The sequence below is a fragment of the Enterococcus sp. VV15 genome (assembly GCF_005236045.1).
In the GTDB taxonomy this organism is placed as follows: domain Bacteria; phylum Bacillota; class Bacilli; order Lactobacillales; family Enterococcaceae; genus Enterococcus_B; species Enterococcus_B durans.
Map to the genome: position 1 here is coordinate 115,344 of NZ_QPTY01000001.1, position 95,202 is coordinate 210,545.

Sequence of the window (95,202 nt, forward strand, 5' to 3'; positions counted from 1 at the left end):
GAAAGTCGCGACGACGGCTTTCTTCAAAGCCAAATGCCTTTTGATAAAATTCTAGGGAAGCGTCAAGATCTTTTACTCGTACACAAGTATGAGCCATTTTCATAAATAAAATCCATCCTTTCTTTTTTTCAATCATATCAAAAAAAGAATAAAAAAATAATAGATTTGCGCTTGTTTATGAGAAAATTATCATGTAAAATGAAAGAAAATAAGTTTAAGGTGGACAAACATGGATAAACCAGTATTTGGTGAGAAAGAACAATCAGCAGAGTATTTGAATCGATATGCTGCCTATATAATCGTCGAAAAAAATAACGAAATTGCACTGATTGAAGCACCAAATGGAGCCTTTTTTTTACCTGGTGGAGAGATTGAAGGGCAAGAAACAAAGAAAGAAGCACTTCGTCGTGAGTTGATCGAAGAGATGGGGATCGCGGCGGAGATCGAAATCTATCTAGGTGAAGCAGATGAATATTTTTATTCTAATTATCGTAAAACACACTACTATAATCCCGGTTATTTTTATGTTGCAAGCAAGTGGCAACAAGTGGGGGAACCGACTGAAAAAACGAATCAGATCTGGTGGGTAAGTCCCGTTGATGCTATCCAAAAATTGAAACGTGGGAGTCATAAATGGGCTGTTGAGCAATGGCTAACAAAAAAGAAATAAACAAGAAACACAAACCTGAGTAAAGAAGAGGCTGGGACAGAAGTGTTTAACTCCGAGAAATAAGAAGAAATTAACGAAAATTGCTTTTCAAATTTTTGTGAATTTCGGCTGATTTAAGAAGGAGTTGCTTCTGCTCCCACCCTTTATTCGTTTTTAAAGAATGAGATAAAAGTGTTTCTTACTTTTGTCTCAGCCTCACTTAAAAAGGTTTGTGTTTCTTTTTACCTGACCTGCAATAGTAAGGATAGTTTTTAGTTAAAACTATAATACATATTTTTTGATTGCTTCTGCTACACCATGTTCATCGTTTGTTGTCGTGATGACATTTGCTGCTTCTTTCACTAGTGAGATAGCATTTCCCATAGCGACACCTAATCCAGCATATTCGATCATTGAGAGGTCGTTTTCGTTATCACCGATCGCCATAATCTCGTCTTGTGCGATACCCAAATGTTGGGCAAGATTTGCTACAGCTGCTCCTTTGCTTGCTTCTTTATTCAACACTTCAAAGTAATAAGGAGCACTTTTCACTGTCGTATATTTTTCACGGAAAGCTTGCGGCAAACGAGCGATAGCAGCATCTAAGACTGCTGGTTCATCGATCATCATCATCTTCACTAGATTCATATCCGGTGTCATTTCTTCGGGTGTGCGGTATTTCAATGGCATCTTGACTAAGCTTGCTTCATGGATCGTGTAAGCACTGATGTCACGGTTGGGTGTGTAGATTGCTTTGTCATCGATCGAGTGTAGATGGCTACCGACGCGACGTGCCATTACTTCGATCTCTAGGAAATCTTCATGGGTCAATCCATGACGGGCAATGATCTTGCCAGATTTTGTTTGTTGAACTAATGCACCATTATAAGTGATGACATAATCATTTTCTTGGAATAAATCCAATTCATCCAATTGCTCTTTGACACCGGGTAATGGACGACCTGTACATAATACGATGGCCACTCCTTGGGCTACAGCTTTTGCAATTGCTTCTTTGACTTCTGACGTGATTTCTCTTTTTTCATTTAATAGGGTACCATCGATGTCGATGGCGACTAACTTGATAGACATAATTTCCTCCAGTATTTAATTTATTTCCTCGATCAATGAACCATTACGTATATGATGGGCGAATTCTTGATACGTTTCATCAAATAGATCATAGTGGTTTCGTAAAGATGGATCGACCATTTCTTTAGGGAAAAAGAAACGCTCATCTCCTTGCTCTTGTCCAGCAAGAGCAGCCACCAGCTGGCTCACCTCTGATAATTCTACCAAAGTTCTGTCATTTCTCAAAATCTCGATTTGCGTGCGGTGGCGATTTTCCTCAGGACGATAAAAGTCGTAAGGCAGATCGTAACTTGAATTCACTGCAGTATAGTAAATAGGATTATAACCGACTCTTTCAACAAGTGTAGTCAATTCTTTGATCAAGTGTGACGAGCGATCACCAGAAAAGGCAGCTGATTTTAATGGTTTTCGATTTAAAAAGCGTTTGGCTAGATCATTCAAAATGGGATCATCTGATTCTGTCCATTGAGTGAAGTAAGTTCCTAAGACACCGTCATCTAATTTTAAATAGTCATTCAATGTAAATTTTTCATCAAGAAAAGGCAATAAAAGCTGTGAGTGCAACTCAAAACTGCTAGGATCTTCACGATAAAGTTCATGGGCACGGTGCAAGAGATGTTCCAAAATGACTTCCATTCCACGGGAAACTGGATGGAAGTAAACTTGGACATACATCTGGTAACGACTAACGATATAATCTTCCACTGCATGCATCCCACTCATTGAAAAGGCGATGCCACCCTCATACGGACGGATCACACGCAAAATTCGAGTGAGATCGAATGTTCCGTATTCTGTACCAGTGAAGTAGGCATCTCTTAACAAGTAGTCCATGCGATCTGCATCGATTTGGCTAGAAATCATTTGGACGACTTGAGGATTAGGATACGTTTTTTGGATTACGCTCGCGACTTTTTCTGGGAAACCAGCCTCTACTCGGTTAAGAATTTGGTAAACTTCTGTTTCAGGTGAAGTAATGATTTCGACAGTGATTGCTTCGTGATCCGTATGAAAGATATGTTCGAATGTATGTGAATAAGGTCCATGACCGATATCGTGAAGTAGCGCTGCGCATAACGTGACTAAACGTTCTTGATCATCCCAGCCATCACGGCCTATTTTTTCTTGAGGAAAGTTACGGGAAAAAATATCGCAGATCCGTCGCGATATTTCGTATACGCCTAAAGAATGTGTAAAGCGGCTATGTTCAGCTCCATGAAAGGTAAAGGAAGCTGTTCCTAGCTGCTTGATCCGACGAAGGCGTTGGACTTCTTTAGAATTTATCAAATCTAAAATTACTTGATGCTGTACATGGATGTAGTTATGAACAGGATCACGAAAAACTTTTTCCATCGGTAGCATCTGATATTTATAGGGTATAGTCATGGGCAAGCTCCTTTATCTTATTTCGTTCCTGCATACGATCGATCTGTGCTGTCCATTCATCTGTAAGGACATGGTCCTTTTTCCATTGATTGGAGTCAAGTTGCTGATCAAGTAAGTATAATTGATCGAAAGCATGAATGAAGCGTTGCTTTACTTCCTCAACAGTAAAGGAATCAGCAAGCAGTGTTTCTAAAGTCTCCATGCTTTCAGGAATGACTGCAGGATAGCCATTGGTTCCAAAGGCATCTTGTAAAGATGCTTGATAGAATTTTTTCATGGCTGATCCTCTTGCTTGCTGATCGCCATTGACACTTAAATACATCATAACAGAGATGCCATTTTTTATTCTCCGTTGAGAGATCCCGGCAAATTTTTTGCCACGGATACTCAGATCATAAGTACCAGGACAATAGGAATGGTTGACTTCAAAGGCCTGGATGTCAGCCTCAGGAAACGCTACTTTAGTCAGTGTCAGCATTTTTTTGTACGCATCATCGATCGAGATCTTGGCGTCTTCGTCTTGAGGGAAGATCAATGAGATGTTCAAGATCCCACTATCTGAAATAATCCCCAATCCACCAGAATTTCTTACCACTGGGACGAATCCTAAGCCTCTTAATTCCTTTATTCCCTCTTTCAAATAAGGTGTCCGTGTGTCTTTCATTCCTAGAATCACCGTGTGATCGTATTGCCAAAAATGCAAAAAGACCGTATTGTTTTTTTTGGAATACTCGGTTAATATATCCGTCAGGGCAAAAGGGGTAAAATCATTTGTATGATAAGTTTTTTGATCCAAAATGGTTGTTGGATACATGCCATTCACTCCTTTTGTAATTGGTTGATTGAAAAAACAGAGTGTTGAAAGCCTGTTTCTTCATTATTATACTCTAAATGATAAAAGATGTTGTGAAAAAAATCTTCTTAGATTTTCATACAAGTTGGTTGACAAATATGGGAAAACTGGGAACAATGTAGCTATGAGAAGCAAAGGAGAATGAAAAAATGGAACGATCAAATGGTACACCTATTTCAATTAAATTACGCACGAAAGTTCAACAACAAGGTGAACAACAAGATTTTTTCTTTGATTTAAAAGGACAAATGGTCAAAATCGGTGACACTCTATACATACGTTATCAAGAAGTCCAAGAGGGAACAGATAAGGAAGTGCCAGTGACGATCAAGCTGATGCCAGATGGTCATGTCCAATTGATTCGCGCAGGTGAGATGCGGATGCGCTTGAAATTCGGCTACCGTGAGCGCCTAGAAACGAATTATAAAACACCTTACGGAATGATCCAAGTTGAAACATTTACAAAAGAATTACATGTAAGTTTGAAGGATCGACCAACAGCGGGAAAAGTCCTCATTGATTATGATTTATTTATGGGGCCTGAAAAATTAGGCGAATATTATTTAACTTTGGACTTTACTGCTTAAATCGTAAAGAAACGTTTGATTTTTTGCGTTTGATTTTGTATGATAAGGAGTAGACTGTGAAAGGACGTGTCCTGATTGGAAATTAGTGTATTTGAAGGTGCAAACAAAAACGAATTATCGATGATCGAAGTAGCACACGCGATCTTAGAACAACGTGGCGATGTGATGGATTTTTCCGATTTAGCAAACCAAATCCAAAACTATCTTGGAAAATCAGATAGTGAAATTCGTGATTCACTCGCACAATTTTATACTGACTTAAATATTGATGGTAGCTTTATTTCATTAGGCGACAATCGCTGGGGCTTGCGTTCATGGTATGCAATCGATTCAATCGATGAAGAAGTCAACCATGGAATCGACGAAGAAGATGAAGATACACCTCGTCGACGCAAACGTAAAAAAGTAAATGCCTTTATCAATGACGATGAAGATGCAATCGATTATAATGATGACGACCCAGAAGATACTGATTTGTCTGACGAAGACGATGATGATCTTTTTGAAGATGATGATGACGATGATGAAGAAATCGCTGCTTATAACTCTGACCTACAAGAAATAGGTGCAGACGATACAAGTGATGATGAAGAAGAATTGCCAGGAAACATCGAAGAGGATCTAAGCATTATAGAAGATGACGATGAAGACTACGAAGACGAAGAATTTACTGAAGAGTAAATGTCTTTCAAAGAGGGCGGGACAGCAGAAATTACTTCTGCTCCCGCCTTTTGTTCGTATTTAGAAGAGGTCGAGACAAAAGTCGTTTAGGTTTGAGAAATTGGAGAAAAAAGAGGCTGGGACAGAAGTGTTTAACTCCGAGAAATAAGAAGAAATTAACGAAAATTGCTTTTCAAATTTTTGTGGATTTCGGCTTATTTAAGAAGGAGTTGCTTTTGCTCCCATCGTCTATCCGTTTTTAAAGAATGAGACAAAAGTGTTTCTTACTTTTGTACCACGTTCTTTTTTTTTTCGAAATTTCCGAAAAAACTGACTTTTGGACGCCGTTTATTCGAGAGTCTGTAGCAAACCTGATTTTTAGATTTGTCCCACATCCTTTTTTCTATCTTTAAATTAGTATGTACATAAAAAATAAATCATTTTGAAACTTTTTGGTGATTCAAAACGTCATAGTCATAGTAGGTGAGACGGAAAGGGGCTGAGTTCGATTTTTACTAGTTATAGGAAAAAGAAACAGATTGAAAAATCTAAACGTTTATTAAATGGATTGATCCAAACGGAATATGAAAAGATGTATCGGATCACAATGACTTATGTTCATAATAAAGAAGAAGCATTAGATGTCATGCAAGATAGCTTTCACAAAGCATTAACTTATTTTGAGAAAGGAGAAGACATCGAACATTTTGCCGCATGGTTCTATCGAATACTTATCCGAACAGCAATTGATGCTTGGCGAAAACAAAAACGCTACCGCTTTGAACCTTTTGAAGAAGCGCGCTCAGTCGGGGTAGATTCTTCTGAAATTTCTACAAAAGAGCTCTACGAAGTATTAGAAGGTATCGACAGTCCGGAAAAAGAAATTTTGATTCTTCACTTTTTTGAAGGGTTTCGCTTGAAAGAAATCGCTGAGATATTAGAGCTGAACGAAAATACAGTCAAAACCAAGATGTATCGTTCGTTGAATCTGCTAAGAAAAATTTTACAGTAAAGGAGAGTTAAGAATGTATTCTGCCCAAAAAGAACTGGATGTACTAAAGAAAGTATATGGAGAACAAGAAATACCTGAGAACATAAAGAATGAGGTATTCACCCGTTATTCCTTGGAAGAGCATTTGCTCGTTAGGAAGTTAAGAAGAAAAAAACAAATAAAAGGATTTTTAGTCACTATTGCATTATTGGCAGTAACAACTAGCAGTCTGCTTTTTAGCGATCAGGCACGTAGTTTTGCTGAAGACCTCCCGATCATTGGTCCAGCTGTCAGATTGCTCTTAGGGGAGCAGCTGTCTGAGAAGGGTATCACTATCGATGTTCCGCAAGTAATGACAAGTGAAAGTGAAGAAAATGAAACCATCAGCGGATTGAACAAAAAATACTTTCGCGAAGGAAAAGTCGAATTTGAAAAAGCAAAAATGGAGTATCAGGATATTGAAAAGGGTCATTTTCAAGTTACGGGAGATTATCGGAAGGTCCTAGATGATACGCGCTTTTTAGTTGTTGAAAGAAATCTAACAAAAACGGCTGCAGATAGTTATACAGAAAAAAGATATGACACGATCGATAAACAAAACAGTGTAGTTTTATCTTTGTCATTGTTGTTCAAGGATGACCAGTATATTTCTACACTGACTAAAGAGGTCAAACGACAAATGAGCGAACAAGTAAACGAAAATCCAGAGAAATACTACTGGACAAACAAAGATTTTCAAGAAGGAGTAGAAGAAATCCCATTAGTAACGAAGGATACGCCTTTTTACATCAATAAAAATCACGAGCTTGTTTTGGTTTACGACCAGTTCGCTATTGCTCCAGGCTACATGGGGAATCCAGAATTTGTGATTTCAAAAGCGATAACCAGCAAATTATTGGCAACAAGTGATTACTTAGACCGTTAGCTTTGTATCGTCAAAACAGTTTTCATTTGTCTAAAATTCTCCTTTTGCGCTACTATAGTGGTAGACAAAGAAATAATGAAGGAGACGATCAAAATGCTTGATGACAAATTGAAATGTCCACAATGCCAAACGAAATTTTATTATAATGAAGTGACAAATGTTGTCCATCATCGTAAAAAAGAAATGCCGATCCGTTGTCCACAATGTGACTACACGGTCAAAAAGAAATTGTCCCATGGCTATTTCGTCACTTACAAAGAAGAAGAGTTTGAGAATAAAAATTTTGATTTAGGACAAGAACCGTTACCTGAACAATACAAAAATATCAAAACAGGCGCTATCATCAGTTCAGAAGATTACCAACGATTGATCGAAGAGAATGATCGCCTACTCAATGGTCCAATGAGTTCTGAATTGATGGGCGGAGCAAACATGCTTTTAGAAAATGAAGAATTGAATAGTAGCGAAAGTTATGAAGATTATGTTCCTTATCATGAAGACTAAGTTACAGTAATTGAAGAAAACGAAAAGTGTCGGTTCGTTGGAGTGTTCTTGACCGAAATAATTATTTCCGAGTAGGGATAGTTATTTCTGCAGCTGCCAATGAACGACTCTTTTCGTTCATTCAATTGGATAAATTATTCTTAAAATTGAAATTTTAAGTGAAAGTATATACTTATTGGTATATACTTATTTTTGTTAGTATCCTTTTAAAAGTAATTCTAAAGTTGAATTTTTTTTAAATGAAAGGGATACCATATTGTATTAGAAACAGAAAATTAGGAGGGAACGCTGTGAAAAACCAGCCGATATTTCAGGAGATTGTACGCAAAATTGAAGAACGCGTGGAAGATGGTGTTTATGTATCTAGTCAAAAACTACCCTCTGAATATGATCTAGCGGATGAATTTCAATGTAGTCGGCTCACTATACGAAAAGCGATTGACTTATTGATCAGTCAGAATATCTTAGTAAAAGAAAAAGGAAAAGGCACATATGTCATGAAGCAACCAAAGATCCAAAGCGGCTCTGGTGGTCTGCAAAGTTTTACTGAAACGGCTCGTATCCAAGGAAAACAAACAAAAACAGAAGTGCTGGAATATGAGATTTCCAAGGAACTGCCTTTTAAAATAAAACAGGCATTTGGCGAATATGCTTCTGAGCCAATCGTTCACTTGATTCGACTACGGTCTTTTGAAGATGAACCAATGACAGTCGAAAATCTCTACGTACTGAAACGCTATATAGGGGAGGCAACAAAAAAAGAGTTAAGTGCTTCATTGTATCAAGTAATCGAAAAACATATCGATATCGGTTATGCACATCAAGAGGTCGAAGCAGTAAAAATCACTAAAGATGTATCAAAACTACTTAAAGTCCAGGTTGGAGAACCCATGCTGCTAGTTCACTCTATGACGTATTCACCAGCTGCCCGCCCTATTTTATATGACCGCTCGTTTTATCGTGCGGATAAATATACATTCAAAAATACATTGATACGACAGAATAAGGGGTGACACAATGGAAGAGATAGCTGCAAGTATTGATTCACATTGGCAAGAGTTTTTAGTTTTGCTTCAAAAGGTAATGCAAGTCCCAAGTGTGAAAGGCAAACCAGCACATCACGCACCATATGGGACAGAACCAAGAAGAGTATTGGATCTTGTTTTGTCCGAGGCTGCAGCGAAGGGTTTCAAGACGAACGTAATCGATGATGCCATCGGTTATGTTCAATGGGGTGAAAACAGTGAAGAATATATCGGAGTCATTGGCCACCTTGATGTTGTGCCTGCAGGAACAGGTTGGAATTTTCCACCATTTGATTTGACTGAAAAAGCGGGACGTTTTTATGGTCGAGGTATTTTAGACAATAAAGGCCCAATCATTAGTTGTCTTTATGCGCTGTTTTTATTGAAAAAAAGTGGTTTCGTTCCCAAAAAGACGATCAGAATTATATTTGGTACAGATGAAGAAAGCGGGATGTCTGATATCCCACACTATTTAAAGTCAGAAAAACCGCCGATTTTTGGATTTACCCCTGACTGCAAATATCCTGTAGTCTATGGTGAACGTGGAGTCGTCAATGTAACGATCCAGCTTCCCCTTGATCCAGAAGTGCTTGGTCAGATCAGTCAATTTTCAGGAGATCAATACAGAGATCATGTCCCAGATCAATTAGGTGTAACAATCAATGGCACCCCTCATCAGGTGACAGGCAAACGTTCACCAAGCAATGCGCCAGAAATGGGTGAGAATGCGATTACTTTACTCGCCCGTACAGTAAAAGAGACTGAAATACCTCAACAACTACAAAGTTATTTTAGATGGATCGCTGAAAGCTTTCACGACAAACACTATGGCGAAGGAATCGATCTTGCCTTGGCAGATAAGGATTCTGGTAAACTCATCCTTACACCAGTGGTTTTACAAAAGAGCGAGACGGGTTTGGATCTGGAAGTCGCATTCCGTTACCCAGTTTCTGCTAGTGAAGACGAGGTACTTCGTCGATTGGCACAACAGTTGCCTAAAGGTGCTTCTTATGAGGTGAAACGAAGTATTCCGGGATTCTGTCGTGAAAAAGACTCACTAGAGATCCAAAAACTATCGATGATCTATGGTGAAGTCACCGGTAATGACCCAACACCAGTAACAACCACAGGGGCTACGTATGCTAGAAAGATACCGAATACGTTAGCATTTGGTCCTTCATTTCCAGGGCAAAAAGGGATTGCGCATAATAAAAACGAATATATGGATGTAGCAGATCTACGTATGAATTTAGAGATCTATCTAAAAAGTATCCAGGCACTGTTAGAATAGTTTCTATAGTGGAAGATTTTTATAATGAAATAAAGAAGGCTTATCTTATAAATCGATTAGATTTTTGGATAAGCCTCTTTTTAGTATAGACATATTAGTATATACTAAATAAAAATAATTGTAAGCGTTACTATAGTTAGGAGGAGTAGGTATGTGGGGAATTATAGCAACTTGGCGCATGGCGCATGACGGCATTCTCGCAGCAAAAAAATTACTCGAAGAGCAAAGCACTTGTGGGGATGCTGTTGAAACGGCCATCAAGTGTGTGGAAGATTATCCATTTTATAAATCAGTCGGGTATGGCGGACTGCCAAATGAACGTGGGATCGTAGAGATGGATGCAGCATTCATGGATGGTGATACATTCAAGATAGGGGCTGTCGCAGGGATTGTTGATATAGCCAATCCAATTGCAGTCGCGCGTCGGTTAAGTGAGGAAAAATTCAATAGTTTCCGAGTCGGGCAAGGAGCAACCGAATATGCGATGTTGGCAGGTTTCGAACGTAAAAATATGTTGACAGAGCGAGCAAAAAAAATCTGGCAAAAACGATTAGACGAAATGGCAAAAACAAATTTAAGTCCATATGATGGTCATGACACAGTTGGCGTTGTTGCCTTAGATAAATCCCGAAGCATGGCTGCAGGAACCTCTAGTTCAGGACTATTCATGAAAAAACAAGGACGTGTAGGCGATTCTCCGTTGTCAGGTTCAGGTTTTTATGTCGATAGTAAAATCGGTGGTGCAGCTGCTACAGGTCTTGGGGAAGATTTGATGAAAGGCTGTTTGTCATATGAAATCGTTCGATTGATGGACGAAGGACTTTCCCCACAAGCAGCGTGTGACCAAGCAGTATATCGGTTCAGCGACACGCTGAAAGAACGTTATGGAAAAGCGGGTGCTTTTTCACTGATCGCAATGAATAATGAAGGTGAGTGGGGTGTTGCGACAAATGTCGAATTTACATTCAGTCTTGCAACTGAGAAAGAGCAACCAGCTATTTACTTAGCAAATCCAGGACCAGAACAAAACACGATCATTGAGCCGATCACTAAAGAATGGTTGGAAGCATATGAGAAGAGAATCAAAGCACCAGTTTAACAAATCTGTTTATACAGCTGGCTCTCAGCTATTATTTATAAATTAAGGAGGAAGAAGAATGGCGACAAAAAAAATCTATTTGTTTTGCGAAGCAGGAATGTCTACAAGTATCATGGTCAACAAAATGATGGAGGTCGTGAAAAAACACAAAATGCCTTTGGAAATCAGTGCTTTTCCAGCAATTCATGCGGAAGAGAAAGTCGAACAAGCAAAACCAGTAGCAATCTTACTTGGACCGCAAGTTCGTCATTTGAGTGACAAGATGAAGCAAACATTTGAACCACAAGGAATACCAGTCGGCACGATTGCAGCGGAAGCATATGGCATGATGGACGGCGAACGTGCAATGAAAGATGTTTTAAAATTGATCAAAGATAGTAAAAAGTAAACAGTAAATAGCAATGTAACCGGTAACAGTCAAAATCAAACATAAGATCGGAGGAAAAAAGATGCAGAAATTTTTAAATTGGCTGGAAAGAGTCCTTACACCAATGGCGAAAACCATTGGCGAAAACAAATATCTAATTGCTATTCGGGATGGGTTTCTACTTTCTACCCCATTATTGATCGTAGGATCATTATTCTTAGTATTGACCAATTTCCCGATTCCTAACTGGAATGAAATCATGAGCGGATTTTTAGGTGACGACTGGGCAACGATGCTGAATAAACCGGCAACAGCCAGTTTTGATATCATGACGATCCTCGCTGTTGGTGGGATCGGCTATAGTTTAGCGAAACAGTTCAAAGTCGATGCGATGCAGGCAGCAATCATTTCATTAGTTTCGTTCTTTATCGTGACACCTTTTTCAACGACTTTCACTCCAGAAGGCTCTACCGAAGTATATGAAGTAGGAAGCCTTCCATTACGCTGGATGGGTTCAAGCGGTCTATTCTTGGGAATGGTCGTTGCATTGCTCTCAGCGAGGATGTTCGTTGCGCTGATTCGCAAAGGCTGGACGATCAAAATGCCAGAAGGCGTCCCTCCAACTGTTGTGAAATCATTTGAGGCACTTATCCCTAGTTTTGTTATCCTCACATTTTTCATGGTAGCAAATTGGTTAGCAGATTTAACTTCATATGGAAACCTGCAAGAAATTTTATTCAAGTTTTTGCAAATGCCATTGTTAAGTTTGGGAAATACGCTAGGAGCCATGATCATTGCGTACTTATTCTTACACTTTTTCTGGTTCTTTGGAATCAACGGATCAAGTGTAGTCGGAGCAGTATTCAATCCGGTTCTACGTGCGTTATCCATTGAAAATTTAGACGCTTATAAAAATGGTCTGGAAGTTCCTAACATCATTACCGGTCAATTCCAAGACATGTTCGCAACTTTTGGTGGTGGCGGATCAACATTATCATTGATCTTAGTGATGGTCATCATTTGTAAGAGTCAACGTATCAAAAAATTATCTCAATTATCCCTTGTACCAGGAATTTTTGGCATCAATGAACCGATCATTTTCGGTTTGCCGATCGTATTGAATCCAATCATTTTAATCCCATTTGTTCTTGTTCCAACGATCAATATCATCATTGCCTATTTCTGTATGGATTTTGGATTGGTTGCCTACACCAACGGTATCCAGCTTCCTTGGACGACACCACCGATCATTTCTGGATTTTTAGTAAGTGGCTGGCAGGCTTCGATCCTACAAGGTGTTTTGATTTTACTTGGAATGGGAATCTACTATCCATTTATCAAGGTATTAGATAATCAGTACCTAAAAGAAGAACATGAAACGGAAGTAAAAGAAACAGAAGAAATCAATTTTGATGATTTCGATTTTGATACATTGTAAAAAGGAGGTATTTCATGAAAAAGATACTCGTGATTTTGAACCATGTCACGGCTGGTATGGGAAGTGATGAGCAAGCGCAACTGCCTCCAGGAGGAAAAAAAGCAGCGATGGGTCCAGCAGAAACGCTTGTTCCACTATTCAAAGAAAAAGATGCTGAGATTATTGCAACTTTATACTGTGGTGATCAGTACTACGCAAGTCATCCTGAAGAGGTAAACCAAAAATTCATCGGTTTTGCCAAGAAATTCGGCGCTGATGCAGTATTATGCGGCCCAGCAATGCATTATCCCAATTTTGGTATGATGGCAGGTAGCTTAGCAAAAGCATTAGCTAACAATGGAATCCCCGCAGCGGCAGCAATGTCAGCAGAAAACCCAGCTGTTGAAGAATTTCGTGAAACAGTCCCAATTATCAAAATGCCGAAAAAGGGCGGAATCGGCTTAAATCAATCCTACAAAAATATGGCAGAATGCGTCACAGTCCTAGCACAAAGAGGAGAATTGACAGCCGAAGAACAAGAACTCTTATTTTAAAAAATGATTTCTTGTAACGTTTAGTAAAAAGGATCAAGTAAGAATAGTCACCTTAAAAATCAGTTTTTCATGGAGGTTGAGACAGAAGTATTTAACTCCGAGAAATAAGAAGAAATTAACGAAAATTGCTTTTCAAATTTTTGTGAATTTCGGCTTATTTCCGAAAAAGTTGCTTCCGCTCCCACCGTTTATTCGTTTTTAAAGAATGGGACAAAAGTGTTTCTTACTTTTGTCCCACGTTCTATTTTTTGTGAGTTATCTCCATTTTCAAAAGAACAAGAATGAGCAAAAAGAACGTTTGAATTTAAAAAAAACTTAGAACATAACAGTTTTATGACGTTCGTTATTAGATTAGTCTGTAGTTGGAAGTTCTGTAAAGAAGCTATGGAAAAATAAGTGGATGTTTAGTTCATAAAAGGTGATGGGAGAATAAAAATGATCAAACCAATAGTGAAATTAGGTGTGAATGTACTAGCAGGCATCAGTTTATTTGTTGCTCCAGTCATGATCTCTCAAGCGATCTCTGCCAAGGGAGTCTTTGGCAAACAATAATTGAATATGCTGGAACACTCTTGGTGCATAGTTTGGCAATTTTATTTTTAACGTTTTCGCTTAACCGCTTTATTGACGCAATCCACGTGATATCTTCTGCGAGCAAAAATTAAGTGAAAGCTTGATGATAGAGGGGGAAATGTTCGACTTTAAGGGAAATAAAAGAGAGAGAATAAATAAAAAGCTGGTCCTCAATCGAGGACCAGCTTTTTGATTGAAAATTTTAGAAAGCAAAACGCTCTCAAATATGCTAAGATAACAATAGACGCGTCCTGAGGGAATCGAACCCCCGTCTCAAGAACCGGAATCTTACGTGATATCCACTACACTAAGGACGCAAGTACTGGGATAATTGTAACGAAACCAAAAAAAAAAAACAAGGGGAATGGACAAAAAAATGAAATTTCAACAAAACTTTTCACAAAAACAACAACAAACACAAAAATTAGCCATGACACAGCAACTGCAACAGTCCATTCAAGTATTGCAGTATAACAGTGAGGAACTGCTCGCGTTTGTTGAAAATCAAGCACTGGAAAATCCTTTATTAGAAGTCGTTGAGCCAGATTGGCAACCCGACTTTCAAAAAATAAAATCGTCGAACTATGAAGGCGAGGAAACAAACTACTTGAATCAAATTCCAGATACCAGCACTTCCTTATTTGAATCATTGATCGATCAGGTCCATTTGAATTATCGTGATACGTTTTTGCGTAAACTCGTACTTTATCTAGTTGAGTATATCGACTTGAACGGCTTTTTGACGATTGATTTGAAAGAAGCAGAAACCAACACGAATGCGTCATCGATTGAGATACTTGATGCCCTTACACTGATCCAGCAACTCGAACCGGCGGGAGTCGGTGCAAGAAGTTTACAAGAGTGTCTGATGCTTCAGACAGAAAGAGATGATTTCGCACCAGAATTAGCTTACATCATCTTAGAAGAGTGTTTTGAACCGTTAGTGGAACGGAAGTGGAAAGAAATTGCGCAACGCTTCTCGATTGAATTAAGCGAAGTACAGCAAATCTTTGATTATATTCAAACTCTTAGTCCGAGTCCCGGTAGGATTTTTGATCGAAGCAGCGAACTTTACATCATTCCAGATGTAAGAGTAATGATGGATGAGAACAACCAGGTCCATGTTCGATCAAATCGGGGAAACCAACCAGATGTCCGTTTTCAAGAACATTACTTTAATCAGATGCAAAAAAAAGCGGACAAAGAAACACAAGTATACTTGAAAGAACGAAAACAGGAATTTGATTGGTTGAAAAAAACGATCTTACAGCGAGGGGATACGATCTTGCGTGTGGCGCAAAGTATCGTGGCGCATCAGCAAGAATTCTTTACGAATAAGAACCGACCAATCAAGCCGTTGACGTTAAGAGAAGTTGCTCAAGAAATCGATGTGCATGAATCAACAGTCAGTCGAGCTGTCAATGGAAAATATTTAGAGACAGAATTCGGTGTATTCGAACTAAAAAAATTCTTTACGAATCGCATCCAAAAAAGTGGAAACATGTCAGAAGAAGACCTTTCTGCAGATACGGCCCAAAAAAGAATCCAAAAGTTAGTCGAGGAAGAAGATAAAGGGAAGCCGCTATCCGATCAAAAAATAGTAGAACTATTAAAAAAAGATGAAATATTGATTTCAAGAAGAACCGTTGCGAAGTATCGAGACCTGTTAGGAATCCCAAGTTCATCGAAAAGAAAACGTTATGATAATTAATGTGAATTTTGACTAGAAAAAATGAAAAATTTTTTCTAGTTGTTTTTTATTGAAAAAGTAGAATAAAACTGTTAGACTAACACTCGTGAGGTTGAGATTTTCCTTTTTAATATTTTTTAAAATTGGAAAGTCACTTTTCTTTTTTTATCGTACATGGGTCGTTTTGAGTCTACATTGGACATTTATCGTCCAACTAAGGAGATCGCTATGCTAGATGAATTGAAAATGATTGAATCTGTTGCACCAGATATTATTGCGGTTCTGCAAGAACGCTATAAAATTTTGCGAAATATTTATTGGATGCAGCCGATTGGTCGCCGCAGTTTATCAGAAAGTATGGGAATCACAGAACGAGTATTACGAACAGAAACAGATTTATTGAAACAGTTGAATTTAATCAACACCTCTAAAAGCGGAATGACGTTGACAAAAAAAGGTGAGGAAGTTTATCAGAGTCTTGAAAGCTTCATGGATCAACTTTTAGGTATGCATCAGACAGAAAAAAAATTGGCTGAGTATTTCGGAAATCAACGTTGTATTGTCATGTCAGGAAACAGTGAGAAACAGCCTAAAGTTGCTGACGGCTTCGGTGAAGCACTAGACGAAGCGTTGGATCTTTTACTTCCAGAAGGTGATAATATTATCGCCGTAATGGGAGGAACAACGATGGCAATCGTCGCTGAACAATTGACAAATCTGGAAAACAGTAAACGACATAATTTATTTGTGCCAGCTCGTGGCGGCATCGGAGAAGCTGTAACTGTACAAGCAAATTCGGTCAGTGCTAGAATGGCTACAAAGGCAAGTGGCAATCATCGTGCGTTGTATGTACCAGAACAATTAAGTCTAACTACGTACAATTCTTTACTCAATGAACCGTCTATCCAAGAAGTCTTAAACTTGATTAGTCAGGCGAATTGTGTTATTCATAGTATTGGACGTGCATTACACATGGCTGCGCGAAGAAAAATGACTGAGCAAGAATTAGTCATGCTAAAACAGGCCAATGCTGTTGCGGAATCCTTCGGCTATTTCTTTAATGAGAATGGAGAAGTTGTTTATAAGGTTCCAAGAATCGGCATAGAATTGAAAGACTTAGCAAATGTACCGATCATCCTAGCTATTGCAGGTGGAAAGTCAAAAGCTAAAGCAATTCGAGCCTATATGAAAAATGCACCAAAACAAACGTGGCTCATCACAGATGAAGCTGCTGCAAATGAGATTTTAAAAGGGATATCCCTTTAAAATAAATATTTTTTTGATTTTCATAAGGAGGAAATCTTAAATGACAGTTAAAGTAGGTATTAATGGTTTTGGACGTATCGGACGTCTAGCATTCCGTCGTATCCAAGATGTAGATGGAATCGAAGTAGTAGCAATCAATGACTTAACAGATGCTAAAATGTTAGCACACTTGTTAAAATATGACACAACTCAAGGACGTTTCAACGGTACAGTTGAAGTTCACGAAGGTTCATTCAATGTTAACGGAAAAGAAGTTAAAGTTTTAGCTAACCGTAACCCTGAAGAATTACCTTGGGGCGAACTAGGTGTTGACATCGTTCTAGAATGTACTGGTTTCTTCACTTCAAAAGTAGCTGCTGAAAAACATTTAACAGCTGGTGCTAAACGTGTTGTTATCTCTGCTCCTGGTGGAAATGACGTTCCAACAATCGTTTATAACACAAACCACGAAACATTAACTGGTAAAGAAACAGTTATTTCAGGTGCTTCATGTACTACTAACTGTTTAGCTCCTATGGCTAAAACATTAAACGACAAATTTGGTATCGTTGAAGGATTAATGACAACTATCCACGCTTACACAGGTGACCAAATGACTCTTGACGGACCTCATCCTAAAGGTGACTTCCGCCGTGCACGCGCTGCTGCTGCAAACATCGTTCCTAACTCAACAGGTGCTGCTAAAGCTATCGGCTTAGTAATCCCTGAATTGAACGGTAAATTAGACGGAGCTGCTCAACGTGTTCCTGTACCAACAGGTTCATTAACTGAATTAGTTACAGTTCTTAACAAAGAAGTAACTGTTGACGAAATCAATGCAGCAATGAAAGAAGCTTCAAACGAATCTTACGGATACAACACAGACGAAATCGTTTCTTCTGATATCGTTGGTATGACTTACGGTTCATTATTTGATGCTACACAAACTAAAGTAATGACTGTTGGCGACAAACAATTAGTTAAAACTGTTGCTTGGTACGACAATGAAATGTCATACACTGCACAATTAGTACGTACTTTAGAATACTTCGCTAACTTATAAGATAGACAAACGTACAAGTGTAAACAATAAACATGTACACTTAAAAGCGGGGAAGCAATCGCGCTTCTCCGCTTTTTTTGATAATAAGTTTATTTAGGAGGATATAAAATGGCTAAGAAAACAGTTAAAGATATCGATTTAAAAGACAAAAAAGTTCTTGTCCGTGTTGACTTTAACGTTCCTTTGAAAGATGGCGTGATCACTGATGATACACGTATCAAAGCTGCTTTACCAACAATCAACTACGTATTAGAACAAGGCGGAAAAGCAATCCTTTTCTCTCATCTAGGACGTGTAAAAACTGAAGAAGATAAAGCAGGCAAATCTTTAGCACCTGTTGCAAAACGTTTAGGCGAATTATTAGGAAAAGAAGTAACTTTCGTTCCTGAAACTCGTGGTGCTGAATTGGAAGCTGCAATCAACAACATGAAAGACGGAGACGTAGTTGTTTTCGAAAACACTCGTTTTGAAGATGTTGATGGTAAAAAAGAAAGCAAAAATGATGCTGACCTAGGTAAATACTGGGCTTCATTAGGTGATGTATTTGTAAACGATGCATTCGGTACAGCTCACCGTGCGCATGCTTCTAACGTAGGAATTGCTTCAACTGGTATTCCAACAGTTGCTGGATTCTTAATGGAAAAAGAAATCAAATTTATCGGTGAAGCAGTTGAAGATCCAAAACGCCCTATGATCGCAATCTTAGGTGGCGCAAAAGTTTCTGATAAAATCGGCGTAATCGAAAACTTGATTCCTAAAGCTGACAAAATCTTGATCGGTGGCGGAATGACTTACACATTCTACGAAGCAAAAGGCATCAAGATCGGTAACTCTTTAGTTGAAGCTGATAAAGTAGCATTAGCGAAAGAATTGATCGAAAAAGCTGGCGACAAACTTGTATTACCAATCGACAATGTATGTGCTCCAGAATTTTCAAATGACGTTGAAACACAAGTCATCGAAGGAGATATCCCTGATGGTTTGATGGCTCTAGATATCGGCCCTGCTTCAGTTAAATTATTTGCTGATACATTACAAGGTGCTAAAACAGTTGTTTGGAACGGACCTATGGGTGTATTCGAAATGAGTAACTTTGCAAAAGGTACGATCGGCGTATGTGAAGCAATTGCTAACCTTGAAGGTGCTACAACTATCATCGGTGGCGGTGACTCAGCTGCAGCTGCAGAACAATTAGGTTTCGCTGATAAATTCACACACATCTCAACAGGTGGCGGCGCAAGCTTAGAATTGTTAGAAGGTAAAGAATTACCAGGTCTAGCAGCAATCAACGACAAATAATCAATCGTAAAAGTTAAGTAGGAAAAGAAAAGCTACTTTTTGTAGCGAGAGCATTCGTTCGGATCGTAGTTTTTCTTTTTCAATACGTAGAAGAACATCTGCGACTCATAATTTAAAGGAGTGTATACTGTCATGCGTAAACCAATTATCGCTGGTAACTGGAAAATGAACAAAACAGCTTCTGAAGCAAAAGAATTTGCAGAAGCAGTAAAAAACAATATCCCTTCAAATGATAAAGTGGATTCAGTTATCGGATCTCCAGCATTATTCTTACAAGAATTAATGGCTTCAGCTGAAGGAACAGAATTAAAAATCTCTGCACAAAACTGCTACTGGGAAAACTCAGGTGCGTTCACAGGTGAAACTTCACCAGCTGCTTTAGCAGACCTAGGAGTGGACTATGTGATCATCGGCCATTCAGAACGTCGTGAATATTTCCACGAAACAGACGCAGACATCAACAAAAAAGCAAAAGCTATTTTTGCAAACGGCATGATTCCAATCCTTTGCTGTGGTGAATCTTTAGAAACTTATGAAGCTGGAAAAACAGCTGAATGGATCGAAGGACAAATCACTGCTGGACTTGAAGGGTTAACAGACGGCCAAGTAAGCAACATGGTTATCGCTTATGAACCAATCTGGGCTATCGGTACAGGTAAATCAGCTGATGCACAAATCGCTGATGAAATCTGTGGTGTTGTTCGCCAAACAGTTGAAAAATTATACGGCAAAGAAGTTTCTGATGCAGTACGTATCCAATACGGTGGTTCTGTTAAACCAGAAAACATTGCTGAATATATGGCAAAAGAAAATGTTGATGGTGCATTAGTTGGTGGCGCAAGCTTACAAGCTGATTCATTCTTAGCATTATTAGACGCTGTAAAATAATTTGTGAAAATTTGCAAAAAATGCAAGAAATGTTTGCACTAATGCAAGAAATTAACTAAAATCGTATATGAGGGTAATCCCTTAGGAAAAAACAAACTCAAAGGAGAGACAAAACATGTCAATTATTACTGATGTTTACGCTCGCGAGATCTTAGACTCACGCGGAAACCCAACAATCGAAGTAGAAGTATACACAGAAAGCGGAGCTTTTGGCCGCGGAATGGTTCCTTCAGGTGCTTCAACTGGTGAATACGAAGCAGTTGAATTACGTGATGGAGACAAAGCTCGTTATGGCGGTAAAGGTGTAACTAAAGCTGTTGACAACGTAAACAACATCATTGCTGAAGCAATCATTGGCTACGATGTACGTGACCAAATGGCAATCGATAAAGCTATGATCGCTTTAGACGGCACTCCTAACAAAGGGAAATTAGGTGCGAACGCTATTTTAGGCGTATCTATCGCTGTTGCTCGTGCAGCTGCTGACTACCTAGAAGTACCTTTATACCACTACCTAGGCGGATTCAACACAAAAGTATTACCAACTCCAATGATGAACATCATCAACGGTGGATCACACGCAGACAACTCAATCGACTTCCAAGAATTCATGATCATGCCTGTTGGCGCTCCAACATTCAAAGAAGCTTTACGTATGGGTGCTGAAGTATTCCACGCGTTAGCATCAATCCTAAAAGCACGCGGTTTAGCTACTTCTGTTGGTGACGAAGGTGGATTTGCTCCTAACCTTGGTTCAAACGAAGAAGGTTTCGAAGTAATCATCGAAGCAATCGAAAAAGCTGGCTATGTACCTGGTAAAGACGTTGTTCTTGCTATGGATGCTGCTTCTTCAGAATTCTACGACAAAGAAAAAGGTGTTTACGTATTAGCTGATTCAGGCGAAGGCGAAAAAACAACTGACGAAATGATCAAATTCTACGAAGAATTAGTTGCTAAATATCCAATCATCTCAATCGAAGACGGCTTAGACGAAAACGACTGGGACGGATTCAAGAAATTAACTGACGTATTAGGCGACAAAGTTCAATTAGTTGGTGACGACTTGTTCGTAACAAACACTCAAAAATTAGCTGAAGGTATCGAAAAAGGAATTGCTAACTCAATCCTTATCAAAGTTAACCAAATCGGTACTTTGACAGAAACTTTCGAAGCTATCGAAATGGCTAAAGAAGCTGGCTACACTGCAGTTGTATCTCACCGTTCTGGTGAAACAGAAGATTCAACAATCTCTGATATCGCTGTTGCAACAAACGCTGGCCAAATCAAAACTGGTTCTCTATCACGTACTGACCGTATTGCTAAATACAATCAATTACTACGTATCGAAGACCAACTTGGTGAAGTTGCAGAATACAAAGGTTTGAAATCTTTCTACAACTTAAAAAATAAATAATTTTAAATAGGAAAATAAGTACAACTGATTTTCAATCGATGCCATCGACTGGTTCAGTGACTTGCTTTTCCCTTATGAGATTATTCTAAAATACCTTTCTCTTATCGTTAAAGATAGGAGAAAGGTATTTTTTTATCCCACTGATCAATAAAAGAATACTGGAAATCAACTTGGCGAACGATTAAAAAAAGGAAAGTCTATCCACAATATAGGAATGATTTGTTTCTTAAACTTTACCAATGTATGATTAAAGAAACGAGCCTAAGATCAAGAAATTGTTAATCAAATTTTTTGGGGAAATCAATCAAAACAAAAAGACTTTCAATAAGAAAATTTACTTAGGAGGATTGGCGGGATCTATTTGACTATTTATCCAAAGAAGAGGTTGTTGAATTTGAACCTTATGATGTTCCTAGTGTTGAGGAGTGTAAAAAAGAAGCTATTCGACGTTCTCAGGATGATTCCTTTTGGGAGTATGTGTAGCAGAAACAAATTGATTGGGAACATCTATTTAGCAAGTCAGGAGTTTGACACTTGGAAATTAGGGTATGTCTTCAATCCAGAATTTCAAGGGAAAGGTTACGCAACAGAAGCAGCACGGGTTTTGATAGAGTATGCATTCAAAGAAAAACACGCCATCGGATCTTTGCAAGGTGTAATCCTTTAAATGAACATGATTTTTGGCGATGATCCTTTTGCATGGAAAGAGGTACACCATAGGTAGAATACTGATTTCCTAACAATTATCGAAAGAAAAACACCCTCTATTTTTGTCTATATATTTTTACGTATAGTAAGCGGTTGAATCTCAAATAAGCCTTTCAGTCGGTCAGAAACTAAGTTATACTGATTGCACGTATTGGGGCATTCTTACTTGGGTAAACGATGACAAGGATGTTTAAAAATTTGGGGAGATAACTATGCAAAAGAAATGCAATAATATTAGAAAAAAACTTAACAGCCGGAGAAGTTGGCAATGTAGCTGGTATTTTGACGGGGAAAATGGCACGAATCAATCCAGAGGTCTATTTAGATTTAGAAGTAACGGATGCAGATGGTGTTCTTCATGCCGCGATCCGTTATAGCACAGTCGTATTAAAAGCTGGATCAGGGAAAATCGCTAATTTAGCAAAATCATAGAAATAAAGTGAAACGATATCTAGTTGTGTGTTTACCGCAATAGGTCAGTCCTTAAATAATCAATTTGAGGTCTACCAAGAACAGATCCAAAAAAGTGATTTAGGAAATTTGAAGCCAGTTGGAATTGTCGTTTCTGGTCCAGATGAAGAGGTTAGAGCTGTAACAAGAAAATTCAGTTTACTGAAATAAGCGTTTCTTGTGTTATGTATGATTGAACAGCTTGGATTATTGAACAAAAAATGAGTGTGGGACAAAAGTAAAAATCAGTTTTGCCACAGATTCTCGAATAAACGGCGGGAGCAGAAGCAACTCCTTCTTAAATAAGCCGAAATTCACAAAAATGTGAAAAGCAATTTTCGTGAATTTCGGCTTATTTCTCGGAGTTAAACACTTCTGTCCCAGCCTCTTTTTTTCAATTTCTCAAAACTAAACGACTTTTATCTTGACCTCATTTTTCTATTGAGAGGTCACAGCTTCTTTTGTAATGGTCAAACATGAAATGCCTAAATTTATTACACTTTGGTTTTAAGTCAGATGTTCAAGAGTTGGCATACCCAACGAATCGTTCAGTAGCATAGTGAAATGAATAGGATCACTGCTGATTTTCTTTTAGCTGACTGCCGATTCTTCCTCGTTTTCCTAAAGCAACGACTACGAATGCCACGAGGACTAAAGAGAGTAGTCGATCAAGATAATCTGTTCCAGCTTGAACAACGATCGTGCTCATCGTTAGATCCATTCCTAGACCATGCAGCAATTGGACGATCATACTGGAACCAGAGGATGTGATGCCACCGAATAGCTTTACTGTGATGAGGGACGAAAGGATCGTTCCTGGTAAAGACAACACAAATGCCCAAAAAATCAGAGTGAAACGATTTTTCTTTTGGTATAATCGCTGATAAAAAATGATTCCTGCTAGCAGCCCAGTGATCATTTGGACAGGCGAATAATACAATGAAAAGATATCAGTAGTAAAACCGCTCAATACACCGCTAGTTATACCTGTCAGTACACCAAACACAGGTCCAAGCAAAGCACCAGCGAAGATCGTACCGATAGAATCTAGATAAATCGGCAATCGCAGCCATAAAGCAATTGTTCCACCAATATAATTTAGTCCAATACATAAAGCGATAATCGTGATTGTTCTTGTTGTTATTCTTTTATTCAACATTTTTTCATCCCATCTTTAATCTTTCCAGATCTTTTTTAATCGTTTCTTCTTGTGCATTTAAAAGAACGGTCAAAAACTTCCGAAAAAATAGATGAGAATCTACTTTAGTCATGATGATACTATTAGCAGGTTTTTGCCAAAAATCAAATCGATCAACTAAAGTTTGTCCTCGACTGATACCTTGTGTTTCAATGGCTGTGTAACTGGTAAAACTTTGACACAGCTGTTCATCGATAAAATAAGCAATAGCTAAAGGATCGTTGATAACACAACCAAGAATTCGTTCTTGCTGCCAATGAAAATCAAAGTAAAAGCGAGTGATGTCTTTTAAAAACTTGCCTTCAGTTGGATTCATTTGACAGCAGTATTCAAGTATCGTAGGGGTAAAGACGATTTCCCTAGTGACATCTAACCCCACCATTTCAATTGTTTTCCCAAGCTTCTCAAAAACAAGTGCAGCCGCTTCAGGATCGCACCAGTAATTATACTCTGCAACAGGAGAACAGTTTCCATGACTTTTGTATGTGCCACCCATTGAAACGAAACGTTCTAAGTGATTGCCGATGCGAGGATTTTTGATAAGGGCACTGGCAATGTTCGTCAATGGTCCAAGTGCGATGATCGATGTGTCCCTTTCTTCAGAAAAGTAGCGAACAAGAAAGTCAACGGCATTTATCTGTTCTGCTTGTTTTTCATGGACCGGTGGGAAATTTGTTTCACCTAAGCCGTCCATCCCGTGAGTATCTTGGGCGCTGATAAATGGTTGTTTCATCGGTTTAGCCATTCCTTGATAAACAGGGATATCTAATCGTCCACATCGTTTTAAGCACGTAAAAACATTTTGCGTACCTAACTCGACAGGAACATTTCCACAGACAGTGGTAATGGCGACTACCTCGATCTCAGATGATTTGACCGCATATAGCAGAGCCAAAAGATCATCTATTCCAGGGTCGCAATCAATGATTACTTTACGCATTATTTCCAATCTCCTTTCTTTAGAGATCCTTAGTTTTTTATTCTGGGAAGTTTCCGAACCAGTCCAAGGAAAATCCTTGATTCCAATGCACGAACCTAGTATACTGGCTTTTAAATAAATTGTAAACGTTATTTAATATTAAGAAACACGTATGAGCACTGAGATAAAATTATTTTTCTGCAGATTGAAGGGGAAATCTTGAGCAGTTTTTTTAGAAAATGTTACAATAAAGAAGAATAGAATCATCGATATTTAAGGTAGAAAGTACGATTAAAAACGATAGAAAGTGGGGAAGATAAGTGATTGTATTTTATTTGATAGTGAGCATCCTAGTTTTAGGCACAGTCATTTATCAAGTTCTTTCTTATTATTATGCAAACAAACTCATCAAGTCTGGTTTACAACGAGGCTATGAATGGTATGAGAGTACCGGACATCAATTAATGGATCCTTCCGCATTGACGACGGTTGAAAGGCAGCGACAACTAGCTGAATCGCAAGCAGAGGACTTTTGGAAAAGCGGGAAAGAAATAGAAGTCAAAAGTCAAGATGGTCTCAAATTGATTGGCCGAAGCTTTCACTGCCAACCGAATAGTCACAAGTGGGTGATTTGTGTACATGATTACCGTAGTGATGGAAAGAAAGATATGTCTTATATCGGGAAAAAATATGCCGAAAATGGGTTCAATGTGCTGATACCAGATCTAAGAGCGCATGGAAAAAGCGAGGGAGAAATCATCGGAATGGGTTGGCTCGACCGGCTCGACTTAATCGTGTGGATCAATTATGTGTTGAATCAAGTTCCGTCTGCAAAAATTATTTTACATGGTGGATCAATGGGCGCTTCTGCTATCATGATGGCAAGTGGAGAAAAACTCCCTTCTGCAGTCCGAGGATTTATCTTGGATAGCGGTTTTGTTTCTGTTTACGCAGAATTTCGCTATATGTTGAGCAAATTGACTGCTTTTCCAAAAAAATCCATCATGCGTCATGCAGATCGCTGTGCAAAAAAGTATGCGGGCTATTCATTAAAACAAGCTTCAGCTACCCGTCAGTTAGGCAGTAACCATCTTCCAGTACTGATCGTCCATGGAGAAAATGACCATTTCGTTCCAACAGAAGCGGCTTATACTATCCAGAATGCTACAGCTGGTGATAAAGCACTGCTTTTAGTGCCAGAAGCGCAACATCTAGAAGCAGCGGTAAAAGACCCTGAGACATATTGGACGGTGGTCTTCTCGTTTATCGAACAATGGATTCGTCTATAATAGAAAAGCAGTTCAAGTATAAATAATTGTCTGTAGGAAAGTAGACTGTTAAAATCAAGATGAACAAAATAAGTGGTCGATACAAGGAGTGTTGTGAAATGGAAATCAAAGAAGAAAAAAGCTGTTTGGTATTGCTGAATGCTGAAGAAGAAATAGGCGAAATGACATGGTCAGATGCTGGACCAGACATTATGATCATTGATCATACATTTGTTGATCCAGCTTATCGCGGACAAAAACTAGCGGAAAAGTTAGTATCTACAGGTGTAGAAATCGCCAGAAGAGATGGAAAAAAAGTGATTCCGTTATGTCCTTACGCTAAAAAAGAATTTGAAAGAAAACCAGAATATCAGGACGTTTTACGGAAATAACCTTTGCTTTCTTAACGAAGAGTTGCCAGGATCACTAGATGGTTTCGGCAACTCTCTTTTTTGTTGATGAGTGTGGGACAAAAGTAAGAAACACTTTTTTCTCATTCTTTAAAAACGAATAAACGGTGGAAGCAGAAGCAATTCCTTCTTAAATAAGCCAAAATTCACAAAAATTTGAAAAGCAACTTTCGTTAATTTCTTCTTATTTCTCGGAGTTAAACACTTCTGTCCCAGCCTCGTCTCTCTTGAATGGTTTTTAGATAAAGTAGGGAGTTGTAGGTATTTTTCTAATATGATAGAATGAGAGAGATGATATCTTTTAGAAAGGAGGCTGCCATATGTATAATCTAATTTTAGGAATCGTGATCGTTTTATCTATTGTAATGGTGATCGCTATTATGATGCAGCCGAGCAAACAAAATAGTGCAGCGAGCGCATTTACAGGTGGCGCTGATCAATTGTTCGGAAAACAAAAAGCACGTGGCTTTGAAGCTGTGATGCAACGTTCGACAGCGGTAATGGGTGCGATTTGGATGATCTTATTATTTGTACTTGTCTTTTTATCTTCGAAATAAGCGAAGAGGACAGCTACTTGTTTCAACCTGAATCATAGTTTTTATATGCACACAGGATGGATCAGCAGTCTGTTTATTGCTTAAGTATAGGTAGAAGTTTAACAAGCCGTTTCATTTTTTGAAAAGGCAATGATGAATGAACCAGAAAAGAGCAGCGGCGGATGTCACGGCTCTTTTTTTCTTTTTTAGAAAAGCTATTTTACGAGAAGGGTTCATGGAAACTATGGTAAAATGAAGAGAACGAGGTGAACCAAATGAAAAGTCTACCAAAACCCTTATATGGGAAGCATGGAAAACGTGCCGTGCTTTTATTACATGCGTATTCTGGGAGTCCAAATGATGTACGAATGCTTTGCCGTTTTTTGGAAAAATCTGAGTATACAGTCTATGCTCCTTTATTTGAAGGACATGGAACATTGGACCCTGAAGATATTTTATCTCAAAAAGCGGAGAACTGGTGGAAGGACACACAAAAAGCGATTCAGTTTTTAAAATCAGAAGGCTTTTCTCAAATCGCCGCATTTGGCTTATCAATGGGAGGGATTTTTGCTGTTCGTGCATTGGCAGATGAGTCTTTGATCGGAGGAGGATTTTTCTGTTCGCCGATTTCTCCTGTGGAAAATCACGTACCAGAAAATTTTGAGAAATACGTTCGACAAGTATTGAAATTTGCTGGACAGTCAGATGAAGCAATCGAAGCTGCAACAGCAGGTTTTAGACCAATGATACGCAGACAATTAGAAGAAATCCAAAATCAGGCAACAATTACAGAAGGAAAACTTTCTGAGATCCAATCACCTATTTTTATGGCACAAGCGGGGCAAGATGAAATGATCGACCCCTACGGTGTGTTTGAGACCGCTAAAAAGATGGCTGAAAAAAGAGTGACACTTCAATGGTATCCCAACAGTAAACATGTGATTACTATAGGTGATTCAAGAAGGATACTCGAAAAAGATGTGTTGGATTTCTTAGAAAATCTACCTTGGAATGAGGAATCAATATGACCAAAGAAACGTTGGAAGAAAAAATTATTTTCTTTATTGAAAGCAGTCGCAAAAAAAGCTTTTCAATGGAAGAAATTGCCCAAGGACTAGGGCTGGAAAAAAGTGAAGATTTCAAATTACTTGTACAAACGATCGCGCAGATGGAAAGAGAACAAACGGTTGTCTTTACCAAAAAAGGAAAAGTGAAATTACCATTGCAGCCTATTTTAGTAGAAGGTACCTTTCGGGCAAATGAACGGGGTTTCGGTTTTGTGACGATCGATCCCGAAGAAGACGACATTTATATCCCTAAAGAGGCAACGGGTTATGCGATGGATGGGGATACAGTAGCAATCGATATCATCAAAACCGCAGATACAGCGATGGACCGTGGAGCTGAAGGAAAAGTAGTCGAGATCCGCAAAAGAGCAACTACACAACTTGCTGGAGAATTCGTTGCTTATCCCGAAGAAGAAATCAAAGAAACAGATCTATATGGTGTAGTTATCCCTAAAGATAAAAAAATGAATCAATTCAAAATCTACGCTGCCGCAGAAGGAATCCGTCCTGTTGATGGTAGTATCGTAATGGTCGAATTGACCCATTATCCAGAAAAAAACTATGCCACAAGTTTAGAAGGAATCATCAAACAAGTCATCGGGCATAAAAATGATCCAGGTATGGATATCTTATCCATTGTGGTCTCTAATGGTATTCCTACGCAATTTCCTGATGATGTCTTAACAGAAGCTGACCATGTACCAGATGAGATCAGCGAGAAGGATCTCATCGGTCGAAAAGACTTGAGAAATCAGTTGATCGTGACGATCGATGGAGAAGATGCCAAAGACCTGGATGATGCAGTTACTGTAAAAAAACGGGCAAATGGCAATTATTTTCTTGGTGTCCATATTGCAGATGTGTCGTATTATGTGACACAAGGCAGCCAATTGGACCGTGAGGCCTACGAACGAGGAACAAGTGTCTACTTGACCGATCGAGTGATCCCAATGATCCCTCAGAGACTCTCAAATGGTATCTGTTCCTTGAATCCTCATGTTCCAAGATTGACGATGAGTTGTGAGATGGAGATCGATCCGACTGGAAAGGTGATTTCTCATGAGATTTTTCCTAGTGTGATCCAGACTACCGAACGTATGACCTATACAGCTGTCAACCAAATCTTAGAGGAACAAGATGAAGCGGTCATGGAACGCTATGAACAACTCGTACCAATGTTCCAAGAAATGAAAGAGCTGCACGATATTCTTGAAGAGCTGCGGATTCGTCGTGGTGCGATCTCCTTTGAAGACCGTGAAGCAAAAATACTGGTAGACCCAGATGGGCATCCAATGGATATCCAATTGCGCAGCCGAGGAGTAGGGGAACGATTGATCGAGTCCTTTATGTTGGCAGCAAATGAAACTGTCGCAGAACACTTCTATAAGCGGCATTTTCCATTCATTTATCGGATCCATGAACAACCGAAAGAAGAAAAAATGCAACGGTTCTTTGATTTTGCTTCGGCTTTAGGGATCGTCGTTCAAGGAACAAAAGGTTCGATTACACCGAAAGATTTACAAAAAGTCATCGAGCATGTAGAAGATAGACCAGAATCTGCAGTGATCAATACAATGCTATTGAGAAGCATGCAACAAGCACGTTACTCAGAAGACAATTTTGGACACTATGGGTTAGCAGCAGAATACTATACACACTTTACTTCGCCAATCAGACGATATCCAGATCTGATCGTCCATCGGTTGATCCGTTCGTACGGACAAGATGCTAGTGATACAAACAAAACATATTGGGAAGGCGAGTTACCTGAGATCGCAGACCACAGTTCGAAAATGGAACGTCGCGCAGTAGAAGCGGAACGTGAAGTCGATTCAATGAAGAAAGCTGAATTTATGATGGATAAAGTCGGAGAAGAATTTGACGGCATCATCAGTTCGGTTGTCAAGTTTGGCTTATTTATCGAATTGCCGAATACGGTAGAAGGATTGATCCATATAAATGAATTGAAACAGGATTATTTCCATTTCATCGAAAATCACTTAGCTTTAGTTGGGGAACGAACCGGGTTGACTTTCAAAATTGGTCAGAAAGTTCGTGTCAAAGTCACGAAAGCTGATCCAGATGAACGAGCAGTTGATTTTGAACTCGTTTCTGCGGAAGAAGTAGCATCCCTTGAACGACCTAAAACTCAGCGAAAAGGTAGACCCGTGAGCCGAAAAAATAGAAACAGCGAACGTTCGGATAAAAAAGGGAAAAAGAATCCGCGCACGAGCGATCGTAAAAATGCGAAATCAACCACAGGCAAAAAAGGGAAAAAACCTTTTTATAAAGGAATCAAAAAGAAAAAGAAGAAAAAATAACAAGTTATTCGTTTGGAGGAATGAACTATGCCAAAAGGCGAGGGGAAACTGATCGCGCAAAATAAAAAAGCTCGCCACGATTATTCGATCATCGACACAATGGAAGCTGGAATGGTATTGCAAGGAACAGAGATAAAATCTATTCGGAACAGTCGGATCAATCTTAAAGATGGGTTTGTCCGAGTACGCAATGGGGAAGCGTATATGCACAATGTGCATATCAGCCCCTATGAACAAGGAAATATTTTCAATCATGATCCATTACGGACAAGAAAACTGTTACTCCACAAGAAACAGATTGCCCGTCTTGAAAATGAAACGAAAAATACTGGGGTCACGATTGTACCGTTGAAAGTATACTTACGCAATGGATACGCAAAAGTCCTCATTGGGCTTGCGAAAGGGAAAAAAACGTATGACAAGCGAGAAGACTTGAAGAGAAAAGATGTGGATCGTCAAATTGATCGAACATTAAAAAATTTCTCTAGATAATTTCATTATCCTTTTTCGCATATTCGGTGCTTTTAGTTTTACTTAATGATAAAATTTGTTAGCATTTAATCTGATAAAGCATGATTATCACAGGTTTTTTCTGTATAATGCCACGATGGATTTCTTTGATATTTAGACATTTTTTGACTGAAATAAAAAAGTGTCTAATTTTCATGAAAATGTTTTGAATTTTCTGTTTCATGGTGGTATGATACCGTTTGGTTAGAAAACGATTTAGAAAAACCAGATGTACACATGAATTTGATTTTATGTGAATTTCAGGGAAAAGAGGTGAAATGGATTGGATGAACGCTCGCTAACCTTCCATATTGGACCTGTTTGGTTTGATGGTACAGTTTGTATGATGGTGTTATTGACCTGTTTGATCGTCTTCTTTTTGGTTTACTTCTTTACTAGGAACCTTAAGATGAAACCAACTGGAAAACAAAATGCGATAGAATGGGTCATTGACTTTTCTCGAGGAATCGTAACAGATAACTTGCCTAGAAAAGAATTGAACAATTTCCATTTGTTGGCATTCACGTTGTTTTTATTTATCTTTGTTGCGAACAATATTGGTTTAGTAACGAAAATCGTCTTACCGAATGATACGACACTTTGGAAAAGTCCGACGGCAGACCCATTTATTACTTTAACATTGGCATTTATAATGATCACTCTTACTCATCTATTTGGGGTGAAGAAACTCGGCTTCAAAGGGTATTTTGTAAATTCGTTCCTAAAACCATATAGTTTCATGTTTCCAATGAAACTGATCGAAGAGTTTACGAACCTATTAACACTTGCTTTACGTCTTTATGGGAATATTTACGCGGGGGAAGTTTTGCTAACCTTAATCGCCAACATGATGAATAACATAGGTTGGTACTCCTTACCATTAGCAATTCCTTTAGAGATGATTTGGATTGCATTTTCATTGTTTATCGGAAGCATCCAAGCATTTGTCTTTGTTACTTTATCGATGGTGTATATGAGCCATAAGATTGAAGTAGAAGAATAACATCGTTTTTGAATAAACTACTTATCTATTTTAGGAGGAAATATATTATGAATTATATCGCAGCAGCAATCGCAATCATGGGGGCAGCAATCGGAGCTGGTTATGGTAATGGACAAGTTATCTCTAAAACCATCGAATCAATGGCACGCCAACCTGAAATGTCTGGTCAATTCCGTACAACAATGTTCATCGGGGTAGCCCTTGTTGAAGCTGTTCCAATTCTAGGTGTGGTTATCGCTTTAATTCTAGTATTTATGTAGTAAATTTACTCAATGAGGATGGGACGTATGTCACTAATCCTCTTTTCATTGCAGTGAATTGAAAAAGATGTAGAAAAACTAAAAAAGTTTCTTCATAAAATTAGAAAAAGGCGTTTAGGAAGACGAATTTCTTAAATGAGAGACGCATCCTTTACACCAGTTAGAAACACCTGAAAGAAAGGAAGGCTAGCCTATGCTGAATCAATTGGCAATTGCAGAAGTTGGTAATCCGATGTTAGGTAATATCATCGTTGTCAGCGGCTCATTTTTGATACTACTGGCTCTACTAAAGCATTTTGCTTGGGGCCCAATCAGCGATATTTTGAAAAAACGTGAAGATAAGATCGCCAATGATTTAGATTCTGCCGAACAATCTCGCATCAAATCAGCAAAAATGGAACAAGAATGTGAACAACAATTGTTAGCGTCTCGTTCAGATGCAGCTGATATCATTAAAAATGCGAAAGAAAGTGGAGAATTAAGCCGTCAAAATATTTTGAAGGATACGCAAGAAGAAGTAGCTCGTCTAAAAAGCAAAGCGCAAGCTGATATCGCATTAGAACGTGACTCAGCTTTAAACTCTGTGAAAGACGATGTAGCTGATTTATCTCTTCAAATTGCGGCAAAAATCTTGAACAAAGAACTTTCTCCAGAAATGCACGAATCTTTAATCAATCAATATATCGAAGGTCTAGGTTCTTCAAATGAAACTAGATAAATATACTGTAGGCAGACGCTATGGTAAAGCATTGTTTGAACTGGCGATCGATTCAAATCGTGCGGAAGAAATTTACCAAGAGTTATTAAGTTTGCGACAAATCTATGCAGAGGTTCCGGAATTAGGAAACCTGCTTAGTGATGTCCGCTTAGAACCTCATGAAAAACGTCTAATTATGGATAAACTTGTTGCAGGCTTCGAGGTCACTGTGAAAAACTTTTTAGAAGTTGTTTACAATTACAATCGAATGTCTGATCTAACCTTTATGATCGATGAATACGAACATCGTTATAACGAACATAAAGGCCTACTTTTAGGTAGTGTAAAAACAGCAGTACCGCTTTCTGAGGAACAGTTACGAAATTTAGAAAAGAATGTTGCAAAAACAATGGACTATCAAACAGTTGAATTAAAAGAAATCGTTGATTCATCTATTATTGGTGGGGCAATTGTTGAAGCCAACCATCGAGTGATCGACGGAAGCATTCGCACGCAATTAGAAAAAATGCGTAGTCAATTAAATAGATAGTACAAAGAGGTAGGTGAATCGAATGGCTATCAAAGCAGAAGAAATTAGTGCCTTGATTAAAGAACAAATTGAAAATTATCAAAACGTGCTTTCAGTCGAAGAAATCGGTACCGTTACTTATGTTGGTGACGGAATCGCTCGTGCACATGGTTTAGAAAATGCGATGAGTGGTGAGTTGCTTGAATTTTCAAACGGCTCATACGGAATGGCACAAAACTTAGAATCTAATGATGTAGGTATCATCATCCTTGGTGATTTCGAATCCATTCGTGAAGGAGACAAAGTAAAACGTACAGGAAAGATCATGGAAGTTCCAGTTGGGGACGCATTGATCGGACGTGTCGTTAATCCGCTAGGTCAACCAATCGATGGATTAGGTGAAATTGCAACAGACAAGGCTCGTCCAGTTGAAGCAATGGCACCAGGCGTTATGCAACGTAAATCTGTTAATGAACCAATGCAAACGGGATTAAAAGCAATCGATGCTTTAGTTCCAATTGGTCGTGGTCAACGCGAGTTAGTCATTGGTGACCGTAAGACAGGGAAAACATCTATTGCGATCGATACGATCCTTAACCAAAAAGGTCAAGATATGATCTGTATCTATGTTGCAATCGGTCAAAAAGATTCTACAGTTCGTACACAAGTAGAAACATTGAAAAAATATGGTGCGATGGATTATACGATCGTTGTGAATGCTGGAGCATCACAACCAGCTCCATTACTTTATATTGCTCCTTACGCAGGGACTGCTATGGGTGAAGAATTCATGTACAATGGAAAACATGTTTTGATCATCTTTGATGATTTATCAAAACAAGCCGTTGCTTATCGTGAACTTTCATTACTATTACGTCGTCCACCAGGTCGTGAAGCATATCCAGGGGATGTTTTTTACCTACATTCACGTCTGTTAGAACGTGCAGCTAAATTGAGTGATGAATTGGGTGGCGGTTCAATGACTGCTTTACCATTTGTTGAAACACAAGCTGGAGATATCTCTGCATACATTCCAACAAACGTTATCTCGATCACTGACGGACAAATCTTCTTGGAAAGCGATTTGTTCTATGCCGGAACTCGACCAGCTGTTGACGCTGGATTATCCGTTTCTCGGGTAGGTGGTTCTGCACAGATCAAAGCAATGAAAAAAGTTGCCGGAACTTTACGTCTTGATTTAGCAAGTTATCGGGAATTAGAAGCATTTACACAGTTCGGTTCTGACTTAGACGCTGCGACACAAGCAAAATTAAATCGTGGTCGTCGCACAGTTGAAATCTTGAAACAAAAACTTCATGCACCACTTGCTGTTGAAAAACAAGTAGTCATCTTATATGCTTTGACACACGGATTCTTAGATAGTATCCCTGTTGATAGTATTTTAGATTTTGAACATGAATTATTTGAATATCTAGATAATAACCATTCAGATATTTTTGAAACGATTCGTACAACGAAGGATCTTCCAGAAGAAGAAGCTTTGAATACTGCGATTCAAGAATATAAAGATATCTTTTTGGCGTCAAAAGGTAATTTTTCTTCAACAGAAGACAAATTGAAATCCATTCAAAATGCATAGTGAGGTGAGATGAATGGGCGCTTCATTAAATGAAATTAAGACTCGGATCGCTTCAACTAAGAAAACCAGTCAAATCACGCGCGCAATGCAAATGGTGTCCGCCTCTAAACTAACAAAATCTGAAGCTTCTTCTCAGAAGTTTCAGATCTATGCAAACAAGGTTAGAGAGATCGTGACTCATTTGACCGCAACGCAATTAAACGATATCGCCTCAGACAATCCTCGTGGAGACATCAACTACAACAGTATGTTGATCAGTCGACCAGTGAAGAAGACGGGCTACATCGTGATCACTGCGGATGGTGGTTTAGTTGGTGGCTATAATAGCTCGATTTTGAAGCAAACGATGTCCATTTTAGAAGAAGATCACCAATCACCTGACGATTACGTAATGATCGCAATCGGCGGAACAGGTGCAGACTTCTTCAAAGCAAGAGGAATCAATTTAGCTTACGAATTGCGTAATTTATCTGACCAACCAAGTTTTGATGAAGTTCGCAAGATCGTTGGAATGGCAACAACTATGTATCAAAATGAAGTATTTGATGAATTGTATGTATGTTACAACCATCATATCAATTCACTAACTAGTCAATTTCGGGTAGAAAAAATGCTACCGATTTCTGATTTAGACCCTGAGGAAGCAACAACCTTTGAACAAGAATATATTTTTGAACCATCAAAAGAAGAAATCTTGGCTCAATTGTTACCTCAATATGCAGATAGCTTGATTTATGGTGCAATCGTTGATGCCAAGACAGCAGAACATGCTGCCGGTATGACAGCTATGAAGACAGCAACGGATAATGCTGCAACGATCATCGATGATCTAACGGTTTCTTATAACCGTGCAAGACAAGGGGCTATTACCCAAGAAATTACCGAAATTGTTGCCGGAGCTTCGGCACTAGAATAGTATTGAGATTGGAGGAAAAAAGATGAGTTCAGGCAAGATTGTTCAAGTAATCGGTCCCGTTGTCGACGTGGAATTTTCTTTAGACCAATCCTTACCAGATATCAACAACGCTTTAGTTGTTTATAAAAATGATGAGAAGAAATCGAAAGTTGTTCTTGAAACAGCGCTAGAATTAGGTGACGGTGTCATCCGTACAATCGCGATGGAATCAACAGATGGTTTACAACGCGGAATGGAAGTCATTGATACAGAAAAAGCAATTTCTGTACCAGTGGGTAAAGAAACGTTAGGTCGTGTATTCAATGTATTAGGTGATACGATCGATTTATCTGCACCTTTCCCAGAGGATGCAAAACGTAGCGAAATCCATAAAAAAGCACCAAACTTTGATGAGTTAAGTACAAGTACTGAGATCCTTGAAACTGGGATCAAAGTTATTGACTTGCTTGCTCCTTACTTAAAAGGTGGGAAAGTTGGATTATTCGGTGGTGCCGGTGTAGGTAAAACTGTATTGATCCAAGAATTGATCCATAATATCGCTCAAGAACACGGTGGTATTTCTGTATTTACTGGTGTTGGTGAACGTACACGTGAAGGTAATGACCTTTATTATGAAATGAAAGATTCAGGAGTTATTGAAAAAACAGCCATGGTGTTTGGTCAAATGAACGAACCACCAGGTGCACGTATGCGTGTTGCCTTGACTGGTTTGACGATTGCTGAATACTTCCGTGATGTTGAAGGGCAAGACGTGCTATTGTTTATTGATAATATTTTCCGTTTCACTCAAGCCGGTTCAGAAGTTTCTGCCCTATTAGGTCGTATGCCTTCTGCCGTTGGATATCAACCAACGCTAGCAACAGAAATGGGTCAATTACAAGAGCGGATCACTTCAACGAAAAAAGGTTCGATCACTTCGATCCAAGCAATATATGTACCAGCCGATGACTACACTGACCCAGCTCCAGCAACAGCATTTGCCCATTTAGATGCAACAACGAACTTGGAACGTAAATTGACAGAACAAGGGATTTACCCAGCCGTAGATCCACTCGCTTCTTCATCAAGTGCGCTTGCTCCAGAAATCGTCGGAGAAGAACACTATAAAGTAGCGACGGAAGTACAGCATGTCTTACAACGTTACCGTGAATTACAAGATATCATTGCTATTTTAGGGATGGATGAATTATCTGACCAAGAAAAAGTTTTAGTTTCTCGTGCACGTAGAGTTCAATTCTTCTTGTCACAAAACTTTAACGTAGCAGAACAATTTACAGGTCTTCCAGGGTCATATGTACCAGTTGAAGAAACTGTCAAAGGATTCCGCGAAATCTTAGAAGGTAAATACGATGACCTTCCTGAAGAAGCATTCCGTAGTGTTGGTAGAATCGAAGACGTCGTAGAAAAAGCGAAAAAACTAGGCTACTAGAAAGGGGTGCCCCATGGATCAATATTTAACAGTTAACGTGGTTACTCCTGACGGTTTGGTCTATGATCACCATGCAGCGATCGTAGTTGCACGCACAACGGCCGGCGAACTCGGTATTCTACCTAAACATGCGCCCATCATCGTTCCTTTAACGATCGATGAAGTTCGTATCAAAAGAACTGACTCCGATACGCATGTCGACTGGATCGCAGTAAATGGCGGGATCATGGAAGTACGTGATAACGTTGTTTCTATTGTAGCCGATAGTGCGGAACGTGAACGTGATATCGATGTTTCTCGTGCGGAAAGAGCAAAACAACGTGCGGAACGACAAATCGAAGAAGCAAAAGAAAAAGAAGATACAAATGAATTGAAACGCGCGACCGTTGCTTTGCATCGTGCAATCAACCGAATCAAGGTTTCAAAACATTCATAGTTATAAATAATCGAGACAGGAGTGCTAAGGGATCAAGAAGAAATTTGCGAAATTCGATTTTTTAGATTTTGTGAAACTCAGCTTGCTTTTCCAAGTGCTTTCTGCTCTGATTGTTTATTCGTATTAGAACGTGGACAAAAGTATTTCTTACTTTTGTCCACGTTCTTTTTTTATTTAAAAGAAAAGTAACATGAGATGTAAAGTATTGGATAAACGTCTTTTTATATGTCTGTAGCTAAGATCGGTTACTAAAAGTAGAGGTTGCAACTAATAAAAATTTGCTCCAAATAAAAATGAAAACAACTAGAATCTAAGCTGAGCTACATAGAAAAACATAAAGGAACGATCACTGAAAAGGCATATTTTCATATCTATCACTTGGAATTTGTCAAGAAGAAAACAAAAAAATTATACTTTTTGCAATCAATAATTTCTCTATTCTTCCAATTTATGGTATCATCGTTTTGTTAGTTATCGTAAAAAACAATTGTTAGAAAGGACGTAGCTATGCAAGTATACGGAATTGATGCGATTATCCGAATTGTTAGCCACTTAGCATTCATTTATTTAGCTTTTTGGTCTTTACGTTCTTTGCGCATCGAAACCTTTTTTAGAGCGATGCATAATACACAGATTCGCATGACGATTGTACTTTTTTCTATTTTTTTAGGGTATACGGCGAGTAATTTTTTCTTAGAGATCATCGCTTTGTGTCGAAACCTTTTCGTTAGCCTATTATTTTAAAAAAAGGTACTATTTTAAAAGAAGAAATGATATAATAGAAAAGATTTTGAGCAACTGTAGCTCATTGGAATTTTTTGGGGGGAACAACATGGAAGAGATCATCGTAAAAGGTGGCAATCAATTAAATGGAACAGTAAAAATCGAAGGAGCTAAAAATGCGGTTTTACCTATTTTAGCTGCTAGTTTATTGGCAGAAGAGGGAACAACCGTATTAAATAATGTTCCTATTCTTTCTGACGTTTTCACGATGAATCAAGTGATTCGTCATTTAAATGTCGATGTAGCGTTTGATGAAGAAATGAATCAAGTAACACTTGATGCCTCAAGACAGTTAGAAATTGAAGCACCTTATGAATATGTTAGCCAAATGCGTGCTTCGATCGTTGTAATGGGACCATTACTTGCAAGAAATGGTCATGCGAAAGTAGCTATGCCAGGAGGATGTGCAATTGGTAAACGTCCAATTGATCTGCACCTAAAGGGATTCCAAGCATTAGGAGCTAAAATCATCCAAAAGAACGGCTATATCGAAGCCATTGCAGATCAATTGATCGGTAACACGATCTATTTGGACTTTCCTAGTGTTGGAGCAACTCAAAATATCATGATGGCAGCTGTAAAAGCAAAAGGAACAACAATCATTGAAAACGTAGCACGTGAACCAGAAATCGTTGACCTTGCCAATATTTTAAATAAAATGGGCGCTAATGTTTACGGTGCTGGAACAGAAACGATGCGTATCGAAGGTGTCGAACATCTTCATGCTGTGAAACATTCAATCGTACAAGACCGTATTGAAGCAGGTACATTCATGGTAGCCGCTGCAATGACTGAAGGAAATGTTTTGATCGCTGACGCTATCTCAGAACACAACCGACCATTGATCTCTAAACTGATCGAAATGGGCGCTAAGATCACTGAAGAAGAAGATGGGATCCGTGTCGTTGGACCAAAACATATCTTGCCTACAGATGTAAAAACAATGCCTCATCCTGGATTTCCTACAGATATGCAAGCACAAATGACAGCAATCCAATTAGTTGCTGAGGGTACAAGCATGGTGACGGAAACAGTTTTTGAAAATCGTTTCCAACATTTAGAAGAAATGCGTCGAATGAATGCGCATGTAAAAATCGACGGCAATGTAGCTATCATGGATGGAACCCATGAGTTGCAAGGTGCAGAAGTGTATGCAACTGACTTGCGTGCAGCAGCAGCTTTAGTGTTAGCTGGCTTGAAAGCAAACGGGATCACACGTGTTCGTAATCTAAAATACTTAGATCGTGGCTATTATAACTTCCATATCAAATTGCAACAATTAGGTGCGGATGTTGAACGTGTTGAGAGTAACCAAGTAACTGCTGATAAGACAGCACAAACGATTGCTTAAGGACGTGGTTAGATGAGTACACAACGCTATATCTTAGTCAGCTTGGTCAAGATACTGCTCGTTGTATTATTATTGATTCTCCTTTTTATTATCGGTACGATGATCGGTTACGGAGTGATCGGTGAGGGCAACCCGTTTAAAGTATTTCAACCAAGTTTATGGCTTCATATTCGAGATTTTTTTAGTTGAAGACTGATCGTCCATCGTTCGTTTTAAAGTAAACAAAAATGAGGGTTCTTAAAATCGCTGATATAGCTATTTTAAGCAACCCTTTGTTTCGTTCGTCCTAAATAAAGTTAGACCAAAAAAGGGTTGAGTAAAGACCACCTGTATCCCCCTTATTAAATCATAATAAGGAGCGAGGGCAGAAGTAATTTCTTCGGAAATAAACGAAGATCGCAAAGATCATAAACTCAGTTAGTGAGAGTTCCTTCTTGTTCTTTGAGGTTCACTACTTTTGTCTCCACTTTTTATTGAAGTAGAAAAGAAATGGAGGAAAGAATATGAAAAAAATGTTGATTGGACTCGTTCGCTTTTATCAGCGCTTCATCTCCCCTGCATTTCCTCCTAGTTGCCGTTATTACCCTACCTGTTCAAATTATATGATCCGAGCGATCCAGTCGCATGGAGCGATGAAAGGGACACTGATGGGGACAGCACGTATTTTACGCTGTCATCCGTTCGTCAAAGGTGGTATCGATTACGTGCCTTTAAATTTCCAATTGACAAGGAATAAAAAGGATAAGGAAATGCCACACTATAAAAAATAGTAAGGGGAGACGTTATGTTCACCACATTAGATAAGCAGCATCTTCCATGGAAGCTATTATTAGATGCAGACCCTGATAAAGAAAAAATCCAAATGTATGTAGATACGGGCTCCGGCTTTGTTTGGCAAGTAGCTGATGAAATAAAAGGGGTCATCGTGTACAATAATAGAGAGACAGAATATGAGATCATGAACGTTGCTGTTGACCCTAGCGAGCAAGGAAGAGGAATTGGCCGTCAATTATTGCTTCACACGATCAAACACCTTAGAGAGGGTAAAAACGCCCAAAACAAAATAATCATTCGGACAGGTAGTGTGTCATCTGCTGCCCTCCATCTTTATAAAAAAGTTGGATTTGTGGAAGTTTCCAGGGATATCGACTATTTTGTAAAAAATTATCCTGAACCCATCTATGAAAATGGAGAGTTGCTACGTGATCAAGTGACTTTGGAATTGATGATCTAAAAAATAAAGTGCTTTCAAAAAGGCATAGGATATTTTACAATAGACGTAGTAAGTAAAAAAGGAGAACAGACGAGCATGGGAATTTTAGCTTTTGATTTTGGCGGTTCTGCAGTGAAATATGGATATTGGAATGGCGTATCACTTGAGGAAACTGGACAATTTCCAACTCCAGATACTTGGGAAAAAATGAAAACGGATTTATACCAGATATATGACTCATTATCAGCTACTTTGAGCATCGAAGGGATAGCCATCAGTTCACCAGGTGTAGTGAATAATGAAAAACAAAGGATTGAAGGAATCAGTGCCATTCCTTATATCCATGGATTCAATATTTTTGAAGAGTTAGAGCAATTGTTTTGTCTACCTGTGACGATCGAAAATGATGCAAATTGTGCAGGGATGGCAGAATTTTACGAAGGTGCAGCGAAAGCCTATCAAAATGTAGCATTTGTGGTGATTGGCACAGGTGTTGGTGGAGCAGTGTTCATGGATGGGAAGATCCATAAAGGAGCCCATCTATACGGTGGGGAATTCGGGCTGATGTTATTAGACAACAATCAAACATTTAGTCAGCTAGGAACTGCGGTAAGCATGGCTTGGCGATACTGTGAACGAAAAGGCCTAGCAAAAACGGCCTATAGCGGAAAAGAAGTATTTGCATTAGCTGGACAAGGCGATCAGATCGCTAAAGAAGAAGTCGACCGTTTTTACGATTATTTGACGAAAGGGCTATTTAGTATCCAATTTACTTTTGATCCAGAAGCAATTGTCATAGGTGGCGGTATCTCAGCAAAAATAGACTTGCTTAAAGAAGTGAATCAACGGATGAAACAGTTGACCACTCACTATGAATTGAATGATTTTGCTCCTCAACTCTTGCTATGCGACTACCGAAATGAGGCGAATCTAATCGGTGCAGTAGCTAATTTTTTTGCAACAGCAAGAGGAGATTCGTAACAAATTTTCTGGGGGAAAAAGTCTTTTGGGCGTAGACGATGTATTCCCCTTTCAAATATGATAAACTATCATGGAGGTGGGAAAAAGATGTCAAAAAAGAATAAAGATATAGAAGTTCGTATTGAAGAAGTAAAAAAGAATATCAATGGAAAAACATATGAGGTCACACAGTTATTTATAGGCAAAAAATTGATCGGTGAAATTTTAGCTTATGGACCAAAAGAATTTGAAATTTTCTTTGGGGAAGAAGATTTTGGCAAAGAAAAAACCCTTGAAAATGCAATAGAAACAGTGATTCGTCACTGGAATCTGCATGACTAAAAAAATATCAAAAAAATTTTCAATAAAGGGTTGCAAAAATCTGGGAAATTAGGTATTATAACTAAGTCAGGTTGATACAGACCTTTTGGAGGAGTAGCGAAGTGGCTAAACGCGACGGACTGTAAATCCGTTCCTTAGGGTTCAGTGGTTCGAATCCACTCTCCTCCATTCATTGGGGTATAGCCAAGCGGTAAGGCAAGGGACTTTGACTCCCTCATGCGTTGGTTCGAATCCAGCTACCCCAGTTTTTACGAGTGATCATTGAGAATCGCTCTTTTTTTTTGCAAAAAACACCTTGTTTCTTGAAGATTCTACCAATTTAAGCTAGAGTAAGTATAGAAGATAGAAATGGAGGCAGGAAAAATGAGATGGAAAGAAAAAGTTGATGAAACTGCAGAAAAGATCTATGATTTAATGAAATCAGAAAAATACAATGTGGAAGTCCATTTTCCAAAAAAATCTGATAAAGTTGTACAGATAACATCTAAACGCCCCACGAACCATACGAAAAAATGGCTATCAAAAAACCGCTAATAATAACAAAAATCTCTAGAAATCTTCTTTTTTACTGATTTCTAGAGATTTTGTTATTTAACGACTTCGATTCCTAGGACGGTCAAGTGTCCGTTACCGACTAATTTAACGACTAATGCGGCAAGTTCTTCAGGTGTCATATCTGTGTCACTTGTGATCCACCAATGAAGAGTACCAACAAAAATAGAAGTCATATATTCCGTGATGAAATCGATTGGAACTTCTAACTGGCTCTCTTTGATTTGTAAGTTGTCAAAAATACTCGCGTATTTATCATACAAAAACATTTCCAACTTTTTTCGAAATAATTCAATCGATGCTCCATCCATCGTAGTTAAGAAAAGCACTTTATTTTTCTGGATATTCACATAGATCGTTGTTAATGCACGAATGATATGGTTCAACTTGATTCGATTGCCATCAACCAATGGTTCTAAATCCAAGACAGACATAAAAACTTCAATGGCAATATCAAAGATCTGTTCATAAAGATCTTCTTTGTTTTTAAAATGGGCATAAAAAGTTGTTCGATTGATCATCGCTTCATCTGCGATTGCTTGGATCGTGATTGATTCATAATTTTTTTCTTTTTCTAGTAAGTGGACAAAAGCTTCCACAATCATTTTGTGGGTGCGCTTTACTCGAAGATCTGTTTTATTCCCCATAAAATTTCCTCGCTTATTTTTCGACATTTCACATTATTTTGTTGCTTATCTCACAAACTACAATAGTTTGCTTATTGCAAAAACTTAAAAAGGTACCTAAAATATACATAAGTAGTATAACAGACAATTCGTTATATATTCAACAAGGTGTCCGTTAAAAGAGAGTGGGAGAAAATATGAGTTTAAAAGCGGGGATCGATGTCGGTTCGACGACCGTCAAATTAATTGTAATAGATGAACAAGGAAAGACGATTTATTCTAAGTATGAACGACATTACTCAGATGTCAAAAAAGCAGCGTTACAAACATTTAAAGAAGCGCAAAAGTTGGTTGCTGAGCAGCCTCTTTCGATTGCAATCACAGGATCAGGTGGAATGGGATTAGCAGAGATGTTAGATATCTCCTTTGTTCAAGAAGTCATTGCCTGTACACGAACGGTAGAGGAAATCATACCGGAGACAGATGTAGCAATCGAATTAGGTGGTGAAGATGCGAAAATCACATTTTTTGAAGGCTCTTTGGAACAGCGGATGAATGGTAGTTGTGCAGGAGGCACGGGAGCATTTATTGATCAAATGGCTTCTTTACTTAAAACAGACGCAAATGGAGTCAATGAATTAGCTAAAAATTACCAACAAATTTATCCGATCGCTTCGAGATGTGGCGTTTTTGCAAAAACGGATGTTCAACCACTGATCAATGAAGGTGCTGATCGTTCAGATATAGCAGCGAGTATCTTTCAAGCTGTCGTGAATCAAACCATTGCTGGACTTGCAGCTGGTCGTAAAATCAAAGGGAAAGTCGCATTTTTAGGTGGACCGCTTTACTTCATGTCTGAACTTCGTCAACGATTCATCGATACGTTGAATCTAACCCCAGAAGATGTCATTTTTCCAGAAGATCCGCAATTGTTTGTGGCGATGGGCGCAGCATTTTATGCGGAGGAATCTGAGCCAACCACAATGGCGAAACTCATTGACACGTTAGAAAACGGGAACCAAGCCCAATTAAATCCTTCCAAGACATTGACTCCTTTATTTAAAGATGAAAATGAACTTGCTCAATTTCGTCAAAGACATGCAAAAGCACAGGCTTCAGAAAAAAATCTTTCTGAACATCACGGTGTCGCATTTTTAGGTATCGATGCAGGATCAACTACAACAAAAGTAGTCTTGATAAATGAAGATGGCGATATCTTATTTTCTTTTTATGGCAATAATGAAGGACAGCCTTTAGAAACAACGATGGCAGTTTTAAAAGACCTCTATGAACAGTTGCCAGAAGATGTCTATATCGGAAAGGCAGCCGCTACTGGGTACGGCGAAGCATTAATCAAGAATGCACTCAAAGTCGATATTGGTGAAGTTGAAACAATGGCACATTATAAAGCTGCAAATTTCTTTCAACCAGGTGTTGACTTTATTTTAGATATCGGCGGACAAGACATGAAAGCTATGACTATCAAAGAGGGTGTGTTATCTTCGATTCAGCTAAATGAAGCTTGTTCTTCAGGTTGTGGTTCCTTTATTGAAACATTTGCCAAATCTTTGAAATATGACGTAAGAAGTTTTGCGCAAGCAGCAGTCGAGTCGCAAGCACCAGTTGATCTAGGTTCACGTTGTACTGTTTTTATGAACTCAAAAGTAAAACAAGTACAAAAAGAAGGGGCATCTGTAGGCGATATCTCTGCAGGGCTTTCTTATTCAGTTATCAAAAATGCATTATATAAAGTAATCAAAGTAAGAAGACCAGAAGAACTTGGAGAAAAAATCGTTTGCCAAGGTGGCACTTTTTATAATGAAGCTGTGTTACGTGCATTTGAACTGATTAGTGGCAGAGAAGTCGTACGTCCATCCATTGCAGGACTGATGGGGGCTTATGGAGCTGCTTTGATTGCACTGGAAGATTATGAAGTTGGCGATGAAAGTACTATTCTTTCTTTAGAAGAATTGGCTCAATTTACTTCTGAAAAAGAATTTACTCATTGTGGTCTTTGTGAAAACAATTGTATGTTAACTGTCACTCTTTTTTCTGATGGACGACGTTTTATTACAGGAAATCGTTGTGAACGTGGCGCACGTATCAAAATCAAAAAAGAAGATAAAAAGGTCAACTTAGTCGATTATAAGTACCGTCGTTTGTTCAAGTATCGTCCACTTCGAAAAAAAGAAGCTGTCAATGGAACGATCGGGATACCACGTGTACTGAATATGTATGAAAATTATCCACTATGGCATACATTCTTTTCTGATCTAGGATTTAGAGTAACTTTATCTCCTCGTTCAAACAAAGAACTGTATGAACAAGGAATGGAAACAATCCCTAGTGATACGGCTTGTTACCCAGCTAAATTGACACATGGTCATATCCAAGCGCTAATTGACTCGGGTGTCTCAAGGATCTTTTATCCAGGAGTCATCTTTGAACGTCCTGAATTTGCGGGTGCAGACAATCATTTCAATTGTCCGATCGTACAAAGCTATCCAGATGTCATCCGCAATAATGTCGATGATATCCGTGCAGGCAAAGTAGATTATCGCAATCCTTTTCTGAACTTAGCAAACGAAGCTTCTGTTGCAAAGGTCCTACATCAGACATTTTCTGATTTTGGTTTCACAGAAGAAGAAGTAGCCACAGCTTTGCATCATGGCTATGAAGAACTCGATTCCTTCAAACGAGATATCCAACAAAAAGGGGAAGAAACGTTAGTCATGTTGAACCAGAAAAATCAACGAGGAATCGTTCTTTCTGGAAGACCGTACCATCTAGATCCAGAAATCAACCACGGAATCGCTGAAGTCATCACACAAGAAGGATTCCATGTCTTGACGGAGGATAGTATTTCTCATCTAGGAGATGTAGGAAATCTTCGTGTGGTCAATCAATGGGTCTATCATTCACGTTTATATGCAGCTGCAAGGGTAGTCGCAAAATCGAAAAATCTTGAATTGGTTCAACTAAACTCATTTGGTTGTGGGATCGATGCGGTCACAACAGACCAAGTAGAAGAGATCATGGATCAATATGGCAAGATCTACACGGTGCTTAAAATTGATGAAGGATCGAATCTGGGTGCCATCAGGATTCGGTTACGTTCACTAAAAGCCGCAGTAAATGAACGGGAAAAACGACAATTTGAACCTGTTAAACGGTTTGAAGAACCTGAAAAAATCACTTTTACGAAAGAAATGAAGGAAAAACATACATTGTTATTACCGATGCTTAGTCCGATCCATCAATCAGGTTTAGTGGATGTCGCACTAAATGCTTCTGGATATCATGTGGTTTGTCTACCAGCAGAAGACAATGAAGCAATCAATGTAGGCTTAAAGTACGTCAACAATGACGCTTGTTACCCTGCAATCATTTCGATTGGTCAGATAGTAGAAGCTCTTGAAAGCGGCAAGTATGACTTGGAAAATACAAGCGTTATGATGACACAAACTGGCGGAGGTTGCCGAGCAACGAACTATATCCCACTTTTACGTAAAGCATTGAATGATGCTGGCTTTGGACAAATCCCCGTTGTTTCTATCTCAATGGGAAATCAAGGGGTAGAGTCTAATCCAGGATTTAAGTTTACTTTGCCTATGCTTAAACGTGTAGCTATTGCCTTTTTATATGGGGATCTCTTCGAAAGAGTCGTTTATCGCACGCGCCCTTATGAATTGGAAGAAGGCAGTATCGATCGATTGCATCAAGAGTGGCTGAAAAAAGTAGAAAAGAATGTGCGTAACGGTTCAATCACTTTATTCAACAGCAACATGAAAAAAATCATCCAAGCGTTCGATATTGTTCCGATTTCTTTTGAAAAGAAACCCAAAGTTGGTGTAGTTGGCGAAATTTTAGTGAAATACTCACCAACAGCTAACAATGATATCGTTCGACTATTAGAAGCAGAAGGTGCTGAAGCAGTCGTTCCAGACATCATCGGCTTTATGAACTATTCGTTGTATAACCAAATTTGGAAGTATGAACAACTTGGAATGTCGAAACAAAGCAAAATGCTTGCTCAATTTGCAATCAAAATGATCGAATGGCTCGAAAAACCAATGGATAAAGCATTACGCAAATCTGAACGTTTTGACGGAATCCAATCGATTGATGACTTGGCAAAAGATGCTAGCCAGATACTTTCAATCGGGAATCATACAGGTGAAGGGTGGTTCTTGACTGGTGAAATGATCGAATTACTAAAAAATGATGTGCATAATATCGTCTGCATGCAACCTTTTGGCTGTTTACCAAATCATGTCGTGGGCAAAGGAGTAATCAAAGAATTACGACACCGCTACCCTAATGCGAATATCGCAGCAATCGATTATGATCCAGGTGTATCCATCGTCAACCAGTTGAATCGTATCCGTTTGATGATGGCAACAGCAAATAAAACGTTGGAGAAACAGAAAGCATGAGCGTACATCTCCACTTCTGAATAGTAAAAAATATTTTTTGAAACAGTTCTATTGTGAGGATGATGCTAAAACAGAAGTATTCAACCTAGAGAAATAAGTAGGGATTCATGAAAATTACTTTTTAGCTTTTGATGGGTTTCGACTTATTTTCGAAGGAGTTGCTTCTGCTCCCACCGTTTCGAGAAGAGGTCGAGACAAAAGTCGTTTAGGTTTGATAAAATGGAGAGAAAAGAGGCTGGGACAGAATTGTTTCTTACTTTTGTCCCACGTTTTTTTTTTTTGATATTTCCGGAAAAACTGATTTTTGGATGCCGTCTATTGGGAATTAGAGTCTGTAGCAAAACTGATTTTTAGATTTGTCCCACATTTGTTCCTTTTTTTGAAAAAGCCACGCTTATCGAAAGATTGCAAAAAAGAGGGGATTTAGCTAGAAGCGGTACTCTTTTCGGTTGTGAATCAGGTATATACCAGTTATAATAGAAGAAACGAAAGGACGGGTATACGATATGTCGAATCAATTACCAGTATATATACAAATTCATGATCAGATCAAAAGTGAAATCGAACAGGGCATCTGGAAAATCGGTGATCGTCTTCCTTCTGAAAGAGAATTAGCTGTAAAATTCAATGTCAGTCGAATGACTTTGAGACAAGCGATTCAGAATCTAGCTGATGAAGGGATCTTAGAAAGAAAAATCGGTTCAGGTACATATGTCGCGCGTAAAAAAGTACAAGAAAAGATGACAGGTGCGACAAGTTTCACTGAAATCATGGAATCACAGAACCGAGTACCTTCCAGTCGAACGATTTCTTATTTTTTGACGTCTCCTAGTTCTAGTGAGATGGAAAAATTGAATCTGCAAAAAGAAGACACGATCTTACGTATGGAACGTATTCGTTACGCAGATGATATTCCAATCTGTTTTGAAGTAGCAAGTGTTCCTCAAAAAATCATCGATGCATACAGCAAAGCTGAAATAACCGAATCGCTTTATCGAACGCTTGAAGAAAAAAGCGGAAATAAGATTGGGACAGCAAATCAAACCATCACGGCTGTGTTAGCATCTGAAAAGATCGCTGAGTATTTGGAGATCAAAAGAGGGGATGCGGTGTTGCGTTTGAGACAAATCTCTTATTTTGAAGACGGCACGCCATTTGAGTATGTACGTACGCAGTATGTAGGCAATCGTTTTGAATTTTATTTAGAAAAATAGTAGCAGGACATCTATTGGATAGAGGCTGGGACAGAAGTATTTAACTTCAATGATCAAGTTGAAGTTAAATACTTCTGTCCCAGCCTCTTTTTTGAAATTTCCGAAAAACCGGACTTGTGGACGTCGTTTATTGGGAATTAGAGTCTATAGCAAAACTGGTTTTTAGATTTGGCCCACGCTCTTCATTTTTTGAGTGTCGACAAGCAACAAAAGGGTCACTTGACTTATTTGTTGATCAGTTGTTCATGATAAGAAACAGCACCATCGGTAAATGAGACTTGGCCGTTCATCAACTCAATGATGGATTCTTTAAAAGAAGCCACGCTATCTTCTGTGACCAAGCAAACTACAGTCACTTTATCTGTATAATTCGTTTCTTTGATCGTTAGCTGATTGAGTGTAAGATAGTTTTCTAATTTGCCTAATTGAGGATAGGTGATATGAACGGAAATCTCTTGTTGCAAGGTACCTTTTACGATTCCGATCTCTTCTAAAGCATGTGAAACAGCATGCGTATACGCTCTGATCAGCCCCCCAGTACCAAGTTTTGTACCACCGAAATAGCGGGTAACGACCGCTATAACATTGATCAGTTCATTTTTTTTCAGCACTTCCAACATCGGTATACCAGCCGTTCCACTTGGCTCGCCATCGTCACTGCTTCTTTGGATCTCATTTTTTTCTCCGATCACGAATGCGCTACAATGATGATTTGCTTTCCAATGTTCTTTTTTTATTGTTTGAATAAAATCTTTTGCTTCCTCTTCAATTGTGACTCGCTTGAGAGAGCAGATGAAACGTGATTTTTTGATTTCGATTTCACTTTGTCCGTCTTCTTTGATCGTTTGATAACTATGAAGCATGGTACTCACCTCTTTCACATTACAGTCAATAGTAAAAGTATAATGAATTCAGTCCATTGTTTCAACATTTATAACGCTTGCGAAATCAGAAGAGTGTGAGATAATAAAAGAAGAGAGGTGAGATGGGGATGAAAGAACGTACAAAAAAATATGATGCCATTACGCAATATTTAAAAAACAATGGTGGCTCGCAAATTACTCTGACATTTACTCAAATCGATGAACTGCTCTTTCCCAGTTATGGCCTCCCTAAATCTGCCAGACAAAGTACTGATTGGTGGGCGAATGATTATAAGCATCCTGAAAAAGGTGCATATGGTTGGATAAATGCTGGTTACGAAGTAGTGGTAATCAATCTGAAAAAGGAATATGTTGTTTTTAATCAGCTAGTTAAATCAAGTTGGTTATTTGATTGAATGAAATTTTAAGAAACCTTTGACATTCTCTTTCTATTTTGTATAATAGGCACACAGGCGGAAAAGAAAACGCTTGCTTTACAAAAAGGAGAGAGTAAAATGACAAAGAAAACAATCATGCTCGTATGTTCAGCTGGGATGAGTACCAGCTTACTTGTAACAAAAATGCAAAAGGTTGCCGAAGAAGAAGGAATCGACACAGATATTTTTGCAGTATCCGCTTCTGATGCAGATAATCATTTAGCCTCAAAAGAGGTAGATGTTCTATTATTAGGGCCACAAGTTCGTTTTATGAAAGCTGACTTTGAAAAACGGTTAGAACCAAAGGGGATTCCGTTAGATATCATCAATATGGCTGATTACGGTCTGATGAATGGCGAAAAAGTATTGCAACAAGCGCTTCGTTTGATTGAATCTAAATAATAAATCAACAGGCCAGAAGGAGTGTTTACTTCTGCTCCCGCCGTTCACACGAAAGTCTAAGACAAAAGTATTTCTTACTTTTGTCTTAGACTTTTTTTATAATCCTCACGTTTTGGCATATTTAGTTATGGGAGGTGATCCGAGTAAATACTAAGCTTTACGGGAGGCGATTACTCACAAGAGAACTGAACGAAATGGAAGAACCGTCTTTTCAAACGATTCCCTATAAAAAAGTCCCAGCAGTTGTTTTGGAAAAAAATTGGCTCATCTGTAGTCGCTGTGGGACAAGAAACCGAAAAAAGAACTGTCGATTAACTGAGAACTTGTATTATTGTACCCATTGTCTATTTTTGGGACGATGTGACAGTAGCCAGCAGTTATTTTTGTTTTGTCAGCCGTCATTACCAAAACGTCCCATTGCATTTGCTTGGACTGGCCAACTAACCTTTTTGCAAAAAACGATTTCAGATGCTATCGTCAACAGCCCAGCGAAACAGCATCATTTCATCTGGGCAGTCACAGGGGCAGGAAAAACAGAAATGCTCTATGGAATAATCAAGAAAACCTTAGAGATGGGTGGCAGAGTCGTATTGTCTTCTCCAAGAGTGGATGTCTGCAATGAATTATTCCTCCGCTTTGATAAAGTATTTTCAGAAGAAAATATTTTGCTACTTCATGGAAAAACAAAGCTAACTAACCGATTTAGCCCATTTGTGATCTGCACGACACATCAACTTTACCGTTTTTATCAAGCCTTTGATTTGGTTGTGATCGATGAAGTGGATGCATTTCCTTACGCAGACGATCAAGGACTTTCCTTTGCTGTGCAGACTGCGATCAAGCCAACAGGTAGATTTATCTATTTAAGTGCTACACCAGCTGAACGTTTATTAAAAGAAATTCGTATGGTGTTTCAAATACACCGTTTGCCTTTGCGTTTCCACCAGCGATTACTTCCTGAACCAAAGCTGTTTTTTTGGAATGCTTGGCAGAAAAAATGTCTGTCAAAGAAGAAGATCCGCCCTTTGATACGTAAACTTGAACAGTTATTGGCACAAAATCATGTATTGCTTTTTTGTCCAAGCATCGAGATCATGGAACGCTTGACACGACTTTTGATAGAAAAAATGCCAGATTACAGAATAGCAAATGCTTCTGCTCGCGATCCAGATCGCATAGCGAAAGTGGCAAAAATGCGAGAAAAAAAGTATGATATCCTACTGACAACGATGATTCTTGAGCGAGGAGTGACTTTTGAAAAAGTCTCAGTGGTCGTTTTAGGGGCGGATCATCGTGTATTTACAAAATCTTCATTGGTACAGATCGCTGGGAGAGCAGACAGAAAAGGCGCTTTTTCGAATAGTGAAGTGTACTTTTTCTATGAAGAAAAAACAATAGCTATTATACAAGCTTGTCGCGAAATTAAAGAGATGAATAAGCAAGGCAAAAGATTGCGAGGTCAAAAATGAAATGTTGCTATTGTCATTGCCGTATGATACACGACTTAAACATCAAGGAACTTTTTTGGCGAGTAAAAAAAGTTCCACAGTTATGCAGTGATTGTACTGCGTTGTTCCAGCAAATTCCTAAACAAGGAAGATGTCCGCGTTGCGCAAAGCAGTTCACGGAGAAGAGTAAGATTTGTCAGGATTGTTTCACATGGCAAAACAAGTTTCCTGATTATGATTTTGTCCATCACGCTTTTTTTGTGTACGATCCTGCCTTTCAAGAATGGTTGAATCAGTATAAGTTTATGGGAGATATCCGCCTTTCAGGAACATTCGCTGCTTACTGGAAAAATTTACAAAAGCAACACTCAGAAGCCATTTTTTGTCCAGTTCCTCTGTCAAACGAACGATTAGCTGAGAGAGGCTTCAATCAAGTAAGTGAAATGCTAGTAGCAGCGGAGGTTGATTATCAGATGTTAGTGACTCGTATCCATCACTCAAACCCACAAGCAAAAAAAACAAGAAATGAGCGATTAGCCAGCATCCAACCATTTGGTATTACGGTCGATCCGTCTGTAATAAAGGGGAAAACTATTTTTGTGATCGATGATGTTTATACGACTGGGCAGACGTTATTTCATGTAGCCAGTTGCCTTTTGCCTCATCAACCAAAGAAAATCCGGACGTATTCTTTAGCGCGATAAATAAATATTAGAAACTGATGGAATTGATAGCGATTTAGTTTGCAAATACATTAGAGTTCGATATAATAGTATTAAGAAGAGGGAAAGAGTGGTCCTTCTCCTTCTTGATTGTGGTAGACGAAAGGGGTAATTTTTATGTTTAGATATAATGTACGCGGTGAAAATATCGAAGTGACTGAAGCGATTCGGGACTACGTTGAGAAAAAAGTAGGAAAATTAGAACGTTACTTCAGTGACGCACCAGATGCTACAGCCCATGTAAATTTAAAAGTTTATACTGAAAAAACAGCGAAAGTGGAAGTAACTATTCCATTACCTTATCTTGTATTACGCGCCGAAGAAACTTCACCAGATCTATATGCAAGTATCGATTTGGTCGTTGATAAATTGGAACGTCAAATCCGCAAATTCAAGACAAAAATCAACCGTAAATCTCGCGAAAAAGGAATCAATACAGCAGATGCGGCGGTTTTATTCAATAATGAAGCTGATGGAAATGAAAGTGATTCTGAATTAGATATCGTTCGTACGAAACGCTTGTCATTGAAACCAATGGATAGTGAAGAAGCTGTTTTACAAATGAACATGTTGGGTCATAATTTTTTCATTTTTGAAGATGCGGACACAAACGGTACAAGTATCGTTTACCGTCGTAAAGATGGAAAATACGGTTTGATCGAAACAGATTGATAAATAACAACTAAATCAGTAAAAATTGACTTGCAGCACTCTTAAAAGGGGTGTTGCGAGTCTTTTTTCACTTTTTCTAAGATGAGGAAATATGAATTAATTATGAAGTTCTCACTTTAATCGTCTTAAGATATTTCAATTATTAGTGACTAATGCTAAAATGGAAGGTATAGTCTACATAGTCTGGATAATATATGTAAAAAAGGAGATTACACAACGTATGGCCAATTTTATTCGTTCGATTATCGAAAATGATAAAAAAGAACTAAAACGTTTAGATAGCATTGCCAAAAAAGTCGAAGCCCACGCTGACGAAATGGCAGCATTAACAGATGAACAATTACAAGCAAAAACAGCTGAATTCAAAGCTCGTTATCAAAAAGGTGAAACATTAGATCAATTATTACCTGAAGCATTTGCGGTCGTTCGTGAAGCGGCAAAACGTGTTTTAGGTTTGTACCCATACCATGTCCAATTAATGGGTGGGATCGTCCTTCATGATGGGAACATTCCTGAAATGCGTACTGGTGAAGGGAAGACGTTGACTGCCACTATGCCAGTTTATTTGAATGCATTGACTGGAGAAGGGGTACACGTTGTTACGGTCAATGAATATTTGGCAACTCGTGACTCCACAGAAATGGGAGAACTATACAATTTCTTAGGCTTGACGGTAGGATTGAACATCAATTCAAAATCAGCAGATGAAAAACGTGAAGCTTATCTTTGTGACATCACATACAGTACGAATAACGAATTAGGGTTCGATTACTTGCGGGACAATATGGTCGTTTATCGTCATCAAATGGTTCAACGTCCATTGAACTATGCGATCGTCGATGAAGTAGACTCCATTTTGATCGATGAAGCAAGAACACCGTTGATCATTTCAGGACAAGCAGAAAAATCAACTGCTTTGTATACAAGAGCTGACAATTTCGTCAAACGATTGAAGGAAGAAGAAGATTATAAAATCGATGTTCAGTCTAAGACAATCAGTTTAACAGAAGCAGGAATCGAAAAAGCAGAAGAAACTTTCGGCTTAAAAAACCTATATGACATTGAAAATACAGCATTGACGCACCATCTTGACCAAGCGTTACGTGCAAACTATATCATGCTCTTGGATATTGATTATGTTGTTCAAGAAGGAAAAGTATTGATTGTTGACCAATTTACAGGACGTATCATGGATGGACGTCGTTATTCAGATGGATTGCATCAAGCGATCGAAGCAAAAGAAGGCGTAGAGATCGAAGACGAAACCAAAACAATGGCTACGATCACCTTCCAAAATTACTTCCGTATGTATAAAAAACTTTCAGGGATGACAGGTACAGCAAAAACGGAAGAAGAAGAATTTAGAGAAATCTATAACATCCAGGTTTTCCAAATACCAACCAACCGCCCAGTTATTCGTGATGACCGAGCAGATCTATTGTATCCTACATTGACAAGTAAGTTTCATGCAGTCGTCCAAGATATCAAAGATCGTTACCGCAAAGGGCAGCCTGTACTAGTAGGTACTGTCGCAGTTGAAACCTCTGAACTGCTTTCTGATCTATTGAATCGTGAACGGATTCCTCATGAAGTCTTGAATGCGAAAAATCACTTTAAAGAAGCAGAAATCATCATGAACGCCGGTCAAAAAGGCGCAGTTACGATCGCAACCAATATGGCTGGACGAGGTACAGATATCAAGCTTGGTCTTGGTGTTCGCGAATTAGGTGGTTTAGCCGTTATCGGGACAGAACGTCATGAATCACGACGTATCGATAATCAGTTGCGTGGACGTGCTGGTCGTCAAGGGGATCCAGGGATGTCTCAATTTTATCTTTCGTTGGAAGATGATTTGATGAAACGGTTTGGTTCTGAACGTATCAAAGCATTCTTGGACCGTATGAAGATTGGTGAAGAAGATGCTGTGATCCAAAGCAAAATGCTATCTAAGCAAGTTGAATCTGCTCAAAAACGCGTAGAAGGAAATAACTACGATACACGTAAAAACGTCTTGCAATACGATGATGTTATGCGTGAACAACGTGAAGTGATCTATAAACAACGTCAAGAAGTCATCATGGAAGAAAAGAGCCTTTCTAAACCATTGATGAACATGGTAAAACGCACGATCAGTCGTGTCGTCGATGCGCATACACAATTAGAAAAAGAGAATTGGAATCTGGAAGGGATCGCTGATTTCGCTGGTAGTACACTTGTCCATGAAGATAGCATCTCTGTTGACGATCTAAAAGGAAAAGAACCACAACAAATCAAAGAATACTTGAATGAATTAGCACAGGAGATCTTCAATACGAAAGCCGCTCAACTGAACGGTCCTGAACAATTGCTTGAATTTGAAAAAGTAGTGATTCTGCGAGTGGTCGATTCAAAATGGACAGATCACATCGATGCGATGGACCAGTTACGTCAATCAATCGGTCTGCGCGCCTATGGACAAAATAATCCATTAGTTGAATATCAAACAGAAGGCTACAAAATGTTTGAAGACATGGTCGGAGCCATCGAATATGAAGTTACACGTATCTTTATGAAGGCAGAAATTCGTCAAAATGTTCAACGTGAACAAGTATCACAAGGCGAAGCAGTTCAACCGACAACTGGTGACGCAAAAGAAAATAGCAATACAAATGCGAAAAAACAACCAGTGCATGTGAACAAAGTAGGCAGAAACGATCCATGTCCTTGTGGAAGCGGAAAAAAATATAAAAACTGTCATGGAAAAGATGAAAACTAATTTTTGACAGTAAAGTTGGTGAGATCGGTTCTTTTTGATTAAGAATTGACTCACCTTCTTTCTGTTAAGAAACGATTCTGGTAAACTAAAGATACTTAAAATAAATTGTAGTCAAAAGAAAGAGGGATAAATATGGAAATTTCAGAGATTCGCAACCTATTATCTGAAATGCGAGAAAAGGTCACAAGTTTCAGGAGGTCTCTTTGACTTAGACCAATTAGAAGAAGATATCGCTGAAGCAGAAGCTAAAATGGCGGAACCTGGATTCTGGGATGATAGTGAAGCCGCTCAGAAAGTAATCAACGAAAATAACGCGAACAAAGAAACCTATGACCAATTCAACGCATTAGCAGAAGAATTGGAAGAATTAGAGTTGATGGTGGAGATGCTGCAAGAAGAACCAGATGCACAAATGCAGCAAGAAGCAGAAGAAAGACTGCAAACATTAGATGAAAAAATGAAAACCTATGAATTAGCGATGCTGTTAGATGGACCGTATGATCGGAATAACGCAATTATCGAGTTGCATCCAGGGGCAGGTGGTACAGAATCGCAAGACTGGGGAAGCATGCTCTTACGTATGTATACTAGATGGTCGGAACAGCATGGCTATCAGGTGGAAACTCTTGATTATCAAGCAGGAGATGAAGCAGGGATCAAAAGTGTCGCCTTGCTGATCAAAGGCCATAATGCTTACGGATATCTAAAATCAGAAAAGGGTGTGCATCGACTTGTACGGATCTCGCCATTTGATTCGGCGAAGCGTCGTCACACGTCCTTTTGTTCAGTAGATGTCATGCCAGAATTAGACGAAACGATCGATGTTGCAATCAATCCCGATGATTTGAAAATCGACACGTATCGAGCAAGTGGTGCGGGTGGACAGCATATCAATAAAACAGAATCAGCTGTACGGATCACCCATCTTCCTACAGGTACGGTAGTTGCCAGTCAAGCACAACGGTCACAATTGAAGAATAGAGAACAAGCAATGGGCATGCTGAAAGCGAAACTTTACCAACTTGAAGTGGAAAAGAAAGAACAAGAAGCTGCCGCTTTGCGAGGAGAACAAAAAGAAATTGGCTGGGGATCACAGATACGTTCTTATGTTTTTCATCCATATTCAATGGTCAAGGATCATCGTACGAATGTTGAAACTGGGAATGTCCAAGCGGTAATGGATGGTGACCTGGATCTCTTTATCGATGGTTATTTAAAGATGCATCTTTGATTAGTTGAAGATAAATGACATAAAATTGTAAGATTTTGAAAGCAAGATGAAACATTACCATGCTATAATGGTAAAAGACTGAAAAAGATATGGAGAGAACGCCATGATTGAAATGAAGGATGTAATGAAGAAGTACTCAAATGGTACGACTGCAATCCGAAATCTTTCGGTTGTTATCGATCAGGGAGAATTCGTCTATGTAGTTGGTCCATCAGGGGCTGGTAAATCTACATTCATCAAATTGATGTATCGAGAAGAAAAAGCTACAAAAGGAACACTAAATGTTGCTGGACATGATTTGTTAGAAATCAAAAATCGTGAGGTTCCTTATCTGCGCAGAGAGATCGGCGTAGTATTCCAAGATTATAAGTTACTCCCAAGAAAAACAGTATATGAAAATGTTGCTTATGCGATGCAAGTTATCGGACGTAAGCCTCGAGATATCAAAAAACGTGTTATGGAAGTATTAGATTTAGTGGGATTGAAACACAAGGTCCGTGTATTTCCAAGTGAACTATCTGGTGGGGAACAGCAACGGGTTTCGATTGCTCGAGCAATTGTCAATACGCCTAAAGTACTGATTGCAGATGAACCTACTGGAAATTTGGATCCCGAAAACTCATGGGAAATCATGAAATTACTGGATCGGATCAATGCTCAAGGAACGACGGTCGTTATGGCAACCCATAACAGTACGATCGTTAATACAATTCGTCACCGGGTAATCGCCATTGAAAATGGTCGGATCATTCGTGACCAAGCGGAAGGGGAATATGGATACGATGATTAGAACCTTTTTCCGTCACATATTAGAAAGTATCAAAAGTTTGAAGCGTAATGGCTGGATGACAGTTGCTTCAGTCAGTGCTGTAACGATCACATTAACTTTAGTTGGTTTATTTATGGCAGTCATCATGAATGCAACCAAAATTGCTGAAGACATCGAAGGAAATGTAGAAGTTTCAGTTTTCATCGATATTGGTACAAATGAGAAAGATATGAAAAAACTCGAAAGTGAGTTAAAAGAAATCGATCACGTAAAAAATGTGACATTTTCAAGTAAAGCACAAGAACTGAAAAAAATCCAAAATGCGATGGGTGACTCATGGAGTCTTTTTGAAGGAGACAACAATCCTTTATATGACGTATATGTTGTTAGTACTACTGATCCATCCTATACCAAAGAGGTATCAGAAGCTGCTGCTAAGCTAGCAAATGTTTCGCGAGCAGATTATGGTGGAACCTCTTCCGATCGGATACTTAAGATTGCTAGCGCTGTTCGTACTTGGGGATTAGCTGCTGCTGCGTTGTTATTATTCATTGCTATGTTCTTGATCTCCAATACGATCCGAATCACCATCCTTTCACGTCAAAGAGAAATCCAAATCATGCGACTGGTTGGTGCTAAAAACGGTTATATTCGCTGGCCATTCTTCTTAGAAGGTGGCTGGATCGGTTTGATTGGTGCAATCATTCCTGTATTGATCATCACATTTGGTTATGATCAAGCATTCCAAGCACTGAACCCAACACTTTTACGTTCACATTATTCAATGATCCATCCTCAAGATATTGTATGGAAAATCAATCTATTGATGGTTGGTATCGGTGTGATCATCGGTTCATTAGGTTCAATTATTTCAATGAGACGTTTCTTGAAATTCTAAAAGACTTTTTGTTTGCCCCCTCATTTAGCAAGGAGCGATTAAAGTCAATCCAATATACACAAAATAGAATCTAGAAAGTGACCCAATAATCTAAAACAAAAAAAGCATCTCTTGTTAAATTCACGTTATAATGAATTCAATAAGAGATGCTTTTTCAATGGAATCAACTTAGTCGATTCAGGTCAAAAAGGGTGTACAGATAAAATAAGAGAAAATTCTTCATCCCACTAGGTGGGGGTTGTTCTTCCTGTTTTGCTTCTTTGTTTTCTATCATTTTTATACTTTCGCTTTACTTTAAAAAACAACTTAGTTATTCTTAAGTAGTTGAAAAAGTAAAGAGGTGAAACTATGGGATTGATTGTTGATAATTTTTTTACCTTTATCTTGATTCTAAATATTTTATTATCCTTTGTTATCGTATTTCGTGAGAGAAAAGAAACAGCTCAAACATGGGCATGGTTGTTAGTGTTGATGTTTATTCCGATCGTTGGCTTTATTTTGTATATTTTCTTAGGAAGAGGGATTTCTAAAGACAAGATTTTCGATTTGAAAATACAGGGTAAGATCGGGAAAAACCTTGAGATCGAGGAAGATAAACAAGCATTGATGCGGGGATTGTATCCTCACCCGCCAACAGGACTGGTAGATGTAAAGCAGTTGATCTACATGTTGACTGTTTTTGAGAGTACATTGTATACGACAAGAAATAAAGTTACTTTGTTTACGGATGGACGAGAGAAGTTTGATGCGTTGCTGGAAGATATCAAATTGGCAACAGATCATATCCATTTACAATACTATATCTATCGAAGCGACAAACTGGGAGTTGAGGTTCGAGACGCATTGATTGATGCGGCAAAGCGAGGCGTTAAAGTAAGGGTCCTTTTAGATGCATGGGGATCAACGCAAGTAACGGCAAGTTTTTTTGATGGCTTGAAAGCAGCTGACGGTGAAGTCGCTTTCTTTTTTCCATTATTTGTACCTTATATCAATCCACGGATCAACTATCGAAATCATCGTAAAATTGTTGTGATCGATGGGAAGATTGGATACACTGGCGGATTCAATATGGGAAATGAATACTTGGGACAAGTGCAAAAATTTGGTTACTGGCGCGACAACCATTTACGGATTCATGGTGAAGCTGTATATGCGTTACAAAACCGCTTTTTGATGGATTGGAATTCACAACATACGAAAGAAGTCAGTTATGATCCAAAGTTCTTTCCACAAATAAAACCGAGTGGAGATATGGCACTACAAATTGTAACGAGCGGCCCAGATACGGAGCATGAACAAATCAAGATGACCTATCTAAAGATGATTTCTTTAGCCAAAAAAGAGATATTGATACAGACACCGTACTACATACCGGATGAATCAATTCATGAAGCCTTAAAATTGGCTTTGCTTTCAGGTGTGAAGGTCCATATGCAAATTCCTAATAAACCAGATCATCTTCTTGTTTATTGGGCGACATACTCTTTTGCGGCGGAATTACTTGAATACGGTGCGGTGATCGAAACATATGAAAATGGATTTATCCATGCGAAAACAATGATCATTGATAATGGGGTCGTTTCAGTTGGATCAGCGAATATCGATGTTCGATCGTTTAGACTCGACTTCGAAGTAAATGCTTTGATCTATGATGAACGGATGGCTTCACAAGTGCGAAAAGCCTTTTTTGATGATTCAAAAGTCTCGCAACCATTAACGAAAGAAAAATATGAACAACGTGGAACGATCATTAAATTCAAAGAGGGATTAGCACGCTTGATCTCGCCATTACTATAATAAGGATCAATTCAAAAAGGACATAAAACGCACGTCAGGGACGTTGTCTTATGTCCTTTTTTGTCGGGGCCATTTCTGTAGTCTGTCAGAAATGGAGAAAGCGTCTCGCATGAGCGGATTGACTTTGGGGTATCTCTTGTTTTTTGGGGAAAGCAAGAAATAAATCAATATATGCTTTTTAAAGAGACACATTTCAAAGCCAGTATAGCATAGAAACACTCAATGAGATAGTATTTTTTTTATTTATATAATTGTTTTTTGTTATTTAATGAATTCGATTCGTTTTCAATTATTCGCTAAAATGTTAAAATGAACTTAATTTAGGATTGAAGGAGATTTCTAATGAAAAAATCAAAATTACTCTTACCCATAATAGGATTAACGATTCTTTTATCTGGTTGTTCCAAATGGATTGATCGTGGCGAGTCGATCACCGCTGTCGGTTCATCTGCACTACAACCTTTAGTTGAAACGGTAGCAGAAAGTTATCAAACAGAAAACCCCGGAAAATTCATCAATGTACAAGGGGGAGGAAGCGGTACAGGCTTGTCACAAGTCCAATCAGGCGCAGTTGATATCGGGAATTCAGATTTGTTTGCAGAAGAAAAATCAGGGATCGATGCTTCTGCTTTAGTGGATCATCGTGTAGCTGTCGTGGGAATAACACCGATTGTGAACAAAGGTGTCGGTGTCAAAGACATTTCTATGGAGAATTTAAGAAAAATATTTACCGGCGAGATCACGAATTGGAAAGAAGTTGGTGGAAAAGATCAACCAGTGGTTATTTTAAATCGCGCTTCTGGAAGCGGTACACGCAGTACCTTTGAGAAATGGGTATTAGATGGTGAAACAGCTATCCGCGCACAGGAACAAGACTCAAGCGGGATGGTACGGCAGATCGTGGCAGATACGCCGGGAGCAATCAGCTATGTCGCATTCTCGTATGTAACAGATGATGTAGCAACACTGAGTATTGACGGTGTCGCACCTAAAGATGAGAACGTCACAACGAATAAATGGACGATTTGGGCGTATGAACATATGTATACAAAGAGCCAGCCAAAAGAGTTAACAAAAGAATTTCTAGAATACATTCTTTCTGACGATGTACAGAATAATATTGTTGGAGCATTAGGTTATATCCCTGTTTCAAAGATGGAAGTGGAGCGAGATTGGGAAGGAAACATTGTAAAATAACTGCCTTTACACAAAATTTACAAACTTAGCATAAATTTTACATGTTATTAAACTCAAATTGATGTTCACTTTGTACACTGAATAAGTATGTTAGACCTGATTAGGGGGGAATCATCTGTGGAAGATGTGAAAAAAGCATTATTAACAAAATCCAAACGTTCAAAAATGGAACAACGCGGCAAATTTATCAGTTTTCTCTGTATCGCGCTGATCGTTGTCGTAGTGTTAGCAATTTTTTATTTTGTTGCCAGTAAAGGTTTAGCAACCTTTTTTGTCGATAAAATCAATGTGTTTGATTTCTTGTTTGGCACAAACTGGAATCCAGGACAAGTAGGGGCAAATGGAAAACCGATGGTAGGCGCATTGCCGATGATCGCAGGTTCGTTCATCGTCACATTCCTATCAGCGATCATCGCTACTCCTTTTGCAATCGGTGCAGCAGTATTTATGACGGAGATCTCTCCAAAGAATGGAACGAAAATTCTGCAACCGGTCATTGAGCTATTGGTCGGTATTCCATCTGTTGTTTATGGGTTCATCGGTTTATCTGTCGTTGTTCCGTTCATCCGTAGTATTTTTGGTGGAACAGGATTTGGTATCCTAGCAGGGACATTTGTCCTTTTCGTCATGATCTTACCAACAGTAACGACAATGACGGTCGATGCGCTAAAGGCAGTACCAAGACATTATCGTGAAGCATCTTTAGCGTTGGGAGCGACAAGATGGCAAACGATCTATAAAGTAGTTTTACGTGCCGCTATACCTGGAATATTGACTGCCATCGTTTTTGGTATGGCTCGTGCATTTGGTGAAGCATTAGCAATTCAAATGGTCATCGGTAACGCTGCGTTGATGCCGACAGGATTGACGACACCAGCTTCAACATTGACTTCTATTTTAACAATGGGAATCGGTAATACGATCATGGGAACGACTGAGAACAATGTTTTATGGTCATTGGCATTGATCTTGCTATTGATGTCATTATTCTTTAATATCGTGATTCGAATGATCGGTAAGAAAGGGGCACTGAAATAATGAACGCAAAACGCTCTGACAAAATCGCCACAGGCATCCTCTACGTGATTTCAGGGATCATCGTGTTGATCTTAGCGGCTTTACTCTTATATATTCTCGTTCGAGGGGTTCCTCATATTTCTTGGGCCTTTCTGACTGAACCATCTAAAGCTTACCAAGCAGGCGGTGGGATCGGTATCCAGTTATTTAACTCGATTTACTTACTTATCATCACAATGATCATCAGTTTCCCGCTCTCATTAGGAGCAGGTATTTATCTTTCTGAATACGCTGGAAAAAATTGGGTGACAGATATCATCCGCACTTCGATCGAAATTCTAAGTTCTTTACCATCAGTAGTTGTCGGTCTATTTGGATTTTTAGTATTTGTTATTCAATTCCAATATGGCTTTTCGATCATCTCTGGAGCACTGGCATTAACAGTATTCAATCTACCTTTGCTGACAAGAACAGTCGAAGAATCATTACAAGCTGTTCATTACACACAAAGAGAAGCAGGATTAGCATTAGGCCTATCTCGTTGGGAAACAGTTATCCGAGTCGTGGTACCGGAAGCAACACCTGGGATATTGACAGGTGTCATCTTAAGTTCAGGAAGAATCTTTGGAGAAGCAGCTGCATTGATCTATACAGCTGGACAAAGTGCACCTGCACTTGATTTTTCGAACTGGAATCCATTAAGTGTTTCCAGTCCGATCAGCATTTTCCGTCAAGCTGAAACATTAGCTGTTCACATTTGGAAAATCAATACAGAAGGAACGATGCCAGATGGTGTTGCTGTGTCAGCAGGGGCATCAGCAGTTTTGATCATCGCTGTATTATTGTTCAACTTTGCTGCACGTGCGATCGGCAAACGTTTATACCGTAAAATGACTTCAGCTTAAGGAGAAGAAGTAAGATGAAAGAATATAATTGGAATGAAACAAATATCATCACAATGGGACAAGAAAAAGAAGTCGCTTTGTATACGGATGATCTTCATGTTTGGTATGGCGATAACGAAGCAATCAAAGGGGTAGACTTAGCTTTTGAGAAAAATAAGATCACTGCATTGATTGGACCATCTGGATGCGGAAAATCAACTTACTTACGTTCATTGAATCGGATGAACGACGGGATCGCGAATACGAAAGTTACTGGAAAGATCATGTATAAAGATGTGGATATCAATGCACCGCAAATCGATGTATATGAAATGCGTAAACGTATCGGGATGGTTTTTCAGCGACCGAATCCGTTTAGTAAATCTATTTATGAAAATATCACGTTTGCACTGAAACAACATGGTGAAAAAAACAAAAAGAAATTAGATGAGATCGTAGAAACTAGCTTGAAACAGGCTGCTCTATGGGATCAAGTGAAAGATAGCTTGGATAAAAGTGCTCTTGCTCTATCTGGAGGACAACAACAACGATTATGTATCGCCCGTGCGATCGCAATGAAACCAGATATTCTGTTGTTAGATGAGCCAGCAAGTGCATTAGATCCGATTTCTACAGGAACAGTAGAAGAAACATTAGTTAACTTAAAAGAAGACTACACGATCATCATCGTGACGCATAATATGCAACAAGCTGCACGTATCAGTGATTATACTGCTTTCTTCTATCTAGGAAAAGCAATCGAATACGATAAGACGAACAAGATATTTACCAGACCAAAAATTCAGGCAACCGAAGATTATGTGTCCGGTCACTTTGGTTAAGACGGAGGACTTGTTATGGCAAAAGAAATAATTTCATCAAAAGATCTTCACTTATATTATGGAAAAAAAGAAGCATTGAAGGGGATCGATTTAAGTTTCAATCAAGGTGAGATCACAGCAATGATCGGTCCTTCCGGTTGTGGGAAATCAACTTATCTGCGTTCATTGAACCGAATGAATGACCTGATTCCAGGTGTTACGATCACCGGTAGTGTTCTTTATAAAGGAAAAGATATCTATGGACCAAAGACAGATATCGTTGAATTGCGAAAAGAAATCGGCATGGTATTCCAACAACCAAATCCGTTTCCATTCTCAATCTATGAAAATGTGATCTATGGATTAAAGTTAAAAGGTGAAAAAGACAAAAAAGTTCTCGACCAAGTAGTCGAAGAAAGTTTAAAAGCTGCATCAGTGTGGGAAGATGTCAAAGACAAATTGCATAAAAGTGCGTTATCTTTATCAGGTGGGCAACAACAACGGGTTTGTATCGCCCGAGTATTAGCAGTCAATCCAGAAATCATCTTGCTTGATGAACCAACAAGTGCGCTAGATCCAGTATCGACTGGGAAAATCGAAAGTATGCTCTTGGAATTAAAAGAAAGATATACTATGATTATAGTTACGCATAATATGTCTCAAGCTTCACGTATTTCGGATAAAACAGCCTTTTTCTTAGATGGACATTTGATCGAATTCAATGACACGAAAAAGATTTTCATGAATCCAGAAAAAAAAGAAACAGAAGACTATATCTCAGGAAGATTTGGATAGGGAGGAAATGAAATGTTACGGACACAATTTGAAGAAGAATTACTGAATCTTCATAATCAATTTTATGAGATGGGGATGATGGTAAGTAGTGCAGTGCATAAATCCGTTCGTTCTTATATCAAACACGATAAAGCACTTGCGCAAGAAGTCATTGAAAATGATATCAAAATCAATGATATGGAAACACGTCTAGAGAAAAAAAGTTTTGAGATGATTGCTTTACAACAACCGGTTACTACGGACTTGCGGATGATCATTACTGTGATGAAGGCTAGTTCTGATTTAGAGCGGATGGCCGATCACGCTGTATCTGTTGCCAAGTCTACGATCCGTGTGAAGGGACAAACGAGGATTCCAGACATTGAGAAAGAAATTTCAGATATGTCAGATTACGTAAAAAAAATGGTGGACAATGTGTTAGTCGCTTACGTGAAAACAGACGAAAAAGATGCACGTACGATCGCAAATATGGATCAGCGCGTCAATGATTACTTCAACCGTATTTATAATGCTACAATAAAAAATATGCAAGCAAACCCTGAAACAGTCATCAGCGGAACCGATTATTTAAATGTTGCTAGCTACTTAGAACGTATCGGTGATTATGTTACGAATATCTGTGAATGGATCGTCTACTTGGCTACTGGAAAAATCACAGAATTGAATACGAACCACAATGAGATTTTTTAAAAATGAATCAAAAAAGATGAAAGCCATAAAATCCAAATCCGGATTTTTGTGGTCTTTCATCTTTTTTTAGATAATATATAGCATAAGAATATGGACCGATGGGATTGAATCAAATCAAGTGGAAATGCGCAATAAACTTCCCACCTTATTCTTCATAAAACCAATAGCAACTAGAGATGGAGAAAAAGTTACAACTTAAGTCCTATGACTTTTTAACGCATTCGGTGCATAATATGTATGTAAGGAAAAGCTTGCAAACCATTTTTGCTTAAGGAGGCAATTTCCATGAAAGAAAGAGAACGTATTTTAGATCTAGTTAAAAAAGGAGTCCTTTCAACTGAAGAAGGACTGGACCTATTAGAGAGTATGGCAACTGAAAAAGACGAAAAACAAATTGCAAAAGAAGCGGATAGAGTAACTGCCAGTCATAAAGAAAAAAATCAAGTGATTGATGAATTAGAAAATGGTGTAACAGAAGAACAGCCAGAAATCGATCCAAAACAAAAAGAAAAAGAAGACCAAGAAAATCTAGAAAAAATCTTAGATGAACTAGCCACTGAAGCGAATAAGACTTCTGCTCATTTGGATGAAGTCAATGAGAAATTGGCTGAAAACAAAGCTGTACGTAATGAAAAACAGGAAACATTGATGCAGCTAAATACAAAAGAAGAATTAGATCAGCTTTCTGAGGAAGAATTAACACAACGAAAAACGTTAGAAGATGAAATCAAAGAATTAGAAGCTGCAGGAGATATTTTAACAGAAGAACGTATAAAATTAGAAGCAGAACTAAAAGACATCCGTAAAAACCAGTGGTCAGAAAAAAAAGAAACATTCTCAGAAAAATTTGAGATTCCTGATGATTGGAAAGAACAGGCCACTGATACACTGAACCAAGTAGGCGAAAAAATGTCTGAAGCAGGAACGCATCTAGGTAAATTCTTGCGTAAGACTTTCCAATCTGTTTCTGAAACTGTCAATGACAATATGGAATGGAAAGATGTCAATCTTCGTGTACCAGGCATTGCTACGACGAAATTTGAACATGAATTTTATTATGAAGCTCCAGAAGCAAGCATCATCGATATCAAAGTAGCCAATGGGAATGTGGTATTGAAGACATGGGATAGCGAAGATGTTAAAGTTGAGACGAAAATCAAATTATATGGAAAAATGAATGCAGAACCATTTGAAGCATTTTTAGAACGTAGCCAGATCGAAGTGAATGATGACCATCTTTCATTCCAGATCCCAAATAAACGTGTTCGTGCAGATCTCGTCTTTTACCTTCCGAAAAGAGTATATGACCATACAGCAATCAAATTGTTGAATGGAAATATCACGATTGATGAGTTAGAAGGCAAAGATATCTATACGAAATCAACAAATGGAAATATCACAGTCAACCATCTTACAGCTACCATGCTTGAAGTAGAAGGTGTAAATGGAAATATCGATATACGTGATGGTGCGATTTTAGATTCTATCATTGAAACAGTGAACGGCACTGTTACGGTTGGAGCTACACCTGAAAATCTATCTGTTTCTTTAGTCAATGGAGATGTGCGGTTAACGATCAAAGAGGATCGTTTGAAAAAAATCGAGGCAAGCTCTGTGAATGGAAATGTCAAACTAGCATTACCAAGTACGATCGGATTAGAAGGAAATGCGAAAACTAGTTTAGGAAGTATCAATAGTCGGTTATCCGATTATGAAGTAGTCCGTGAGAAAAAAGAACGGACAAACCAAATGCTACAATTCCGCCGTTTATCAGAAGATGGTGTAGCTACAGTTCAATTAACAACAACAACAGGCAGCATCTATCTCAAAGACGCAGAAATGTAAGCAAGCTGTTCACAGCAGGATTCTTATAATTGTCATGCTGTGAACAGTAGTTAAAAAAATAGTGAAAAAGGTACTATTGTCACAACCTTTTTCTTCAATTACAATGGTAGGACAGAGGTGAATCAAAAATGAAAAAAAAGTTGACAAAGTCAAATAATAATATCGTCTTAACAGGTACATTAGCTGGGATTGCAGAATATCTCGGAATCGACCCTACAGTTGTTCGAGTGATCTATGTGATCTTGAGTTTGGTTGCTTTTGGCAGTCCGATTATTTTATATATCCTATTGGCACTGATCATTCCATCAGCACGAAAAAAACGTACAAGTTATGGACATGATAACCAATATTATGAAAACAACAACTATCGTGAACAAACAAAAAAACGTAAAGAGGCGGAAAAAATCGATGACGATGAATGGAGTGACTTTTAATGTCGTACCTTCAACGGATCATCGTCAATTCGCTGACTTTTATCTCATTAGCAGTTCTTTTTCCAAATATAGTCTATGTAAATAGTATTTGGACTGCAGTTTTGGCAAGTTTTGTGTTATCACTATTGAATATGTTCGTTAAACCGATCTTAACGATATTATCATTGCCGTTTACGCTGATAACTCTTGGCTTGTTTACATTCGTCATCAATGCAGCAATTTTGAAATTGACCTCTTTCTTTATAGGAGCGAGCAATTTCGGGTTCGCTTCATTCGGAGCGGCACTGTTTGTCGCTATCTTGATGGTACTCGTCAATGTGATCGTTAGTGAACATAATAGTAGAAAATAAGGCCGTTAAGTGCCAGGCTAAAGAGTCGACATGAACTGATTCCCCCCGTTCGTGTCGATTTTTTTTGCTTTTTTCATTCAAAAAGTGCGAACCGATCGTAAAATAAAACGTTTTTTTTATTTGGTAGTACTTTTTGCTATACAATGATAAAATGAAGGGGAACACTCTAATAGAAATGAGGTAACACGAATGGCAGAAGTTGTAAAAGTAAGCCAATTGGTAGAAAAATTATCATTAGAAATCGTAACTGGTGACGAGAAGAGTTTGGAGCGTGTTATCGTAACTGGCGATATTTCAAGACCAGGCTTAGAATTAACCGGTTATTTTAATTATTATTCACATGATCGCCTACAGTTGTTCGGCAGTAAAGAAATCACGTTTGCTGAACGAATGATGCCTGAAGAAAGATTGATGATCATGAGACGGCTGTGCAGTGAGGATATGCCGGCATTTATTATTTCAAGAGGTTTACCAGCATCCGAAGAAATGATCCAAGCAGCGAATGAACATGGGATGGCAGTATTACGTTCACCAATCTCGACATCCCGTCTACTTGGAGAATTATCCAGCTACTTAGACGGAAGGTTAGCGCCTCGGACGAGTGTCCATGGTGTACTAGTCGATGTTTATGGTTTAGGCGTATTGATCCAAGGGGATAGCGGAATCGGTAAAAGTGAAACAGCGTTAGAATTGATCAAACGGGGACATCGTTTGATCGCAGATGATCGAGTGGATGTCTACCAGCAAGATGAATTGACTGTGATCGGGGAACCACCAAAAATTTTGGAACATCTGATTGAGATCCGAGGAATCGGGATCATCGATGTCATGAATCTATTTGGCGCCAGTGCTGTACGTGGATCGATGCAAGTCCAATTAGCGGTTTATTTAGAAGCATGGGCAAAAGATAAAAAATATGATCGTTTAGGATCAGAAGATACTTCAGTAGAAATCGCTGAAGTGGGGATTCCACAAATCAAGATCCCTGTGAAAACTGGGCGAAATGTAGCGATCATCATTGAAGTAGCTGCTATGAATTTCCGTGCAAAAACAATGGGATTTGACGCAACGAAGACGTTTGAAGAAAGATTGAGCCGCTTGATCGAAGAAAATTCTGGTGGACAGTAGCAAGGAGTGGAAACATGTTGGCACAAATAAACAGAGTGGCTTTTGATTTTCTAGGGATACCTATCTATTGGTATGCACTGATCATTATTTCAGGGATCATCATTGCCATGTGGCTTAGCAGCCGTGAAGCAGTTCGAGTAGGGCTGAAAGCTGATGATGTGACTGATTTTATGTTATGGGGATTACCCTTATCGATTATTGGTGCACGTTTGTACTATATCTTATTTGATCTTCCTCAATACCTTGCTGATCCGATCCAAATATTCAATATCCGTTCAGGCGGATTAGCGATTTATGGTGGCTTGATTGCTGGGGCGATCACTTTATACTTTTTTACAAAATATCATTTTATTTCTATGTGGACATTTTTAGATATTGCAGCACCAAGTGTTTTACTCGCTCAAGCAATTGGACGATGGGGAAACTTCATGAACCACGAGGCTTATGGACCGAACACAACAAGAGCTTTTTTAGAAAGCTTGCATATTCCACAATTTATTATTGATAACATGTATATTGAAGGAATTTACCGTCAGCCGACTTTTTTATATGAATCGATGTGGAGCTTGATCGGTTTTGTTTTGTTGTTGATTTTAAGAAACAAAAAACATCTTCTGAAAAAAGGGGAAGTGTTGCTCGTCTATTTGATGTGGTATAGCTTTGGTCGATTTTTTATCGAAGGATTACGAACAGATAGCTTGTACTTCCTTGGAGTGATCCGTATTTCTCAATTACTATCAGCCGTGTTATTCATCGGTACGATCATTCTATTTACTTGGCGGAGAAAGAAAGAAAATCTTCCTGATTATGATCGTTCATTAGGAAAAGACCAGTTTTTGATCTGATTTGTGAGCGAATAAAATGAAAAAATTTTCAGGAGTGGTAAAATGAAATATAGAGTGGCGGTCTTAGGTTCTGGCTCTTGGGGAACAGCCTTGGCACAAGTACTTGCAGAAAATGGACACGATGTTCGTCTTTGGGGACATCGTGAAGAACAGGCGAATGAAATCAACCAGCAACATACAAATCACCGTTATTTGCCAGACCTTAAAATGGCTGAAACGATCCATGCGTTCACAGACATGGAAAAAGCAGTTGCTGATGTTGATGCTGTCCTATTTGTTATTCCAACCAAAGCAATCCGCTCGGTAGCCCAAGAACTGGCAGATAAATTAACGACTAGACCGATAATCATCCATGCAAGTAAGGGACTAGAACAACACACCCATAAACGGATTTCTGAGATCATTTTGGAAGAAGTGCCAGTTGAAAAAAGACAGGCTGTGACAGTCTTATCTGGGCCAAGTCATGCAGAAGAAGTGGCAAACCATGATATCACAACGATCACCGCTGCTAGTACGGATCAACAGGCGGCAAAATTCGTCCAAGAACTCTTTATGAATCATTATTTCCGGATCTATACAAACCCTGATGTCATCGGGGTCGAGATGGGTGCGGCATTGAAGAACATCATTGCGATCGGTGCTGGTGCGATCCATGGGCTGGGGTTTGGTGATGATGCTAAGGCTGCGATCATGACAAGAGGTTTGGCAGAGATCAGCCGACTGGGTGTAGCGATGGGAGCTAATCCATTGACTTTTATTGGTCTAAGTGGTGTAGGCGACTTGATTGTTACTTGCACTAGTGTTCATTCGAGAAATTGGCGTGCTGGAAATTTGTTAGGTCAAGGGAAAGACTTGCCATCGGTTCTCGAAGATATGGGCATGGTCGTTGAAGGAGTCAATACCACACAAGCCGCAAAAGAGCTTGCCCAAATCATGGGTGTAGAGATGCCCATCACTCAAACGATTTACGAAGTGCTTTATGAACATAAAGACGTAAAAAACGCAGCAAAAGAAATCATGTTGCGAGATGGAAAACAAGAAAATGAGTTTTCATTAAAAATATTTTAGAGGAGAGTTGACACATGAAAGTAAAAAAAGCAGTAATTCCAGCAGCAGGATTAGGAACTAGATTTTTACCTGCCACAAAAGCAATGGCTAAGGAGATGCTTCCGATTGTTGACAAACCAACGATTCAGTTTATTGTTGAAGAAGCATTGAAATCAGGAATCGAAGATATTTTGATCGTCACAGGAAAAGCTAAAAGACCGATCGAAGACCATTTTGATTCAAATATCGAATTAGAAACAAACCTTAGTGAAAAAGGAAAAACTGAATTATTGAAATTAGTGGAAGAAACGACTGATGTCAATCTTCATTTTATCCGTCAATCTCATCCAAAAGGGTTAGGTCATGCCGTTTTACAAGCTCGTGCATTTATCGGAAATGAACCTTTTGTCGTGATGTTAGGTGACGACATCATGGAAGATGAAGTGCCGTTGACACAACAGTTGATCGATGATTATGAACGTACACATGCTTCAACTATCGCGGTTATGCAAGTACCACAAAAAGATACATCGAAATATGGGATCATCAATCCTGGAGAAGAGTTAGAAGACGGCTTATACAATGTTAAGAATTTCGTTGAAAAACCTGAACCAAGTAAAGCACCAAGTGATTTAGCAATTATTGGGCGTTACTTGTTGACGCCAGAGATTTTTGATGTATTAGCAGAACAAAAACCAGGTGCAGGTAACGAGATCCAATTAACTGATGCCATTGATACTTTAAACCGAACACAACGCGTTTTTGCTCGTAAATTTACAGGTAAACGTTATGATGTCGGAGATAAATTTGGTTTTATGAAAACGAGTATTGAATATGGTTTGACACATCCAGAGGTTGGTGAACCTTTGAGAGAATATATCAAAGCATTGGGGAAAGAATTAGAAGCGGAAGATCATTCCGTATCTACAAATATAAAAAAACCGATTGAATCAAAAAAAGAAGATAAAAAATAATCTTTATTAAAGAAAGAGGTCGAGACAAAAGTCGTTTAGGTGTGAGAAATTGGAGAAAAAAACGAACAATACGCTTTTTGTATTGCTCGTTTTTTTTGAGATTTCCGAAGAATTTGCCTTTTTGACGCCGTTTATTCGAAAGTCTGTAGCAAAACTGATTTTTAGATTTGTCCCACACTCTTTCACTATTTTTTATTTGTTTAAAAAACGTGAAAATGCTATTCTAATAGAAAGAGTATCAGAAGGGAGTTTAACTATGACAGGCGGAGAAATTGCAGGATTGATTGCAGCGATTGCATTTGCAGTGCTAGTTGTTTTCATCGTAAAAGTTTTACTACAATTATCAAAAACATTAGAAAAAGTTGATCAAACAGTCGCGGAAGCAAATACAACGATTGAAGTTGTAACGAAAGATGTCGATGTTTTATCAAGACAAGTGGAAGGTTTATTAGTGAAAAGCAATGAACTTCTTTTAGATATCAATGGTAAGGTAGCAACTATCGATCCATTGTTCACTGCAGTAGCCGATTTAAGTGAAAGCGTCTCAGAATTGAATGTATCAAGCAAAAATATTGTGGCGAAAGTTGGTGGTATCGGCAAAACGACAGCCAAGGCAACGGTAGCTGGAAAAGTTGGCGGGACTGCTTTAAAATTTTTCAAAAATAAAAAACATACTGAAACGACAGGAGGAAAATAATCATGGCAAAAAAAGGCGGATTTTTATTAGGTGCAGTAATCGGTGGAACAGCCGCAGCGGTAGCAGCATTATTGTTAGCACCTAAATCAGGAAAAGAACTAAGAGATGAATTAGCAGCACAAGCAGATGATTTTCTAGACATGGCTTCAGATTACACAGATATGGCGAAAGAAAAAACAAGTACATTGACAGACATCGCAAAAGAAAAAGCACAAGATCTATCACAACAAGCAGGAGATCTTGCTGGAAATGTGAAAAATAAAGTCAATGATTCAGCTGACGTAGTTGAAGATGAATCAGAAGATATTTTGTTGAATCTAAAGGAACAATCGGCAGACCTATCTGATCGTTTCAAAAAATCAGCAGATGACTTGAAAAAACCAGTAAATAAAATGGGTGAAGTTGCAAAAGATACAACAGAAGATATCCTGATCCAAGCAAAAGATACTGCATCTGCTGGTGGAGAAACAATCCAAGAGGGTATTGAAGAAGCAAAACCTGTGGCAGAAGATGCGAAAACGATGAAAGATATGGCAAAAGAAGACGTTCATTCAGCAAAAGAAGATTTAAAAGATACATTTAAAGAACAGAAATAAGACTTCATTATCGAAAATAAAAGAGCAGTGAGTACTGAGGGTTCGTTCAGTATTCACTGCTTTTTTGATATTTATTACTATTGTTATTTTTTTAGTGGTTATGAAATGCCTTTTTGATTTTTAAAATCATATGTTTTATTTAATATGTGAAATTGGATTTATATATATATGAGTGTTTTTTATAATTTTAATAATTTTCTATTGTTTATTTAACAGCGTTTTTTTAATATATAATGTTATTTTATTTTTTTAATAATTAAATGGTCTATCTCTTAAAATGTTCGCTTTAATTTTTAGAAAATTTAAAAAATATATTGCTAGTTCTTTATATGTGTGTTATTTTAATTTCAACGAACCAATTGATTTGCTTCGGACATTGGTTGTAAATAAATGAAAGTACACATAAGACGGGAGGAAAAAAATGAAAAAAGGAAATTGGAGGAGGAAAGCTTACTGGATAGGAACGATTGGTACAACTATTTTATTGTCACCTTTGTTTTTAAGTGTGTATTCTAGCGTAGCGGATGCTACTGAGATTCCCACGGAAACGACAAATTTAGTAGAAGATAAACAGGATCTTAAGGACTATATTTCTAAGAAAAAAGCGATCGATTCCGAGTTGATCAAAAAAGCTGCACTAGCTCAGCTAAAAGCGCAGGGATATTATGACGAGAACGAGAAAGATATCAAAGCAACTGATAAAGTACGAGTGATGATTCGCTTAAAAGAGAAAGCGGCTGTCGAAAAATCGAAGAAATCGATCGATACACCTGAATCAATCGAAAAAGTGCAAGAAGTTTCTGAAAAAGTAATCGCAAAACAAGAGACAATCCAAGAAAAAGTGGAAAAGATTGCTAAAACGAAGGTGATCAGGGAGTTTGGCCTATTGATTAACGGTTTTTCCATGGATGTTAGCTATGGAGATATCGAGAAACTAGAAGGAATCGAAGGCGTCGAATCAGTCAGTGTTATCAAAGCATATACTCCCCAAGACGCATCGTCAAACAAGATGGCAGATATTGAAAAGGCTTGGAATGACTATAATTTGAAAGGTGAAAATACGGTTATTTCGATTATCGATTCAGGGATGGACCCTAGTCATCAGGATCTCAAATTGAGTAAGAGCACAGGAGTGCAACTTGAAAAACAAGAAGCGGATAAAAAAATAAAAAATCTAGGTTATGGAAAGTACTTTTCAGCTAAAGTTCCTTTTGGACATAATTATGCGGACGAATCGGAAGATGTCGTTGATCAAAGTTCAGTGATGCATGGACAGCATGTGGCTGGAATTGCGGCAGCTAACGGCGTAGTAAAGGGTGTCGCACCAGAAGCACAATTGTTAGCGATGAAAGTTTTTTCTAATAATGATAACCAAAGCTGTATGTCTGATGATATCATCGCAGCTATCGAAGACTCTGTCGTTCTAGGAGCCGATGTCATCAATATGAGTTTAGGAAGTGATGCTGGAAATAGTGATACATCTGACCCAGAACAATTAGCGATCCAAACAGCTTCGGATGCAGGAGTCTTATGTGTGATTGCTGCAGGAAATGCAGCAACTAGTGGTACTGTATCTGGTACTGCAACGGATATAGTAGGGACAGATGATCAGTCGATGATTTCTTCTCCCGCAGTTGTTTCTTCTTCCTTGAGTGTTGCTTCTGCGGAAAATACAACGGCTACACTTCCTATATTTCATGTAGCAGGGATTCAGTTCAATGGCTATGCTTCTTATAATGGAGACTTGCAACCCTATAAGATAGCACCAACTGCTGATTACTCAGACCTTAAAAATAAGCATGAGCTAATTGATGTGGGAAGCGCTAGTAAGGAAGAAATTTCCCGACTTGATGCTAAAAACAAGATTGCGTTGATTCATGGAGATACAACGAATCATTCCGAAAAAGTAGCAAATGTGAAAAAAGCTGGAGCAGTAGCAGCTGTGATCTATGAAGATGCTCAATATGCACCAAATTTGACGGATCTTTCTTATCCAACCATTTGTGTTTTTGCTAGAGAAGGGACCCAATTACTTTCTGCAATGAAACAGCAGAAACAATTCACTTTTGATTTTCGAGAGGAGGTCATACAAAACAATCAAGCGGGAAAAATGTCCACATTTTCATCTTGGGGACCCACACCAACCTTAGAATTCAAACCAGAAATCACCGCGCCAGGTGGAAATATTTACTCATTGGCAAATGACAATTCATACCAATCAATGAATAGAACTTCGATGGCGTCACCATTTGTAGCAGGAGCAGAGGCATTGATCTATCAATCGGCTAAAAATAGTCAGTTGAATATTCCTAGAAAAGATTTGCCGCAATTTGCTAAAAATACACTTATGAATACGGCTACTCCTTTAATTGACCACGACCATATAAATTTGATTTATTCACCTCGTCAACAGGGAGCGGGGTTGCTTAATGTCGGCGCTGCTTTGGAAAACACAGTGAGTGCAACTGACGCCAGTGATCATGATGCCGCATTCGCTTTGAAAGAAATTACAGAACACACCAACTTTAAAGTGACTTTAACAAATTATGGAAACGACACAAAAAGTTATGTATTCAATGATTATGGTGGTGTATACACACAAGATATAGAAAAGACATCTTTAGAACTTTATGATAGTAAGATCAATGGAGCAAGTCTAACAACGGCCAATCAAAAAATCGAAGTGCCTGCTAAAGCTAGTATCGAAGTCACTGTCACGTTACAGTTGCCAGCTACATTCGACAGACAGCAATTCGTTGAAGGGTACGTTGGATTTAGCGGAGATAACACGCCTGATTTAGTGCTTCCATATATGGGCTATTATGGCGATTATGATGCGGAACTGATTACTTCTCCTCCGTATAATCAACCGGGAGGAAAAAATATCCCGACACTAGCTGGTTTTTTAGTGGATGTTAATAGTCGAAATATATTAGGTGTTAAAAATTCAGATGTCGATCCTGATAGTGTAGCTATTTCTCCTAATGGGGATGGACATTACGACTCTACATTTCCATATTTATACTTTTATCGAAACTATGCTTATGCAAAATACGAAATCGTTGACGCAAATGACCATGTGATCCAAAAAGTCTATGAAGAAAGAAACCAGCGTAAGGATTTTTTTGATCAAGAGAGAGGGAAATGGAGTACCCATGGAGTAGCCAATGGAGAATGGGATGGAAAAAGATACGACACTAAGACGGGCAAGACGAATAGAGTACCCGATGGACAGTATAGATATAAAATAACGACTGAAACTGCAAGTGGTCAAGGAGAACAAGTCACTTATTATCCACTGAAAGTAGATACACTCCCACCGGTCATCCAAGGAATGCGTATTTTTCGAGGACAGGGCATTGCATTAGAATTCGCGGACAAAGGTTCGGGAGTAAGTGACCAAGTCTCTTTGGAAATAAACGGCCAGGCGCTCAACAGGACGATCTATCCAGTAAGCGGACAAAAAAATGTTTATTTAGTGCCAAATGTAGATCAATTTTTGATAAATGGTCACAATTTTGTGAGTATAGAAGTTGCTGACAATGCGTTGAATACGACGATAGATCCAGGAAAGTATTATGATGGGCAAACAGGTCAAGTAATCAATGGAGCAGTTGGAGTGTTGAAGTTGCTCAACCTTACAGATAACTCTGTTATTACTTCGGATTCTTATAGTTATGATAAAGTGAATAAGTCGTATAACATCAAAGGAACGTATTTACCAAATACAGAATTATTTGCGAATGGTATAAAGACAGTAACTGGCGCTACCGGAGCCTTTTCTGTGGCTGTTCCAGTAGTAGCACAAAATACGGTTGTCTTTTCAAAGGACGCAACTGGAAAAAATATACTGGGCACTTACCACTTTACTTTTGTTGATCAAGCACCAACTCTTGAGATAGAAGGAGTGGATGCATCTGGAAAAGCGATCGCCCATTCAGAAAATTATCATTTGAAAGGAAAAACAAATGGAGTGAAAGTGAGTGTCGAAAACCAGTCAGCTAAAAAAAGTGTCGATTTGACAAGTAGTTTAACTAGTAATGGTGAATTTGAAGGGGACATTCCACTAGTGTTTGGAGAAAATAAATTGCTTGTGTCTTCTTATAACTCAAATGATGAGGTGACGGAGTCAACCGTTGTTATAACGACTGTAGATACAACCAGTTATACTGGGGATCTAGTTGAATTTGAGCAACTAGATGGTGGGGCGATTATAGCAAACAAAACAAGTAATTATTACAATGTTCAAACAAAAGAATTGCAGATCAACGGGAAACTAAAATATCCAGTTACAGATTTCCGTTTGAATGACGAGAAAATCAATTACGATCCTGATACACTTGCATTCAGCTACGTCATGAAAAATTTGGACAATGGGAAACATGCATTGAAAATCTATGCGCAAGACAATCGTCTGAACGATGGGCGACCAGTCATGAATTATAGTTATCCTATCGTGATCGATTCAACTTTGCCTAGTTTGATCTTACCAAATCTAACAGTGGATAGTCAGGGAAATTATTTTGCCTATACGAATCAAAATCCTTATGCGGTTAGAGCTGAAGTCAACGATAATTTAGCTGGGTACAGGTTATATATCAATTTGAATAATGCCTATAGTGATGGAAATCATGGTGTGTACAATGAAAAATACTATGCTAGCCGTCAAGCGACAACTGTCGATTATCCTATTGATATCGAAGATGGATTGAACCAAGTCGAGTTTGATTTAGTAGATACCCTAAATAATCATGTCAGTACGATTGTGACTGTTGATTATCATCATGTAATGTTAGCAACTCCAGTTATACAAAGTAATCAAACGGTTGCCAATCAAGTAGTTACTTTACATGTAGATGAGAGAACGGATGCAGAACTATACTATTCTATTGATGGAAATACATGGTCCAAGGTCAAAGATGACATGACAATTGCGGAAAATAAAACTGTTTATTATAAGTATAAAGATAAATATGGGAATGAATCAGCTGTAGCCAAATACGAAGTAAAAGCGATTCGAAAAGAGGTTGCTAGTGGACCTTCTATACAATTAGAAAGAGGTCAAAACGCAATCAAAGTGACACTAGGTTATGAAAAACAGCTGTCTAAGGAAGAAACTGCAGTACACCAACTATCCTATAGTATGGATAAAGGGAAAACATGGCAAAAATATACTCAACCATTTGAGGTAACAAAAGACTTAGAACTCTATGTGCGTACGGAAGATCAAGCAGGAAATACAAGTGATATCGTAAAAGAACAGCTTAGTTTAATCGAAAATAAAGTAGCAGAAACAGTCGTTAAGACAGCTACTAAAAATACACCAGAAAATGAAAGTAAGCCTCAAGTCGAAGCGGTTAAAACCATGGAAGCGACTCAGCCTTTAAAGGTAGAGGTAAGCCCAAGTGAGCAAAAACAAAAGAATCAGGAGCGTGTTTCCAATGTGGAAGCCACAGATCTGCTAACAGAAAAACTCACTGATTCTTCAAAAAAACAACTGCAACTCGCAAATAAAGTAGGAGATCAGCTATTGTCAAAAGAGAACAAGGTATTTCCCACCACAAATGAACGTTCTGAAATAGCACTGTTGATCATCGGTATCTTGATCTGTGCTAGTGGAGTAGGGATTATTTTCATGAGAGTTAAAAAAGGAAAAACTAGGTAATCATTTAGGATACTGAAACTGAATGTTGTGCAAGAACGAATCCTTCAAAAGAAGCAGAAACCATTGCTTCTTTTGAAGGATTCGTTTAATTATTGAAATGGATCAAGAGATTAATCTAAGATTCGTAACTCTTTTGATGTGGTAGTAAATGGTACACAACCATCTTCTGTTACATAGACACAGTCTTCGATTCGTACACCGACTTTTCCAGGAATATAGATCCCTGGTTCCAGTGAGAAGCACATGCCTTCTTCAATGACCAAATCGTTTCCTTCAACTAGAGAAGGAAATTCATGAACAGTTGTACCAATTCCGTGACCTAAGCGGTGATTGAAGTATTCTCCATAGCCGTAGCTATTGATAACATTACGAGCAATCTGATCTAGTTCAGCGGCTGTAACACCAGGTCGCACAGCTGCTTGTACAGTTAATTGTGCTTCAAGGGTGATATTGTAGATTTTTTCTTGGAATTCTGTTGGTTTCTTGTAAGCGACAGTACGTGTAGCATCACTGCAATAACCGTCCCAAACAACACCAAGATCGAATAAGACAAGTTCATTTGGTGTCACTTTGGTACTACCAGGTGTGCCATGAGGACTAGCAGCATTCATACCAGCAAGAACAATTGTGTCAAATGACATTTGTGAGACACCTTGTTTCTTCAATTGATATTCGATTTCTGCGATGATCGCTTGTTCAGTGATACCTTCTTTGACTGCGTTGAAGCCAACTTCAAACGCAACATCTGCCCATTTACCTGCGGCAATCAATTTGTCTTTTTCTTCAACTGTTTTGATCAATTGCAATCGTTGGATAATAGAAGTCAAGTCAATGAAATCATCTGTACCAACTAGTTGATCAGAGATAGCATCAAAGCGGTCAACAGTTAAAGCATTTTTTTCGATCCCGATTTTTCCGGGTTGTCCATAACGGGTACGTAATTCTTTCCCGATAATTTCCCAAGGGTTTTCGCTGTCCAAATATCCACGTACATCAAAAGTCCAGCTACTATTTTGTGCATCTTCAACTTCTAAAGCAGGGGTGAATAAAAAAGGATCTTGTTCAAGTGGAATAAAGAGCGCCAAGACACGTTCATGTGGTTCACTTTCATATCCTGAAAAATAAGCAATGTGTCCAGGATCATTGATATAAGCCAGATCCACTTGTTTTTGAGCCATCCATTTACGTAATTCGTTGATTTTTACGTTATTCATTTTGGCATCCTTCTTTCTAATTTATTGAATTATTAGATAATTGTACCACTTATTGATTAAAAGACCAATGTTTAAAAAAGTGAAAAAAGTAAAAATTTTCATGAAAACAGTGGTAAAACGGTTGCAATTTCGAGTATAATTTGATATTCTATCTAAGAAATGTAAGGCGTATTTTCAGAAAACATATAAAAATGAATAGGAGAAAAACAATGGAAAAGCAAACAATTACTATTTACGATGTAGCGAGAGAGGCAAATGTTTCGATGGCTACTGTTTCACGTGTTGTCAATGGCAATCCCAATGTAAAACCTGCCACAAGAAAAAAAGTACTGGAAGTCATTGATCGTTTAGATTATCGTCCAAATGCTGTAGCGCGTGGATTGGCAAGTAAAAAAACAACTACTGTCGGTGTGATCATTCCTGATGTAAGCAATATGTTCTTTGCATCATTAGCACGCGGAATCGATGATGTTGCCACAATGTACAAATACAATATCATTTTAGCAAACTCTGATGGAAATGACCAAAAAGAAGTAAATGTGCTAAACAATCTATTAGCGAAACAAGTAGATGGTGTGATCTTTATGGGACATCATATTACTGATGAAATCCGCGGGGAATTCTCTCGCTCAAAAACACCTGTTGTTTTAGCAGGTTCGATCGATCCAGATGAACAAGTTGGTAGTGTCAATATTGACTATACAACTGCTACAAAAGATGCAGTAAACAAATTAGCTAAAAGCGGCAATAAGAAAATCGCGTTTGTCAGTGGTGCATTGATTGATCCAATCAATGGACAAAATCGATTGAAGGGCTACAAAGAAGCATTGAAAGAAAACAACTTGCCTTACAGTGAAGGCTTGATCTTTGAAGCAGAATACAACTTCAAAGATGGATTGTCATTAGTAGAACGTATCCACAACAGTGGTGCAACAGCTGTCTATGTTTCAGATGATGAATTAGCAATCGGTATTTTAGATGGACTTTTAGATAGAGGTGTAAAAGTTCCAGAGGAATTCGAAATCATCACAAGTAACAACTCGTTACTAACAGAAGTCGCTCGCCCACGTTTGACAAGTATTACTCAACCTTTGTATGATCTTGGTGCGGTATCAATGCGCTTACTTACAAAAATGATGAACAAAGAAGAAGTGGAAGAAAAAACGATTATTTTACCATATGGAATCGAAGAAAAAGGCTCAACAAAATAAAACGGCTATTACAGCAGATGCTTGTATACCTTTGAGAGAATATTTCGCTGGAAAAGTTGTAGTTACACCAAAAAGTTAAATTTTTAATGTAGTGCACCCTCCTAGCCTGGACTAACAGCTAATTTAAGGCTCATTGTCAAATAATGTTGGTAATGAAAAATCTTAGAATAATTTGGACAGAACAGAAAGAAGGAAAGCTTCTTTCTGTTCTGTTTATTTGCTTAAAAAGGTTTTGCCATAACGGATCATGATTCGTAGTTTGAAATTATAAAAGCTTCGAAAGACATACGAGTTTCTTTTATAAATCAAGCAAATTCGTCCTTTGCATTTTTCTTTGGTTAAACAGTTTTCCTCGAAATAGATATTTAGGTATCTTTGATAAGCTGAGTATGAGACATCTTGAATCCTTTAGAATTAGTTCGTTAAATTAATTCTAAAGGATTTCTGGATGTCTTTTCTATATTTTACAGTATGATTATCCATAGAGAGACTCCTTTGGTAGATAGGTTTTAGTCGACTAAAATTTCTACCAAGGGGATTCTTTGTGATTAAAAAAATAAGAAAAGTGTTAGTGGGAAACTGAAGTCGATTTTCCACTAATATAAAATATTATAGAATCTTTTTTTTTATAAAAAAAAAAAAGGTACTAACTTTATTTATGAATTGTATAAACTAAATAATGAACACAATTTTAAATAATGAGGAGTGGTGAGTGATGGGAAAGACTCGCATAGTGACTGTTGATTCTGATGTTTTAGAAGAATTGAAAATAAAATCTGATTCTGAAAAAAGAGTATTAGACAAAGATACACGATTTTATGTAGAGATAGGTGGTCAAAAAACAAATTGGTACATTCCTATGAGGGGAAATACAAAGAATTTACACCGAGATTTTGTATACCTAATTGAAGCAGATTTAAGGAACTCTCATCTTGTTGCTTCAGGACTAGATTTTGCTCATGCGCTTTATCTTCCTCGTAGAAAAACAAATGAAGTAATCCCTAGAGAAATTAATGGAGAAGATTTGAATAAACAAATTGCCTATATGGAAAAAAATTGGGAGAAAATTGTCGAAAAATTTTATCATATTATCAGAGCGTATGATTATCTAAAAAGAGGGTGGAATAGATTAGGGACAATTGACTTTTTTCCTGAAGGAGTAGAGAGTATCAGGAATGAAAATCAGAAAGTGAAACAAGACAATTTATCTATAAAGGATTTAATCAACGGTGCACATATGAAAGAAATCGATGCTTATTGTAATAAGCATGCAATAAATTTTTTAGAAAAAGAAAATTTCCTCAATTATTTGAATTTGTTTGCTTTTTTTCCTATGCGATCTTTCAAAAATATCAATCTCCTTTTGGCACAAAAACCAACTGCCCAGTTTATTTATTCACTTGATGCTTGGGAAAAACTAGGAAGAAAAGTCAAAGCAAATCCGGAGGCACTTTATTATAAAAATGAATCACTTCTAAAAAAAGGGGAGGGGGATCAGCAAAAAACAGATTATTGTTTACTTGAAGTTTTTGACGTAAGCGAGTTAGTCGGAAACCAAGAAGTACCCAAGCCTAGTTACTATCTAAAAGATCATACTGTTGATGATTTTCATTACGAGGCAATCTTCAAAAGTTTAAGTGAATTAGGGACGGCTACAGTTAAATTAGAGAATATCGTTGCTGATTTTATTTTAGCTACGCGGACTCCTTTCAAAAGAAAATCCGAAATCATTATTAAACAAGGCATGGATAAAAAAAATATCTTAAGTATACTTAATCGTTTAGTGATACATGAAAACAGAAAAACAACCATAGATGTGCCTCAGAAAAATGTTGATGATTTAAAATCAGAAGCTTTTGGATATATAATGGCTAAACGTATAGGTCTAGCTACAGATTGCTATTCGTTCGATTTTCTTTCTACCATGAAAGAACAGAATTGGGCTCCCGAAAAAGTTAATCTTTTTTTATCAAATCTTTTAATTGAGGCGAAAAAAATAAGTCTTAATTTTGAAATAAGGATGGAAAAACTAATAAAGCAAGAAAAAACAACCTCGCAGATGGATATGGTGAAGAAGACACAAAAGAATGAACAACAGGATAATCTAAAGGGTAGCAAACAACATTGTAGAAGCAGAGAACAGAATAAAAATCTCTTGAAAGGGACAATAGAAACTGTGGTGGACCAATCTAAGAAACAAAATGAAACTAGCAAAAAGGCTATGAGTAACGCCCAAAAAGGAGATAGAAGAAATAGGAGTTAGATTTGGAATGCGAATTAACTATTAGAAATGGGGGATAGCAATCTATTTGTGAACACGACTTTCAGAGGTTTTAGCAGAAGTAGACAACACAAAAAAACAACTCAATAAACTCAGAGAATTCCAAGAATAGTTTTGCTTCTGAATAATTTATAGGACTGATAGAAGTTATTCTATCGGTCTTTTTAAACATCAAAAAAGCTTTTTGAAAGTATGGAAAGGGGATTTATTTAGCATTAGAAGTCCTTTATTCAAATACTAAATTAAAAAATCTGGATACACATATCAAAGTATTGAAACGAATGGTTTATAGGATTAGAAATTTCAGTAAAATGAGAACTAGAATTTTCTTAGTGAACAATTTTATTGAGTACTAAATAAAAAACATCCAAAGTAGAATTTTGCTTCTACCTTAGATGTCCTTAAATCAGACCTATTGACAAAGATACACTGTTTTTTCTTTAATCTTCTTTTTTCGCTGGATTTGATTGGTTATAAGAATTAGCTGTTTTCCAATACTCTTCGTAGTCTTTATCTGTGCCGCCAACACCAAACTTAAAGGTTGATTTTTCAGGACCATTTTTTGCCCACAATGATTCAACTGTTTTATTTGGTGTTTCAGTTGTTTTCTTATCTACAGTTACTTTACCAGCAGTTTGACCGGTAAAGGCAGCAACTTTTTTCTTCATGACATCGGATGATAGTTCAAATTTATCGTGCGTACCAAAAATCGTTGGATCTGCTTGATAAACTTGATTGATCAAATTTGCTAAATATTGAGAAGAACGTATTCGTGCTCTGGAGTTCATTGCTGTATTATCATCATGACCTGTCCAACTACTGATAGTGATTGCTGGAGTTGAAACAATCAACCAAGAGTCACGATATTCATTGGTAGTACCTGTTTTCCCCACCCAATCGGCTTGACCCAAGTCGCTATTCAAACTAGCGATATCGTCTTTGAAAGAAGTGGTGATTTTGGTTGTCAGAACACTACGCATCATATCGTTCATGATGGATGCGGCTGCTTCAGAATAGATACGGACTGGTTTTTCTTCATGCTTGTAGATGACGTTGCCAGCATTATCCGTAATGGAATCGATCAGATAACCTTCTTGATAGACACCGCCATTCGCCAATGCTTGGAAACCATTGGTTTGTTGGAGAGTAGTCACATCGATCGTTCCTAATGGTGCAGACTCAACACCCCAATTGGCATTTGCTGGATAGTTCATCTTAGCTAGGTAACTGTCATAGGCATACTGTTTCGATCCGCCATTATTCAAGACATCTTGGTATAAATGATAAGCGGGAATGTTGTTTGACCATTCCAAAGATTCGCGGATCGTTTGGAATGTGTTTGATCCTTCATTGGTTGCATTGACGATTTTTTCACCAGCATTTGCGCCTTCTTGCCAAGTTGTGGCATAGTCAGACACACGAGATTCGGAACCAACTAACCCCATATCGATGGCTGGGCCATAAACAAGGACTGGCTTGATCGATGAACCTGCTTGTCTTTCTGTATCAAAGGCATGATTATTTTGATTTTGTAAATAATTACGTCCACCTACAAATCCATAGATTCGTCCAGTTTTATTATCCATCAAGACGTTCCCAGTCTCGACTTGAGTTGCAGTGCCGTCATCTAACAGATAGCCATATTTTTGAACACCTGTTTGCATTGCGGCGTAAATATTTTTGTCGATCGTTGAATGGATCGTATATCCTTTGTTCTGGATCGTTTGTTGTGCCTTTTGGTAATAGGCATCATAGGTGTCACTATCTGTCAGATCAGCTTTATCTTTGTTTGCCAGTTGTTTCGTCACGATCTTCGTTGCTTCATTCATGACCGTATAATACAAATACTCACGATCATTTTGTTCTGCTACTTGTTGCGGTAGGAAATCTTTAGTAAGATCATAGGCTTTTGCCTCGTCATATTGTTCTTTGGTGATTTTATTTTCACGGTACATGTTGAACAGTACAATATCTTTACGATTCAGTCCGGCAGAAAGATCTTCTTTCAAGGCGCCTGTATTTGTATAAGGACTATAAGTGATTGGGCTTTGTGGTAAACCAGCAATAAATGCAGCTTGTGGTAAGGTCACATCTTTGGCATTGACACCAAAAATACCTTTCGCCGCTTCTTGGACTCCCGCAATATTTTGTCCTTTGTTGTTTCTACCAAATGGTGAAACATTCAAGTAGGTCGATATGATCTCATTTTTTGAAAAATACTTTTCGACCTGTGCCGCAAGTAAAATTTCGTTTGCTTTACGTTTGAAGGTTGTTTCATCTGTTAGTATCTGTTGTTTGACTAATTGCTGCGTCAAGGTTGATCCACCAGAAGAACCGATTCCTGTAGCTTCAGAGAATAGGGCACGTAGTACGGCTTTAGGAACGTATCCTTTGTGTTCTTCAAAATATTCATCCTCCGTGCTGATGATCGCTGTTTTCAACAGCGGCGAAATTTGATCAGATGGAACGGTCGTACGCATTAAATCAGTTTGGATCTTTGAGATCTCTGAATTATCCGCGTAGACAAGTTTCGATGTTTCTGTAATATTGCCAAGTTCTGTTTGTAGTATTTCTTTGGTCGGCATTTCTGTATCTTCAACTAGATATGCAAAGTAGCCAGCACCAATGCCGACTCCTAGTGCTGCGAGAAGCAAAAGAAGAACGATGATAAAAGCTGTTAATGACTGGAAGACACCAAAAATAATTTTGGGTACAAACCATTTTTGCTTTTTCTTTTGATTTCGCTTTTTCCGAGTATCTTTACGTGGCAAAAGGGTTCACCTCAACTAATGGTTTTATTTCGCTAATTATAGCAAATAATGAATCAAAAAAACAGATGGGGGAGTTTTTGTAACGATTTATTTATTTCTGATCAAAAAAACATCACCGATTTAGCTGGTGGGTGATACATGAACCCAGAGGGATATTTCCTATTATGTTGAGTTTTCAAACTTTTCTTTGTTTCGTGTTTCAGTTAAGATAGAGAGGATGAAAAAAGCGAATCGCTGATTTTAAAATAGATAGAACGGTTTTCCGCTAGAAAGTTGAGGTAGAGCTGTTCGAGGAGGAAATCTTTTTATGTTATTAGGTTCACATGTAAGTATGAGTGGGAAAAAAATGCTTTTAGGTGCAGCAGAAGAGGCTGCTAGTTATGGGGCTTCCGCTTTCATGATCTACACTGGCGCTCCCCAGAACACAAGACGTAAAGCTATCGAAGAAATGAATATTGAAGCTGGAAAGCAATATATGGAGGAACATGGATTATCTGATATTGTCGTTCATGCGCCATATATCATTAATTTAGGGAATACGATCAAGCCAGAGATGTTTCCTTTTGCCGTGCAGTTTTTAAGAGAAGAAATCGTACGAGCGGAAGCCCTAGGTGCAAAACAGATTACTTTGCATCCTGGTGCCCATGTTGGTGCAGGGGCAGAAGCAGGGATCAAGAAAATCATTGAAGGTCTAAATGAAGTATTAACAAAAGAACAGACTGCGCAAATTGCTTTAGAAACGATGGCGGGGAAAGGAACAGAAGTAGGTCGTACATTTGAAGAATTAGCACAGATCATTGATGGAGTCGTATTGAATGAAAAGCTGTCTGTTACATTTGACACTTGTCATACCAATGATGCTGGGTATGATGTCCGCAATGACTTTTCTGGTGTGATGACCGAGTTTGATAAAGTGATCGGCTTGGATCGATTGAAAGTTTTACACATCAATGATTCAAAAAATCCGCAAGGAGCCCATAAAGATCGACATGCCAATATTGGTTTTGGTACGATTGGTTTTGAAACATTGAATGAAATTGTCCATGAACCAAGATTTGCTGCTATTCCTAAGATTTTAGAAACGCCATATGTTGGAAAAGAAAAGAAAACGGCATATGCGCCATATGGAAAAGAAATCACGATGTTCAAGACGCAAGTATTCGATCCAGAAGCATTTCCAGAGTTGTTACTTGAAGAAAGCAAATAAAAGAAATGGTCGGCATGACTAGTGAGAAAGATAGTATAGTACTTCTCTCGTTGGCTCGTTGTCCTAATCTATCATCCTGATTTGTAAAAAAATACGCCGTCAATCCTAAAATTTGAACTTCAAATTTTTAGTGATCGAGGGCGTATTTTTTTGATAGTAAAGTGAATCAATATCTTGGGTGTGTGAGCCTGAAATGACTAGCTCATGCCACTCCTTTGTGGTTGATTTTTAATCGAGTTCTTCTGTCATCTGCTGTAATCGCTGTTGATGTTTTTTATTTCCTTTATATAAATCAACGACCGTCCAACATAATAACGCTAAGACAACGAAAATGAGAACGTAGGCAATCTGATCTGCTAGGGCTAATTCACTAGCAGAGGCTTGATCTCCAAAGAAACTTTCAATTTGCCCAGTCAAGCCACGGAGGTTCAAATATGTCAGGCTGAGAACGGAGAACCAACCGAGTATCTTGACAAGCAAGTTGTTTTTGAATTGTTTGCCCATCTCTGTTTCACTATTCGTCATCATCAATAATGGAATCATTGAAAATGGTAATGCAAAGGCTAAGAATACTTGAGACTCATTCATAAGATTATTTAAAGCAATGTGTTCTTCGATTGGGCCTTTCGTACTTGTATACAGTACACAGATCAAGACCGGAATGACCGATAACAAACGTGTGACTAGACGTCGCAACCAGATTGGCATACGCATGTGGATGAAGCCTTCCATGATTACTTGCCCAGTCAAGGTACCTGTGATCGTTGAGTTTTGTCCAGAAGCAAGAAGAGCAACTGCAAAGAGTGTGGATAAGATTCCTGATTTTGCTACAGTAATCAATACGCTATTACTCATTGCTGAAGGATCAGACAATGCTTCATATAGTCCGAAGAATGATGGATCTTGAACAGAACCATTTTTAAAAACGGCAACACCCATGATCAATAATAGTGCGTTGACTAAAAAGGCCATCGATAATTGGATATTTGAATCCCAAGTCGAAAAACGAACTGCTCTAGCAATATCGGAGGAGTCTTCTCGGTCGATTTCTCGTGTTTGAGAAACTGCAGAATGCAAGTATAGATTGTGAGGCATCACTGTAGCTCCGATGATTCCTAACGCCCCGGTCAATGGTGTTTCACCACCAATAACTGGCGAATCTGCAAATGTCTTTCCATTAGGAACAAAACCCGCAAATAAATTTTTCCAGTCTGGATTAGATAGTGCCACTTGGTAAACAAAGACAAATAAAATGACAAAGATCAAACAAACGACGATTGCTTCGATTTTACGAAAACCGATCTTAGTTAACATCAATAAGATGAAGACATCCAAGACGGTGACAAAAACGGCAATCACTAAGGGAATATTGAATAGGAGATAAAGTGCAATTGCTGCACCGATTACTTCAGCAATATCTGTTGCCATGATCGCTAATTCAGTCAGGATCCATAAGACGATCCCAAGCGATTTGCTTGTTCGTGCTCTGATAGCTTGTGCAAGGTCCATTTGACTGACGATCCCTAATTTAGCAGCCATGTATTGGAGCAACATGGCGATCAAACTAGACATCAAAATAACTGACATCAGTAAATATTGAAAGTTTTGCCCTCCTGTGATGGAAGTCGACCAGTTTCCCGGGTCCATATATCCTACAGCGACTAACGCGCCAGGACCAGAATAAGCAAGTAAAGTTTTGAAAAAGCTCCTATTTTTAGGAACTTTCACAGTACCATTGATTTCAGATAAAGAAAGTCCATTGGTATGTTCGATTAATTTATGCTTTTGCGATTGTTTATCCAAAAAAAAACCACCTTTCCTTTTTTCTTATCGAATTTATTCTACACCTGTCCCCAAGAAAATGAAAGGAAAAAATTCGGTACGCCTAAAAAAAAATTATAGCTTCCCATTTTGGCTTAGAAAACCATAAATTCGGCTAAAAAGAAATTTTTTAAATGTTTCTAAAGAAAACGCCTTTCTTTTTTTGACAATCTTTAGTAAAATAAATCACTGAGAGCAATTCGGAAACAGAAAGGAGAGATTTACATGGTATCAACAGGAATAGTCGTACTTATTGCAATTATTGCTTTATTAATCGGCGCAATCGGTGGATTCTTTTTTGCGCGTAAATATATGAAAGATTACTTAGAAAAAAATCCTCCCGTCAATGAGGAAATGTTACGATCAATGATGATGTCAATGGGGCAAAAACCATCTGAAAAGAAAATTCGTCAGATGATGCAACAAATGAAAAATCAAGGGAAAAAATAGGTTTTTTCAACTGACATTTTAGCGGGCTGATTGATTTCAGTCTGCTTTTTTTTATATTTTTCTAGTAATTTTTTCTATTTGGGATGATGCAGTAAGAAAACGACTAATTGATGAAAGACTCGCTCTTCAAAAAGTAGAAGAAAAAGGTAAGACGGTTCCGTATGAAGGAGGAAAAGGATGTCAATTTTTAGGAAATTAGGTTGGTTTTTTAAACAAGAAAAGAAGCACTATTTAATCGGTATTTTTTCATTATTTGCCGTCGCTCTAGTTCAGTTAGTACCTCCTAAAGTGATTGGAATCATCATTGATGAGATTGTGGATAAGAATATCTCGATGAAAATCATTTTCACTTGGATTGCCGTATTGGTTGTAGCGGCTTTTCTGCAATATCTCTTTCGTTTTATCTGGCGTACCAATATTTGGGGAAGTGCTGCCAGATTAGAAAAAGAATTACGCCAACGCTTATTTGCACATTTCACTGCAATGGATAGCTTATTTTATCAAAAATACCGTACGGGTGATTTGATGGCCCATGCGACGAATGATTTAAATGCGATTCAGAATGTTGCCGGTGCTGGTATTTTAACGTTTGCAGATTCTGTGATTACTGGAGGCACAACGATCATTGCGATGGTATTTTTTATTGATTGGCGTCTGACTTTGATCGCGCTAATCCCGTTGCCATTATTAGCTGTGACTTCAAGGATTTTAGGTTCAAAATTACATGATGCTTTTCGTGAATCGCAAGAAGCTTTTTCGAGCATCAATGATAAAACACAGGAAAGTATTACTGGGATAAAAGTAATCAAAACATTTGGTCAAGATAAAGAAGATCTTGCGGATTTTGAAGAAAAAATCGAAAATGCCATTGCAAAAAATAAACGTGTCAACTTCTTAGATGCTTTATTTGATCCATTTATCACGTTGATCATTGGTTTATCTTATGTGGCAACTATTATTTTGGGTGGAAAATATGTATTAGAAGGTACGATCACCATTGGACAAATGGTTTCATTTATCAGTTATATCGGTATGTTGGTTTGGCCGATGTTTGCGATTGGTCGTTTATTCAATGTTCTTGAAAGAGGAAATGCCTCATACGATCGTGTTAGCGAACTGTTGCGTGAAAAAACACATATCGTCGAACAATTAGGTGCAATTCAAACGCCAGCAAAGGGTGAACTCAATGTAGAGATCAAAGAGTTTCATTATCCTAAGGAAGAAGTACCTGCACTTGAACAAATCAAATTTGCAATCAAAGAAGGCGATACTCTAGGGATTGTCGGCAAAACAGGTGCTGGTAAGACGACGATCATCAAATTATTGATGCGTGAATATGATAGCTATAAAGGACAAATCAAGTTTGGTGGCCGTTCGATTAAAGAATATTCTTTAGATGCACTTTTACGATCGATCGGTTATGTTCCCCAAGATCATTTCTTGTTCTCCATGACGATCCGCGACAATATTCGTTTTTCTGATCCGCAATTGTCAGCTGAAAAGGTAGAAGAAGCAGCTTCATCTGCTTTTATCAATCAAGAAATTAAAGCTCTGCCTAAAGGGTATGATACCTTGGTCGGCGAACGTGGAGTATCACTATCTGGTGGACAAAAGCAACGTATATCGATTGCACGTGCACTGATCCAAAGTCCCGAATTATTGATTCTTGATGATGCATTATCGGCGGTCGATGCGAAAACAGAAGAAGCGATTTTGCATAATCTAAAAGAAGAACGAAAAAACAAAACAACGATCATTGCTGCCCATCGTTTGAGTAGTGTTATGCATGCAAATGAGATCGTCGTCATCGACAAGGGAAGAATCGTTGAGCGTGGTACGCATCAGGAATTACTTGCCCTGGGTGGATGGTACGAGCAAATGTGGGAGAAACAGCAGTTAGAAGCAAAAATCGAAGGGGGTGAAGAGGATGGAAGATAAGTATCAATCAGAGTGGACCAAGTCGATTCCTCTGAAGGAACAAAAGACGATCATCAAGCGATTGATGCATTTTGCCAAACCATTTAAGTCGTTATTTATCGTGGCAATCTTATTTGCGTTAGCTTTGTCTGTCGTCAATATTTTGTTACCTCGTATCATCCAGACTTTCATGGATGAACATTTAGCAAAACAATCTGCAACAACTCAAGTGATCCTATTTTTTGCTGGGTTGTATTTATTCGGAGTGATCATCAAGAGTATCATTTGGTTCTTTCAGTGGTATCTGTACTCAATGGCTTCGCTGAAAACATACCAGTATATTCGAGTAAAATTATTTGAAAAGCTCCACACATTGGGCATGAGGTACTTTGACCAAACGCCTGCAGGATCAACTGTTTCAAGGGTAACAAATGATACAGAGACGCTTTTTGAATTCTGGTATGTCTTTTTGATGGTATTGACAGGCATATTTGCAGTTATTTCCTCTTTTCTTGCTATGTTCCAGATCAACAGTAAGATTGCTTTATGGATGTTGATTTTCTTACCTATTTTAGGGGTAGTGATTTGGTATTATCAAAAGTTTAGTTCACGGATCTATCGCAATATGCGTGAAAAATTGAGTCAATTGAATACCAAATTGAATGAATCGATTTCTGGGATGCGGATCATTCAGCAATTCCGCCAAGAAAAACGGTTAGCAAAAGAGTTTGAGGAAGTCAATAATGACTATTTAGCTACTCGTTATGCAATGATCAAAACCAATTCGATCCTTTTAAGCCCGGTCATCAGTTTCTTGTATGCGTTAGCGATTGCGCTAGCATTAACGTTATTCGGGATTGATGCATTGAAATCACCAGTTGAAGTCGGCTTGATCTATGCGTTCACAACGTATGTCCAAGGATTCTTTAATCCTATGTCGCAAATGATGGACTTTTTAAGTGTATTTACCGATGGGATGGTTGCTGGAAGCCGTATATTGAAAATTATGGATACAGAAGAATATACGCCGCAACAAGCGCCTGATGCAGTAAGAACGATTACCGATGGAAAAATTGAATTTAAAAATGTTAGTTTTTCTTATGATGGAGAAAATAATGTCTTAAATAATATTTCTTTTGTCGCAAATCCTGGAGAGACGGTTGCTTTAGTTGGTCATACAGGAAGTGGCAAGAGCTCGATCATCAATGTATTGATGCGGTTTTATGAATTTTACGAAGGACAGATCTTGATCGATGATCATGATATCCGTGAATATCCGATCGAAGAACTGCGTAAAAAAATGGGCTTGGTATTACAGGATGCCTTTCTATTCTATGGGGACATTGCTGGCAATATTCGAATGATGGACCCAACTATTACGGATGAGCAAATACGCGAAGCAGCTGAGTTTGTTCAAGCAGATCGATTCATCAATGAACTACCTAAAGGCTACCATGCAAAAGTAATTGAACGGGGCGCAAGTTATTCCAGCGGACAACGACAATTGATCACTTTTGCTAGAACCATCGTTACCGATCCTAAAATTTTAGTGTTAGATGAAGCAACTGCGAATATTGATACGGAAACAGAAGGATTGATCCAAGAGGGCTTGGCAAAGATGCGCCAAGGAAGAACCACTATTGCTATTGCCCACCGTCTATCAACGATTCGGGATGCTGAGTTGATTCTTGTGCTTGATAAGGGGAATATCGTTGAACGAGGTACCCACGTAGAATTACTTGCACAAGAAGGTCTGTATGCAGATATGTACAAATTGCAGAGCGAATAACTCACGAGAGACTACAACAGAAATATTTTAACTCTGAGAAAGAAGAAGTGATTTTTCAAAAATCATTTTTTCTTTCTTTTTTGACACCTGCGAATAGTCATGGTCTCATGTTTTTTCATCGACCTAGCGAATGTGCCAAAATCGAAAAAAGTATGTTTATATTTTTCTTTTGAAAAAAAAGTCAAGTCCATAATCCTGTGTAAAATACTATACAATGTTTTACCGGTCTCTCATTGATCAAACTTAATATATTTTC

86 protein-coding genes, 3 tRNA genes, 2 pseudogenes and 1 riboswitch (1 of these 92 cut by a window edge) are annotated in these 95,202 nt (G+C 38.3%); of the genes and pseudogenes, 78 read left to right on the top strand and 13 right to left on the bottom strand.

The features are described 5' to 3' along the window. Positions 1-103, bottom strand: the beginning of a protein-coding gene (gene gloA, locus DVW83_RS00600; protein WP_005878391.1) for a lactoylglutathione lyase. Its footprint begins 269 nt before the window's first position; only the first 103 of its 372 coding nucleotides appear in the window; its start codon is at positions 101-103; the stop codon falls past the left edge of the window. Positions 104-229: 126 nt separating this feature from the next. On the opposite strand from gloA, the gene DVW83_RS00605 reads away from it, so the two are divergent. Next, on the top strand, positions 230-670 hold the full coding sequence (locus DVW83_RS00605; protein ID WP_104661996.1) for an NUDIX hydrolase: 441 nt from the start codon (positions 230-232) through the stop codon (positions 668-670). A 261-nt stretch (positions 671-931) separates the two neighbouring features. On the opposite strand, the gene yidA is transcribed toward DVW83_RS00605, so the two are convergent. From yidA to DVW83_RS00620, 3 genes are read right to left on the bottom strand one after another with little or no spacing between them, the layout of a single operon-like run. Beyond that, positions 932-1,741, bottom strand: coding sequence for a sugar-phosphatase (yidA, locus tag DVW83_RS00610; protein ID WP_104661401.1), 810 nt, complete (start codon positions 1,739-1,741; stop codon positions 932-934). A gap of 15 nt (positions 1,742-1,756) precedes the next feature. Then, positions 1,757-3,127: an HD domain-containing protein gene (locus DVW83_RS00615; protein WP_104661402.1), complete on the bottom strand. Its 1,371-nt coding sequence runs from the start codon at positions 3,125-3,127 to the stop codon at positions 1,757-1,759. Next, positions 3,111-3,941, bottom strand: coding sequence for a lipoate--protein ligase family protein (locus DVW83_RS00620; RefSeq protein ID WP_104661403.1), 831 nt, complete (start codon positions 3,939-3,941; stop codon positions 3,111-3,113). Before DVW83_RS00620 ends, DVW83_RS00615 begins: the two co-directional genes overlap by 17 nt. A 188-nt stretch (positions 3,942-4,129) precedes the next feature. Between DVW83_RS00620 and DVW83_RS00625 the strand changes: the two genes are divergently transcribed. The 11 genes from DVW83_RS00625 (at position 4,130) to DVW83_RS00675 (ending at position 13,400) form a co-directional block, all read left to right on the top strand. After that, positions 4,130-4,567, top strand: a complete 438-nt coding sequence (locus DVW83_RS00625; protein ID WP_104661404.1) for a DUF1934 domain-containing protein — start codon at positions 4,130-4,132, stop codon at positions 4,565-4,567. A 75-nt stretch (positions 4,568-4,642) separates the two neighbouring features. After that, positions 4,643-5,248, top strand: a complete 606-nt coding sequence (gene rpoE, locus DVW83_RS00630; protein ID WP_016177384.1) for a DNA-directed RNA polymerase subunit delta — start codon at positions 4,643-4,645, stop codon at positions 5,246-5,248. Positions 5,249-5,819: 571 nt separating this feature from the next. Next, the gene (locus DVW83_RS00635; RefSeq protein ID WP_238699318.1) at positions 5,820-6,239 is read left to right on the top strand and encodes an RNA polymerase sigma factor; all 420 of its coding nucleotides are present in this window, start codon (positions 5,820-5,822) and stop codon (positions 6,237-6,239) included. A gap of 13 nt (positions 6,240-6,252) precedes the next feature. Next, positions 6,253-7,143, top strand: coding sequence for an RsiV family protein (locus tag DVW83_RS00640; protein ID WP_104661687.1), 891 nt, complete (start codon positions 6,253-6,255; stop codon positions 7,141-7,143). Between the two features lie 93 nt (positions 7,144-7,236). Beyond that, complete coding sequence (locus DVW83_RS00645; protein ID WP_104661686.1) at positions 7,237-7,647, top strand: hypothetical protein; 411 nt, start codon at positions 7,237-7,239, stop codon at positions 7,645-7,647. 290 nt (positions 7,648-7,937) lie between these two features. Then, positions 7,938-8,660: a GntR family transcriptional regulator, LSA1692 subfamily gene (locus DVW83_RS00650; protein ID WP_137238902.1), complete on the top strand. Its 723-nt coding sequence runs from the start codon at positions 7,938-7,940 to the stop codon at positions 8,658-8,660. 4 nt (positions 8,661-8,664) lie between these two features. After that, positions 8,665-9,963 (top strand): Sapep family Mn(2+)-dependent dipeptidase, encoded by a 1,299-nt coding sequence (locus DVW83_RS00655; protein WP_104661684.1) that lies wholly within the window; start codon positions 8,665-8,667, stop codon positions 9,961-9,963. Positions 9,964-10,114: 151 nt separating this feature from the next. Beyond that, positions 10,115-11,062 carry a N(4)-(beta-N-acetylglucosaminyl)-L-asparaginase gene (locus DVW83_RS00660; RefSeq protein WP_104661683.1) on the top strand — a complete coding sequence of 316 codons (948 nt, stop codon included), beginning with the start codon at positions 10,115-10,117 and terminating at the stop codon, positions 11,060-11,062. 58 nt (positions 11,063-11,120) lie between these two features. Next, positions 11,121-11,450 (top strand): PTS sugar transporter subunit IIB, encoded by a 330-nt coding sequence (locus DVW83_RS00665; protein WP_104661682.1) that lies wholly within the window; start codon positions 11,121-11,123, stop codon positions 11,448-11,450. A gap of 61 nt (positions 11,451-11,511) precedes the next feature. Next, positions 11,512-12,867 carry a PTS cellobiose transporter subunit IIC gene (gene celB / locus DVW83_RS00670; protein WP_104661681.1) on the top strand — a complete coding sequence of 452 codons (1,356 nt, stop codon included), beginning with the start codon at positions 11,512-11,514 and terminating at the stop codon, positions 12,865-12,867. Between the two features lie 14 nt (positions 12,868-12,881). Further along, positions 12,882-13,400: a GrdB-related putative oxidoreductase gene (locus tag DVW83_RS00675; RefSeq protein WP_104661680.1), complete on the top strand. Its 519-nt coding sequence runs from the start codon at positions 12,882-12,884 to the stop codon at positions 13,398-13,400. Between the two features lie 818 nt (positions 13,401-14,218). Here the strand turns inward: DVW83_RS00675 and DVW83_RS00685 are convergent. Then, positions 14,219-14,290: transfer RNA gene (locus DVW83_RS00685), tRNA-Arg, on the bottom strand. Positions 14,291-14,349: 59 nt separating this feature from the next. Between DVW83_RS00685 and rpoN the strand changes: the two genes are divergently transcribed. From rpoN to DVW83_RS00725, 8 genes and pseudogenes are all read left to right on the top strand, one after another. Then, entirely contained in the window at positions 14,350-15,684 is a 1,335-nt protein-coding gene (gene rpoN / locus DVW83_RS00690) for an RNA polymerase factor sigma-54 (protein ID WP_104661214.1), read from the top strand. Positions 15,685-15,837: 153 nt separating this feature from the next. After that, on the top strand, positions 15,838-16,929 hold the full coding sequence (locus tag DVW83_RS00695) for a sugar-binding transcriptional regulator (RefSeq protein WP_174784241.1): 1,092 nt from the start codon (positions 15,838-15,840) through the stop codon (positions 16,927-16,929). 40 nt (positions 16,930-16,969) lie between these two features. After that, entirely contained in the window at positions 16,970-17,971 is a 1,002-nt protein-coding gene (gene gap, locus DVW83_RS00700; protein WP_005878427.1) for a type I glyceraldehyde-3-phosphate dehydrogenase, read from the top strand. A 108-nt stretch (positions 17,972-18,079) separates the two neighbouring features. Then, positions 18,080-19,270, top strand: a complete 1,191-nt coding sequence (locus tag DVW83_RS00705; RefSeq protein ID WP_104661216.1) for a phosphoglycerate kinase — start codon at positions 18,080-18,082, stop codon at positions 19,268-19,270. A gap of 132 nt (positions 19,271-19,402) precedes the next feature. Beyond that, positions 19,403-20,158 (top strand): triose-phosphate isomerase, encoded by a 756-nt coding sequence (gene tpiA, locus DVW83_RS00710; protein ID WP_005878431.1) that lies wholly within the window; start codon positions 19,403-19,405, stop codon positions 20,156-20,158. A gap of 115 nt (positions 20,159-20,273) precedes the next feature. Next, positions 20,274-21,572 carry a phosphopyruvate hydratase gene (gene eno / locus DVW83_RS00715; RefSeq protein ID WP_005878433.1) on the top strand — a complete coding sequence of 433 codons (1,299 nt, stop codon included), beginning with the start codon at positions 20,274-20,276 and terminating at the stop codon, positions 21,570-21,572. Between the two features lie 493 nt (positions 21,573-22,065). Then, entirely contained in the window at positions 22,066-22,239 is a 174-nt protein-coding gene (locus DVW83_RS00720; RefSeq protein WP_238699319.1) for a GNAT family N-acetyltransferase, read from the top strand. Positions 22,240-22,511: 272 nt separating this feature from the next. Beyond that, positions 22,512-22,901: pseudogene (locus DVW83_RS00725) on the top strand (DUF2000 family protein). A gap of 93 nt (positions 22,902-22,994) precedes the next feature. On the opposite strand, the pseudogene DVW83_RS15895 reads toward DVW83_RS00725, so the two are convergent. The 3 genes and pseudogenes from DVW83_RS15895 to DVW83_RS00740 form a co-directional block, all read right to left on the bottom strand. Then, positions 22,995-23,129, bottom strand: a pseudogene (locus tag DVW83_RS15895) (DUF3788 family protein); the annotation flags it as partial. Positions 23,130-23,304: 175 nt separating this feature from the next. Beyond that, the gene (locus tag DVW83_RS00735) at positions 23,305-23,889 is read right to left on the bottom strand and encodes an ECF transporter S component (RefSeq protein WP_123862559.1); all 585 of its coding nucleotides are present in this window, start codon (positions 23,887-23,889) and stop codon (positions 23,305-23,307) included. Between the two features lie 4 nt (positions 23,890-23,893). Next, positions 23,894-24,868: a nucleoside hydrolase gene (locus DVW83_RS00740; RefSeq protein ID WP_104661990.1), complete on the bottom strand. Its 975-nt coding sequence runs from the start codon at positions 24,866-24,868 to the stop codon at positions 23,894-23,896. A 23-nt stretch (positions 24,869-24,891) separates the two neighbouring features. Next, positions 24,892-24,936, bottom strand: a riboswitch (PreQ1 riboswitch). Between the two features lie 231 nt (positions 24,937-25,167). Here DVW83_RS00740 and DVW83_RS00745 point away from each other — a divergent pair. From DVW83_RS00745 to DVW83_RS15160, 24 genes are all read left to right on the top strand, one after another. Beyond that, on the top strand, positions 25,168-26,136 hold the full coding sequence (locus DVW83_RS00745; protein ID WP_104661991.1) for an alpha/beta hydrolase: 969 nt from the start codon (positions 25,168-25,170) through the stop codon (positions 26,134-26,136). Between the two features lie 98 nt (positions 26,137-26,234). Further along, a complete protein-coding gene (locus DVW83_RS00750) occupies positions 26,235-26,507 on the top strand; it encodes a GNAT family N-acetyltransferase (RefSeq protein WP_104661992.1) in 273 nt (90 codons plus the stop codon). A 338-nt stretch (positions 26,508-26,845) separates the two neighbouring features. Then, on the top strand, positions 26,846-27,082 hold the full coding sequence (gene secG / locus DVW83_RS00760; RefSeq protein ID WP_005878449.1) for a preprotein translocase subunit SecG: 237 nt from the start codon (positions 26,846-26,848) through the stop codon (positions 27,080-27,082). A gap of 254 nt (positions 27,083-27,336) precedes the next feature. Continuing rightward, on the top strand, positions 27,337-28,089 hold the full coding sequence (locus DVW83_RS00765) for an alpha/beta hydrolase (RefSeq protein ID WP_104660996.1): 753 nt from the start codon (positions 27,337-27,339) through the stop codon (positions 28,087-28,089). Continuing rightward, positions 28,086-30,449, top strand: a complete 2,364-nt coding sequence (gene rnr / locus DVW83_RS00770; protein WP_104660997.1) for a ribonuclease R — start codon at positions 28,086-28,088, stop codon at positions 30,447-30,449. Before DVW83_RS00765 ends, rnr begins: the two co-directional genes overlap by 4 nt. Positions 30,450-30,476: 27 nt before the next feature. Next, positions 30,477-30,941: an SsrA-binding protein SmpB gene (gene smpB / locus DVW83_RS00775; protein WP_104660998.1), complete on the top strand. Its 465-nt coding sequence runs from the start codon at positions 30,477-30,479 to the stop codon at positions 30,939-30,941. Positions 30,942-31,242: 301 nt separating this feature from the next. Then, a complete protein-coding gene (gene atpB / locus DVW83_RS00780; RefSeq protein WP_104660999.1) occupies positions 31,243-31,962 on the top strand; it encodes a F0F1 ATP synthase subunit A in 720 nt (239 codons plus the stop codon). 47 nt (positions 31,963-32,009) lie between these two features. Continuing rightward, on the top strand, positions 32,010-32,222 hold the full coding sequence (gene atpE, locus DVW83_RS00785) for an ATP synthase F0 subunit C (protein ID WP_005878459.1): 213 nt from the start codon (positions 32,010-32,012) through the stop codon (positions 32,220-32,222). A gap of 193 nt (positions 32,223-32,415) precedes the next feature. Beyond that, positions 32,416-32,940 carry a F0F1 ATP synthase subunit B gene (gene atpF, locus DVW83_RS00790; protein WP_104661000.1) on the top strand — a complete coding sequence of 175 codons (525 nt, stop codon included), beginning with the start codon at positions 32,416-32,418 and terminating at the stop codon, positions 32,938-32,940. Continuing rightward, positions 32,927-33,469 (top strand): ATP synthase F1 subunit delta, encoded by a 543-nt coding sequence (gene atpH, locus DVW83_RS00795; RefSeq protein ID WP_104661001.1) that lies wholly within the window; start codon positions 32,927-32,929, stop codon positions 33,467-33,469. Before atpF ends, atpH begins: the two co-directional genes overlap by 14 nt. Before the next feature lie 22 nt (positions 33,470-33,491). Then, a complete protein-coding gene (gene atpA / locus DVW83_RS00800; protein ID WP_104661002.1) occupies positions 33,492-35,048 on the top strand; it encodes a F0F1 ATP synthase subunit alpha in 1,557 nt (518 codons plus the stop codon). Positions 35,049-35,061: 13 nt separating this feature from the next. After that, positions 35,062-35,964, top strand: a complete 903-nt coding sequence (locus DVW83_RS00805; RefSeq protein WP_005878466.1) for a F0F1 ATP synthase subunit gamma — start codon at positions 35,062-35,064, stop codon at positions 35,962-35,964. A 22-nt stretch (positions 35,965-35,986) separates the two neighbouring features. Further along, positions 35,987-37,393: a F0F1 ATP synthase subunit beta gene (atpD, locus tag DVW83_RS00810; RefSeq protein WP_005878468.1), complete on the top strand. Its 1,407-nt coding sequence runs from the start codon at positions 35,987-35,989 to the stop codon at positions 37,391-37,393. A gap of 13 nt (positions 37,394-37,406) precedes the next feature. Beyond that, complete coding sequence (locus tag DVW83_RS00815; RefSeq protein ID WP_005878470.1) at positions 37,407-37,829, top strand: F0F1 ATP synthase subunit epsilon; 423 nt, start codon at positions 37,407-37,409, stop codon at positions 37,827-37,829. Between the two features lie 507 nt (positions 37,830-38,336). Beyond that, positions 38,337-38,573, top strand: a complete 237-nt coding sequence (locus DVW83_RS00820; RefSeq protein ID WP_005878474.1) for a DUF1146 family protein — start codon at positions 38,337-38,339, stop codon at positions 38,571-38,573. Positions 38,574-38,661: 88 nt separating this feature from the next. Then, positions 38,662-39,963, top strand: a complete 1,302-nt coding sequence (gene murA / locus DVW83_RS00825) for a UDP-N-acetylglucosamine 1-carboxyvinyltransferase (RefSeq protein WP_104661003.1) — start codon at positions 38,662-38,664, stop codon at positions 39,961-39,963. Positions 39,964-39,975: 12 nt separating this feature from the next. Continuing rightward, entirely contained in the window at positions 39,976-40,152 is a 177-nt protein-coding gene (locus tag DVW83_RS00830) for a DNA-directed RNA polymerase subunit beta (protein ID WP_104661004.1), read from the top strand. A gap of 314 nt (positions 40,153-40,466) precedes the next feature. Next, the gene (gene yidD / locus DVW83_RS00835; protein ID WP_104661005.1) at positions 40,467-40,733 is read left to right on the top strand and encodes a membrane protein insertion efficiency factor YidD; all 267 of its coding nucleotides are present in this window, start codon (positions 40,467-40,469) and stop codon (positions 40,731-40,733) included. A gap of 14 nt (positions 40,734-40,747) precedes the next feature. Beyond that, positions 40,748-41,197 (top strand): GNAT family N-acetyltransferase, encoded by a 450-nt coding sequence (locus tag DVW83_RS00840; RefSeq protein ID WP_104661006.1) that lies wholly within the window; start codon positions 40,748-40,750, stop codon positions 41,195-41,197. Between the two features lie 75 nt (positions 41,198-41,272). Next, positions 41,273-42,157 (top strand): ROK family protein, encoded by an 885-nt coding sequence (locus DVW83_RS00845; protein ID WP_104661007.1) that lies wholly within the window; start codon positions 41,273-41,275, stop codon positions 42,155-42,157. Positions 42,158-42,244: 87 nt separating this feature from the next. Further along, the gene (locus DVW83_RS00850; protein ID WP_104661008.1) at positions 42,245-42,478 is read left to right on the top strand and encodes a DUF2969 domain-containing protein; all 234 of its coding nucleotides are present in this window, start codon (positions 42,245-42,247) and stop codon (positions 42,476-42,478) included. 87 nt (positions 42,479-42,565) lie between these two features. Beyond that, positions 42,566-42,646: transfer RNA gene (locus DVW83_RS00855), tRNA-Tyr, on the top strand. A 5-nt stretch (positions 42,647-42,651) separates the two neighbouring features. Beyond that, positions 42,652-42,723 (top strand) — tRNA-Gln (locus DVW83_RS00860). A gap of 118 nt (positions 42,724-42,841) precedes the next feature. Further along, a complete protein-coding gene (locus tag DVW83_RS15160; RefSeq protein WP_167591943.1) occupies positions 42,842-43,012 on the top strand; it encodes a hypothetical protein in 171 nt (56 codons plus the stop codon). Positions 43,013-43,065: 53 nt separating this feature from the next. Here DVW83_RS15160 and DVW83_RS00865 read toward each other — a convergent pair whose 3' ends face one another. Next, positions 43,066-43,677: a TetR/AcrR family transcriptional regulator gene (locus DVW83_RS00865; RefSeq protein ID WP_104661009.1), complete on the bottom strand. Its 612-nt coding sequence runs from the start codon at positions 43,675-43,677 to the stop codon at positions 43,066-43,068. 176 nt (positions 43,678-43,853) lie between these two features. Between DVW83_RS00865 and DVW83_RS00870 the strand changes: the two genes are divergently transcribed. Further along, a complete protein-coding gene (locus tag DVW83_RS00870; RefSeq protein ID WP_104661010.1) occupies positions 43,854-48,092 on the top strand; it encodes a 2-hydroxyacyl-CoA dehydratase in 4,239 nt (1,412 codons plus the stop codon). A 506-nt stretch (positions 48,093-48,598) separates the two neighbouring features. After that, positions 48,599-49,306, top strand: coding sequence for a GntR family transcriptional regulator (locus tag DVW83_RS00875; protein ID WP_104661275.1), 708 nt, complete (start codon positions 48,599-48,601; stop codon positions 49,304-49,306). 224 nt (positions 49,307-49,530) lie between these two features. Here the strand turns inward: DVW83_RS00875 and DVW83_RS00880 are convergent, their stop codons facing one another. Next, on the bottom strand, positions 49,531-50,169 hold the full coding sequence (locus DVW83_RS00880) for a YigZ family protein (RefSeq protein ID WP_104661274.1): 639 nt from the start codon (positions 50,167-50,169) through the stop codon (positions 49,531-49,533). Between the two features lie 128 nt (positions 50,170-50,297). Here DVW83_RS00880 and DVW83_RS00885 point away from each other — a divergent pair, with 128 nt between their 5' ends. The 26 genes from DVW83_RS00885 to DVW83_RS01010 all read left to right on the top strand — a co-directional run bounded on the left by DVW83_RS00885 (position 50,298) and on the right by DVW83_RS01010 (position 80,285). Next, positions 50,298-50,585, top strand: coding sequence for a DUF7662 domain-containing protein (locus DVW83_RS00885; protein ID WP_025479974.1), 288 nt, complete (start codon positions 50,298-50,300; stop codon positions 50,583-50,585). Positions 50,586-50,684: 99 nt separating this feature from the next. Then, positions 50,685-51,008: a PTS sugar transporter subunit IIB gene (locus tag DVW83_RS00890; RefSeq protein ID WP_104661273.1), complete on the top strand. Its 324-nt coding sequence runs from the start codon at positions 50,685-50,687 to the stop codon at positions 51,006-51,008. 194 nt (positions 51,009-51,202) lie between these two features. After that, entirely contained in the window at positions 51,203-52,477 is a 1,275-nt protein-coding gene (locus tag DVW83_RS00895; protein WP_104661272.1) for a DEAD/DEAH box helicase, read from the top strand. Beyond that, positions 52,474-53,160 carry a ComF family protein gene (locus tag DVW83_RS00900; protein WP_104661271.1) on the top strand — a complete coding sequence of 229 codons (687 nt, stop codon included), beginning with the start codon at positions 52,474-52,476 and terminating at the stop codon, positions 53,158-53,160. Before DVW83_RS00895 ends, DVW83_RS00900 begins: the two co-directional genes overlap by 4 nt. Before the next feature lie 135 nt (positions 53,161-53,295). Next, entirely contained in the window at positions 53,296-53,850 is a 555-nt protein-coding gene (gene hpf / locus DVW83_RS00905) for a ribosome hibernation-promoting factor, HPF/YfiA family (protein WP_104661270.1), read from the top strand. Between the two features lie 220 nt (positions 53,851-54,070). Further along, a complete protein-coding gene (secA, locus tag DVW83_RS00910; RefSeq protein WP_005880429.1) occupies positions 54,071-56,605 on the top strand; it encodes a preprotein translocase subunit SecA in 2,535 nt (844 codons plus the stop codon). A gap of 132 nt (positions 56,606-56,737) precedes the next feature. Further along, a protein-coding gene (gene prfB / locus DVW83_RS00915; protein ID WP_181039333.1) for a peptide chain release factor 2 occupies positions 56,738-57,836 on the top strand; the annotation gives its coding sequence in 2 pieces (ribosomal slippage) (positions 56,738-56,809 and positions 56,811-57,836; 1,098 coding nt in all). Positions 57,837-57,939: 103 nt separating this feature from the next. Beyond that, the gene (gene ftsE, locus DVW83_RS00920; RefSeq protein ID WP_005880425.1) at positions 57,940-58,626 is read left to right on the top strand and encodes a cell division ATP-binding protein FtsE; all 687 of its coding nucleotides are present in this window, start codon (positions 57,940-57,942) and stop codon (positions 58,624-58,626) included. After that, complete coding sequence (gene ftsX, locus DVW83_RS00925) at positions 58,619-59,503, top strand: permease-like cell division protein FtsX (RefSeq protein ID WP_308666479.1); 885 nt, start codon at positions 58,619-58,621, stop codon at positions 59,501-59,503. The genes ftsE and ftsX overlap by 8 nt, the downstream gene beginning before the upstream one ends. Positions 59,504-59,851: 348 nt before the next feature. Further along, the gene (gene cls / locus DVW83_RS00930; protein WP_137238904.1) at positions 59,852-61,300 is read left to right on the top strand and encodes a cardiolipin synthase; all 1,449 of its coding nucleotides are present in this window, start codon (positions 59,852-59,854) and stop codon (positions 61,298-61,300) included. Positions 61,301-61,642: 342 nt separating this feature from the next. After that, positions 61,643-62,497 carry a phosphate ABC transporter substrate-binding protein PstS gene (locus tag DVW83_RS00935; RefSeq protein WP_104661266.1) on the top strand — a complete coding sequence of 285 codons (855 nt, stop codon included), beginning with the start codon at positions 61,643-61,645 and terminating at the stop codon, positions 62,495-62,497. A 117-nt stretch (positions 62,498-62,614) separates the two neighbouring features. Continuing rightward, entirely contained in the window at positions 62,615-63,535 is a 921-nt protein-coding gene (gene pstC, locus DVW83_RS00940) for a phosphate ABC transporter permease subunit PstC (RefSeq protein ID WP_016177414.1), read from the top strand. Next, positions 63,535-64,419, top strand: a complete 885-nt coding sequence (gene pstA, locus DVW83_RS00945; protein ID WP_104661265.1) for a phosphate ABC transporter permease PstA — start codon at positions 63,535-63,537, stop codon at positions 64,417-64,419. The genes pstC and pstA overlap by 1 nt, the downstream gene beginning before the upstream one ends. 14 nt (positions 64,420-64,433) lie before the next feature. Next, positions 64,434-65,240 carry a phosphate ABC transporter ATP-binding protein PstB gene (gene pstB / locus DVW83_RS00950; protein WP_016177416.1) on the top strand — a complete coding sequence of 269 codons (807 nt, stop codon included), beginning with the start codon at positions 64,434-64,436 and terminating at the stop codon, positions 65,238-65,240. A 15-nt stretch (positions 65,241-65,255) separates the two neighbouring features. After that, a complete protein-coding gene (pstB, locus tag DVW83_RS00955) occupies positions 65,256-66,014 on the top strand; it encodes a phosphate ABC transporter ATP-binding protein PstB (protein WP_104661264.1) in 759 nt (252 codons plus the stop codon). Between the two features lie 12 nt (positions 66,015-66,026). Next, complete coding sequence (phoU, locus tag DVW83_RS00960) at positions 66,027-66,704, top strand: phosphate signaling complex protein PhoU (protein WP_005880407.1); 678 nt, start codon at positions 66,027-66,029, stop codon at positions 66,702-66,704. 285 nt (positions 66,705-66,989) lie between these two features. Beyond that, the gene (liaX, locus tag DVW83_RS00965) at positions 66,990-68,549 is read left to right on the top strand and encodes a daptomycin-sensing surface protein LiaX (RefSeq protein ID WP_137238906.1); all 1,560 of its coding nucleotides are present in this window, start codon (positions 66,990-66,992) and stop codon (positions 68,547-68,549) included. A 128-nt stretch (positions 68,550-68,677) separates the two neighbouring features. Then, a complete protein-coding gene (locus DVW83_RS00970) occupies positions 68,678-68,983 on the top strand; it encodes a PspC domain-containing protein (RefSeq protein ID WP_104661261.1) in 306 nt (101 codons plus the stop codon). Then, the gene (locus tag DVW83_RS00975; RefSeq protein WP_137238909.1) at positions 68,983-69,333 is read left to right on the top strand and encodes a phage holin family protein; all 351 of its coding nucleotides are present in this window, start codon (positions 68,983-68,985) and stop codon (positions 69,331-69,333) included. The genes DVW83_RS00970 and DVW83_RS00975 overlap by 1 nt, the downstream gene beginning before the upstream one ends. A 189-nt stretch (positions 69,334-69,522) precedes the next feature. Then, positions 69,523-70,461: an HPr(Ser) kinase/phosphatase gene (hprK, locus tag DVW83_RS00980; protein ID WP_016177420.1), complete on the top strand. Its 939-nt coding sequence runs from the start codon at positions 69,523-69,525 to the stop codon at positions 70,459-70,461. A 14-nt stretch (positions 70,462-70,475) separates the two neighbouring features. After that, the gene (gene lgt, locus DVW83_RS00985) at positions 70,476-71,306 is read left to right on the top strand and encodes a prolipoprotein diacylglyceryl transferase (RefSeq protein WP_104661259.1); all 831 of its coding nucleotides are present in this window, start codon (positions 70,476-70,478) and stop codon (positions 71,304-71,306) included. A gap of 42 nt (positions 71,307-71,348) precedes the next feature. Further along, positions 71,349-72,374: an NAD(P)H-dependent glycerol-3-phosphate dehydrogenase gene (locus DVW83_RS00990; RefSeq protein WP_104661258.1), complete on the top strand. Its 1,026-nt coding sequence runs from the start codon at positions 71,349-71,351 to the stop codon at positions 72,372-72,374. A gap of 14 nt (positions 72,375-72,388) precedes the next feature. After that, positions 72,389-73,327, top strand: coding sequence for a UTP--glucose-1-phosphate uridylyltransferase GalU (galU, locus tag DVW83_RS00995; protein WP_104661257.1), 939 nt, complete (start codon positions 72,389-72,391; stop codon positions 73,325-73,327). Positions 73,328-73,583: 256 nt separating this feature from the next. Further along, entirely contained in the window at positions 73,584-74,024 is a 441-nt protein-coding gene (locus DVW83_RS01000) for a DUF948 domain-containing protein (RefSeq protein WP_104661256.1), read from the top strand. Between the two features lie 2 nt (positions 74,025-74,026). Further along, on the top strand, positions 74,027-74,620 hold the full coding sequence (locus DVW83_RS01005; protein ID WP_104661255.1) for a YtxH domain-containing protein: 594 nt from the start codon (positions 74,027-74,029) through the stop codon (positions 74,618-74,620). 421 nt (positions 74,621-75,041) lie between these two features. After that, positions 75,042-80,285 carry a S8 family serine peptidase gene (locus DVW83_RS01010; RefSeq protein ID WP_238699320.1) on the top strand — a complete coding sequence of 1,748 codons (5,244 nt, stop codon included), beginning with the start codon at positions 75,042-75,044 and terminating at the stop codon, positions 80,283-80,285. 110 nt (positions 80,286-80,395) lie between these two features. Here DVW83_RS01010 and DVW83_RS01015 read toward each other — a convergent pair whose 3' ends face one another. Next, on the bottom strand, positions 80,396-81,499 hold the full coding sequence (locus tag DVW83_RS01015; RefSeq protein ID WP_104661744.1) for an aminopeptidase P family protein: 1,104 nt from the start codon (positions 81,497-81,499) through the stop codon (positions 80,396-80,398). 209 nt (positions 81,500-81,708) lie between these two features. On the opposite strand from DVW83_RS01015, the gene ccpA reads away from it, so the two are divergent. After that, positions 81,709-82,710, top strand: coding sequence for a catabolite control protein A (gene ccpA, locus DVW83_RS01020; RefSeq protein ID WP_005880387.1), 1,002 nt, complete (start codon positions 81,709-81,711; stop codon positions 82,708-82,710). A 715-nt stretch (positions 82,711-83,425) separates the two neighbouring features. Further along, the gene (locus tag DVW83_RS01025) at positions 83,426-84,973 is read left to right on the top strand and encodes a hypothetical protein (protein WP_104661746.1); all 1,548 of its coding nucleotides are present in this window, start codon (positions 83,426-83,428) and stop codon (positions 84,971-84,973) included. A gap of 458 nt (positions 84,974-85,431) precedes the next feature. On the opposite strand, the gene DVW83_RS01030 is transcribed toward DVW83_RS01025, so the two are convergent. Beyond that, the gene (locus DVW83_RS01030; RefSeq protein WP_104661747.1) at positions 85,432-87,762 is read right to left on the bottom strand and encodes a transglycosylase domain-containing protein; all 2,331 of its coding nucleotides are present in this window, start codon (positions 87,760-87,762) and stop codon (positions 85,432-85,434) included. 307 nt (positions 87,763-88,069) lie between these two features. On the opposite strand from DVW83_RS01030, the gene DVW83_RS01035 reads away from it, so the two are divergent. After that, positions 88,070-88,969: a deoxyribonuclease IV gene (locus tag DVW83_RS01035; protein WP_104661748.1), complete on the top strand. Its 900-nt coding sequence runs from the start codon at positions 88,070-88,072 to the stop codon at positions 88,967-88,969. Between the two features lie 228 nt (positions 88,970-89,197). Here the strand turns inward: DVW83_RS01035 and DVW83_RS01040 are convergent, their stop codons facing one another. Next, positions 89,198-90,772, bottom strand: coding sequence for an Nramp family divalent metal transporter (locus tag DVW83_RS01040; protein WP_104661749.1), 1,575 nt, complete (start codon positions 90,770-90,772; stop codon positions 89,198-89,200). Positions 90,773-91,015: 243 nt separating this feature from the next. On the opposite strand from DVW83_RS01040, the gene DVW83_RS01045 reads away from it, so the two are divergent. The 3 genes from DVW83_RS01045 (at position 91,016) to DVW83_RS01055 (ending at position 94,946) form a co-directional block, all read left to right on the top strand. After that, a complete protein-coding gene (locus tag DVW83_RS01045) occupies positions 91,016-91,240 on the top strand; it encodes a YneF family protein (protein ID WP_005880376.1) in 225 nt (74 codons plus the stop codon). 177 nt (positions 91,241-91,417) lie between these two features. Further along, complete coding sequence (locus tag DVW83_RS01050) at positions 91,418-93,178, top strand: ABC transporter ATP-binding protein (RefSeq protein ID WP_104661750.1); 1,761 nt, start codon at positions 91,418-91,420, stop codon at positions 93,176-93,178. Further along, on the top strand, positions 93,168-94,946 hold the full coding sequence (locus tag DVW83_RS01055) for an ABC transporter ATP-binding protein (RefSeq protein ID WP_104661751.1): 1,779 nt from the start codon (positions 93,168-93,170) through the stop codon (positions 94,944-94,946). The genes DVW83_RS01050 and DVW83_RS01055 overlap by 11 nt, the downstream gene beginning before the upstream one ends. The last annotated feature ends 256 nt before the right edge of the window (positions 94,947-95,202 follow it).

Bases quoted from the DNA above. Each gene is read 5' to 3' on its own strand.
- DVW83_RS00605 (WP_104661996.1), top strand. From the start codon at position 230: ATGGATAAACCAGTATTTGGTGAGAAAGAACAATCAGCAGAGTATTTG.
- yidA (WP_104661401.1), bottom strand. From the start codon at position 1,741: ATGTCTATCAAGTTAGTCGCCATCGACATCGATGGTACCCTATTAAAT.
- DVW83_RS00615 (WP_104661402.1), bottom strand. From the start codon at position 3,127: ATGACTATACCCTATAAATATCAGATGCTACCGATGGAAAAAGTTTTT.
- DVW83_RS00620 (WP_104661403.1), bottom strand. From the start codon at position 3,941: ATGTATCCAACAACCATTTTGGATCAAAAAACTTATCATACAAATGAT.
- DVW83_RS00625 (WP_104661404.1), top strand. From the start codon at position 4,130: ATGGAACGATCAAATGGTACACCTATTTCAATTAAATTACGCACGAAA.
- DVW83_RS00635 (WP_238699318.1), top strand. From the start codon at position 5,820: ATGTATCGGATCACAATGACTTATGTTCATAATAAAGAAGAAGCATTA.
- DVW83_RS00640 (WP_104661687.1), top strand. From the start codon at position 6,253: ATGTATTCTGCCCAAAAAGAACTGGATGTACTAAAGAAAGTATATGGA.
- DVW83_RS00645 (WP_104661686.1), top strand. From the start codon at position 7,237: ATGCTTGATGACAAATTGAAATGTCCACAATGCCAAACGAAATTTTAT.
- DVW83_RS00655 (WP_104661684.1), top strand. From the start codon at position 8,665: ATGGAAGAGATAGCTGCAAGTATTGATTCACATTGGCAAGAGTTTTTA.
- DVW83_RS00660 (WP_104661683.1), top strand. From the start codon at position 10,115: ATGTGGGGAATTATAGCAACTTGGCGCATGGCGCATGACGGCATTCTC.
- DVW83_RS00665 (WP_104661682.1), top strand. From the start codon at position 11,121: ATGGCGACAAAAAAAATCTATTTGTTTTGCGAAGCAGGAATGTCTACA.
- celB (WP_104661681.1), top strand. From the start codon at position 11,512: ATGCAGAAATTTTTAAATTGGCTGGAAAGAGTCCTTACACCAATGGCG.
- DVW83_RS00675 (WP_104661680.1), top strand. From the start codon at position 12,882: ATGAAAAAGATACTCGTGATTTTGAACCATGTCACGGCTGGTATGGGA.
- rpoN (WP_104661214.1), top strand. From the start codon at position 14,350: ATGAAATTTCAACAAAACTTTTCACAAAAACAACAACAAACACAAAAA.
- DVW83_RS00695 (WP_174784241.1), top strand. From the start codon at position 15,838: ATGGGTCGTTTTGAGTCTACATTGGACATTTATCGTCCAACTAAGGAG.
- gap (WP_005878427.1), top strand. From the start codon at position 16,970: ATGACAGTTAAAGTAGGTATTAATGGTTTTGGACGTATCGGACGTCTA.
- DVW83_RS00705 (WP_104661216.1), top strand. From the start codon at position 18,080: ATGGCTAAGAAAACAGTTAAAGATATCGATTTAAAAGACAAAAAAGTT.
- tpiA (WP_005878431.1), top strand. From the start codon at position 19,403: ATGCGTAAACCAATTATCGCTGGTAACTGGAAAATGAACAAAACAGCT.
- eno (WP_005878433.1), top strand. From the start codon at position 20,274: ATGTCAATTATTACTGATGTTTACGCTCGCGAGATCTTAGACTCACGC.
- DVW83_RS00735 (WP_123862559.1), bottom strand. From the start codon at position 23,889: ATGTTGAATAAAAGAATAACAACAAGAACAATCACGATTATCGCTTTA.
- DVW83_RS00740 (WP_104661990.1), bottom strand. From the start codon at position 24,868: ATGCGTAAAGTAATCATTGATTGCGACCCTGGAATAGATGATCTTTTG.
- DVW83_RS00750 (WP_104661992.1), top strand. From the start codon at position 26,235: ATGGAAATCAAAGAAGAAAAAAGCTGTTTGGTATTGCTGAATGCTGAA.
- secG (WP_005878449.1), top strand. From the start codon at position 26,846: ATGTATAATCTAATTTTAGGAATCGTGATCGTTTTATCTATTGTAATG.
- DVW83_RS00765 (WP_104660996.1), top strand. From the start codon at position 27,337: ATGAAAAGTCTACCAAAACCCTTATATGGGAAGCATGGAAAACGTGCC.
- rnr (WP_104660997.1), top strand. From the start codon at position 28,086: ATGACCAAAGAAACGTTGGAAGAAAAAATTATTTTCTTTATTGAAAGC.
- smpB (WP_104660998.1), top strand. From the start codon at position 30,477: ATGCCAAAAGGCGAGGGGAAACTGATCGCGCAAAATAAAAAAGCTCGC.
- atpE (WP_005878459.1), top strand. From the start codon at position 32,010: ATGAATTATATCGCAGCAGCAATCGCAATCATGGGGGCAGCAATCGGA.
- atpF (WP_104661000.1), top strand. From the start codon at position 32,416: ATGCTGAATCAATTGGCAATTGCAGAAGTTGGTAATCCGATGTTAGGT.
- atpH (WP_104661001.1), top strand. From the start codon at position 32,927: ATGAAACTAGATAAATATACTGTAGGCAGACGCTATGGTAAAGCATTG.
- atpA (WP_104661002.1), top strand. From the start codon at position 33,492: ATGGCTATCAAAGCAGAAGAAATTAGTGCCTTGATTAAAGAACAAATT.
- DVW83_RS00805 (WP_005878466.1), top strand. From the start codon at position 35,062: ATGGGCGCTTCATTAAATGAAATTAAGACTCGGATCGCTTCAACTAAG.
- atpD (WP_005878468.1), top strand. From the start codon at position 35,987: ATGAGTTCAGGCAAGATTGTTCAAGTAATCGGTCCCGTTGTCGACGTG.
- DVW83_RS00815 (WP_005878470.1), top strand. From the start codon at position 37,407: ATGGATCAATATTTAACAGTTAACGTGGTTACTCCTGACGGTTTGGTC.
- DVW83_RS00820 (WP_005878474.1), top strand. From the start codon at position 38,337: ATGCAAGTATACGGAATTGATGCGATTATCCGAATTGTTAGCCACTTA.
- murA (WP_104661003.1), top strand. From the start codon at position 38,662: ATGGAAGAGATCATCGTAAAAGGTGGCAATCAATTAAATGGAACAGTA.
- DVW83_RS00830 (WP_104661004.1), top strand. From the start codon at position 39,976: ATGAGTACACAACGCTATATCTTAGTCAGCTTGGTCAAGATACTGCTC.
- yidD (WP_104661005.1), top strand. From the start codon at position 40,467: ATGAAAAAAATGTTGATTGGACTCGTTCGCTTTTATCAGCGCTTCATC.
- DVW83_RS00840 (WP_104661006.1), top strand. From the start codon at position 40,748: ATGTTCACCACATTAGATAAGCAGCATCTTCCATGGAAGCTATTATTA.
- DVW83_RS00845 (WP_104661007.1), top strand. From the start codon at position 41,273: ATGGGAATTTTAGCTTTTGATTTTGGCGGTTCTGCAGTGAAATATGGA.
- DVW83_RS00850 (WP_104661008.1), top strand. From the start codon at position 42,245: ATGTCAAAAAAGAATAAAGATATAGAAGTTCGTATTGAAGAAGTAAAA.
- DVW83_RS15160 (WP_167591943.1), top strand. From the start codon at position 42,842: ATGAGATGGAAAGAAAAAGTTGATGAAACTGCAGAAAAGATCTATGAT.
- DVW83_RS00865 (WP_104661009.1), bottom strand. From the start codon at position 43,677: ATGGGGAATAAAACAGATCTTCGAGTAAAGCGCACCCACAAAATGATT.
- DVW83_RS00870 (WP_104661010.1), top strand. From the start codon at position 43,854: ATGAGTTTAAAAGCGGGGATCGATGTCGGTTCGACGACCGTCAAATTA.
- DVW83_RS00875 (WP_104661275.1), top strand. From the start codon at position 48,599: ATGTCGAATCAATTACCAGTATATATACAAATTCATGATCAGATCAAA.
- DVW83_RS00880 (WP_104661274.1), bottom strand. From the start codon at position 50,169: ATGCTTCATAGTTATCAAACGATCAAAGAAGACGGACAAAGTGAAATC.
- DVW83_RS00885 (WP_025479974.1), top strand. From the start codon at position 50,298: ATGAAAGAACGTACAAAAAAATATGATGCCATTACGCAATATTTAAAA.
- DVW83_RS00890 (WP_104661273.1), top strand. From the start codon at position 50,685: ATGACAAAGAAAACAATCATGCTCGTATGTTCAGCTGGGATGAGTACC.
- DVW83_RS00895 (WP_104661272.1), top strand. From the start codon at position 51,203: ATGGAAGAACCGTCTTTTCAAACGATTCCCTATAAAAAAGTCCCAGCA.
- DVW83_RS00900 (WP_104661271.1), top strand. From the start codon at position 52,474: ATGAAATGTTGCTATTGTCATTGCCGTATGATACACGACTTAAACATC.
- hpf (WP_104661270.1), top strand. From the start codon at position 53,296: ATGTTTAGATATAATGTACGCGGTGAAAATATCGAAGTGACTGAAGCG.
- secA (WP_005880429.1), top strand. From the start codon at position 54,071: ATGGCCAATTTTATTCGTTCGATTATCGAAAATGATAAAAAAGAACTA.
- ftsE (WP_005880425.1), top strand. From the start codon at position 57,940: ATGATTGAAATGAAGGATGTAATGAAGAAGTACTCAAATGGTACGACT.
- ftsX (WP_308666479.1), top strand. From the start codon at position 58,619: ATGATTAGAACCTTTTTCCGTCACATATTAGAAAGTATCAAAAGTTTG.
- cls (WP_137238904.1), top strand. From the start codon at position 59,852: ATGGGATTGATTGTTGATAATTTTTTTACCTTTATCTTGATTCTAAAT.
- DVW83_RS00935 (WP_104661266.1), top strand. From the start codon at position 61,643: ATGAAAAAATCAAAATTACTCTTACCCATAATAGGATTAACGATTCTT.
- pstA (WP_104661265.1), top strand. From the start codon at position 63,535: ATGAACGCAAAACGCTCTGACAAAATCGCCACAGGCATCCTCTACGTG.
- pstB (WP_016177416.1), top strand. From the start codon at position 64,434: ATGAAAGAATATAATTGGAATGAAACAAATATCATCACAATGGGACAA.
- pstB (WP_104661264.1), top strand. From the start codon at position 65,256: ATGGCAAAAGAAATAATTTCATCAAAAGATCTTCACTTATATTATGGA.
- phoU (WP_005880407.1), top strand. From the start codon at position 66,027: ATGTTACGGACACAATTTGAAGAAGAATTACTGAATCTTCATAATCAA.
- liaX (WP_137238906.1), top strand. From the start codon at position 66,990: ATGAAAGAAAGAGAACGTATTTTAGATCTAGTTAAAAAAGGAGTCCTT.
- DVW83_RS00970 (WP_104661261.1), top strand. From the start codon at position 68,678: ATGAAAAAAAAGTTGACAAAGTCAAATAATAATATCGTCTTAACAGGT.
- DVW83_RS00975 (WP_137238909.1), top strand. From the start codon at position 68,983: ATGTCGTACCTTCAACGGATCATCGTCAATTCGCTGACTTTTATCTCA.
- hprK (WP_016177420.1), top strand. From the start codon at position 69,523: ATGGCAGAAGTTGTAAAAGTAAGCCAATTGGTAGAAAAATTATCATTA.
- lgt (WP_104661259.1), top strand. From the start codon at position 70,476: ATGTTGGCACAAATAAACAGAGTGGCTTTTGATTTTCTAGGGATACCT.
- DVW83_RS00990 (WP_104661258.1), top strand. From the start codon at position 71,349: ATGAAATATAGAGTGGCGGTCTTAGGTTCTGGCTCTTGGGGAACAGCC.
- galU (WP_104661257.1), top strand. From the start codon at position 72,389: ATGAAAGTAAAAAAAGCAGTAATTCCAGCAGCAGGATTAGGAACTAGA.
- DVW83_RS01000 (WP_104661256.1), top strand. From the start codon at position 73,584: ATGACAGGCGGAGAAATTGCAGGATTGATTGCAGCGATTGCATTTGCA.
- DVW83_RS01005 (WP_104661255.1), top strand. From the start codon at position 74,027: ATGGCAAAAAAAGGCGGATTTTTATTAGGTGCAGTAATCGGTGGAACA.
- DVW83_RS01010 (WP_238699320.1), top strand. From the start codon at position 75,042: ATGAAAAAAGGAAATTGGAGGAGGAAAGCTTACTGGATAGGAACGATT.
- DVW83_RS01015 (WP_104661744.1), bottom strand. From the start codon at position 81,499: ATGAATAACGTAAAAATCAACGAATTACGTAAATGGATGGCTCAAAAA.
- ccpA (WP_005880387.1), top strand. From the start codon at position 81,709: ATGGAAAAGCAAACAATTACTATTTACGATGTAGCGAGAGAGGCAAAT.
- DVW83_RS01025 (WP_104661746.1), top strand. From the start codon at position 83,426: ATGGGAAAGACTCGCATAGTGACTGTTGATTCTGATGTTTTAGAAGAA.
- DVW83_RS01035 (WP_104661748.1), top strand. From the start codon at position 88,070: ATGTTATTAGGTTCACATGTAAGTATGAGTGGGAAAAAAATGCTTTTA.
- DVW83_RS01045 (WP_005880376.1), top strand. From the start codon at position 91,016: ATGGTATCAACAGGAATAGTCGTACTTATTGCAATTATTGCTTTATTA.
- DVW83_RS01050 (WP_104661750.1), top strand. From the start codon at position 91,418: ATGTCAATTTTTAGGAAATTAGGTTGGTTTTTTAAACAAGAAAAGAAG.
- DVW83_RS01055 (WP_104661751.1), top strand. From the start codon at position 93,168: ATGGAAGATAAGTATCAATCAGAGTGGACCAAGTCGATTCCTCTGAAG.